We start from the raw sequence: 113,139 nt of genomic DNA, 5'->3' as shown, positions 1-113,139 counted from the left end.
ATGGCTGGTCAGAGTGATCGTCGTTCGTACGACACGGGTGCGTCCGCGGATGCGCAGGGCAATATCCAGGTGGTGATCGCGCAGTTGGAGGAAGTGATCGCGGCGCGTGACGCGCAGGTGAAGGCCGCGATGGCGGACTTCGCGGCGGATGGTGTGGCGGATGAGTACCACGGCAAGGAACTGCGGTGGAACCGTTCGTCGCAGGAGGTCAAGAGCATCATCCAGCTGTTGAAGACGACGCTGGAGAAGAACGACGGAACGGCGCAGCACACGATCACGCGCGCGAAGGCCGCGGTCGACAACATCGGCTGAGGCCGTCTCGGTTGGTTTGATTGGTTCGGCAAGCGGTTCACGGGGGTGTACTGGTGACTGGGTGGGATCTGAAGCCGCAGGGTATTTCGGGCGTGCTGAAGACGACGGGTGAGGTCGCGGGGAAGATCCAGACGTATGCGACGTCGTACGGGGATCATCTGTCGTCCGCGGCGTCGAGTGCGGGCACAATCAGTGCCGAGGGCGGCGGTGATGGCGGTGGCGGCAAGGACGGGGAGAAGGCCGCGGGCGGTCTTGTCGCACTGGCTTTGTCGCAGTTCGCGGAGCACACGACACCGGATCTGAAGTTCATCGCGGCGCGGGCGGGGAAGTCCTTGCAGGGCGCGGTCGACGCGACGACGGCCTATCTGAACGGTGACCTGGAGATGGCCGCCGAGGCCCAGCGCAAGGCGCTCGGTGCGGTGGATCTGGATCCGAAGAAGCCCGGGGTGCAGGACAAGTGATCAAGCCCGAGGCGATACCGCAGTACACCGGTGATCTGGGTCAGCTGGAGAAGGACCACGCCGGTCTGAAGACCGATGCCGGGCACATCCGCGACACCGGTTCGTCCGTCCACACCCACTTCCAGGCCCTGTCCGCCTACTACCAGGCTCCCGAGGCCGAGCAGCTCTTCGCGACGACGAAGCCGGTCAAGGACCGGGCGGACGGGTTCGCGGACGATCTGGAGAAGGTCGCCTCGTCGTTGTCGGACTACGCGACGGAGATCCGTCCGCTGGTCACGAAGCTGGAGCGGCTGAAGGCGGATGCGACGAAGTTCGTGAACGCGAACAAGGACGACGACGACTGGGAGTACGACGAGGACAAGGTCGACGAGCACAACCAGCTCCGCGACGACATCACCGCGACCGTCGCCGCGTTCTGGGCCGCCGAACGCACCTGCCACAACAAGATCACCGCCCTGATCCCCGGCGGCGTCCAGATGGTCGCCGGCGACGGATCCGAACGCAAGGACCAGTACGGGTTCAACGCGGACGACCTGAAGAACGCCAAACTCCCCTGGGGCGACCCCGTCGAGGAGAAGCACCACGTCTGGGAGGTCGGGCACTGGGTCAAGTCGTTCGTCTGGGACGGCCTGATCGTCGACGGGGTATGGGGCACCATCAAGGGCCTCGGCACTCTCGTCGGGTTCGGCGGCTGGGACGCCATGGGCCAGGCCTGGAAGGGACTCGCCCAGCTCGCCACCGGCCTCGTCATCTCCTCGATCCCCGGCGCGGGCACCCTGTTCTGGGCCCTGCCCGACGACAAACTCCCCTCCTGGCTCCGCGACTCACGCACCGCGATGAAGGAGACCGGCAAGGCCCTGGTCGCCTGGGACGAATGGGGCAAGAACCCCGGACGGGCCGCCGGAGCCGTCACCTTCAACGTCCTCACCACCGTCTTCACCGGCGGCGCCGGCGGAGCAGCCGCAGGAGCCGGCAAGGCCGGCGCCGTCGCCAAGGTCCTGTCCGTCGCCGGAAAGGCCGGCAAGGTCATCGACCCGATGACCTACATCGCCAAGGGCGCAGGCGCCGGCCTCTCCAAGATCGGCGACATCACCAAGGCCCTCAAGGGCATCGAGAACATCGAAATCCCCAAACTCCCCGACGACGCCATCGTGCTGCCCGAGGGTTCACTCAAGCTGCCCGACGGCACCGTCCACCTCCCCGAAGGCGCGGCCGTCCCGGACGGCGGGATCAAGCTCCCCGACGGGAACGTCAAGTTCCCCGACGGTGCCCCCGTCCTGCCCGAGGGCACCACAAAGCTGCCCACCGGCCCCGGTGAACCGGCACGCTACTTCGACAGCGAGTACAACCTCCTCGACGAGAACGGCAACGTCCTCCAGAAGGCAGAAGACGCCCGCCCCGAACGCTCCCCGGACATCCACCCGGACACGGGCGCGGACACCCCGCACATCGGCTCCCCCGACAGAGAACCGGTCCCGGCCGGCGTCGGCGCCCACACCGCCGACAACGCAGGTACCCCCATCCGCCTGGGCGACAGCCTCGGCAACGACCTCGGAGACATCGGCCGCACCGGCGACGACCTCAACGGCCCCACCGCCCACACCGGCGACAACCTCCCCGGTCCCGCCGGTCACATCGGCGACAACCTTCCCGGCGGACACGCCGACGACCTCGCACACAGCCCCTCAGCCAGCCACGAACCACCCAATAGCCACACAGGCGGCCACGGCGACGGGCCAAGCGGATCGCACGACCCGACGCCGGCCCACCACAGCGACCACGGCCCCAACAGTCATACCGACGACGGCGCACACCACGGAGCGGACGAGGGCACGCCGCACCACGGGTCCGGCGACGGCGCACACCACGGCAACGGCGACAGCCACGATCCCGGCCCGGGCGGACACGATCCCGAGGGGACGTCTCCCCACGACCACACGGACGACGGCACGCACCACAGTGAGAGGGACATCCGAGAGCCTGGGGGTTCACTCGCCGACGATGCCGCTCGACGTGCTGCGGACCCGGTCCGGATCGGGGATGAACCGCTTCCTCCCCCTGGTCCGGGCAACAAGTTCCTCGGCCAACTGCCGGAAAGCCGCCTGACACGAGATGCGGACGGCCTGATCACCCATGTCGACGGCCGCAATTTCGAGCATTTCCTCAAGGACCTTTCCTTCCAGCGCGGCGCCGCATACAAGGAAGCCAAGGAACTCGGCACCTTCCCCAGGAAACAGGTGGGTGCCTGTGTCGGATCGGTCATGGACCTGCGAACGGGGATGGTCTTCGAGGGAATCAACGGGAAGTTCGACAACATCATCCCTGCCGACCGCGTCCACCCGACCATTGCCGCACGATACGAGTCGATCGCGGACTCCGCACCGGCGCCGGATCACCCGCTCGGACACGCCGAGGTCAAGGCCGCGAACGAACTGCTCTGGGAGCGGAAGAAGTTGGGGCTCCCGGACGGGGAGGCGGCGCTCTCCGAGCTCCGGGCATCGGTCGAGTTCCCGTACCTGCCGCACATGAAGACCGAACTCCCCGGGCGCCCCGCGGCTTTCTGTGCAAACTGCAACATTATGCTGGATGGCGTGGACAGCTTGCAGGGCAGGTTCACCGGCAACCCGCCGACCAACGACAATTGGATTCCCTGATGGCCGACGTGACACGAATCGACATCGACGACCCCGAGGTCGATATGGATCAGGGACAGCGCCTGTTGTACCGGGGTGAACTTTTCACCGGTGAGGTCGAGGAGCGTCTGGGGGATGCTGTTGTCAGCCTGGATTCCTACCTGGCCGGGATGCAGCACGGTCCCAGCCGTGAGTGGTACAAGGACGGCACGCTCCGGTCCGAGGCAACGGCCCGCGAGGGGCGTCCGGTAGGGGTGTCCAGGGAGTGGCACCCGAACGGCACGCTCGCCGCCGAGGTGGTGTTCGCCGACGACGGTCTGACCATGCTGACGGACCGCCGATGGGACGAAGAGGGCCGGCCCACGAAGGACTGGCGCAGGAGCGAGGACTGAGTTCTGCGACAGCATCGAAGTCGACGCCGACTGCCCGACCACCCCAATCCGAAAGGGCAGTTCGGCGTCTCCTGAAGGACTACGTCGACCGCCGATCGGTCAGCCGGATGCTTCTCCCGTGGGAGCCAGAGCCATTTTCACCAGCTCTCCCGCCCTGCTGACCAGGAGATCGGGGACATCTTCCTCTTGAAGTGCTCTCCCGGCTGAAGCCGGGAGATTCCTGCTTACCTTGCGGCAGCGGGCTTGACGCGCTTCGCACGCAAGCGGACGTGCCCGATGACCCCCTCGGTGCCGGAATTCCGCGCAAGCCGCACCGCCAGTGAGTACAGCTCGGTCAGGGATCCGACGTGCAGCTCTTGACGTACCGTCAGGGACCATCCGTCGGCAGTCCGGGCCGGCTCACCACCCAGGACTCCGCCGATGCGCGCCGCGGGCCCGCGTGCCGCGAGCAGGGGCTGGCGGTACGACAACCGACGGACCGCTCGGTCTGGACCTCCGCGCCACCCGGATCACCGGCGGTCCCGTCGAATTGCTCGTGACCGTCCGCGTCGGGCGCAGGCCCCTGCGGCGGGTCGGCCTTGAGGTGCTGGGTTCGGGAGCGCGGCGATGGAATCTCGGTGACCTGGAGACGGGCTCTGTCACCACACGGTTCCTGACGGTGCACAGTGGCGCGCCCCGGCTCACGGTCACGGCGACGCATCTGACGGCGGACGACGGTGCCCGAGTTCGCCGCCTCAGGCCCTGGGCTCCCCGCGGCGCCCCTCATTTGCCGGTCGGTCTAAGCAAAAGCCCAGGTCACGGCGAGTGAGCCGCCTGGAACGAGGGGCCTCCGGCGCAGGTCGGAGGCCCCTCGGAGACGAAGCCGCAGGTGGCGGCAGACGAGTCGGGCTGTACGCCGGGTTCTGTCGCCCGGTCGCCTCGCGGCGGCCGGGGAGACGGCCATCCATCTAGGACCGGCATTGCTGCCGGCCTCGTGCGGTCTACCCGCGAACTCGGGCGGGCAGCCCTCGAACATTCGCGCAGGGCCGTCTTACGACGGCCCCTCTTGACCTTGCTCCGGGTGGGGTTTACCTAGCCGCCTGAGTCACCTCAGGCGCTGGTGGTCTCTTACACCACCGTTTCACCCTTACCGAGGACCGAAGTCCCCGGCGGTCTGTTTTCTGTGGCACTGTCCCGCGGGTCACCCCGGGTGGCCGTTAGCCATCACCCTGCCCTGTGGAGCCCGGACGTTCCTCGGGGAGATCCGAGGATCCCCACGCGGCCGTCCGCCCGGCTCGTCTGCCGTGCCGACCATGCTACCCGCCTGGCGGCAGCCGCCGGACGGGGCGCTCAGACGAACGCCCCGGTCTCCAGGTCGAAGGCGAACGGAGCGGGAAGGGAAAGCGGCTTGCCGAACGGAATCGTGCAGTGCTGACGGTAGTCGCCCCCTCCGGGGCGCTGAACAGCGTCACCGAAGACTGCTCACGGTCGACCAGGAGGTAGAGGGGGACGGGTCCGCGGGCGTAGCAGTGACGCTTGTCCGTGCGGTCGGCCCGGGGCTTGGACGAGGTGACCTCGACGACGAGGGCCACCCCCTCGCACGGCATCCAGGGGTCCGCTCCCCGGTACAGACGCAGTTCGGTGGGGGCGAAGGTGCCATCGGGAATGACGTGGTTCTTGGGACACCGTCCGCCGCTGTTCAGTTTCAGTCCCTTGTTCCCGGAAAAGTCCATGTCGGTCCGGGCGAGCCTGATCACCTGCTTCAGAATCAGGCTGATGTAGTCCTCGTGGTCCCCGTCCGGCGGCGGCGTCACGACAATCTCCCCCTCGATCAGCTCGGCCCGGAAGCCCTCCGGCGTATCCAGCGCCAGGAAGCCCTCCAGCAGGACGTCCGCCTGCGTGAGCGGTTCGTGCGGCATGGCAGTCATGTCACGCCCCTTCCTCGGTCGCTCGCCAGATTGGGACATCAGTGGATCAGCCGTCCGTGAGATGGGAGTGCTTCCTTCGATCGTGGCACAGGAGGATACGGAGTTGTCAGATGCGGACGGGTGCGGTGAGCGCTTGACCCTGCCGTTGCGTCAACGTTTCTACTGGGCTCATGCGTATCGGAGAGATCGCCGCGCTCGTCGGGGTCACCTCGCGGGCGATCCGGCACTACCACCACATCGGACTGCTTCCCGAGCCCGGCCGCCGGACCAACGGCTATCGCGCCTACAGCGTGCGCGACGCCGTGGTGCTGGCCCGGATACGGCGGCTGACCGAGCTCGGGCTCGGTCTGGACGAGGTACGGGATGTCCTCGCCGACGACGCCGGGCGCGAACTCGTCGAGGTACTCGTCGAGCTGGATGCCGATCTGGCCCGGCAGGAGAACGAGATACGGGAGCGGCGGCGTCGGCTGGCCCGGTTGCTGGACGGGCCGGTGAGCGCCGAGGAGCCCGTATCGCCCGCGCTGGCCAAACTGCTGGGCACGGCTCCGGCCACCGGCTCCCCGACGGCCGACAAGGACCGTGAGCACCTGGTGCTGCTGGACGCGGCGGGCGGCGGCAGTGAGCTCTACGCCGCGCTGCGGCCCCTGGCCGAGGACCCGGCCGTGCATGCGCTGTACGAGCGGCTGGACGCACTGGCTGCGGCGCCCGTGGACGATCCGCGGATCGCTCCGCTCGCCGCCGATCTGGCCGCCGCCGTGCCGGACGAGGTGCTGGCGGCGATCCCCTCCGGCGGCCCGGCAATGACGGGGTTCGGTCAGGCGCTGCTCGACGACTACGCACCCGCGCAGGCCGAGGTGGTGCGCCGAGTGATGGCGGCCCTGACGGCACGCGTGGCGGAGAGGGGAACAGGATGAGCGTGCGGATTGCGCGGTATGCCGTGGGGGCTGTGCCGGCGGTCGAATTGGGTCTGGGCGGCTGCCTGCTGGCGGGGGTCCGGATACCGGGTGCGGTTCTGCTCGGTGCCGAGGCCCTGGTGGTCGCCGCGCTCGGGTTCGAGGGCGTGGTCCTGTGGCGGCTCTGGCGGGTGGGCCGGCGCGCGGGTGCCGGGCGGCGGGAGGCGATGGGTGCGGCGCTCCGTACCGTCGTGCCCGAGAAGGTGCGCCGTCTCGTCGCCCACGAGGTGCGCGCCCTGCACAGTCTCGGGCTGTGGGTGCTGCGGAGGCGTCATGGCGTGCCGGAGGGTGCCCTTGCCGTCCCGTACACCGGGCCGCAGACCGCCATGATGTACGGCCTGGTCTTCGTTGCTCTGGTCGAGACGGTGATGCTGGCGCTGCTGATCCCGTGGCCGGTCGTGCACAGGGTTCTGCTCGTGCTCGATGTGTACGGGGTGGTCCTGGTGCTCGCCTTCCATGCCGCGTGTGTGACCCGGCCGCATGTGGTGGACGCCGACGGGGCGCTGCGGCTTCGCTACGGCGGGCTGTTCGACCTGCGGGTTCCCGCCGGGGCGGTCGCCGGAGCGCGGGTCGAGCGGCGCTATCCCGAGGGCGGGCCGGTGCGGCCGGGGGCGGACGGGGTGCTCGACCTCGTCGTGGGCGGGCAGACGACGGTGACCGTGGAGCTGGTCTCTCCGGTGGCGTTCGTGCGGCCGCTCGGGAAGCGGGGGTGGGCGCGGACGGTGCGGTTCCATGCGGATGATCCGGGTGCCGCCGTGGCCGCGCTCACACGGGGGCGAAGAGGACCTTCGCCGAGCCAGGATCCGCCTGGGCGAGCCTGACCCGCAGTCGCTCCCCCAGCGGGAGCTTCGCCGTTCCGCCCTCGACCCGGGCGACGACGGGTGGGTCGTCGATGTGGACGGTGCCCGTGGTGGGCTCCTGCTCCTTCACGTCGACCACGTACGCGTCGAAGACCTCGCCGATCCGGTCCTTGAGCAGCGCTGCCTCGACCACGTCGACGCACTCGCGCTCCACCGTGTTGGCCCGTCCGGTTCCGTCCGCCATCTCCTTCGGCAGGCGGGGCAGCGCGGTGAGGACCCACTCGGGCGGGTCCTGTTCCGCGACGGCGGCGAGGCACAGCTCGGCCGCGTACCGGTCGACGAGGCGGCGCAGCGGGGCGGTGCAGTGCGTGTAGAGGTCGGCGACGGCGGCGTGAACGGCGGGGGTGGGGAGTTGGCCGTGGTCGAAGACGGTGTAGCCGGCGCCGCGCAGCAGGGTGGTGCACTCCTGGAGGAACGCGGCGTGGTTGGCCCTTCTCGGATCGAGGGAGCGGACGACCTGGGCGTACGGGACATGGTGCGGCCAGTCGATGTGCAGCGCCTCGGCCGAGCGCCGGAGCCGGGCCACGGCGCCGTCGGGTGCGACGGGCAGGGTCCGCAGGATGCCGGTACCGGTCTCCTTCATGAGGTGGGCGGCGGCCATGCCGGTCAGGAGGGAGATCTGGGCGTTCCAGCCGTCGGCGGGCAGCGGGGCGCGGTATTCCAGGCCGTATGTGCCGTCGCGCTCGACGATCTCCTGCTCGGGCACGTTGAGGGAGATGCCGCCTCGGGCGACCTCCTGCTCCTCGCGGAGCCGTCCGATGTCCTGGAGCAGTGCCAGGGGCTCCTCGGCCATGCCGGTGTCGATCTGCCGCTGGACGCCCGCGTAGTCGAGCTTGGCCCGGCTGCGGACGAGGGCCCGGCGCACCGAGGTGGTGACGGCGCTGCCCTCGGAGTCCAGGTCGATCTGCCAGAGGAGGGCGGGACGGGTCTGTCCGGGGAGGAGGCTGGCGGCGTCCTCGGAGAGCAGGGTGGGGTGGAGCGGCACCTTGCCGTCGGGGAAGTAGAGGGTCGTCACCCGGCGGTGGGCCTCGGTGTCGAGTGCGCCGCCGGGGCGCACGAAGGCGGCGACATCGGCGATGGCGTAGTGCACGCGGAAGCCGTGGCGACGGCGTTCGAGGTGCATGGCCTGGTCGAGGTCGGTGGATGTGGGCGGGTCGATGGTGAAGAACGGCAGGTCCGTCGCGTCCTTGTGGGCCGACACCGCCGGGGCCGTCGCCGCCTGCGCCGCCTCGGCGAGGATGTCGGGCGCGAAGCTGCCGGGCAGTTCGAGCTCGTTGCGCAGCTTGCACAGGGCCGCCCTCAGCGGGGTCTCGGCCGGCCCGGTCATATGGAGATGGCGGCGGGGCATGGATCGAGCGTATGGCGGGGTGGGCCGGACGGCATCCCGGCGGCCAGTGCCTGCCCGGCCCTGATCCGCCGGACGGGCCCCAGTGCGGTACCGGGGTCCCCGTACGCTGGTGCCAGGTCCCGTCGTCGAAGTGCCGTCTGCCGTCGTCGCACGGCAGACGGCACTTCGACGACGGGACCCCGGGCCTTCTGAGCCCGTCCACCTGTGCGTACGTACGAAGGAGAACCGCCGTGCTCGTGCTGTTGCCGCCCTCCGAAGGAAAGGCCGCGTCGGGGCGCGGAGCACCCCTGAAGCCGGAGTCGCTGTCGCTGCCGGGCCTGGCTGCGGCGCGGGCCGCGGTCCTCGACGAGCTGGTCGAGCTGTGTGCGGCGGACGAGGAGAAGGCCCGCGAGGTGCTCGGGCTGAGCGAGGGGCTGCGCGGCGAGATCGCGAAGAACGTCGAGCTGCGGACGGCGGGGACGCGTCCGGCCGGGGAGATCTACACAGGGGTGCTGTACGACGCCCTGGATCTGGCCTCCCTGGACACGGCGGCCAGGCGGCGGGCCGGAAAGTCGCTGCTGGTCTTCTCCGGGCTGTGGGGTGCCGTGCGGGTGGGCGACCGGATTCCTTCGTACCGCTGCTCGATGGGTGTGAAGCTGCCGGGGCTGGGCGCGCTCGGGACGTACTGGCGCGACCCGATGGCGGAGGTCATGCCGGAGGCGGCCGGGGACGGGCTCGTCCTGGACCTGCGGTCCTCCGCGTACACCGCGGCCTGGAAGCCGAAGGGGGAGGTGGCCAGGCGCACGGCGAGCGTGCGGGTGCTGCACTCCCAGATGGTGAACGGGGTCGAGAAGCGCTCCGTGGTCAGCCACTTCAACAAGGCGACGAAGGGGCGGATGGTCCGCGATCTGCTGCTGGCGGGCGCACGGCCGAAGGGGCCCGCGGAGCTGGTGGAGACATTGCGGGAGCTCGGGTACGTGGTGGAGGCCGAGGCCCCCGCGCGGGCCGGTCGGGCGTGGTCGCTCGATGTCGTGGTGACCGAGATTCACTGAACCGGGAGAGCCATCACGTTGCATCATGTGCAACGCTCGTTGCGTGGTGTGCGCTGGGCGCGGCAAGATGAGCGCATGACCTCCTCTGTGCTGGACCTTGCCCCCGTCGTCCCCGTTGTCGTCCTGGAGGACGCCGCCGACGCGGTGCCGCTCGCCCGGGCCCTGGTCGCGGGCGGGCTCCCGGCCATCGAGGTGACGCTGCGCACCGCCGCGGCACTGGATGCGATCAAGGCCATCGCGGCCGAGGTGCCGGACGCGGTGGTCGGGGCCGGCACGGTGATCTCCGTACGGAACGTCTCCGACACCGTCGCCGCGGGGGCCCGGTTCCTGGTCAGCCCCGGCTGGACGGACACGCTGCTGGACGCGATGAAGGCGTCGGGGGTGCCGTTCCTGCCGGGCGTCTCGACGACGTCCGAGGCGGTCGCGCTGCTGGAGCGCGGGGTCACCGAGATGAAGTTCTTCCCGGCCGAGGCGGCGGGCGGCACAGCGTATCTGAAGGCGCTCTCCTCGCCGCTGCCGCAGGCCCGGTTCTGCCCCACGGGCGGCATCTCGCTCGCCTCCGCACCGTCCTATCTGGCACTGCCCAACGTCGGCTGCGTGGGCGGCAGTTGGATGGTCCCGGCGGACGCGGTGGCGGCGAAGGACTGGGCGCGGGTGGAGCGGCTGGCGAGCGAGGCGGCGGCACTGCGCGGCTGATTTCCCCCTACCACCCCTTCCCGGAACCGGGGCTCCGCCCCGCACCCCGGTGGGTGCCGACCGGGGTGCGGGCTGCCCCCGCCACCCGAGGAAGCGGCAGCTTCGTGCCTCCGGGGAGTCACTCCGCCGCCCCGGGGCGCCGCACGCTCACGCGGGAGCCCCGTTCCCTATCGCAGGTGCGATGTGTCGTTCAGCAGCCTGAGCGACACGTTCCCGTCCGAGTAGTACGCCACCGCGGAGACCGAGGCGGCCGAGAGTTCCATACGGAACATGGCTTCCGGCGGGGCGCCCAGCGCCAGCCGGACCAGGGTCTTGATCGGCGTCACATGGGTGACCAGGAGGACCGTGCGGCCCGCGTAGCGGGCGGTGAGGCGGTCGCGGGTGGCCGCGACGCGGCGGGCGACCTCGGCGAAGCTCTCGCCGCCCCCGGTGGGGGCCGCCTTCGCGGAGGCGAGCCAGGCGTCCAGGTCGGGGCCGTACCGCTCACGCACCTCGGCGAACGTCAGGCCCTCCCAGGCGCCGAAGTCCGTCTCGCGCAGGCCGTCCTCGATCCGGACCTCCAGGCCGAGCCGGGCCGCCACCGCGGCCGCTGTTTCGCGGCAGCGGCGCAGCGGGGAGCTGACGATCTCCTCGATCGTGCCGCGGGCGGCCAGCGACTGGGCGATGCGTTCGGCCTGGTGGCGGCCGGTCGCCGAGAGTTCGGGGTCGCTGCCGCCGCTGCCCGAGAACCGCTTCTCGGGGGTGAGTGCCGTCTCGCCGTGCCGGAGCAGTACGAAGGTGGCGGGCGCCCCGAGATCGGGCGCCGCGGCCCAGCCCACCTGGGGGGCGGTGGAGGATGCCGTAGGCGTGGGGGCGACTGCCGACGCCGTGCCTGTCGCCGCTGCCGGCCGGGCGGACAGGGCCGCGCGGGCCCTGGCCGCGCCCGCTGCCGCGTCACCGGGCGGGCCGGAGACGGGCGGCAGGCCGGCGGTCGTCGAGGGCCGGGGCGTGTCGAGTGCGGCCGTCGACGCCGACGGCTCCCACTGCTTGCCGCGCTTGCCCGCGTCCATCGCCTCGTTGGCGAGCCGGTCCGCGTGCTTGTTCTTCTCGCGCGGGATCCACTCGTACGTCACGGCGGAGGCCGGCAGAATCCTGGCGGCCTCCGCCGCGAGCGGCTTCATGTCGGGGTGCTTGATCTTCCAACGGCCCGACATCTGTTCCACGACCAGCTTGGAGTCCATCCGGACCCGCACCTGGAGCGCACCGTCCGCCGAGGCGTCCGGCACCAGCGCCTTCGCCGCCTTCAGACCCGCGATGAGGCCCTTGTACTCGGCGACGTTGTTCGTCGCGACGCCGATGTACTCGGCGGCCTCGGCAAGGGTCTCCCCCGTCACCGGGTCGATGACGACCGCACCGTAACCGGCGGGCCCGGGGTTGCCCCGGGAACCGCCGTCGGCCTCGATGACGAACTGGCGCGGCTGAGTCATTACAGGCCCGAATCCGCCGTACGGACCAGGATGCGGCGGCAGTTCTCGCAGCGCAGGACGGTGTCCGGGGAGGCCGCCTTCACATCGTTGACCTCGGTGATGTTCAGTTCGAGACGGCAGCCCTCGCAGCGCCGCTGGTAGAGGCGGGCGGCGCCGATGCCGCCCTGCTGGACGCGGAGCTTGTCGTACAGCTTCAGCAGGTCCGCGGGGACGGAACCGGCGACGAGCTCGCGCTCCTTGGTGACGGTCGCGGTCTCCTCGTCGAGCTCCTTGGTCGCGGCGTCACGCCGGGCGGTCGCGTCGTCGACCTTGGCCTGGACGGCGGAGACCCGGTCGGACAGCTCGGTGACACGCTCCTGGGCGGACTCGCGGCGCTCCATCACTTCGAGGACGACGTCCTCCAGGTCGCCCTGGCGCTTGGCCAGCGAGGTGATCTCGCGCTGGAGGCTCTCCAGGTCCTTGGGCGAGGTGACCGCACCCGAGTCGAGGCGCTGCTGGTCGCGGGCGGCGCGCTGGCGCACCTGGTCGACGTCCTGCTCCGCCTTGGTCTGCTCGCGGGCGGTGTCGCTCTCCTCGGTCTGCGAGGCGACCAGCAGGTCACGCAGTTGCGCGAGGTCGCTGGTGAGCGACTCGATCTCGGTGTGCTCGGGCAGCGACTTGCGCCGGTGCGCAAGCTGCGACAGGCGTACGTCGAGGGCCTGGACGTCGAGGAGTCGGATCTGGTCGGCGGGCGCGGCGTTCAGTTGGGGGCTCCAGAAGAGTGGTGGGTGGTGGTGGTCCAGGGGTCGGTGACCTGCTTCGAGACATGGACCCGCAGGCCCCATCCGTGGCGGTCGGAAATCGCGTCGAGCTGCGCTGCGGCCTGTTCGCACCAGGGCCATTCGGTGGCCCAGTGTGCGGCGTCGATCAGGCCGAGCGGGGAGTGCTGGATGGCTTCGGAGGCCGGGTGGTGGCGCAGGTCGGCGGTGAGGAAGGCATCGACGCCGGCAGCGCGCACCGCGTCGAAGAGGCTGTCGCCGGAGCCGCCACTGACCGCGACGGAGCGCACCGTCGCCGCCGGGTCGCCCGCGAGTCGGATGCCCTGCGCGGTGGCGGGCAGTCGGGCCGCGGCGCGGGCGGCGAAGTCGGCCAGGCTCTCGGGGTGGTCGAGCACACAGATCCGGCCGAGGCCGCGACGGCCCTTGGGGTCGGCCGGGTCCGGTACGAGGGGCCCCTCGACGCGCAGGTCGAGCGCACCGGCGAGGGCGTCACAGACGCCCGGATCGGCGGTGTCGGCGTTGGTGTGGGCGACGTGCAGCGCGACGTCGTGCCTGATGAGGGTGTGCACGACCCGGCCCTTGAAGGTGTCGGCCGCGACCGTCGTCGTACCCCGCAGATAGAGCGGGTGGTGGGTGACGATCAGCTGGGCGCCGAGCCTGAGTGCCTCGTCGACGATCTCCTGGACGGGGTCGACGGCGAAGAGCACACGGTCGACCTGCGATGCGGGGTCTCCGCAGACGGTGCCGACCGCGTCCCAACCTTCGGCCCGCTCGGGCGGCCAGAGAGCGTCGAGCTCGGCGAGGACTTCAGACAGACGGGGCACAAGGAAAGGCTACCTGCCCTCCGTGCCCCGTCGCCCATGGCTTCGGCGACCCGTACGGACGGGCCACGGCCGGCTGGGTCCTGTCGTCGGACTGCCGTCGTCGCCCGGACGCCGCGCGGCAGGCGGCAGTCCGACGACAGGCCCCAGGGAATCGTTACTTCACGAGGTCGGCGCGGAGGTCGTCGAGGACCAGGTTCGCGGCCGTGACACCGAGGCCGAGGTACCAGGTCTCGTCGGAGACGTCCTTGGCCCGGCCGTCCTTGACCGCCTTGAGGTTCTTCCACAGCGGGTTGGACTGGGCGGTGTCGCGCTTGGTGGCCTTCACGTCGCCGTAGACGCCGGTGAAGATCCAGTCGGCGTCGGCCTCGTCGATCTTCTCCGGGCTGATCTCCACGGCGAGATCGTTGATCTGCTGGTTCTCGGGCCGCGGCAGACCGGCGTCGTCGAGGATGGTGCCGATGAAGGACGCCTTGGCGTAGAGGCGGATCCGGTCCGGCAGGTAGCGGACCATGGAGATGGTCGGCTTGTTCGGGCCGATGTCCTCGCCGAGCTTCTTCGCCTTCGCCTCGTAGGCACCGAGCTCGCTGTTGGCCTTGGCCGTCTTGTCCAGTGCCGCGGCGTTGAGGAGGTAGTTCTCCTTCCAGGTGAAGCCCGGGCGGATGGAGAACACGGTCGGCGCGATCTTGGAGAGGGCGTCGTACTTGTCGGCGGCGCGCAGTTGGCTGCCGAGGATCAGGTCGGGCTTCAGACCGGCGATCGCCTCAAGATTGAGGTTGTTGATCGTGCCCACGTTCTTCGGGTTGCCCGCGTCCTTCTTCAGGTACGAGGGGATGGCCGCGTCCCCTTCGGAGGGGGCGTAACCGACCGGCTTCACACCCAGCGAGACGACGTTGTCGAACTCGCCGACGTCCAGCACGACGACGCGCTTGGGGGCGGACTTGATCTCGGTCTTGCCCATGGCGTGGGTGAGGGTCCGGGGGAACTCTCCGGCCTTGGCGTCCGTCCCGTACTCCGCCGTCTTCTTCGCGGCATCGGCGAAGTCCTTGCCGCCCGTCGCGACGGCCGCCTTCTTGTCACCGCCGCCGTCGGACTTGGCCGAGCCGTCCGATCCTCCGTCGTCGCTCCCGCAGGCCGAGAGGGAAAGGGCGGCAGCCACTGCCAGGCCGACTGCGGCAGTACCGCGGCGACGAAGGGACATCACTTGCTCCAGTTCAAGGTCACACAGGTATCACTTAGGGCTGCCTTACCTTACTCACCCGTCTCGCGCCGAGCACAGGCACCCCCTCACCCTCAGGCGAATCCGGGCAGCACCACCCTTATGTGTGAAGTGGCGGGTCTCGCGTTGTTCGGCAGGAAGTGCGAAAACTAGCTTCGGTTGCCGGAGGTGACCAGTCCATGACTGCCTGTGCCATCGAGAACGAGACTGCGGGGGCGGCCGAGGCCGCCGGGGATGCGGTCCTGGAGGACGACGAGCCGGACGCACCCGGGGAGCCGGCCGGGTTCGGCGTGCCCGGCGAGGGCGGAGCGGACGGCGGGGACGGCGTGTCCGAGCAGGCCGGTGCGCGGGGTGAATCGGGCGTGCCCGCCAAAGCAGCCCACGCCCCGCCCGCGCTCACGATCGCCGCGGACGGTTCGTACGCGGCCCGGCTCACCCTCCGCAGCGTCGCCGCGGAGGCGTCCTACGAGACCGCGCAGGCGTGGTTCGTGGAGCGCTGGACGCTCGACGGGCACGAGCCGTACGCCGTGCCGCTCCCCCTCGATCAGCCGGAGGAGCCGGACTCCCAGGTGCTGCCGCTGACCGACGGACGGGTGCTGATCCGGCGCCGGGTCGCGGACCGGAACGCGTTCTCGCTGCTCTATCCGACCGGCCCCGGCACCGGTGAACTGCCGCTCGGCGCCGTCGGATGCACGGATCTGACCCTGCTGCCGCCGGCACCGGACGGTGCGAGCGCGTACGCCCTGTCGGTCGGTGCGCGCTCCACCGCCGTCTGGCTGGTGGCGGGCGGCGCCTTCGGGCCCGAGCTGGTCGCGGAGGTACCCGGGCGCTGCTCCGGCGGGGTCTGGCTGGACCGGGCGGGGCGGATGCTGGCCCTGGACCGGGCGATGCCGGGCGGCGGGCCGGTCAAGGCGGTCGCCGTGGACCTGGAGCGGGGCGGCGAGGTGACACCGCTGCTGCAGATCGCACCGGAGAGCAACGACCGGCTGCTGCTCGCCGACACGGACAGCGGGCTGCTGCTGATCCGCTCGGACGCGCCGGGGCACGACCGGCTCGGGTGGGGGGTGCTGGGCAGCTGTCTGCCGGTGCGTTTCCCGGAGTGCCTGCGCCCGGCGGATGTGGCGGTGACGCCGTTCGCCGTACAGCCGGGGCAGATGCTGATGCCGGAGAGCTGCGCGGTGGCCCTGCGGATCGACGGGGCGGCCGGCAGCTGGCTCGGGGTGTGGCGCCCGGCGGGGCGTCGGCTGCATCAACTCGCCGCCCCCGAGGGGTGGCAGGCCGGTCGCGGGGTGTGGACCCGGGACGGCGTACTCAGACTTCCGTACGCCAACGAGAACGTGGCGTGCGGGGTGGCACTGCTGGAGGCGCCGGTGGACGGGGAGCGGGGCACGGGACCGGCGGCGGAGGCGGGCACGGAAAGCGGTATGCAACCGTCCGCTGCCGCTGCGCCTCTTCCGATGTGCAAGCCGATTCCACTGGGGCGGGCGCCTCTCATGGGGCGCATGGTGCCTGGTTAAGATCCTGGGCCTGGGCTACGCAGCCGTGTGCGACGGTCGCCGATGGTGACCGTGCCGTGTTGCGGTGGCGTGATCGGCCCTGGTGACACACACGTAAGCGATCACAACGGGGTGACTTCCCACATGTCTGAAGCCCGAACCGACACGACCCAGACGCGTCCGCCGGGGGCGGACGCGGAACGGGCCGAAGCCGGCGGCTCCGGAAAGCACCGAGGGGGTGTGTCGATGGACGACGCGTCCGCACAGCCGCACGGCCGCCACCGCCGCCCCGCCGAGGGGGACAGCAGGGCGGCCTGACCGCCTGGAACATCAACGAGGGACGGGTGGGCCCCGGCAGCCGATCGGCTGCCGGGGCCCACCCGTTTCCGTTGCGGTCAGCCCCGTTTGAGACCGAGCACCTCCGCCGCGGCGAAGGTCTCGCCCGTCGGGCGGTCCTCGTAGTACGGGGAGATCAGCTCGTCCAGCTCGTCGAAGGAGAACGCCTCCTTCGACGAGTCGAACTTCGCCGCCACCCTGGGGCGTTCGACGATCGCGACCATCCCGCCGTGCACGACGAGCAGTTGCCCGTTGACCTTGGCGGCCGCCGGGGAGGCCAGATAGCCGACCAGCGGAGAGACGTGCTCGGGGGCGAGCGCGTCGAGCCGGCCGTCCGTCGGCTCCTGGAAGCCCGCGAAGACGTCCTCGGTCATCCGGGTGCGGGCCCGCGGACAGATGGCGTTGGCGGTGACGCCGTACTTGGCCAGGGCCAGGGCCGTGGAGGTGGTGAGGCCGACGATGCCGCCCTTGGCCGCCGCGTAGTTCGGCTGACCCGCCGAACCGGCCAGGAAAGCCTCCGACGAGGTGTTGACGATCCGGCCGTAGACCGGGCCGCCGGACTCCTTGGAGCGGGCGCGCCAGTGGGATGCGGCGAAGTGTGTGGTGTTGAAGTGGCCCTTGAGGTGGACCCTGATGACGGAGTCCCACTCGTCCTCGGTCATCGAGAAGACCATCCGGTCGCGCAGGATGCCCGCGTTGTTGACCAGGATGTCGAGCTTTCCGTAGGTGTCGACGGCCAGCTCCACCAGAGCGCGGGCCTGCTCGTGGTCGGAGACGTCGCCGAGGTGCGCGACCGCCCGGCCGCCCGTCGCCCGGATCTCCTCGGCGACCTCCTCGGCGGGGGCCGCGGACGCCTCGCCGGAGCCGTCGCGGCCCGGCTGCCCGTAGTCGTTGACGACGACGGATGCGCCGAGCCGCGCCAGTTCCAGTGCTTCGGCGCGTCCGAGGCCGCGGCCTGCGCCCGTGACGATCGCGGACATGCCTTCCAGGGGAAGTGACATCGGAATCTCGGAGTCCTCTCAGGTGGGAGCAGGGTGGGAGCAGGGTGAGGGTCAGAGTTCGATGCAGGTGCGCAGCGACTCGCCGGTCCTCATCTGGTCGAGGGCGTCGTTGATGCCGTCGAGCCGCACCCGGTGGGTGATCATCGATTCGAGGTCGATGCGGCCGGCCCGCCAGAGCGCGATGGCCCGTTCGTACGAGCGGAGCACGTCCCCTCCCCCGTACATGGAGGGCAGGATCCGCTTCTCGTCGAAGAACAGCTCGAACATGTTGACCTGGAAGTTGTCGTCCATGGCTCCCGCGCCGACGATGCAGAGGGTGCCGCCGCGCCGGGTGTTCTCGTACGCCGTGCGGGCGGTGGCCGACTTGCCGACGACCTCGAAGACGTAGTCGAAACCCTCGCCCGCGGTGATCCGCTGCTTGGCGTCGGCGAGTTCGTCGGGCGAGACCGCCTCGGTCGCGCCGAACCGGAGTGCCGCCTCGCGCCGCGATGCGACCGGGTCCACGGCCACGATCTGGGCGGCGCCCTGCACCCTGGCGCCCTGGATCGTGGAGATGCCCACCCCGCCGCAGCCGATGACGGCGACCGACGAGCCGGCCTCCACCTGTGCGGTGTTGATGGCCGCGCCCAGCCCGGTGGTCACCCCGCAGCCGATCAGGGCGGCAATCTCGAACGGTACGTCGTCGGGGATCGGCACCGCGCAGCCCGCGTCGACGACGACCTCCTCGGTGAAGGTGCCGGTGCCCGCGAAGCCGAAGACATCTCCCCCGGGGCGCTTGAAGTTGGGCGTTCCCGCGTTCATGAAGCCGGCCAGGCAGAGCTGTGTCTGGCCGCGTTTGCAGGACGGACACGCCCCGCATGCGGGCAGCCAGCAGACCAGCACCCGGTCCCCCGTGTTCAGCCCGGTGACGCCGTCGCCGATGTCGACGACCTCGCCCGCGCCCTCGTGGCCCGGGATGAAGGGGGCGGGCTGCGGCAGCACGCCGCTCATCGCGGAGACATCGGAGTGGCACAGTCCGGTGGCCCGGATGCGGAGCCTGACCTTGCCGGGGCCGAAGCCCACCGCCTCGACGTCGTCGAGGACTTCCAGTTTGTCCTGACCGATCTCGTGCAGTACGGCTGCGCGCATGGTGCGGCTCCCCTCATGGGCCTGTGGACCTCTTGGAGTTGGTTCAGGAGTGTTCGACGAAGGTGTCGCCGAGGACCGGGGCGTCGTCCCGCTCGACGGCTCGCACCTCGACCCGGACGTGGTCCTTTCCGGTCCACATCCGGATACGGAGGGTCTCGCCGGGGAAGACGACGCCGACGAAACGGGTGCGGTAGGAGCGGATACGGGTCACGTCGCCGCCGAGCACCGTGTCGGTGACGGCCTTGAGCGTCATGCCGTAGGTGCACAGCCCGTGCAGGATCGGCCGGTCGAAGCCGGCGAGCCGGGCGAACTCGGGGTCGGCGTGGAGCGGGTTCCAGTCCCCGGAGAGGCGGTACAGCAGCGCCTGGTCCGGGCGGATCGGCCGCTCCACCACGCGGTCGGGGGCGACGGCGGGATACGCGACCCGCTCGGAGGGGCCGCGTTCACCGCCGAAGCCGCCCTCGCCCCGGACGAAGATCTGGGCGTCGTTGGTCCACAGCGGGCCCTCGTCGTCGGCGGCCTCGGTGCGCAGCACCAGCACGGCCGCCTTGCCCTTGTCGTACACGGCGGCGACCTTCGAGGTCTGTACGGCGCTGCCCTTCACGGGGATCGGCCGGTGCACCCGCACGCTCTGCCCGCCGTGCAGGACGGCGGCCAGGTCGACGTCGATGCCGGGCGAGGAGAGTCCACCGACGACGCCCGCGCCCGCTCCCGCGACGGTGGCGAAGGAGGGCAGCACATGGAGCCGGGACTCCAGGGTGTAGCGCAGCTCGCCGGGGTCGGTGGCGGGGTCGGCCCGGTCGGGATCGGCGCCCGCACCGATCCCCAGATGGTAGAGCTGGACGTCCTTGTGGTCCCAGCTGATCCGGGTCGACCGGGGTTCGGCGGCGACAGCCTTTTCGGCATCAATGGGCATGGGGAAGCTGCTCCTTGATGGTGGGAAGACCTCGGCGCGACCGTCCGCACCGTCGGCCGCACCGAGGTCGTGCGGGACCGGCCACCACGCCCGTTCTAGAACGCGTTCTAGCCGATGACCCCATGTATAACGCAGCGCCCAGCAGTTGTGAAGACCGTTGCTGACGCAGCGTCAGACATGATTCCTCCGGGGCCGGCGCCATGACATATGTCATCGCGAAGTCCGTACACACACCTCTGCCGGGGCCTCGGGCACCCTCCGTAGCGTCGTGGTCATGAAACAGACAACGGGGAACTCGGCCGCGGTGGTCCTCACCGCGGCGGTCAAGACCTTCGGCCGGGCGGGGCGCAGCGTACGGGCCGTGGACGGGGTCGATCTGTCCATCGGCCGCGGCGAGACCGTCGCCCTGCTCGGCCGCAACGGGGCGGGCAAGTCCACCACCATCGGCCTTCTGCTGGGTCTGAACGAGCCGGACTCCGGCAGTGTGCGGGTGCTGGGCCGGACCGCCGGGCAGGCGGTACGGGCCGGTCTGGTCGGCGCCATGCTCCAGGACGGGCGGCCCATCCAGCGGGTGACCGTCCGCGAACTGATCACCTTCGTCGCCTCGACCTACCCGCAGCCGATGCCGGTGGCCGAGGCGCTCTCGCTGGCGGGCGTCACCGCGTACGCGAACCGACGCATCGACAAGCTCTCCGGCGGCCAGACCCAGCGCGTCCGCTTCGCCGTCGCGCTGGCCGGCAACCCCGAGCTGATCGTCCTGGACGAGCCGACCGCCGCCCTGGACGTGGAGGCGCGCCGGACGTTCTGGGACTCGATGCGGGCCTACGCCCGGCGCGGCAACACCGTGCTCTTCTCCACCCACTATCTGGAGGAGGCCGACGAGAACGCCGACCGGATCGTCGTCATCGACCGGGGCCGGATCGTCGCGGACGGCACCGGCGACACGATCAGGGGCGCGGCCGGCAGCAGTCTCGTCTCCTTCGACCTGGCGGGCCGGCCGACCGAGGGCCTGGAACTGCTTCCCGGCGTCGTCACCGTCGAGGTGTCCGGGGACCGGGCGCTGCTGCACACCGACGATTCGGACGCCACCGTCATCGAGCTGGCCCGCCTCGGCGCGATCCGTGACCTCCGCGTCTCGCGGGCCACGCTGGAGGACGCGTTCCTCGCCCTCACCGGACCGGCCGCCGCAGCACCCGCAACAGATTCCGCGAGGGAGACCGTGTGATGTTCCGCTACATCGTGCTCGAAGTGCGCAGGACCCTGCGTGACGGCTTCTTCCTGATCTTCGGGACCGGGATGCCGGTGATGATGTATCTGCTCTTCACCAACATCGGCGGGGGCGAGGGCGTCGACGGCTGGAAGACGGCCTCGATGGTCGGCATGGCCGCGTACGGTGCGCTGGGCTCCGCCATGTCCATCGGTACGGGGGTCGCCTCCGACAGGACGCTCGGCTGGCTTCAACAGCTGCGGGTCACTCCGCTCGCCCCTTCGCAGGCGGTCGTGGGCCGGGCGATCAGCGGTTCGGTGACCGTCCTGCCGACGATCCTGACGGTGCTGCTGACCGGCGGACTGCTCAACGGGGTACGGCTGGACGCCTGGCAGTGGATCGCACTGGCACTGCTGCTGTGGATCGGCGCACTGCCGTTCACCCTGCTCGGCCTCGGCAACGGCTACCGGCTCACCCCGCAGGGCACCGGGGTCGTCAACGTGGCCTGCCTGATGGGCTTCGCGATCGCCGGCGGGCTGTGGTTCCCGCTGGACCTGCTTCCCGAATGGCTGCGTTCCATCGGCAGGTTCACCCCCGCCAACCGGTTCGCCGATCTGGGCTGGGCCACCACCGACGGGCACGCGCCCGGCACCGGCACGATCGCCGTGCTCTGCGCGTGGCTCCTGCTGTTCGGTACGTACGCCGTGATCTCGTACCGTCGGTCCGCGAGGACCGTGTGACAGGAGTGGACATGGCCAGGAACCGAACGGGTACGCGGACGGGCACGTGCCGGGAAGGGCACAGACGGCGCGACGACCGGCGCCCCGGCCCGCCCGGACCGTACACCCTGCTGCCCTGGCTGCTGATGGGCATGGGCGCCTTCTCCAATCTCTTCCAGGGCGAGACCCCCAACCCCTGGCTCGGCGGCCTCGGGCTGTTCACGTTCAACTCCCTCTACATCTCCGTGGTGTTCCGCGGCTTCGACAAGAGGAAGCGCGAGAGCCCGGTGTCGTACTGGCTGCTCGCGGCGATGGCCGCCGTCACGTTCGGGCTCGCGATCGGCTACGGCGGGAGCTGGCTGCTGTTCTTCCCGCTGCTCTCACTGGCCTGCGGCACCATCCTGCGCCACCGGCAGCTGGCCGTCGGCCTGCTCTCCCTCGCCGTGGTCGCCGCCCTCATCGCCGTGTGGCGCGGGAGCGGCGGCTCGGAACCATGGACGATCGGATACGGCACCTTCATCTCGGGCGCGGTCACCGCCGCGATCCTCACCCTTGCGGAGACCGTGATGGAGCTGCGCGCCACTCGGCAGGAACTGGCCCGCACCGCCGTGGAGAAGGAGCGACTGCGGTTCTCCCGCGATCTGCACGATCTGCTGGGCCACACGCTCTCCGTGATCGTGGTCAAGTCGGAGGCCGCGCGCCGGCTCGCGCCGCGCGACATGGATGCGGCGCTCGTCCAGGTCGCGGACATCGAGTCCGTCGGCCGCCAGGCCCTCACCGAGATCCGCGAGGCCGTCACCGGCTACCGCGAGGGGAGCCTCGCCACCGAACTGGACCGGGCCCGGTCCGCGCTGACCGGCGCCGGGATCGAACCGGTACTCCGCCGCTCGGGACCGCCGCTCGCCCCGCAGACGGAGGCGCTGCTCGGCTGGGTGGTGCGGGAGGCCGTCACCAATGTCGTACGCCACTCCAACGCCACCACCTGCTCTTTCGTCGTCGACGGCACATCCGAACGGGTCCGGCTCACGGTCACGGACGACGGCTGCGGACCGGACCCGGGCACACCGGCAACGCCCGGTATCGGCGGCACCGGACTGACCGGCCTCACCGAGCGCCTCGCCGCGGCGGGCGGCTCGCTCCGGGCGGGCCCGGGGCCGGAGCGCGGCTTCGTGCTCACCGCGGAACTGCCGGTGGACGGGACGGATCCGGCGGACGAGGACGCGGCCACCGGTTCCGCCCGGAGCCATACGCTGGGCCTGTGAACGAGATGCCGCAGGATCACCGTCCGACCAAGTCCGTACGCGTTCTGCTCGCCGAGGACCAGGGCATGATGCGGGGTGCGCTCGCCCTGCTGCTCGGCCTGGAACCGGACATCGAGGTCGTGGCGCAGGTGGGCGCCGGGGACGAGATCGTGGCTGCCGCGCTGCTGTCCCGCCCGGATGTGGCGCTCCTGGACATCGAACTCCCGGGCCGCAGCGGTCTGGACGCCGCCGCCGATCTGCGCGAGGAGGTGCCGGACTGCCGGGTGCTGATCCTCACCACGTTCGGCCGTCCCGGCTATCTGCGCCGGGCGATGGAGGCCGGGGCTGCGGGGTTCCTGGTCAAGGACGGCCCGGTCGAGGAGCTCGCCGCCGCGATCCGCCGGGTACTGAGCGGTGAGACGGTCATCGACCCGGCGCTGGCCGCCGCCGCGCTCAGCGCCGGACCGAGCCCGCTGACCGCGCGGGAGCGGGATGCGCTGAACGCCTCGGTGGACGGGGCGACGGTCGCCGACATCGCGGCGAAGCTGCATCTGTCCGAGTCGACGGTGCGGAACTACCTGTCGTCCGCGATCGGCAAGACGGGGACGCGCAACCGGATGGAGGCGGTGCGGGCGGCTCGGCAGCAGGGCTGGCTGTAGGCGGGGCTTCGCGGGCCTCCCAGGTCCTGTCGAGCGTGCGTACCAGGCGTCGCGCGGCAGACCGCAGTTCGACGACAGTCCTAGTGCCGGTCGGACCGGTGGCGTGGCAGCCACAGCGCCATCAGCAGCAGTCCGCCCAGCAGTACCGTGCCGGCCGTCCGGAACGCCAGCGCGTACCCGGCCGTGAGCTCCTCGGGCCCGGTGCCGCCCGCGGTGCGTGCGGCGGCGACGGTGGAGAGCACGGCGAGACCGAGCGCACCGCCCATCGTGCGGGAGGTGTTGACGAGGCCGGAGACCAGACCGGCCTCGCCGTGGGCCGCCCCCGTGATGGCGAGGGAGGCGAGCGGGGTGGATGCCAGGCCCGCACCGGCCATCATCAGGACGCCGGGCAGACAGACCGAGGTGAGGTACGAGCCGTCGGCACCCATCGTGGACTGCCAGCCGAAACCCGCGGCGGCGACGGTCGTGCCGATGAGCGCCAGGTTCTTCGCGCCGACCCTGGCCATGACGCGGGGCGCGCACTTCGAGCCGATGACGATGGCCAACGACGTGGGCATCAGGGCGAGTCCGGCCTGCAACGGGGTGTAGCCCAGCACCGTCTGGGCGTACACGGTCATGAAGTACCACATCGAGAATCCCGCGGAACCGATCACGAACATCGCCGCGTTCGCCGAGGTCACCGCCCGCACCCCGAGCATCCTGAGCGGCATCAGCGGCTCCGCGGTCCTGGCCTCCACCACCACGAAGGCGATCAGCAGGGCCACCCCACCGAGCAGCGGCACCAGGGTCGCCGCCGCGGTCCAGCCCGACTCCTCGGTCTGCACGATGCCGTACGCGACGGAGGCGAGGCCCGCCGTGACGAGTACCGCGCCAAGGAAGTCGATCCGTCGCCGGTCGCCCGCCCGGCCCTCGGCGAGCCAGACCGCCGCGCCGGCCAGGACGAGCACGCCGACCGGCACATTGATCAGCAGGACCCAGCGCCAGGACAGCAGATCGGTGAGCACCCCGCCGATCAGCCCACCGGCCGCTCCGCCGCCCGCACCGACGGCCATCCAGGTGCCGATCACCTTCGTCCTGGCCGGGCCCTCGGGAACGGCGGTGGTGAGCAGGGTGAGGGTGGCGGGGGCGAGCACGGCGGCGCCGAGCCCCTGCGCGGCGCGGGCGGCCAGCAGCTGCCAGCCCTCCTGGGCGAGCCCGCCGGCCAGGGAGGCCGCGGTGAACAGGCCGAGGCCTATGAGGAACATCCGCTTGCGGCCGTAGATGTCGGCGGCGCGCCCGCCGAGCAGCATGAACCCGGCGAACGCGATCGAGTAGGCGTTGAGCACCCATTGCAGTCCGGCGGTGCTCATCCCGAGGTCGGAACGCATGGACGGCAGGGCGACATTGACGACGGATACATCGAGCACGACGAGGAACTGCCCGACACAGGCGGCGAACACCGCCGCCCAGGTGCGGGTCCTGTGCCGTTGTTGCATGGGTGCGGGCGTCGTGACGTCAACCATGGCCGTCATACTCGCAGCCGCCCTGCGCCCCGTACATCGGTATTCGGGCCGACCCTGGCTCGGTCCGGCGACGTACACGATGCGCGCCGATCCCCCAGCTAACGCCGTAGCAACGTCACCACCGCCGCTCCACCGAGGCCGATGTTGTGGGCCAGACCGACCCGGGCGTCCTTCACCTGCCTGCCCTGTGCCTCTCCCCTGAGCTGCCAGGTGAGTTCGGCGGCCTGGGCGATTCCGGTGGCGCCGAGCGGGTGCCCCTTGGAGATCAGCCCGCCGGACGGGTTGACCACCCACCGGCCGCCGTACGTGGTGGCACCGGACTCGACGAGTTTCCCGGACTCGCCCTCGCCGCACAGCCCGAGCGCCTCGTAGGTGAGGAGTTCGTTGATGGAGAAGCAGTCGTGCAGCTCGATGACGTCGAGGTCGGCGGCCGAGAGCCCGGAGGCCTCGTACACCTGCTGGGCGGCGGCCCGCGACATCGGCTGTCCGACGGCGTCGATGCAGGTCCCGGAGGCGAAGGAGTCACCGGTGTCGGTGGTCATCGCCTGGGCGACGATCTCGACCGCCCGGTCGCCCAGGCCGTGGCTCTCGACGAAGCGTTCCGATACGACGACGGCGGCGGCCGACCCGTCGGAGGTGGGTGAGCACTGGAGTTTGGTCAGCGGGCGGTGGACGGTCTTCGCGGCGAGGATCTCCTCGACCGTGTACGGGTCCTGGAACTGGGCGTACGGGTTGTTCACCGAGTGCCGGTGGTTCTTGGCGCCGACCGCGGCGAGTTGTGCCTCGGTCGTCCCGTACCGCTCCATGTGCTCGCGGGCCGCGTTGCCGAATATCTGGGCGGTGGGCGGGCTCATCTCGAAGCCGTGGGCGGCAGCCATGATCCCGTAGTGCCGGGCGACGGGTGATGTCTTGAAGTCGGCAGCACCGCCGTCGGCGCCTTTGCCGCCGAGCGCACCGCGCGCCATCTTCTCGAAGCCGAGCGCGAGGACGCAGTCGCTGCCGCCGCCCTCGACGAACTGCCGGGCCATCATCAGCGCGGTGGAGCCGGTGGCACAGTTGTTGTTGACGTTGTAGACGGGCACTCCGGTCAGCCCGAGTTCGTACACGGCGCGCTGACCGGCGGTGGATGCCTGGAAGCAGTAGCCGACGGCGACCTGCTGTACCTGCTCGTACGCGAGGGAGGCATCGGTGAGCGCCGCCGTGCCGGCCTCCTTCGCCATGTCCCAGTACTGCCAGTCGCGTGTCTCGGGCTTCTCGAACTTCGTCATTCCGACACCGACGATGTACGCCTTCATGAGCAAGTCCCTTCAATCGCGCGGGAGGCCGAGGATGCGCTCGGCGACGACATTGAGCTGAACCTGGGTGGTGCCGCCCGCGATGGTCAGACAGCGGGACATCAGGAAGCCGTGCACGGCCCGCTCCGCCGCCCCTTCGCCGGCCGCGCCGGCCGGGCCGAGGAGTTCGAGGGCCAGTTCGGCGACCTTCTGCTGGTGGGTGGTCTGGACGAGTTTGCGGATGGAGGCTCCCGCACCGGGTTCGAGACCGGACACCTGCTGCAGGGTGGTCCGCAGTCCGATGCAGGCGAGTGCGTGGGCCTCGGCGGCGAGTGCTCCGATACGGGCCCGGTATGTGCCGTCGAGTTCGCCGGAGCGGGCGATCAGTGCCTCGAGGCCGGTGTCGAAGGTCATCTGGTCGGCCATGTGGACGCGTTCGTTGCCGAGGGTGTTGCGGGCGACCCGCCAGCCGTCGTCGATCTCGCCGACGAGGGCGTCGGCGGGGAGCAGAACGTTGTCGAAGTACACCTCGTTGAAGAGGGAGTCGCCGGTGATCTCCTTCAGCGGGCGGATGTCGATGCCCTCGGTGTTCTTCATGTCGACGAGGAAGTAGCCGATCCCCTGGTGCTTGGGGGCGTCCGGGTCGGTCCTGGCCAGCAGAATTCCGTGGTCGGCCCATTGGGCGGCGCTGGTCCACACCTTCTGCCCGTTGATCCGCCAGCCCTCGGCCGTCCGCTCGGCCCTGGTCCGGAGCGACGCGAGGTCGGAGCCCGCACCGGGTTCGGAGAACAGCTGGCACCAGAGGAGTTCACCCCGCAGGGTGGGCAGCAGGTAGCGGTCCTGCTGCTGCGCCGTCCCGTGGGCGATGAGCGAGGGGACGACCCAGGTGGCGATCCCGAGGTCACTCAGCTTCACCCCCTGTTCCTTCAACTCCTGCTGTATGGCGAGTTGTTGGACGGGACCGGCGCCCAGCCCGTAGGGGGCGGGGAGGTGCGGGGCCGCGTAGCCGGTCGGTGCGAGGGCGCGGCGGGCGGCCTTCGGGCCGAGGCCTCGGGCGGCGGCGACGGCCTCGCGCGCCCCGGCCCGGTGGACTGCGGCCTCGGCGGGGAGTTCGAGGGTGAGTTCGCGACGTGCCCCGCCGTCGGCCAGCCGTACGGCCCGCAGCCGGTGGGCGTCGCCGGCCCCGAGCAGTTGCCGGGCCACCAGGGCCCGGCGCAGATACAGATGGGCGTCGTGCTCCCAGGTGAAGCCGATGCCGCCGAGGATCTGGATGCAGTCCTTGGCACAGCCGTACGCGGCGTCGAGGGCGTCCGACGCGGCGAGGGCAGTGACCATGGACCGTACGTCCGGCTCCTCCTCGTCGGCGGCGCGGGTCGCGTCCCACACCAGCGCGCGGGCCCGCTCGACCCGTACGAGCATGTCGGCACAGAGGTGTTTGATGCCCTGGAACTGTCCGATGGGGCGGCCGAACTGTTCGCGGACCTTGGCGTATTCGACCGCGGTGTCCAGCGCCCGGGCCGCGATTCCACACGCTTCGGCGGAGAAGAGGACAGCGGCGAGGTCGCGTACGTGCGCGGTGTCGGCCCGCACGACACGTTCCGCGGGAACGAGTACGCCCTCGGCGCGTATCCCGGCCGTGGGGCGGGTCGGGTCGGCGCTGCGGTGCGGGCGGACGGTCAGCCCTTCCGTGGCGGCGTCGACGGCGAACCAGAGGGTGCCGGCGGCCGATTCGGCGGGGAGCAGAAGCAGGTCGGCATCGGCGCCCGAGAGGACGGGCGGCGCCGCCCCGTCGAGCAGATGGCCGTCCTCGTGCTCCACGGCGGTGAGGGTGCCGGGGCCGAGGGCGACGGCGCCGATGCGCGTGCCGTCCGCGAGGTCTTGCACCAGCGCGCCCGCCCCCGACGCGTGCAGTACGGCGGAGGCGAGGGAGCTCGCGAGATACGGGCCGGGGAGCGCGGCCCGGCCCGCCTCCTCCAGGACCACGGCCAGATCGAGGAGCCGGCCGCCCCCGCCCCCGTACTCCTCGGGCAGATGGACGGAGAGGAGGCCCTGTTCCACAAGGCCGTCCCAGTGCCCGGGGCGCACGCCAGGGGTACCGGGGGCGTCCGCGTCGAGGAGCTTGCGTATCTCCTGAGGCGGTACGGCGCGCGCCAGCCAGCCTCGTACGGCCTGCGCCAACTCCCTCTGTTCTTCGGTGATTCCGATGCCCATGCGGATCCTCGCCGGTCGCAGCCACTGGAACGGCGCAAGAGTAGAACACGTTTCAATCTGACGGAAGGTCAGCGGAGTGGTCCGATGGCGGCCGGATCGCCGCACGCCTCGGGGCCGGGCGCGCGGCCGTGTCCCGTTCGTACCGCGTTCACCGGAATACCTCGGACATGCGGAAGGTTTCACCCTGCACACACCTGGCGGTCGGTGCTGCCCGCCAATGGACCTGCACGCCTCTTCAAACCCTCGATCACGCCGCCCGGAGGCCGCACGTATGCCACAGACGACGAACGAACGGCACGCCGGGGAACTCCCCGATCCGCGGAGGCGCAGGGTGGGCGGCGGTGTCGTCCCCGTGCTCGCCTTCGCGGGTATCACCGTCGCGGTGATGCAGACCCTGCTCGTCCCCGTCATCAAGGATCTGCCGACCCTTCTCCACACCGATCCGTCCAACGCCACCTGGGTGATGACCGCGACTCTGCTGGCGGGGGCCGTCGCGACCCCGATCATGGGGCGGCTCGGCGATCTCTACGGCAAGCGGAAGATGCTGCTCGCCAGCCTCGCCGTGATGGTGATCGGTTCACTGATATGCGCCTTCACCGACGATCTCGTGGTCATGATCGTGGGACGCGCGCTCCAGGGCTTCGCCATGGGCGCCATCCCGCTGGGCATCGGCATCATGCGCGACGAGTTGCCGCGCGAGAGGCTCGGCTCGGCGATGGCCCTGATGAGCTCCTCGATCGGGGTGGGCGGCGGACTCGCGCTGCCCGCCGCCGCGCTGGTCGCCCAGCACTCCGACTGGCACACCCTGTTCTTCGGCGCGGCCGGTCTCGGTGTGCTGTCGATGGTGCTCACCGTCCTCGTCGTGCCGGAGACCACGCTGCGCGCCCCCGGACGGTTCGACATCGTCGGCGCGCTCGGGCTCTCGCTCGGCCTGGTCTGCCTGCTGCTGCCCGTCACCAAGAGCAGTGACTGGGGCTGGACCTCGGGCACCACGCTCGGTCTGATCGCCGCCGCTCTGGTGATTCTGGTTCTGTGGGGCCTCTTCGAGCTGCGCAGCCCGGCGCCGCTGGTCGATCTGCGGACCACGGCCCGGCGCGAGGTGCTGCTCACCAACCTCGCCTCGATCATGGTCGGGGTCGCCTTCTACGCCGTCTCGCTCGTCCTGCCGCAACTGCTCCAGCTGCCGGCGTCGACGGGGTACGGACTCGGCCGGTCGATGGTGGTCGCCGGGCTGTGCGTGGCGCCGCTCGGCCTGACGATGATGTTCGTCGCCCCGCTGTACGCCCGGCTGTCCGCCCGCCGCGGCCCCAAGGTGTCGCTGATGCTCGGCATGCTGATCATCGCGATCGGTTACGGGGCCGGGCTCGGGCTGATGAGCGCCGCCTGGCAGACCGTCGTGATCGCGGTGGTGCTCGGGGCCGGTATCGGACTCGCGTACTCCTCGCTGCCCGCACTGATCATCGGGGCCGTCGATCCGTCCGAGACGGGTGCGGCCAACGGTCTGAACACTCTGATGAGGTCGATCGGTACGTCGGTGTCGAGCGCCGTGATCGGCATGGTGCTGGCGAACACCTCGGTGCGGACGGGCGGGGTGTCGTTGCCCTCGATGGAGGGGTTCCGCATCTCGTTCCTGATCGCGACGGGCGCGGTGCTGGTCGGGCTGGTGCTGGCCGCGTTCCTGCCGTCGCAGCGCGATGCGATGCGCCCGGCGCTGCTGGCGAGCAGCGACGACGACGCGTCGGCCCCCGCACTCTCCGCATCCCGCCCGGTCACCGGTTCGGGCGGCTTCCTCGGCCGGGTGCTGGACACGGACGGTACGCCGGTGGCCCGCGCCAATGTCACGCTGATCGACCACCGGGGCCGGCAGGCCGGTCTCACCGTGGCGGACGAGGACGGCCACTACTTGCTGGCCGCCCCGTCCGGCGGCAACTTCGTGCTGGCCGGATCGGCCACCGGATACGCGCCGCGCGCCTACCCGGTGGTCCATCCGGGCAACGGGCTGCCGGTCGATGCCGACCTGGTGCTGACGGTCAGCGCACCGGAGCGTCGAACCGCGGTGTCGTCGTGAGCAGATGAGAGACGTCCGACCCGACCGGAAGCTCCTGCGGCTGTGCGCCGCGGGTGAACAGCCGGGCGGGGCGGGCACCCTGCACCCGGGCCTGGCGCCCGTTGACCCGCAGCCATGCCCCCTCGCGCAGGCCGAGCACCGGCACGTCGTTCTCCTCGAGGAACTCGGTGAGCCGCTCCTCGCGGGTCTCGCCCTTGTGGGTGCTCTCCGGGTCCGGGTCCAGATAGTGCGGGTTGATCTGGAACGGGACGAGGCCGAGCGTCTCGAAGGACGGTGGCTGCACGATGGGCATGTCGTTGGTGGTACGGAGGGTGGGCGCCGCCATGTTCGTACCCGCGCTGGCCCCCATGTACGGCAGCCCGCCCTGCACCGCTTCGATCACGGCGTCCCGCAGACCGGTCCGGTACAGCGCGCTCAGCAGCCGGAAGGAGTTGCCGCCGCCTATGAACACGGCGTCGGACGCGGCAAGTTCGGCGACCGGGTCGGCGTTCTCGTGGACCCCTCGGACGCTGATGCCGGAGGGTGCGAGGGCGTCGCGGACGCGTGCGGTGTACGCGGTGTAGTCGGCGAGCGCGTACGGAACGAAGGCCAGTCGGGCGCCGGAGGGCAGGAACGCGGTGACGGTGTCCAGGGCATGTTCCAGATAACCGCAGCCGTACTGGGTGGAGTTGGAGAGCAGCAGCAGATTCACCTCTTGGGTTCTCTTCGGATCAGGTGGTGCGGGTGCGACGGGCGCGGGGCTTCGGGTGCTGCGGAGGCTGGGTGAGCCGCCTCTCCAGCAGCTGGGCCGCGTGGCGCAGGGCGTGGAGCCGGTCCTGTGGCGTCCTGCGGAAGAGCTCCTCGGCGCCGCCGAGGCTGAGGCTCCCGTACGGTTCGGACCCGAGGAAGACCGGCACGGCGACGGTCGCGATTCCGGTGTCGTACTCACCGACCGTCCAGGCGTACCGTTCCTAGCCAGTGTGCATGAGTGAGTCCTGGGACCCACTGATGTGTACTGGGCGCATCCCGAACGGTGTTGGATGCACTCGGTCCCCGCTTTCGCGTCCCGTTCGGCGGCACGTCTCTGGGGGCGTGGTCCGTTGCGGGTGGGCGGTTTCCGTCACGTCCTCGGGTGCCTGGTGGGGCCTGGGCGGTCCGATGCCCCGCACGATCACTCCGGTCGTGTGGGGGCGGTGCCGTCCGACGCCGGATCGGGTGTCCGAGGGCGCGTCGTCCGATCGCGATGCCGGCGGCATCGTGACGGGACATCTTTCGCTTGGCGGTGGCCAGCGGTTTCTGCCAGTGCTGGGCACCCCACATGCTGGTGTAGGCGGGGTCGACCGCGACAATGCTCAGGCCCTGTTCGGCGGCCATGGAGACCAGCCGGGCCTTGAGCTTCCCGGTCGGAATACCGGAGATCAGCTGCCGGAACCGCTTCTTGCGGCCGTGCTTCTCCCGCGTTTTCTCGGTGGTGAAGTCGAGGTCCTCGATGGCGATCGCGGTGACACCGGCCTGCTTGGCCCAGTTGATCAGGCGGGTCAGGGCGTGGCGGATCTGGGCGTCGCGGTGATCGGCGGTGCCGGACAGGTCGTAGAAGAACCGCCGGGGCTCGCCGATGGGGTTGCCGTGTGGGTCGAGGCGGTAGGCGGCGAAGTGGTCGGCGTTGGTGTCGACGCCGATCATGCCCCGGGCCCGGGCTGCCTCCAGCGGGATGGTCTGGACGGCGGGGCGCTGCCAGGACGCGGTCAGGTACCAGCGGCCACGGCCCACGTCGAGGTGGATGCGGTAGGCCACGGCCCGGTTCGCGACAATGCGATCGGCCCACTCCTGACCCCGGTGCGCAAACGCCACGGTCGAGGTGAGGGTGTACCGGCCGTGCTTGGCGTTGGCCAGGTGCGCGAGCGGGGCGGGCAGTTTGATGGACACTTCACCGTCCAGGGTGACGCGGATGGTCTCGTTCCCGAACCGTTTCCCGGACTCGCCGTCGGCGGCGATGAACCAGCGTTCCGCTTCCCAGCGCTCCCGCCACTGCTCCTCGGTCAGCCGGGCCTGGGTGAGGTGATGGCGGGTGTTCAGGAGGCGTCTGCCGCCCCGCACGACCCGGACGCGTCCGGCCTGCCGGTCACGGACCGCGGCATCGTGCCGGGCTTCCAGCGCCGCGAGGCGGCGGGACTTACGGAACCACTCGCCCTTGGAGCGGTAGCCACCGGCGGCCCGCTTCGTTCCCCTCGCGCCGATGGGGAGGGACAGGCGGTGCCGCAGCGTCCTGATCCCGGCTTCCAGATTCCGGATGTGCGCCGCCTGACAACGGCGCGCCAGCGCCCACTGGTCATGGGAGGCCTTGGTGATCGCACCGGCGATCCGCGACGACGACAGTGCGGTCAGGTCCCGCTTGCGCGACGCCCAGGTGTCCGCGCTGTGCTCCAGGCCATCCGCACAGCGAGCCCTGAGATCACGCGAAGCCAGACGGCCCTGATGCTCACCGACTGCACGCAGGACTATCTCGTCCTGGGGCGTGAGGTGCTTGAGGCGGTCCCGGATCGCCACCCCGCACGGCCCGGGCACCACGAAGGATGCCGCCAACTCCCGCACACCACCCACCACAACACCCCCTCCCCCAGACTGGACACCTGCTACCCAGCCCAACGAACAGCAGATGCCAAGGTCACCCATTCGAACGACCCGGACGCAGCCCGCGCCTTCGCCAAGCAGCTGAACGCCCCGCTGATCTGCAAGCCCGTACTCGGCGGTCGCCTGGACACAGGCGAAGGGCGAGAGTTGATGCCCGGATCGTGCACCGTACGACCGCATCATCGCCACGGCCGGACTCCGGCACATCCCGCCCCCGTTCCTCTCCCAGGTACATGAAGGCACGGTGGTCGTCGCCCCCGTCGGCTTCGGTGTGGCGAGGGTGGTTGTCTCGGACGACGGCGAGGCGGCTGGGCGGTTCCTCTCGACACCCGCGTTCTTCATGCCACGCCGTACGCCAGGAATGAAGCCCGACTTCGCGGGCCTGGAAGTCCGGTCGGTCGAGAAGACTGCGGTTCCGGCCAGGGACGTGCTGGACCGGCTGAAGTTCCCCCTGTCTCTCGCACTCCCCGGATACCACTCGTGTTCCTGGCGTGATGACAAGGGCAACCTGACCGGCGTGGGACTGTGGGTGGACGACGGCTCCACGGCCACGGCCCACGTCGGGGGAAGCGTCCGTCAAATCGGCGCTCGTCGGCTCTGGGACACGGTTGAGGAACTTGCCTCGATCTTCCCGGAGAGCACACCCGCCCGCGACGACTTCGGGCTCACGATCAACCCTGACGGCCAGCGGGCCTGGTACCGCGCACCGGACGGCCCGACGTGGAATCTTCCCTGAAGGCCGCGGTAGGCGGGCGTGAGTTACACGACCTGACCCGCCTAATGCAACGTTACCCAAAGTACGTCCCCTTCGCCTGCTGGAAGGTCAGGCACAGGGGGTCCTCGCCCGCTCGCTCGATGGTCCTGGTGACGGTGCGCGGGACTTGGTGTGGCTCACATGCTGACGCCACACCGGGCCCCGCGCTCCGCATCAGGAACCCTCGATCAGTTTCTCTACCTCGGGCGGAAGTTCTGAGCCGGAGTAAGCGGCGAAGACCGTGGCTTCCTCGGGTGTGTCCCCGATGGCGATGGCCACCTCGGGAGAGATGCCGTCCACCTCGTAGGCGCTCTCCGTCGTGGCCGGCTCCTCGTTCTTGTCCCGGCCGCCGGTGTCGTCACAGAGTGGTTTGGTGGCAACGCCGAGCTTCTTCCCGACCGTGAAGTCCACGTTCGCCACGTCCCGATACGATCGGTCCTGGTAGGTGTATTGGTTGACGCAGGAAGCCGATTCCTCCCCACCGCTACTGCTGTCGGCCGTGCACGCGGCTGCTGACATCACCATGGCCGCCGCCAATAGCGCGGCCGCGGTTCGTCCGGTCGAGCTCATCCGTTTCCCCCTCAGCAGATGCGGCGAAGAGCGAGTTCTCCCTTGCCAGGAGTCCTTGCCTTCGTTGTGCATGTAAACGAGATTCGTGCGCATGGTGAGGCCCTCATATCCCGAACCGACACGCCCCAGCCCGTTGATGTGTCCGCGCCTCATGAGTGATCATGGTCGGCCGGGGCAGCCCTGGTGAGCGCCGCATCCGGCCGCAGGAGCGAGCACCCGCCCAGTCAGGTCGACGAACTTCGCGCCGAGTAGACGTCAGCAACCCGGATCAGGTTCCCTTGTCGCGCCACCGCCCCGTTTCGGACCACGGCGTGAACATCTCGTCGACCGCCGCGAGAGCGGCCAAAGCCTCGGCCGGTCCGCCCGCGTCATCCAGGACGCCCCGCCGACGCCGTCGGCGGGGGCGTACGGCACGATGGGGCGCCGTCGAAACGCGCGCCCCGTAGAACCGCCCCCACCAGGAGGAACCCGTGCCCGCCGAGTCCGTCGCCGAGCCCAAGCCCGAGATTCTCGCCGCCTTCCAGGCCGCCAAGGGCTTCATGCCGGTGGTCGAAGGACTCGCGCTGTACGAGGCCGCCGTCGATGCCGCCGCGCTGGGGCTGCCGGTCCTCGAGGTCGGGACCTACTGCGGGCGCTCCACCATCCTGCTCGCCGACGCCGCGCGGGCGGCCGGTGTGACGGCTCTCACCGTCGACCACCACCGCGGCAGCGAGGAACAGCAGCCCGGCTGGGAGTACCACGACCCGACCGTGGTGGACCCGGAGGTCGGCCGGATGGACACGCTGCCGACGTTCCGCCGGACCCTGCACGCGGCGGGTCTCGAAGACCATGTCGTGGCACTGGTCGGACGGTCTCCGCAGGTCGCGGCCGTGTGGGGCGGGAAGCTCGGCTTCGTCTTCATCGACGGCGGTCACACGGATGAGCATGCCAACGGTGACTACGAGGGCTGGGCGCCGCATGTCGCCGATGGCGGGCTGCTGGTGATCCACGATGTGTTCCCGGATCCCGCGCACGGGGGCCAGGCCCCGTATCGCGTCTATCTGCGGGCGCTGGCCTCGGGCGCGTTCACCGAGGTCTCGGTGACGGATTCGCTGCGGGTTCTGCGGCGTACCGGAGCGGGGATCTGAGGGCAGCCGGATACGGCCCCGGTCGGGTGCGGGTCTCCGGGTCCCGGTCGGGTACCGGTGTTCGGACCGGTCGGTCCGAGGCGCCCCGATAGCATCGCGGGGTGCCGTACGACGAGAGCGTTCCCCCCACCCCACGCCGCCGGCCCCTGCTCGCCGCCGCCGCGCTCGCAGCCGTGTGCCTGAGTGCCGCGGGCTGCGGCGCGGACGGTGCCGGCGGCGGGGCGCAGGCCCTGCCGGGCAACAGCGGTGGCGCTACCGCGTCGCCGTCGGCCCCGCCGTCGACGAGCACTCCGGTGCCGGAGAAGACGTCCGCCTCCCCCACCCCGTCCGTGAAGCCGTCGAAGTCCGCGCCCGGCCGGGCGTCCGGGCCGCTGTCCGGGAAGACCGTCGTCATCGACCCCGGCCACAACCCGAACAACCATCTGCACACCCGCGAGATCAACCGCCAGGTGGACATCGGCACCACGCACAAGGAGTGCGACACCACCGGAACCTCGACCAACTCCGGCTACGCGGAAGCCCAGTTCACCCTCGATGTGTCGCACCGGCTGCGTACGCTCCTGCAGGACCAGGGTGCGAAGGTCGTGTTGACGTACGACAACGACCGCCCGTACGGGCCCTGTGTCGACGAGCGGGCCCGGATCGGCAATGACGCCAAGGCCGATGCGGTGGTCTCGGTGCACGCGGACGGTTCCGCGGTCGGCAACCGCGGCTTCCATGTGATCCTCCCCGCGCTGGTACGGGGTGGAGCGGCGGACACCTCGAAGATCGTCGAGCCGTCGCGCGATCTCGGCACCCGGATCGCTGGTCTCTTCGTCCGCGACACCGGAAGTGCACCTTCCAATTACGTAGGCGGCAATACCGGGTTGGACATCCGCAAGGACCTGGGCGGACTGAATTTGTCGACCGTGCCCAAAGTGTTCATCGAATGCGGCAATATGCGTGATCCGAAGGACGCCGCCCTGCTCACCAGTGCGAGCTGGCGCCAGAAGGCGGCGCAGGGCATCGCCGATGGCATCAGCAGCTATCTGAAGGGGTAGCAAGAGGTAGTTCTGAGGCGAAATTGGGGGGAAGTGCGTCCAAGGTCCAGGCAGGAGCACAACCTGCCCGGGCAGACGATAGATTCATCCGTACGATGGGGAGCCGCCCCCGAGCTTCGCGCCGTGCCCGCCCTACCGGTGGCAGCGACGACCGCCCCTACGAGACGACCGACTAAGGACCTTCACGTGAATATCCGCTCCCTCACTCGAGGCGATGGCGTGGTGATCGGAGCAGCGGTCGTGCTGTTCATCGCCTCTTTCCTCGATTTCTTGTCCTACGGCGAGCTCAGCGTAAAAGCGCCGAACGCCTGGGAGTCGTTGGGCAACGCGCTCGGTGTCTACATGGTCGGGGTGGCCGGTGCGGCACTGATCATCCTGTCCCGCTCGCAGCCCCAGCCCCGCAAGGTCGCGGGTCTGGACCTCAGCCAGTTCGGTGTCGCGGCTACGGTCTTCACCGCCTGGAACCTTCTCTGGACGATCATCGACCTCGGCCAGGTCGACGCCGGTGCGGGTCTCATCCTCGGCCTGATCGCCGCCCTGGCGCTGGCCGCGGGCGCGATCGCCACTCCGCTGGTCCCCGCGCTCAAGGCCCCGCTGGCAAGCGCCCCGCGCCCGCAGGCCGTGCAGTCGCCGTACGGCGGCCAGCCGCAGCCCGGCCAGGGATACGGCTACCCGGGCGCCCAGCAGCAGCCGTACGGTGCACAGCCGGGGCAGCCGCAGCCGCAGCCGCAGCCGCAGCCGTACGGTGCGCAGCCGCAGGCCGGTCAGCCGCAGCCCGGTCAGCCGCAGCCGCAGCAGGCCCAGCCGGCTCCGGCGGCCGGTGCCCCGGCCGGTGACTTCACGCCGTTCTGGTTCGCGGTGCCGGTGGCCCGCCCGCTGTACGGGGAGGACGGTTCGCCGTCGCCGATCGCCGAGTTGGCGCCCGGCACCTGGTACCTCGCGGTGGAGCAGCGCGGTCCGGCCCTCATCGCCCAGACCCAGGACGGCCGTCGTGGTGTGCTCCAGGACACCACGGGCATCCAGCGCGGCTGAGTCCACGCTTGCGTAGCACGAACAGCGGCCTCCCGCCCCTTCCGGGCGGGAGGCCGCTGTCGTACTCTCCGTCCACGCGTCAATGATCTGACATGACGTCAGAAATGGTGGGAGGCAACGGAATGCGGCTGGGACTCGCGCTCGGTTACTGGGGCCGCGGCCCGAACCCCGCCCATCTGGAGCTCGCCCGGGAGGCGGAGGAGCTGGGGTACGGCTCGGTGTGGACGGCGGAGGCCTGGGGCTCCGACGCGTTCACCCCGCTGACCTGGATCGCCGCGCACACCTCCCGCATCCGGCTGGGCACCGGTATCGCGCAGATGGCGGCGCGCACCCCGACGGCGACCGCCATGCACGCCCTGACCCTCGACCATCTCTCCGGCGGCCGGATGATGCTCGGCCTGGGGCTGTCCGGGCCGCAGGTGGTGGAGGGCTGGTACGGGCGGCCGTTTCCGAAGAGCCCGCTGACCGCGACCCGCGAGTACGTCGACGTCATCCGCCAAGTACTCGTCCGCGAGGCTCCCGTTGAGCTGGACGGGCGCTTCCACTCCCACCCGTACAACGGTCCGGACGCCACCGGTCTGGGCAAGCCGCTGAAACCGATCACCCATCCGCTGCGGTCCCGGCTGCCCGTACTGCTCGGGGCGGAGGGGCCGAAGAACATCGCGCAGACGACGAGGATCGCCGACGGCTGGCTGCCGTTGTACTGGTCACCACTGCGCACCGATGTGTACGAGGCGTCGCTGGCCGATCTCCCCGACGGCTTCATGGTCGCGCCGATGGCCCGCGCGCACGTCTGTGACGATGTCGCAAAGGGGCTGCTGCCAGTGAAGGCGATGCTCGGCTTCTACATCGGGGGGATGGGGCACGCGGCCCGTAACTTCCATGCCGATCTGATGGCGCGGATGGGATTCGAGGAGGAGGCGCGGCGGATCCAGCAACTGTTCCTCGAAGGGCGCAAGGAGGAGGCGGTGCTGGCCGTGCCGGACGCGTTCGCCGATGAGATCTCGCTCGTCGGGCCCCGTCAACGGATCGCGGAGCGGCTGGAGTTGTGGCGCAAGGGGCCGGTGACCGATCTGCTGGTGACAGCACCGGACCCGCACACCCTGCGGGTGCTCGCGGAGCTCAACTAGGCCGAGCCGGGTCCGTCGGCCAGGCCCCGGTGCCGACCGGCGCGGGCCGCACCCGCCGTCGTGGCGCGGTGCGCTCCCAGGGCTGGGGGTCGGGGTACGTCAGGAGTTCCAGCGTGCTGCCCCATGGGGTGCGCAGATACGCGAACCGGTTGCGCTCCCCCGCTTCGGGGCCCGACAGCGGCTGCGCCTGGGCGAGCAGCGAGGCTCCCGCGGCGACACAGTCCCGCACGGCCGCGTCCAGATCGTCGGCGTAGAGCGCCACATGCTGCCAGCCGAAGTCGCAGGGCAGCACCGGTGGTTCCCGGCGGGGGCCCTGGAACTCGTACAGCTCGATGCCCGGGCCGTCGCCGGGAAGGGCCAGCATCCGGATCGCCAACTGCTGTGTGCCCGCGGGGACTCCGAGCCGCCGCTCGACGTCCGGCCCGCCCTGCGGGTGGTCCTGGCGGCGCAGGGTGTTGTACAGCACCTCGGCGCCGAACGCCCTGGCAAGAAAGAGGGTGGCTGTCTCCAGGTCGGGGACCGTGACCCCGATGTGGTCGATGCCTCGCACACTTGTGGCCGTCATGGGTTCACCGCTCCTGTCCCGGGGCTGCGCAGACCGCCCCGTCCGCCCCGGAGCGGGCCCGCTCCGGGGTCGTGCCCCCGCGCGACCAGGCCAGCAGTTCGTCGGCCGACCACGTGGTGATGACGCGTTCCGCCGGGACGTGGCATTCCTCGGCGCGGGCGCAGCCGTGGATCTGCCAGTCCAGCTGTCCGGGCGCGTGTGCGTCGGTGTCGATGGAGAACAGGGTGCCCGCGGCGACGGCGCGGCGCAGCAGCCGGCGGGGCGGGTCGAGCCGTTCGGGCCGGCTGTTGATCTCCACCGCCGTGCCCGCCTGCGCGCACGCGGCGAAGACCTCGTCCGCGTCGAACCGGGACTCCGGGCGGCCCCGGCCGGTGATCAGCCGCCCGGTGCAGTGCCCGAGGACGTTCGCCCGGGGATTGCGGACGGCCGCGAGCAGGCGTCTGGTCATCGGGGCAGCGTCCATCCGCAATTCGGAGTGTACGGAGACCACCACGACGTCCAGTTGCTCCAGCAACTCCTCCTCCTGGTCGAGGGAGCCGTCGGGGAGGATGTCGCACTCGATGCCGGTGAGCAGCCGGAACGGCGCCCAGCCCGCGTTCAGCCCGGCGATCACATCCAGTTGCCGGCGCAGCCGCTCCGGGGAGAGCCCGTTCGCCACGGTCAGCCGAGGCGAGTGGTCGGTGAGGACCGCCCACTCATGGCCCAGCTCCGCCGCCGTGCGGCCCATCTCCTCGATCGGGCTGCCGCCGTCCGACCAGTCGGAGTGCAGATGGCAGTCGCCGCGCAGCAGGGCGAGGAGGCTCCGGCCGCCCTCGGCGAGTGGGGCGGCAGCGGCCTCTTCCTCCAGCCGCTCCAGGTAGCCGGGCACTTCCCCGGCCACCGCCTCGCGGATCACCTGCGCGGTCTTCGGCCCGATGCCCCTGACCGACTCCAGCGAGCCGTCCGCCACCCGCTGTGCGGCCTCGCCGTCCGTCATCGCCGCCACCACGTCGGCGGCCGTACGGAATGCCTGAACGCGGTAGGTGTCGGCCCTGCCGCGTTCCAGCAGGAAGGCGATCCGTTTCAGGGCGCGGACGGGCTCCATCGGCACCTCCACAAAAGCCGCCGGACACAACGGGCTCTCCCCTCCAGCTTGGCTCAGCACCGCCGCCCCCGCACAGCGGACGGGGACCGCACAGCGGGCAGCGGCCGGTGGGGGCTCAGCCGAACGCCGCACGCTCCAGCCAGAAGTCCAGCAGTTCCGCGTCCCCCAGCACCTCGACCCGGTCACTGTCCGGAGCGAGGCGCCGGTTGAACACCAGCATGACGTCGGTGAGCGGGCCCCGCAGCGCCACGGTCGCCTTCTCGTGGGCGCGCCGCCAGGTGAAGCCGTCCTCCCCGAACTCGATCAGCCACTCGGCACCCGGCGCGTCCGTGGCGTGCAGATGGATCGAGCGACCGGCGCCGGTCAGTTCGGCGGCCTCCTTCTTGTAGCCCACGGCCTGTGCGAAGGCGATGATCTCCAGCCACTCCTCGATGGTGTCCGCTGCCAGCTCCGGGGCCACCTCGTACCCGGCCTGCGCGGTGAGCGCCGCGTCGGCCTGGTGGACGATCGTCTCGTGCGCCATGCGACGCGCCCAGAAGCCGGTGCTCCGCTCCCACCCCCAGGACCACACCTCCTGGTCCGGGCCGGCCGCCCGCAGCGCCTCGACGGTCTTCGCCGCGCCGTCCGCCAGCCAGGCGTCGAGCACGGCGGGGTCGTCGCCTTCGGGCCTGAACTCCGGTACCCGTTCATGCGGGACCGCTTCGGTCGCCCCGGTACGTACGATCTCGCCCGCCCAGCGATGGGCGCCGCCGACATGGACGGCGAGGTCGCGCAGGGTCCACTCGGGGCAGGTCGGGACGGTCGCTTCGAGATCCGCGCCCCGGAGCACCGCCCTCAACGCGTCGGTGCGGCCGATGATTTCGTCACAGTAGAGGTCGTGCGGGAGTGCGCTCATGACACGCACCCTAGTTCGATCAAGGGCCGGGATCCCATCGATTACCCGCCGAGTTGCGAGCTGCTGGGCACCTTGTCCTTCACCTCGGCGCCCGCGCTCTTGCCCGCGTCCTTGATGCCGCTGATCACGCTCTCGAAGGCGCCGATGTCGCCCGCGCCCGCCTCGCCATTACGGAGCTTGCTGCCGAGCCCCTTGAGCGATTCGATGCCCGCCGTCAACGGCGCGACCGCCTTCGACAGCAGCGGGTCGCCCTTGGCGTTGACCACCGCGGCCTTCAGCCGGTTGTAGGCGAAGCCGCCCGCGAGCCCGGCCTTGACCAGAGCGAACGTCCGTCCGTCCGCGCCCTTCTTGAACTTGCCCGCACGGTACGGCTTCACGATCCACTGGTACGTCGCACCGGCCGCGAGCCCCGCATTGGCGACGAACCGCGTCTTGGCGAACTTCTGCGCCTCGGCCGAGGACGTGCCGCTCGGGGAGGCGGAGCTGCTCGCGGTCTTGCTCTCATTGCCGCCGCCGCACGCGGTGGCGCCCACCAGTACGGCGCAGGACAGCAGCAGCGAGACGAGCAGACGGCGGAGCGGTGCGGGACGGTTCACGGCGGAACTGGGCACAGCGGGCCTCCCTGGGCGGGCGCATCACGGCGATCTTTACGGTGAGTGACGCCTCTGGGCACTCTCCGCAAGGCTCGCCCGGCCCCCGGCAGCGTGCCACTCGGGTCCGCCGTCCGGGTATCTCCTGCCGGGAAACGGCCACCCGGAACCCGTGTCTCCTCGAACAGGAACGAGAAGCGCCACCGCAGCACGTGTCCTGGCCGTCGTGGCCGACATCATGGCCTTCGTCATCGGCTTGTGGATCCTGATGTACCTACTGGAGGCCAACCGGGGCAACGACCTGGTGAATGTCGTCCAGCTCACCGCACGCCGGCTGGCCGGCTGGTCGTACGACCTGTTCACCTTCGGCGAGGCGTGGGCGCGGGTGGTCTCCGGATACGGGCCGGCCGCCGTCGTCCACCTCTTCGTGGGTCACGCGGTGGCCGGCCGCATCCGGCACCAGCTAGGACCTGTCCTGGCCGCAGCAGTCCGGTTCCAGCCCCCGCGGCAGCCGTTCGCCGCTGAAGACCGCGGTGGTCGCCTCGTCGCCGCCGAGCGCGGCCACCGCGAGCAGCAGCGAACCGGCGGTCCAGGTGGTGAGTTCCTCCGGCCAGAACGCCCGGTTGCCCTCGAAGACGTACCCCGTCCAGTACATGCCGCCGTCGGCGCGCAGATGCTGGATGGACTGGAGGATCTCCAGCGCCCGGTCGGACTCACCCATCACCCAGAGCGCCAGGGCGAGTTCACAGCTCTCGCCACCGGTCACCCACGGATTGGGCAGCACACAGCGCACCCCGAGGCCGGGGACCACGAAGCGGTCCCAGCTCTCCTCGACCCGCTCCTTGGCGGCCGCTCCGGTGAGCGCGCCGCCGAGGACCGGGTAGTACCAGTCCATCGAGTAGCGGCTCTTGTCCAGGAAGCGTTCCGGGTGGTTGCGGATCGCGTGGGCCAGCGCACCGGTCGCCAGCTCCCAGTCGGGCTGCGGCTCTTCGCGCCGTTCGGCGATGGCGAGTGCGCAGCGCAGCGCCTGGTGGATGGAGGAGCAGCCGGTCAGCAGCGCGTCCTCGACGGGCGTTCCGTCGGCTTCGCGCTTCCAGCCGATCTGGCCGCCGGGCTGCTGGAGCCGGAGCACGAATTCGACGGCGGCGTAGACCGTCGGCCACATCCGGTCGACGAACGCGTCGTCGCCGGTGGCGAGGTAGTGATGCCAGACACCGACGGCCACGTACGCGCAGAAGTTGGTCTCCAGACCGCGGTCGGTCGGCTGCTCCGGGTCTCCGTCGTGGTAAGCGGCGTACCAGGAACCGTCCTCGTTCTGATGCCGGGCCAGCCAGTCGTACGCGCGTTCCGCGGCGGCGTGCTCGCCGGCCGCGTCGAGGGCCATGGCGGCCTCGGTGTGGTCCCACGGGTCGAGGTGGTGGCCGCGGAACCAGGGCAGCGCACCGTCCTCGCACTGCGCGGCGAGGAGGGCTGCGACGGTCTCGGCGGCCTGCTCGGCGGTGAGGACTCCGGGCAGTACGAGGTGTTCGGTCTGCTCGGGAGTGGTCACGCCTCGGCCCTGGAGAGGTCCTCGGCAGCGGCGGCCACGGGCAGGTGCGGCTTGGTCGCGTACGCCACGAAGCTCTTGCCGACGACCGGGTTGAGCAGCTGCTCGGCGACCCGGGTGACGGCCGGCTTCTTCATGATGTCCCAGACCAGCAGCTTGTGGTACGCGCGGACCGGCAACGCTGCGTCCTTGCCGTCGCGGCCCACCCCGAACGCGCACTTGAGCCACCAGTACGGCGAGTGCAGGGCGTGTGCGTGGTGGGTGCCGTACGGCTTGAGGCCGGCGCCGCGGATCTTGCCGAGGAGTTCGTCGGCCCGGTAGATGCGGATGTGGCCGCCCTCGACCTCGTGGTACGCGTCGGAGAGCGTCCAGCAGACCTTCTCGGGGCCGTAGCGCGGCACGGTGATCGCGATCCGGCCGCCGGGCTTGAGGACCCGGACCATCTCGGCGAGCACACCCTTGTCGTCGGGGATGTGCTCCATCACCTCGGAGATGATCACGACGTCGAAGGACTCGTCGGGGAACGGCAGATTGAGCGCGTCGCCCTCCATCGCGGTGGCGGTGGCGCCCTCGGGGGCCTCCCCGGCCTCCTTCATCGCGGCGAACCACTTCGCGACCTCGCGGATCTCCTCGCCGTTCTGGTCGAGTGCCACGACCTGGGCGCCGCGCCGGTAGCACTCGAAGGCGTGGCGTCCGGCGCCGCAGCCCAGGTCGAGCACTCGGTCACCTGCGGCGAGCGGGAAGCGGGTGAAGTCCACGGTCAGCACGAATGCCTGCTTTCGCGGTCGAGGGGGATCAGTGGGCGGGGACGACGAGGACGGGCGGCGGCGTCAACGACGGCCGCCGGGGCGCGCGGTACCGGCGCGGGCGGCGATCGCCTCGCGGTAGAGGGCGGCGGTGCCGATGGCGGCCTGCTTCCAGGTGAACCGGGAGAGCACCCGGGCGCGGCCCGCGGCGCCGAGCCGGGCCCGCAGTTCCGGATCGCCGAGCAGCCGGGCGAGCGCCTCGGCCAGCGCCCCGGCGTCGGCGGGTGGGACGGCCAGGCAGGTCTCGCCGTCCGGGCCCGCGACCTCGGGAATCGCACCGCCGGTGGTGGCGACGAGGGGCGTGCCGGTGGCCATGGCTTCGGCAGCGGGCAGCGAGAAGCCTTCGTACAGCGAGGGGACGCAGGCGATCTGGGCGCTGCGCACCAGGTCGACGAGTTCGGCGTCGCTGATGCCCTTGACGAACTCGACGGCGTCCTGGAGTCCGTGCCGCTCGATGGCCTGCGCGACCGGCCCGTCCTCGGCCCGCTTGCCGACGACCACGAGGTGCGCCTGCGGGTTCTCGGTACGGAGCTTGGCGAGCGCCTCGACGAGGTGGACGAGGCCCTTCAGCGGGACGTCGGCGCTGGAGGTGGTGACGATCCGGCCGGGAACCTCGGCGACCGACGGGTCGGGCGACCACAGGTCGGTGTCCGCGCCGATGTGCACGACGTGGATGCGGTCCCCCCGCACCCCGAGATGGTCGACGATCTCCTGCTTGGAGGAGCCGGAGACGGTGAGCACCGAGGGCAGTCGGCGCGCGACCCGCTTCTGCATGCGGGTGAAGGCGTACCAGCGGCGGACAGAGGCGCGCCGACGGCGGGTCTCGGCGGCGTCCAGGTCCAACTGCCGGTCGACCGTTATGGGGTGGTGGATCGTGGTGACGAGCGGGGCGCCGAGGTCCGCCAACAGCCCGTATCCGAGGGTCTGGTTGTCGTGGATGACGTCGAACTCTCCGCGGCGGGCGGCGAGATGGCGTCGGGCGCGCAGGCTGAAGGTGAGGGGTTCCGGGAAGCCGCCGGTCCACATGGTGGCGACCTCGGCGGCGTCGATCCAGTCCCGGTACTCGCCGCGCTTCGGGGTACGGAAGGGGTCGGGCTGGCGGTAGAGGTCCAGGCTCGGCAGCTCGGTGAGCGGGACGCCCTCGTCGAGCACCGGATAGGGCTGGGCGCCGATCACTTCGACGCTGTGGCCGAGGCGGGCGAGCTCGCGGCCGAGGTGGCGTATGTAGACGCCCTGGCCGCCGCAGAACGGGTTGCCCTTGTAGGTGAGGAGTGCGATGCGCAACGGACGGTCGCCGGCGGTACCCGGCGTGTCGCTGCCCGTGCGGGGGCCCGTCGCTATGGCCTCAGCGGTCACACTCGGCCCCCTTCTCACTGCGTGTTCGCCGGAGCGTAACCGCTCACGCTAATCTAGAACAAGTTTCAGACTGGATCGTTCAATGAGCTACGAATCTACCGGCAGGTAGCGTCGGCGCAACGGCCGGATCAGGTGATTCGCGCCACGACCGGCCACCCTGGCATGCTGTGCGCCGCCGGGAGACCGAGCGCCTCCCTCCGGTTGCGGACAGAAGCCATGGATGGGGACACATGACAGCGGAAGCCAAGTCGGCATCGCCGCCCCTGACGGAGCGGCAGGAGGCCCGCCGCCGCCGCATCCTGCACGCCAGCGCCCAGCTCGCCAGCAGGGGCGGATTCGAGGCGGTGCAGATGCGCGAGGTCGCGGAGGCCGCCGAGGTCGCCCTGGGCACGCTGTACCGCTACTTCCCGTCCAAGATCCATCTGCTGGTCGCCACCATGCAGGACCAGCTCCAGCACATGCACACGACGCTGCACAAGCGCCCCCCGGCCGGGGACGACGCGGCGCAGCGGGTCGCCGGCACCCTGATGCGGGCGTTCCGCGCACTGCAGCGCGAACCGCATCTGGCGGATGCGATGGTGCGGGCGCTGACCTTCGCGGACCGCAGCGTCAGCCCGGAGGTGGACACCGTCTCGCGGATCACGACTGCGATCATCCTGGACGCGATGGGCCTGGAGCATCCGACGCCGGAGCAGCTGTCCGCGGTCCGGGTCATCGAGCACACCTGGCACTCGGCGCTGATCACCTGGCTGTCGGGGCGGGCGTCGATCGCCCAGGTGAAGATAGACATCGAGACGGTGTGCCGGCTCATCGACGTGACGGCACCCCGGGACACGTCCTGACGGGTCCCGGCGGGTCCTGACGGGTCGTGCCCCGGAGGATCTTTCGTCACACATCCCTCACCGCTCCGTCCGGAAGGACCACAGACCTCTCCTTATCATGGTCATGACCAGCACCGATGGAGAGGAAGACATGACTGACCAGTCAGGCAGTGCAGGCGGCGCGGCGGGGACGCAGGCGCCGAGCGCATACCCGGGGGGCGCGCCGGGCTACGGCGCCCAGCCGCCGAACGGCTACGGATACCCCGGCGGCGCCCCACTGCCCACCGGCAAGGCGACGGCCTCGATGGTGCTCGGCATCCTCGGGCTGCTGCTCGTCCCGATCATCCTGCCGATCATCGCGCTGTGCCTCGGCATCTCGGCCCGGCGCATGGCCGACCGGGGCGAGGGCGGCAACCGCGGCCAGGCGACCGCCGGAATGGTGATGGGCATCATCGGCTGCGCGTTCGCGGCCCTCGGCTTCACCGTGGCCACGATCCAGGCGATCGGCGGCGTGTGACGGGACACCACCCGCGGCGCTGACGCTTCGGTGCCGCGCCGCGCCCCGGGGGCAGTACGCTCCGGCCCCCCGGGCGCGGCCCGCGGCTTCGGCCCATGTGCGGCCCCCACATGCGCACCGCGTCAGGTGGGGCGCTCTGCACCATGTCGACGGCGGCACGGTGTTCATACGGTTCGGCGACATCACATGAATACGCCGAGGAGCCGGTCACCATGCGTCGCAGAGCCACAGGCACCGTCCGTCACCACAGATCTCTCTCCGCCGTCGTCACGCTGGCCTCGGCCGGCCTGCTGCTGGTCGGGTGCACCGCCGCAGGGAAGGCGGGCGAGGCCGATTCCGCGTCCGGCAAGGACGCGAAGGACCAGAGCGTGAAGGTGGGCCTGGTCTACTCCCGTACGGGGCTGCTGGCGGACTACGGGAAGCAGTACCGCGACGGGTTCATGGCGGGCCTGGACTACGCGACGAAGGGCACCGGCAAGGTCGCCGGGCACCGTATCGAGGTCACCGAGCAGGACGACGCGGGCGACCCGGGCAAGGCGGTCTCCGCGGCCAAGAACCTGATCGGCAAGGGCTACAAGGTGCTGGCCGGCACCACCGATTCCGGGGTGGCCCTCCAGATGGCGCCGCTCGCCGCCCAGAACAAGGTGCTGTACATCAGCGGCCCCGCCGCCACCGACGCCGTGACCGGCATCAACGACTACACCTTCCGCTCGGGCCGGCAGTCCTACCAGGACATCCTCACGGCCGGGACGATGCTCGGCGAGGCCAAGGGCAAGAAGGTCACGGTGCTGGCCCAGGACTCCACCTTCGGCCAGGCCAATGTCGCCGCCGTGAAGGCCGTCCTCGGCTCCAAGGGCGCGAACGTGGGCTCGGTACTGGCTCCGCCCAGCGCCACCGACCTGACCCCGTTCGCCCGGCAGGTCAAGGCGGGCGGGCCCGATCTGGTCTTCGTCGCCTGGGCCGGCTCCACCGCACCGGCGCTGTGGACCGCACTGGACCAGCAGGGCGTGCTGGGGGCGGGCAAGGTCGTCACGGGTCTCGCCGGAACGGCCTCGTACCCGATCTTCGGGAACGCCGGTTCCAAGGTGTCGTTCCTGGCGCACTACTTCCCCGGCGCGGGCGGCGGCAACGCCGTGGAGAAGTCCATGCTCGACTCGGTCGCCAAGGCCGGCGGCACCCCGGACCTGTTCACCCCCGACGGCTTCACCGCGGCGCAGATGGTCGTGCGCGCCGTCGAGGCGGGCGGCGCCACCGATTCCGCCGCCATGGCCAAGGCCCTCGAGGGCTGGAGCTTCGACGGGGTGAAGGGCAAGGAGCAGGTCCGTGCCGAGGACCACGCACTGGTGCAGCCGATGTTCGTCGCGAAGCTCAAGGGGAACGGCGCCGGTGCCCGGCCGGAGCTGGTGAGCACCGAGCCGATGGACAAGGTGGCGCCGCCCGCCAAGCCCTCGGCGGGCTGACCGATGGCCGTACCGGACACCACCGCGGAGCGCCGGGGCGGGGCGCGGAACACCACCCCGGTGCTTCAACTGGCCGGGCTCGGCTGGGGCGTCGGCGGGGCGACGATCGTCGAGGACGTCACGCTGAGCGTCCACGAGGGCGAGTTCCTCGCCTTCATCGGTCCCAACGGGGCCGGCAAGACCTCTCTGTTCAACCTGATCAGCGGGCTGACCATGGCCACGTCGGGCACGATCGCGCTGGACGGTACGGACATGACGGACCGCCCCGCGCACGCACGGGCGAGGCGCGGCATCGGCCGCACGTTCCAGACGTCCAGCCTCTGGCCCGGGATGAGCGTGGCCGACCATGTCCGGCTGGCCGCCCAGGCGGCCCGGGGCGGTTCGTACCGGCTGTGGCGGCGCGCCTCCCCGTACACCGCCGAGGTGACCGGCGTACTGGAGCGCACCGGCCTCGGCCACCGGGCAAGGGCGACGGCGTCCGAGCTGTCGCACGGCGAGAAGCGGAAACTGGAGCTGGCGGTGCTGCTGGTGGGCGAGCCGCGGCTGATGCTGCTCGACGAGCCGATGGCCGGGGTGAGCGCGGAGGAGGTACCCGCGCTGACCGAACTGATCCGCACCCTGCACCGGGACGAGGGCCGCACCGTCCTGATGGTCGAGCACCACATGGACGTCCTGCTGGGCCTGGCCGACCGGCTCGCCGTGATGCACCACGGAAGGCTGCTGGCGCTGGACACCCCGGAGACAGTGACCGCCGACCCGACCGTTCAACAGGCCTATCTCGGGGAGGGGTTGTGACGAGAGCGAACCTGCTCGCCGTACGAGACCTGCGGGTCCTGATCGGTGGCCGGCACATCCTGCACGGCGTGGACCTGGACGTCGCCCGGCACGGGGTGACCGCGCTCCTCGGCCGCAACGGCGCCGGGAAGACCACGACCGTACGCGGCGTCCTCGGCCTCGTCCCGCGCACCGGCAGCGTGCGGCTGGACGGCGAGGAGACCGTGTCGATGCCCACCCACACCGTGGTGCGCCTCGGCATCGGTTACGCCCCCGAGGACCGGGGCATCTTCGCCGGGCTGACCGTCGCGGAGAATCTGCGCCTGGCCGAGCGGCGCGGCGCGGGCGAGCCCGCGTACCCGCTCATCCATGAACTCTTCCCCGAACTGAAGTGCCGGGAAAGGCAGTTGGCGGGCACATTGTCGGGCGGGCAGCAGCAGATGGTGGCCATCGGCCGCACGCTGCTGGGCGGCAACCGGCTGATCATCGCCGACGAACCCACCAAGGGTCTGGCGCCGAAGGTGGTCACCGAGGTCGCCCAGGTGCTGGAGCGGGCCGCCGAGGCGGTGCCGGTGCTGCTCGTGGAGCAGAACCTCGCCGTCGTGCGGCGCCTGGCCGAGCACTGTGCGGTGCTCGCCGACGGCCGGACCGCCCATCAGGGACCGGCCGCCGAACTGCTGGGCGATGCGGAAGCGGCACGTCGTCTGCTGGGCGTGGGACACGGTCCGGCCACCGAAGCACCTTCCGTGGAGGCCGATTCCTGATGTCCACCGTCGTTCTGCTCACCATGACCGGACTCGGTCTGGGGGCGCTCTACTTCCTGATCGCATCGGGACTCTCACTGATCTTCGGCCTGATGGATGTGCTCAACTTCGCGCACGGGGCGCTGCTCTCCATCGGCGCGTACGGCACCTGGTGGGCGGCGTCCGGCAATCTGCCCGGCGCCGGCCCGGACGGAGCGGGCTTCGTCCTCGCAGTCCTGTTCGGTACGGCGGTGGGCACCGCGGCCGCCGTGCTGCTGGAACTCACCGTCGTCCGCCCGCTCTACACCCGGCCGCGCGAGCAGGTGCTCGCCACGGTCGGGGTGGGGCTCGCCGTCCCGGCGCTGCTGTCGGGCATCTGGGGCTCGGACGCCCGGACCTTCCCGGGGCCGAAGGCCCTGTCCGGCACCTTCGGGCTGCTCGGCGCCCAGGTCCCGGTCAACAGGCTGGTACTGGTCGCGGCGGCGGTCGTGGTCCTCGTCGCGCTGCGGCTCTTCCTCGGCCGTACCCGGCACGGTCTGGTCGTACGGGCCGGGGTCGAGGACCGGGCGATGGTCACCGCCCTGGGTATCGATGTGCGGAAGGCGTTCACGCTCGTCTTCGCGATCGGCGGCTGCGCCGCCGCGCTCGGCGGGGCGCTCGGCGGCCTGTACTTCGGCTCGGTCGACCCCCGCCAGGGCACCTCGCTGCTGATCTTCGCGTTCGTCGTGGTGGTCACCGGGGGCATGGGCTCGGTGACCGGCGCCGCAGTGGCATCCGCCGTCATCGGCCTGGTCCAGCAGTTCGCCAACTACTACACCGCAGCGGGCCTCGGCGACCTGGCCGTCGTCGTCCTGCTCGCCGCGCTGCTGCTTCTGCGGCCGCGCGGACTGACCGGGAGGCTCGCGTGAGCACCGTCACCGAGACACACGACCGCACCGGCGAAAAACACGCGGTCGCACCCGGCCCCGGGAACACCGCCCGGCTGCTGCGCCGCTGGTGGCCCGCCGCCGCACTGCTGATCCTCGCCGCCGCGCCGTACAGCGCGCTGCCGCTGCCCGGACTCCTGGACGGCCCGCTCGGCAGTCCCGGCAGTCTCCAACTCCTCGCCACCTGCCTGCTGTTCGGCGCGCTGGCAACCGGCTACGACCTGCTGCTCGGCCGCACCGGGCTGCTCTCCTTCGGGCATGCGCTCTACTTCGCCGCGGGCAGCTACGCCACCAACATGTTCCTGCTGGAGACGGGCCTCCCGTTCGCCGTGTCCGCACTGCTCGGCCTCTGCTTCGGGATCGCGCTCGCGCTGGTCCTGGGGTCGGTGAGCCTGCGGGTCACCGGCATCGGCTTCTCCATGGTGACGCTGGCCTTCGCCCAGGCAGGATCGATCCTGGTCTCCCGCAACCCCGGTGGTCTCACCGGCGGCGAGGAAGGCCGGGCCGCCCCCGCGGATCTGCTGCCGTCCGGACTCGTGGGCATCGAGCACACCGCGAACCTCTACTGGGTGGCGCTCGCCTATCTGGTCCTCACCCTCGCCGTCGTCCACTGGGCGGTCCGCTCCTCCACCGGTCGGGTCTGGGAGGGCATCAAGGAGAACGAACGCCGGGTGGAGGTACTGGGGTTGAAGCCGTACGGCTTCAAGCTGACGGCCTTCGTCCTGGCGGGCGCGCTGGCCGCGCTGGGCGGTCTGGTGCACCTGCTGCTCACCGGCGGCTCCACCCCCCAGACCACCACCTCGGACTTCACCCTCTCGCTGCTGGTGATGGTGGTGCTGGGCGGATCGGGCACCCGCTGGGGCCCGATGGTCGGTGGCATCCTCTACACCTGGGCCGATCACCGGCTCGGCGATCTGGCCGGGTCGGGCGCGGTCGCCGATCTGCCCTCCGTGCTGCGGGTGCCGCTCTCCCAGCCGCTGTTCCTGCTCGGTGTGCTGTTCGTGGCCGTGGTACACCTGCTGCCGGGCGGCCTGGCCCGGCTGCCGTCCCGGCTGGCGGCGGTACGCCGCAGGCCCGCCACCACCGAAACACTCCCGGCCAGGAAGGCCCGGAAGGAGAACGGACGCCCGTGATTCCGTACGAAGAGATACAGGTCCCCGTGACCGGTGGCGAGTTGGCGGTACTGAGGTGGCCGGCCCGCGAGCCGGACGCACCGGTCGTCGTCGCCCTGCACGGCATCACGGCCAACGCGCTGTCCTGGGGCCCGGTGGCGAGGCTGCTGGACGGCCGCATCACCCTGATCGCCCCGGATCTGCGTGGCCGGGCCGGGAGTTCGGCTCTGCCGGGACCGTACGGGATCGCCACGCACACCGATGACATCGCCGCCCTGACCGAGGCCCTGGGTCTGGACCGGGTGGTGCTGGCCGGCCATTCGATGGGTGCGTTCGTGGCGGCGCTGGCCGCCGTACGGCACCCGCAACGGTTCGGGCCGCTGCTGCTGGTCGACGGCGGCATCGGCTTCCCCGCCCCCACGCATCTCTCCCCGGACGAGCTGATGACCGCCGTGATCGGCCCGGCCATGGACCGGCTGTCGATGACCTTCCCCGACCGGGCCGCCTACCGCTCCTTCTGGCAGGCGCACCCGGCGTTCGCGGGTGCGTGGTCGGCCGAGGTGGATGCGTACATCCAGCGCGACCTGACCGGGGAAGAACCCACCATGCACTCCACCTGCCGGATCGAGGCGGTACGCACCGACGGCATCGGCCTCTTCGACGAGGAGGTGCTGACGGCCATACGGAAGCTGCCGGCTCCTGCGACTCTGCTGTGGGCGCGGCGGGGCCTGATGAACGAGGACCAGGGCCTGTACGACGAGACACGCCTGGCAGCGGCCGACCTCGGGGGCACGGAGGTGACACCGGTGCCGGTCCGGGACGTCAACCACTACACGCTGCTGACGGGAGAAGCGGGCGCCGGAGAGATCGCACACCACTTGCTGACCATGTCCGGCGCCTGAGGACACAGACACCGCAACGCACCCCGGGCGGCCGGACGGCCTCTACCGCTCCCGGCCGCCCGCCAACAAATGCAACCGCAAGGCAAGTTGCAGCTCCAACGCCCGCCCGGGCTCGTTCCAGTCCCGCCCCAGCAGCACCTGCACCCGGTCCAGCCGCTGCACCACCGTGTTGACGTGCACGTGAAGTTCGTCCTTGGCACGGATGAGACTGCCCCCGGACCCGAAATAGGCACCGAGCGTACGCACGAGATGCGTGCCGCGCTGCGCGTCGTACTCCAGCAGCGGCCCCAGTGTCGCCGTGACGAAGCCGTCGACGTCCTGGGTGTTGCCCAACACCACACCCAGGAAGCCGAGTTCGTCGACGCACGCGCCTTCCCCCGCACGTCCCAGGACCCGCATGGCGCGCAGGCAGCGGGCGGCCTCCCCGTATGCGGAGGCCAGCTCCCGGGCGCCGCGGGCCGGCCCGGTGGCGGCGACGGTGACAGGGGCCTGGATCAGCTGGCCGAGCTGGGCCGCCGCCGCGCGTGCCGCGTCACCGGCAGCCGGTCCGGGGTCGTCGGTCTCTATCAACAGCACCACGTTTCCCGCGTGTTCGGCGCTCACCCCATGGATGTCCCCGCCGAACAGATAGCGCATCGCGGCAGGGGCCAGCCTCTCCCGGGCTCCGCCCTCGGCCACCAGCAGCAGATGTGGGCGGTCGAGGTCGATGCCGAGGCGTCGGCCGCGTTCGGCGAGTCCGGCCGGGTCGCGGTCCGCGTCGGTCAGCACGTCGGTGATCAGCTCTCCGCGGATCCGGTTCTCGGTCTCGGCGACCGTGCGCCGCAGCAGCAGAAGAAGTCCGGTGACCACCGAGGCCCGCTCGAACAGCCGCCGGTCGGAGTCGTCGAGCTGTTCACGCCGGTGCAGGACCAGACCGGCCAGGAGTTCCCGTCCGGCAAGGACCGCGCAGATCCACCGGCCGTCGCGATGCACGGCGCGGGCACCGGTACGGGACTCCTCGGCGGTCTCGGCCAGCCACCCGGCGTCCATGCTGTCGGCGGCGAAGTCGGCACCGTCGGGCCGGACCGCCGCCAGGGGCCGCCCGCCCGGGTCGTGAATGGTGAGCGGGGAGTCCAGCAGCCCCGCGACCGCCGCGGCGACATCCTTGACGTCACGGCCGCGCAGGACCAGGTCGGTCAGCCGGTCGTGGGACTCCTCGGCGCGCTGCATCGCCGCCGAGTGGGCCCGTACGGCCGCATTGGCCTCGGCCAGCTCGGCGTTGGTCTCGGCCAGTTCGTCCAGCGCGGACCGGGTGTCGGCGAGCGCGCGGGCGGTGTCGATGGCGATCGCGGCATGTGCGGCGAGCGAGCACAGCAGGGCGACCTCGTCGGGGCTGAAGACGCGGGGGGCACGGTCGGCCGCGAAGAGGACGCCGATGACCTTCCCCGTACCGCCGCGGCTGGAGCCGAGAAGCAGGGGCACGCCCAGGATGGCTACGAGCCCCTCGGCCAGCACCCCGGCGTTGATGTTGCGGGTGTGGTGGAAGCGGTCGTCGGTGCCGTAGTCGGGGGTCGCGTACGGACTCGCGGTCTGCGCCACCAGACCGCCGAGCCCATGGCCGAGCTCCAGCCGCAGTCGTTGGAAGAGCAGCGACACCGACCCGTCGGTGACCCGCATATAGGTGTCCCCCGCCTCCTCGTCGGGGAGCGTGAGATACGCCGTGTCCGTGCCGAGCAGCATCCTGGCGCGGCGCACGATCGCCTTCAGCACGTCGTCCAGGTCGCGGGATGCGGCCAGGTCGCCCGCGGTGTCGAAGAGCGCGGTGAGCTGGAGCTCGCGGCGCCGGTGCTGCCGCAGGGCGCCCCTGATCCGCAGGGCGGTGGCGGTGGCCCGCTCCACCTCCGCCAGATCGCCTGTGGGCACACCGGCGGCCCGCGCCTGCGAGGAGACGGCGCCCAGCGCCTCGGCGGGGGCGTCGTCGGCCAGCAGGTCGAGGAGGCGCCGCAGATGGGGCGCGGCGGAGGCGGACGGTTCAGACATGGGCGGCCATCGTTCGTAGGGGTCGGGGATCAGTTGGCGGTCCAGCCGCCGTCCATGGAGAGCGAGGTGCCGGTGATGTGCGCGGTACGCGGTCCGCAGAGCCACAGCACGGCCTCGGCGACGTCGTCGGGTTCGATCAGGCGCTTGATCGCGCTGCGTTCCAGCATGACCCGGCCCACCACCTCCTCCTCGGAGATGCCGTGCGTACGGGCCTGGTCCGCGATCTGGTTCTCGACCAGGGGGGTGCGTACGTACCCGGGGCTGACGCAGTTGCTCGTCACCCCGTGCTCCGCCGCTTCGAGCGCGACCACCTTACTGAGTCCCTCCAGTGCGTGCTTTGCCATCACATAGGCCGATTTGTAGGGGCTGGCCCGCAGGCCGTGCACGGACGAGATGTTGACGACGCGTCCCCAGCCGCGTTCGTACATGCCCGGCAGGGTCCGGCGCAAGATGCGGAACGGGGCCTCCACCATGACGCGCTGGATCAGCGCGAAGCGGTCCGGGGGGAATTCGTGCACCGGGGCGACGTGCTGGAGCCCTGCGTTGTTGACCACGACGTCCACGTCGGCAGGCAGCGTGTCCACTGCGTCGGGGACGGAGAGATCGACCACCCACGCCGTCCCGCCGATCGCCTCCGCCAGGCTCTTCGCGGCGCCTGCGGCCTTGTCCACCACATGGACATGGGCGCCCGCGGCGGCCAGGACCTGTGCGCAGGCCCGCCCGATACCGCTGGCGGCACCGGTCACCAGGGCGGTGCGTCCGGCGAGGAGCCGGTCCGCGGTCGACGGCGAGGGACCTGCGGCGGGCGGCGGGACGGTGGGCGGGGCGGCCTGTGGGGCGGGCCCGTGCTCCGGGCTCTGAGGAGTCTCCATGGTCGTCACCGTAAGGAGACCGAAGCCCCCGTCACACGGGGTCGGTGCACACACCGTCGCACGTCGGCATGGTGGCGGCGTACATGGTGCGGGTCCGGTCCCGGGCCGTCAGCGGGCCGCATCCAGCGCCGCCCGCTGCTCCGCGGCCGGCTCCAGGTCCACCGCGGCCAGGCTCTCGTCCAGCTGCGCGACCGAGGAGGCGCCGACCAGCGGGACGAACGGAACCTGGCCGCCGATGAGCCAGGCCAGGACCACCTGGTTGACGGTCGCCCCGGTCTCCTCGGCCACCGCCCGAAGCGCCGCCTGCCGGGCGGTGGTGCCCGGGTGGTCGAACTCCGGGCCCAGCGGCTTGTCCGCACGGACGTAGCAGCGGGTGCACGGCCTGAGACCACGCCTCTTTGATCATCAGGCTCTGCAAGCGCACCGGTTGGCCCTCACAGGCCGCGTGATGGAATAGCAGACCCTGAGCGAGGTGGGAGAAGCAGTGACGGACCGTAAAAGATCTCTTGTACGGGCAAGCGCGCTCCTGCTGGCGGCAACTGTGGCCACCGGCTGCGCGATCAGACCCGCTGCCGACGTGAAGGCCGAGGCCTCAAAGACCCCCGAGATTCACACTGACACCGAGCCGCTGGCCAAGCGCCTACCGAAGCTCGGTCGGATCGTCTCGGCGCACTGGCAGCAGAAGGCCCCCGGCGCGGACAGCCGAGTGCCCGGCCCCACGGACTACTACATCAGCGCCCTCATGAAGCTCGACCCCGGCTCGGTGGCCGTCCTGACGGCGTCCACGCAGATGCAGCCGGCGGTCGTCGGGGCCGAGCCCGAAGGCATCTCCATTCCCGCCGAACTCGCCGATTTCGCACCGGCGGGGGCGCAGTGGGTCCACAGCAGAGTGCTCGACGAGACCTTGGTGCGCGCCGACTCCGCCCAGCTCTACTTCGACCCGGCCTCGGACACCGTGTACCTCTCCGCCGCCAACGTGCACCTGCCGAACGCCGTCACGGTCCACGTCGGCCCGGACGGCAACCAGGTGACCATCACGCCCACGCCACCGGCACCCACGCCATGAACGGCCTCCAGCACCAGGCCACGCCTCTCTCCGGGGGCTTCCCCTGAGTCGTGGACACGACATCGACTGTCGCCCCGTTCCCGGTGTCGGACACGGATCGACTTCCGACCGTCGCCGCCCCCGTCCGCTCCTGCGCCTACTCCTCCGGCGGGAAGACGACCTCCCCCGATCCGGTCAGCGTGATCGTGATCGCCTCGACCGGGCATCCCTCGGCCGCGGCGAGGACCTTCTCGTTGGCGTCGGTCTCCGGGGCTGCCGGGTGGGACTGCCGGGCGGAATCCAGCGCGAATCCGCCCGGGGCATGGTTCACGCACATCCCGGAGCCGATGCAGACCCCTCGGTCGACCTCCACGGCCCAGCGGTCCCTCATCACGCCCCCTCGTATCCGGCCGGCAGATGGATCATCTTGTGCTCGAAGAACTCGGCGTATCCCTCGGGGCCGAACTCCCGTCCCAGACCGGAGTTCTTGTAGCCGCCGAACGGGCCGAGCATGTCGAGGCTGAAGGTGTTCACGCTGTACGTGCCCGTCCTGACCCGGCGGGCGATGTCGATGCCGCGTTCGGTGTCGGCGGTCCAGACGCTGCCGCTGAGCCCGTAGTCGGAGTCGTTGGCGATCCGTACGGCCTCGGCCTCGTCGCCGTACGGCAGGAGGCAGATGACGGGGCCGAAGATCTCCTCGCGGGCGATGCGCATGGAGTTGTCGACGTCGCCGAAGAGGGTCGGCTCGACGTACCAGCCCCGTTCCTGGGACGCCGGACGACCGCCGCCGGTAAGGATCTTGGCGCCCTCGTCCTGGCCGATCCGGATGTAGTCGAGCGAGCGCCGCTGCTGGCGCTGCGCGACGAGGGGGCCGAGTTCGGTGGCGGGGTCGAGCGGGTCGCCGACCTTCAGCGCACCCGCCGCGGCGGCGAACGCCTCGGCCATCTCGTCGTAGCGGGAGCGCGGGACGAGGATGCGGGTCTGGGCCACGCACGCCTGGCCGTTGATCATCCAGGCGAAGGGGACGATGCCCGCGACGGCCGCGTCCAGATCGGCGTCGGGGAGGATCACGGCGGCGGACTTCCCGCCCAGCTCCAGCGTGACGCGGGTGAGGTTGCGGGAGGCGACCTCCATCACCCGGCGCCCCGCGGCCACGGACCCGGTGAACGACACCTTGTCGACGCCCGGATGCCCGACCAGGTACTCGCTGACCTCACGGTCGGCCGGAAGGATCGACAGCACCCCCTCCGGCAGCCCGGCCTCGGCGGCGATCTCGGCCAGGATGTAGGCGTCCAGCGGGGATTCGGGCGAGACCTTGAGCACGGCGGAGCAGCCGGCCAGCAGCGCGGGCGCGAGCTTGGCGGCGGCGGTGAACTGCGGAACGTTCCACGGCACCACGGCCGCGACCACTCCCACCGGCTCCCGGCGCACCAGCAGCGGCCCGAGCACCCCGTCCCGCCGCTCCTCGTACGGGAAGCCGCGGGCGACGGTGATCGCCGCGTCCCACACCATCATCGCGGCAAGCGCCTGCACCATGACACCGGACGTGTACGGGGTGCCGTTCTCCGAGCTGATGACCCGGGCGATCTCCTCGTACCGCACGGCGAACGCGTCCTTGATCCGGGTGATCACCTCGATCCGCTCGTCGAGGGACGCCCGCGGCCAGGGCCCCTCGTCGAAGGCCCGCCGGGCGGCGGCGACAGCCCGGTCCACGTCCCCCTCGCAGGCGTGCGGCACCCGTCCGATGACCTGTTCGGTGTGCGGGGAGATGACCTCGATGACATCCCGGCCCAGCGGATCGACCAACTCCCCGCCGATGAACAGTTTTCCGTGTTCGACAAGCTCGGTCATGGCTGCTGCCTCCCGCGACCCGGCACGATACCTGACTCTGTGTCAGAACTGATACCAGTTCCAGTTCCAGGAGTCCACGGCTGCGACAGCGCCCACCCGGGCCGTCGGCCGATCGGTCCGGGCCGCCGCCCGACCGAGGAGGGTCCTCGAACGAATAGATGGTCGACTGGGGCTACTACTGAAACAAGTTCTCGTTACAGTGGGCGCGGTGCACCGCACAGCCGTACGTCCGGTACGCCGACCAGGCCGCGGAGAGAGATGGGGAGCCCATGACGCAGGTGACCGACCACGGCGGAGGCGTACACAGCATCAAGGTCCCCATCCCTGACAATCCGCTCGGCCACACTCTTGTGCATGTTCTCGACACCGATCGCGGACCGGTCCTGATCGATACGGGCTGGGACGATCCGGAGGCGTGGGACACGCTCACCGACGGGCTCGCCGCCACCGGTGTGGATATCGGCGACATCCACGGTGTGGTCATCACCCACCATCACCCGGACCACCACGGCCTCTCCGGGCAGGTGCGCGAGGCGTCCGGGGCCTGGATCGCCATGCATGCGGCGGACACCGCGATCGTGCGGCGGACCCGTGAGTCCCGGCCGGGCACCTGGCTGACGTATCTCTCGGCGAAGCTCAGCGCGGTCGGTGCACCCGAGGAGCATCTCGCGCCGTTGCGGGCGGCCGCGGCCGAGAGGGGCCGGATGCGCACGCTGCCCGGGCTGCGGGCTGCGCTTCCGGACCGGGAGATCGTTCCCGGTGAACTCCTCGGTCTGGCAGGCCGCAAGCTGCGGGCCATCTGGACGCCGGGGCACACGCCCGGCCATGTCTGCCTGCACCTGGAGGAGGAGCATCCGAGGAATCTGCCGGGCCGTGGCCGGCTCTTCTCCGGGGATCATCTGCTGCCGGGGATCAGCCCGCACATCGGGCTGTACGAGGACCGGGACGACGCCACGGTCACCGACCCTTCCCCAAGCTCTCAGCTGCGTTCGAGCAGGGGAGACCCCCTTGGCGACTACCTCGACTCGTTGGAGCACATCGGCAGGCTCGGGGTCGCCGAGGTGCTGCCCGCCCATCAGTACGCGTTCGCGGATGCCGCAGGCCGCGTCCAGGAACTCCTGGACCATCACGAGGAGCGGCTGACCGGCCTGCTCAAACTGCTGGCCGCCCCGCTGACGCCGTGGCAGCTGGCCGAGCGGATGGAGTGGAACCGGCCCTGGGCGCAGATCCCGCACGGCTCGCGGAGCATCGCCGTCTCGGAGGCGGAGGCGCATCTGCGGCGGCTGGTGAAGCTGGGGCGCGCGGAGGCGGTGGCGGGGAGCGAGCCGGTGATGTACATCGCGGTGTGACGGGGCTCCCGCCCCGGCGGGAGGGAGGACGGGCGTCGGCGCTCCTCCCGGCTCGGAGGCCGTCCGAACCCGCCCGGTAGAGTGTGCGAGTCGTCATCATGCCCGTTCAGGGGGAAGCCGGTGCAAATCCGGCACTGACCACGCAGCCGTGAACCGTCGTAGGAGACGGTGAGTCGGAATGCCCTGTCCGCGGTCGTGACCGGCTCGCACCACCGGAACCCCGGTGGTCGGCACCGTCGAGGTATACGGAGCCGGAGCCTGGTGCGTGAGCGTGCCTGTGCCCGGTTCCCCCCCGCAGGAGAGGCCCCGCCCGCCATGACCGTACGCCGCAGCGCAGCAACGCTCGCCGTCACCGCCACCGTGCTCTGTGCGGCCGCTGCCCCGGTCGCGGTCGCAGCGCCGTCCCCGTCGCCCTCGCCGTCCGTCGCACTGCCTTCCGGGCTGTACGGGACGAAGGACCCCACGTACGACGGTGTCTGGCGGCAGTCGCTGGCCTTCCTCGCCCAGCGGGTCGAGGGCGTCACGCCCGCCACGAAGTCGGTGGACTGGCTGATCGCCCAGCAGTGCGGCAACGGCGCCTACGCCGCGTACCGGCCCGATGTCTCCCAGCCGTGCGCCGAGAAGACCGTGCTGGACACCAATGCCACCGCGGCCGCCGTCCAGGCGCTCGTCGAGGTGGGCGGGCACCGGGACATCGTGAACAACTCTGTGCGCTGGCTGAAGTCCGTACAGAACGAGGACGGCGGCTGGGGTTACACCGCGGGCAGCCCCAGTGACGCCAACTCCACCTCGCTGGTGATCGGCGCCCTTGCCCGGCAGGGCCAGCGGATCGGGGACATCACGACCCCGGGCGGCAAGACCCCCTACGACGCACTGCTGGGGCTCGCGATCCCGTGCGGCGGCAAGGACGGCGGCGCCTTCGCCTACCAGCCCGACAAGGCCGGGAAGCTCGCCGCCAACGCGGACGCCACCGCGGCCGCCGTGCTCGGCACGATGGGCAAGGGCCTGGCCGTCGGGGACAACGCCGCGGTCAAGGCGCCCAACTGCCACCCGGGGTCCGGTCTCACGCCCGAGCAGGCCGCCCAGAACGGCGCCCACTTCCTCGCGGACACCCTCGCGACCAGCGGTCACCTCAACCTGGCGCCGATGCCCGGCGCCGCCGACTCCACCCCGCAGCCCGACTTCGGCAACACCGCGGACGCGGTCGTCGCGCTGTCGGCCGCGGGCCACCAGGACAAGGCGGCCAAGGCCGTGACCTGGCTGAAGAAGAACTCCGCGGCCTGGGCCGAGCAGAACGGTCCCGCCGCCTACGCGCAGCTCGCCCTCGCCGCCCACGCGACCGGTGCCGACGCCCGCGACTTCGGCGGCGTCAACCTGATCGACAAGCTGAACGCGACCGGTCCCGCCCCCGCGGCCGTCACGACGCCCGACCCGTCCGCCGACACCGGGTACGTGGCCACGGAGAAGGACCAGGTCCACAGCGGGGACGACGTGATCGGCGGCGTGTGGTGGTACGTCGGCATCGGCCTCGTCGTCGGTGCGGGCGCCGGCTTCCTGATCAGCGGCCGCCGGAAGAACCAGCAGCTGTGAGGCGGGCGGGAAGGGCCGCCGCTCTCCTGGTGATCCTGGGCGCCGTCCTGGCCGTGCTCGGCGCGGGGACGGCTCAGGCGGCCGGGTACCGGTACTGGTCGTTCTGGGAGGGCTCCGGCACCGGCTGGACGTATGCCACCCAGGGCCCGTCCCTGGTCCGGCCGGACGACGGCGCGGTGCAGGGCTTCCGGTTCTCGGTGAGCGAGGACTCCCAGGACTCGGCGAAGCCGCGCCGCTCCCCCGGCTTTACGGAGATCTGCGCGGACACCCCGGCCGAGGACGGCACCAAGCGGGTCGCGCTGGTCATCGACCCGGGCACGGCGGCGGACGCCCCGGCCGGCGAGACTCCGCCCGCGCTGCGCACCGCGTGCGCACGGGTCGCCCCGGACGCGAGCACCGCGGAGGCGCTCGCCTCGGTGGCCAAACCGCTGCGCTACAGCAGCGACGCGCTGCTCTGTGCCATATCCGGCTATCCGGCCTCGGGCTGCGGCGAACAGGTCTCGGACGACGGTCACCAGGCGCCTGCCGCGTCCGCATCCGCGTCCCCGGCCGATTCCGCCGCCGACGGGGACTCCGGCGGCTCCGGCGGCGGACCGTCCGTCGGGGTGCTGGTCGGGGCCGGTGCCGTTCTTCTCCTCGGCACAGCCGCAGTCGTGCAGGCCCGCCGCCGCCGCGGATGACCGCCTCGACCACCCGCCCGGCCCGGCCGCGCCGCCCACTGCGCGCCCCCGGGGCGACCCGGAGCAACGCCCTGCCCGCCGGGGCCTGGTGGCTGTGGGCGCTCGGCCTCGCCACCGCCGCGTCCCGGACCACCAATCCACTGCTGCTCGGCCTGTTGGTGGGGGTGGCGGGCTATGTGGTCGCGGCGCGCCGTACGGATGCGCCGTGGGCCCGTTCGTACGGAGCGTTCATCAGGATCGGGCTGTTCGTCGTCGGTGTGCGGCTGGTCTTCTCCGTCTTTCTCGGTTCGCCGATCCCCGGTACGCATACGGTGTTCACACTCCCCGAAGTGCCGCTGCCCGACTGGGCGAAGGGTGTCAGGATCGGTGGCCGGGTCACCGCCGAACAGCTGGTCTTCGCGCTGTACGACGGGGCGAAGCTGGCCACCTTGCTGATCTGCGTCGGTGCGGCGAACTCGCTCGCCAACCCGGCCCGGCTGCTGAAGTCGCTGCCGGGTGCGCTGTACGAGGCGGGGGTCGCCGTCGTCGTCACGATGACGTTCGCGCCGAACATGGTCGCCGATGTGGTGCGGCTGCGCACCGCGCGGCGGCTGCGGGGCCGTCCGACCGGTGGCATCAAGGCGGTCCTCCAGATCGGACTGCCGGTCCTGGAGGGCGCGTTGGAGCGGTCGGTCGCGGTGGCGGCCTCGATGGACGCGCGCGGATACGGGCGCACCGCACAGGTCCCGCCCGCCGTCCGGCACACCACGAACGTCCTCACGCTCGGCGGGCTGCTCGGGGTGTGCGCGGGTACGTACGGTCTGCTGGCCGCGCAGGGTGCGGTGTACGGCCTGCCGCTGCTGATCGCCGGGCTCGTCGCCGCGATGGCCGGGCTGCGGCTCGGCGGGGCCCGCTCGGTCCGTACCCGCTACCGGCCCGACCGGTGGGGTGTGCGCGCCTGGCTGGTGGCGGGTTCGGGGGTCGCCGTGGCCGTGGCGATGATCTGGGCGGGCGGTGTCGACGGGGAGGCGCTGCACCCCGGGGTCGTACCGCTGGTCGCACCGGTGCTTCCGTTGTGGCCCGCGGCGGCGGTGCTGATCGGGCTGCTGCCCGCGGTGGTGGCGCCCGTGCCGCCCCCGGTGGGCGCCCCGAACTCCAAGGAGAGCCAGTGATCCGGTTCGAGCACGTCTCGGTGCAGTACGAGGGGACGGAGCGCCCCACCCTCTCCGGGGTCGATCTGACCATTCCCGAGGGCGAGTTGGTACTGCTCGTCGGTCCGTCCGGGGTCGGGAAGTCGACGCTGCTGGGCGCCGTGTCCGGTCTCGTACCGCACTTCACCGGCGGCACGCTGAGCGGCCGGGTCACGGTCGACGGCCGTGACACGCGTACTCACAAACCACGCGAACTCGCCGATCTGGTCGGCACGGTGGGCCAGGACCCGCTCTCCCACTTCGTCACCGACACGGTCGAGGACGAGCTGGCGTACGGGATGGAGTCGCTGGGCCTCGCCCCCGATGTGATGCGGCGGCGGGTCGAGGAGACCCTCGATCTGCTGGGCCTGGCCGGGCTGCGCGACCGGCCGATCGCCACGCTCTCCGGCGGGCAGCAGCAGCGGGTGGCGATCGGCTCGGTCCTCACCCCGCACCCGAAGGTCCTGGTCCTCGACGAGCCGACGTCCGCGCTGGACCCGGCGGCGGCCGAGGAGGTCCTCGCCGTGCTGCAACGGCTGGTGCACGACCTCGGTACGACGGTCCTGATGGCGGAGCACCGGCTGGAGCGGGTGGTGCAGTACGCGGACCAGGTCGTCCTGCTGCCGTCGCCGGGCGTCGCACCGGTCATGGGCGCGCCCGCGGACATCATGGCCGTCTCCCCGGTCCACCCGCCGGTCGTCGCGCTGGGCCGGCTGGCGGGGTGGGAGCCGCTGCCGCTCTCGGTCCGCGATGCCCGGCGCCGGGCGGCGGGCCTGCGCGAGCGGCTGGCGCAGGCACAGCCGCCCGCCCCGTCGCCCGCACCGGCCGGTGCAACCGTGGCCCCGCTGCCCGCCGCCCCCGCGCGGCGCGGCGCCCTCGCCCGGCTGCTGGGCCGCGGCGCACGGACCACCACCGCCGCTTCCGAGCCCGTCGCCGATGCCACGGCCCGGGTCGAGCGTCTCGGTGTACGGCGTGGGCGAGTCGAGGCGCTGCGCCGGGTGACGCTCACCGTCGCCGCCGGCGAGACCGTCGCCCTGATGGGCCGCAACGGTGCGGGCAAGTCCACCCTGCTGGCCGCGCTCGTCGGCATGGTCGAGCCCACCGCGGGCACCGTCCTCGTCGGGGGCCGGACCCCGCACCGTACGCAGCCGCGCGAGATGGTGCGCCGGGTCGGCCTCGTACCGCAGGAACCACGCGATCTGCTGTACGCGGACACGGTCGCCGCCGAGTGCGCCGCGGCCGACGCCGACGCGGGCGCCGCAGCGGGCAGCTGTCGGGCCCTGGTCTCCGAACTGCTGCCCGGTGTGCCGGACGACACACACCCCCGCGATCTCTCCGAGGGGCAGCGCCTCGCGCTCGCCCTGGCCGTCGTGCTCACCGCGAGGCCCCCGCTGCTGCTCCTGGACGAGCCGACCCGCGGGCTGGACTACGCGGCGAAGGCCCGACTGGTAGGGGTGCTGCGCACTCTCGCGGCCGAGGGGCATGCGATCGTCCTGGCCACGCACGATGTGGAACTCGCCGCCGAGCTGGCGCACCGGGTGGTGATACTCGCCGACGGGGAGAGCGTCGCGGACGGGGAGACCCGGCAGGTGGTGGTCTCCTCCCCGGCGTTCGCTCCGCAGACCGCGAAGATCCTCGCCCCGCAGGAGTGGCTGACCGTGACGCAGGTGCGCGGCGCGCTGGGAGCCACGTCATGAGCGGGCGCCGGACACGGCCGGTACGTCTCGGGCCGCGTGCGATCGCCGCGCTCGTCCTCGTCAGTGCGATCGGTGTGGTCGCGTTCGGCTGGCCGCTGCTGGCCGGTGCGGACTCCGGTCTGGCGCATTCCCAGGACGCGCCGTGGCTGTTCGCCGCGCTGCTGCCGCTGCTGGTCGGCGTGGTCGTCGCGATGATCGCGGACTCCGGTCTCGACGCGAAGGCGGTGGCGATGCTGGGGGTGCTGGCCGCGGTCGGCGCCGCGCTGCGCCCGCTGGGCGCGGGCACGGCGGGGCTGGAACCGATGTTCTTCCTGATGGTGCTGAGCGGCCGGGTGCTCGGGCCCGGCTTCGGCTTCGTGCTCGGCTCGGTGACGATGTTCGCGTCCGCGCTGCTCACCGGTGGGGTGGGCCCGTGGATGCCGTTCCAGATGCTGTCGATGGGCTGGTTCGCGATGGGCGCGGGCCTGCTGCCGGGCCCGGACCGGCTGCGCGGGCGGGCCGAGCTCCTGATGCTCGCGGCGTACGGGTTCGTGGCGTCGTTCGCGTACGGCACGGTGATGAACCTGTACGGCTGGACGATCGTGCCCGGACTCGGTTCGGGGATCTCCTTCCAGCCGGGTGACCCGCTGCCGGAGAACCTGGTCCGCTTCCTCGCGTACTGCATGGCCACTTCGCTCGGCTGGGACCTGGGCCGGGCCGTGCTCACCCTGGTGCTGACCCTCACCATCGGCGCGACGCTGCTGAAGGCGCTGCGCCGGGCCACCCGCCGCGCCGCCTTCGAGGCCCAGGTCACATTCGACGCCCCCGGCACGTGAGGCCTCCCACAGGGCCTTGATGCTCCACGAGGCGGGGTAGTAGCCGCACCCACTCGGCACGAACATCGTCCAGCACGAGAGCGGCTGGAACCCCAGCGCGACCAACGCCTCGTCCGGCGCCTATGGCCTCGTCCAGGCCCTGCCCGGCTCGAAGATGGCCTCCGCCGGCTCCGACTGGAAGACCAACGCCAAGACCCGGATCAAGTGGGGCATGGACTACATGAACTCCCGCTACAGCAGCCCGTGCGGCGCCTGGTCGTTCTGGCAGGCCAACCACTGGTACTGAGCCGACACCCGCTGAGCTCGCACGAAGGCCCCTCGAATCCGCCACCGGTCTGGGCCTTCGCCACACCCTGACGCAGGTCAACACATGGCCAACGGTCTACTTCATATAACTTGGCCAGCTTAATAACCCGTTGGTCCATTTAGGCGCATTTTGCTCGGGTGTCCGTTCCCGTCAGCCGCCGGAGCGTTGTCACGTACGTGGAACCTCGAGACTTCTGGGATCGGAACGCCGTACTGGCGGAAGCATTCTGCGCCAGCGACGAACGCATGCGTCTGGCGCAGGCGCTACTGGACGAGGCGCAGGCGGAGCGGAGCAGGACGCTTGCGGCCTTCGCCGTCACAGTCGGCGACGACGGCTCGATCGCAGACATGATGGGCCTCAACGAACGCGAAGTGCGATTAGCACGACGCACGGTGGGCCGCGGTGACGCCCGGTCCCTTGCCCAGGAGCTCCTGAGCCAGCCCCCGCAAGCGACGAGGGAAGCACCGGCCGAACCCGCACCCGAGATCCCCGTGCCTCACCCGCGCGAAGAGGTGATCGTTCCGCCGCTGGACACGCCACCGCCGGCCCCGGCCTCACCCCCTCCTCCTTTGCCGCCCGTCGAGATGGAGAACACGGTCGTCTGGTCGCCCAGCATGGACTCCGTGCTGCTGTGGAGCTGGGAGTCCGGCCTCGACGTGCAGACGGTCGCCGCCGAACTCGGTCTGGACGTACGGGCACTGCTGATGCGCGTACAGGAGCTCGCCAACGACGGACTGCTCACGCTCGCGACCCCGGTCGCCGAGGTGAGCCGGTCCGGGCGGCACCGCCGCCAGCACGAGGACGGATACGCCGCACTGTTCGGCCCCACCACCACCTTCCCCACCCACGTGCCGTACTGAGCGGGCGCACCCGTCCGTCGCCCCCGGCGGCATGGACCCGGCCGGGTCCATGCCGCCGGGACGCACGGTTCAGTGCCGCGCGGCGACCGTGTCGAACCAGCGCACGATCTGCGGCCCCGACTTCATGTACGTGGCGTTGTGGCCGGCGGAACCCTGGTCGGTCACCGGGGCCCGGACGCCGTGTGCGGCCAGATCGGCGGCGCAGTTACGGGCGTTGGCGATCGGCACATCGGTGTCGCCGGACGAGGAGTAGAGGCGCACGGGAACGTCCGGCTTCCAGGCGCAGTTGCCGTCCTGAGCGCGCACCGCGGCCAGCAGGGCGCCGGTGGGGTGCTGGACCTGCCGGTAGTAGTCGTCGGTGAGCAGCTCCTTCAGCGTCGCGGGCAGCGCCGGGATGATCTGCTCCTCGGTGTGGTCGGTGTCGAAGAGGTCGTCGACGATTCCCGCGTACGGCTCCCGGAACGCTTCGGCGGGGTCCTTGTAGAGCGGGTGGAGCCTGTTCTGCGCGGTGAGGAAATACGTCATGTAGAAAATGCCGCTGGTGTCGTTGACACTGCCGTCGAACAGGCCGGGTGTCTCGACGTGCTCGATGTCGTACGGCCCGGAGACGGGGGCGAGGGCCCGGAGCCTGAAGTGCCGGTCGACGCCGTTGTCGAGGGCCCTGCCCAGGGCCATCGCGACCTGGCCGCCCTGGGAGAAGCCACTGGCGTACACCTCGCCGGTGAGCGGGCGGTCCAGGCGCAGTGCTGCGGTGCGGGTGGCCCGCAGCATGTCCACGGAGGCCGTGACGGAGGACTTGGTGTCCATGTACGGGTGGCGGCCCGGCCCCTTGCCGAGGCCCAGGTAGTCGGGGGCGGCGACGGCACGGCCCGCCGAGGCGTGGAGATAGGGCGCGAAACGGCCGAAGTCCTCGCCGACGGAGGGCGCGTAGTCGCGGTGGGCCATCGTGCCGTGGGTGTCGGAGACCAGGTCCAGGCGGTGCGGGCCGCCCTTGGGGAGGGCGAGGAGGCCGGTGGCGATGGTGGGTGTGCCCTGCGGGGTGATGGTGCGGTAGGTGAGGCGGTAGGCCCGCAGGCCGTGGCGGACGGTGTCGGTGTCCATCCCTCCGGAGGCGAGGAAGCGGGCGACGTCGGCACGACCGAGGTCGGCCACGGGGGTGATGTCCAGGAGGGCCCCTCTGCCGTGCGCCGCGGCCGAGGGGGGTGACTCGGGTGCGGCGGTGGGCTGTTGGGCCACGGCCGGTGCGGTGCCGAGTGCGGCGAGCAGCAACACGGTGGCGGTCGCCAGACCGCGGCGGGCGGCGCGGTGTCGCGTGTTCCACGTTGTGTGGTTCATACGGCTGTTGTCGTCCATGACCACGACGCTATGCAGCCGCGCGCGGCGCCGGTACCGGCGTGGCCCCCCGGCCGGAGGTACATCTGGCAACACCCCCGGCCGGGGGTCTTCCTCCACAGTGCCGCGTTACAGCCGCTGGATGATCGTGCCCGTCGCCAGCGCTCCGCCCGCACACATCGTGATCAGAGCGAACTCCTTGTCGCGGCGCTCCAGTTCATGCAGGGCCGTGGTGATCAGCCGGGCCCCGGTGGCGCCCACCGGGTGGCCCAGCGCGATGGCTCCGCCATTGACGTTGACCTTTTCGAGGTCCTGCTCGAAGACCTGGGCCCAGCTCAGCACCACCGATGCGAAAGCCTCGTTGATCTCGACGATGTCGATGTCCTTGAGTGACATCCCGGCCTTGCCGAGCACCGCGCGGGTCGCGTCGATCGGTCCGTCGAGGTGGAAGTGCGGGTCGGCGCCGACCAGCGCCTGCGCAACGATCCTGGCGCGCGGCTTGAGCTTGAGCGCACGCGCCATCCGCTTGGACGCCCACATGATCGCGCAGGCGCCGTCGGATATCTGCGAGGAGTTGCCCGCGGTGTGGATCGCGGTGGGCATGACCGGCTTGAGCCGGCCGAGCCCCTCCATCGTGGTGTCCCGCAGCCCCTCGTCCCGGTCGACCAGACGCCACATGCCCTGCCCGGCCGCCTGCTCCTCCTCGGTGGTCGGCACCTGGACCGCGTACGTCTCCCGTTTGAACCGTTCCTCGGCCCAGGCGACGGCGGCCCGCTCCTGCGAGATCAACCCGAGCGAGTCGACGTTCTCCCGGGTGAGTCCGCGATTGCGGGCGATGCGCTCGGCCGCCTCGAACTGGTTGGGCAGGTCGACGTTCCACTCGTCGGGCCAGGGCTTGCCCGGTCCGTGCTTGGAGCCGCTGCCCAGCGGCACCCGCGACATGGCCTCGACACCGCAGCTGATGCCGATGTCGATCACTCCGGCCGCGACCATGTTGGCGACCATGTGGGAGGCCTGCTGCGAGGAGCCGCACTGACAGTCCACGGTGGTGGCGGCGGTCTCGTACGGAAGGCCCACGGCGAGCCAGGCGTTGCGGGCCGGGTTCATGGACTGTTCGCCGGCGTGGGTGACCGTACCGCCGACGATCTGTTCGACGCAGTCGGCGTGGATGCCGGTGCGGCCGAGGAGTTCTCGGTAGGTCTCGCCCAGCAGGTAGGCGGGGTGCAGATTGGCGAGCGCGCCTCCGCGCTTGCCGATGGGGGTGCGTACGGCTTCGACGATGACGGGTTCCGCGGCCATGAGCTCGTCCTCTCCTCGCACTTCCGCAGGGGCGTCCCGGCGCCCACGGAGGGGAACTAGTACGCGTTCTAGTTCCGCAGGCAGTCTTGTGGGGCTTACCCCGGGTACGCAAGGGTCTTGCACGCACCTTGCGCCCGCTTCATACCTGCCTCACCCACTCTTCACGCAACAGATCGGGCCACCCCTCTTGCCAGTTGTAGAACTCGTTACTACCTTTCGGGCAACTTCTGATGGGTCGTCAGACATCGTTCGGGCGACTCTCGGCCCGACCTGGAGTTGCCGATGCCCTGCCCCCATCTGCCCGAAGGGTTCGACTTCACCGATCCCGATCTGCTCCAAGCCCGCATTCCGCACCCGGAGTTCGCACAGATGCGGCAGACCGCACCGGTCTGGTGGTGCACCCAGCCGGCCGGTATCTCCGGTTTCGACGACGAGGGCTACTGGGTCGTCACCCGGCACGCGGACGTCAAGTACGTCTCCACCCATCCCGAGCTGTTCTCCTCGAACACCAACACCGCGGTCATCCGGTTCAACGAGTCGATCAGCCGCGACCAGATCGAGGTCCAGAAGCTGATCATGCTGAACATGGACCCGCCCGAGCACACCCGGGTCCGGCAGATCGTCCAGCGGGGGTTCACACCCCGGGCGATACGCTCCCTGGAGCAGGCCCTTCACAGCCGCGCCCGCCAGATCGTCGAGACCGCTCTGGCCGCCGCAGGCGACGACGGTTCGTTCGACTTCGTCACCAACATCGCCGTCGAACTTCCGCTCCAGGCCATCGCGGAACTCATCGGCGTACCGCAGGAGGACCGTTCCAGGATCTTCGACTGGTCCAACAAGATGGCCGCGTACGACGATCCCGAGTACGCGATCACCGAGGAGGTCGGCGCCGAGGCGGCCATGGAGATCGTCTCGTACTCGATGAATCTGGCGGCCGCCCGCAAGGAGTGCCCGGCCAAGGACATCGTCTCCCGGCTGGTCGCCGCGGAAGGTGAAGGGAACCTCTCCTCCGACGAGTTCGGCTTCTTCGTGATCCTGCTCGCCGTCGCCGGGAACGAGACCACCCGCAACGCCATCAGCCACGGCATGCACGCCTTCCTCACCCACCCCGACGAGTGGGAGCTCTACAAACGCGAACGGCCGGAGACGACCGCCGAAGAGATCGTCCGCTGGGCCACCCCCGTGGTCTCCTTCCAGCGGACGGCCACTCAGGACACCGAACTGGGCGGGCAGCAGATCAAGAAGGGCGACAGGGTCGGGCTGTTCTACTCCTCGGCCAATAACGACCCCGACGTCTTCGAGAACCCGGAGACCTTCGACATCTCCCGCGATCCCAACCCCCACCTCGGCTTCGGCGGCGGCGGTCCGCACTTCTGCCTCGGCAAGTCCCTTGCTGTGATGGAGATCAACCTGATCTTCAACGCGATCGCGGATGTGCTGCCGGACCTGCGGCTGGTCGACGACCCGCGGCGGCTGCGCTCGGCATGGCTCAACGGGATCAAGCAGCTTCAGGTCAGCACCGCCGCGAGCGTCGGTACCGCCGGGAGCTGACCGCTTCCGGCAGCTTCGGACGGCGGGGGCCTCCCCCTCACGCCCCGGCCCCCGCCGTCCGTACCGACAAGCCCCGCACCCCCGTCCGAACCCCCGCGCAGGACACGCACAACAGCGCGAGGATGATGACGGGCATGCACGCCCTGCTCTCCGCCTTCGCCCCCATCTGGACGCTCACGGCCATCGGTTACGCGGTCGGTCGCAGTGGTCTCCTCGGCGAACAGGCGGAAGCCGTGCTCGGTCGGTTCGTCTTCCATGTGGCGATGCCCGCCGCCCTGTTCACCATGGTTTCCGGGGCGCGGCCGGCCGCCTTCGCCAACTCCTCGATGGTGGCCTTCGCGGCGGGTACGGCGCTGGTCTGCGGCCTCGGCTTCGTGGCGGCCGGCCGGCTCTTCGGCCGCGGCACGGCCGACCGGGCGATCGGCAGCATGGCGTCCGGCTACGTCAACTCCGCGAATCTCGGTATTCCGGTGGCGGTCCAGGTGCTCGGCGACGCGTCGTTCGTCGCCCAGATCATCCTGTTCCAGGTGTTGTTGGTCTCCCCGGTGATCCTGACGCTGCTGGACACGGGCACGGGGACGGGCTCCGGAAAGGGCGTCGTGGTCCGGCGGATGCTGACCATGCCGGTCCGCAACCCCATCATCATGGCCTCGTTGCTGGGTGTCGTCGTCTCCGCACTCGGACTGCGGCTGCCGCACGCCCTCGCCCACTCCTGCGACCTGCTCGGCGCCGCCGCCGTGCCGACGGCCCTGATCACGCTGGGCCTGTCCCTGAACAGCCGCCCGGCGACCGGCGGTCCGACGGAGCACACGGAGCCTGCCGAGTCCACGGTGCGTACGAAGCGTGCGGAGGTCGTTGTGACGGTCGCACTCAAGACGTTGGTCCAGCCCCTGATCGCCTTCGTCGTCGGCGGCCCGCTGTTGCATCTGCCGGACCACCAGTTGATGGCCGTCGTGCTCTGTTCCGCGCTGCCGACCGCTCAGAACGCCTTCATCTACGCCCAGCAGTACGGCCTGGACACCCGTGTGGCCCGCAACTCCGTGGTGGCCTCGACGGTGGTGTCCATGGCCACACTGTCCTTCGCCACCTGGGTGCTCGGGACGACCGGCCCCTGAGCCGTTCGAGTGGCGGTCCGGGGCCGATGGGCGGATGCTGGTCAGGCGGCGATCCATGCCGAAGGGGTGCCGGGACGATGTGTTCGTCCCGGCACCCCTTCGGCCCTCACGGGCTCCGTGCCACTAGTGCTGCTTGCTGCTCACCGCGTCGTCGGGCGACCTCGGTGCCGGCACCGGCACCGTGATCCCGTCCTGCGGCTCCGCCGCCGCAGGCGCGGCCGGCAGCTGCAGCCTCCGCGGCCCCGACAGTACGTAGGTCAGCCCGAAGCCGAGCGCGACGACGGCCGCGCCGCCCACCGCATCCAGCACCCAGTGATTGGCCGTGGCCACGATCGCGGAGACCGTGAACAGCGGGTGCAGCAGTCCCAGCGCCTTCATCCACATCTTCGGGGCAAGCATGACGATGACCACACCGCACCAGAGCGACCAGCCGAAGTGCAGCGAGGGCATCGCCGCGTACTGATTGGTCATCGAGGTCAGCGTTCCGTAGTCCGGCTTCGCGAAGTCCTGCACTCCATGGACCGTGTCTATGAAGCCGAGTCCCGGCATCAGCCGCGGCGGGGCCAGCGGGTAGAGCCAGAAGCCGACCAGCGCGAGGATCGTGGCGAAGCCGATGGAGCTGCGGACCCAGCGGTAGTCCGCGGGGCGTCGTACGTACAGCACACCGAGGATCGCCAGCGGCACGATGAAGTGGAACGTCGAGTAGTAGTAGTCGAAGAAGTCCCTCAGCCAGGTGACCTGGACGACCGCGTGGTTGGCCCAGTGCTCGATGTCGATGTGCAGCCACTGTTCGAGGGAGTGGATCTGCCGGCCGTGGTGTTCGGCGGTGGCACGGCCGGCCGTCGCCGCGAGCCTGACCTGTGCGTAAGCGGAGTACACGACCCTGATCAGGAGCAGTTCCAGCAGCAGATTGGGCCGGCTGAGCACCCGCCGCCAGAACGGCAGCAGGGGGATGCGGCTCCAGCGGGCCGCGACCGGGGCCGCGTAGTCCGTCGGGATCGGGTGTTGCCAGTACGGCGAGGTGCGCGGCAGGAACGGTGCGGCACAGGCCGCGCCGAGCGCCGCGATCAGCAGCACGTTGTCGCGTACGGGGAAGACCACCGCCATGTTCGGCAGCAGCATCTTCCCCGGCAGTGTGAGCACGAGTACCACGACCGCCGGCCACACCAGCCGGTCGGAAGCCCGCTTGCCCACCCGGCCGACCACGGCGAGCAGCACCCACAGCAGCTGGTGCTGCCAGGCGGTGGGTGAGACGGCGACGGCGACACAGCCGGTCACGGCGACGGCGAGCAGCAGCTGCCCGTCGCGTGCGTACCGTATGGCGCGGCGCAGTCCGAGGTAGCAGACGGCGGCCGCCAGCACCACGAACAGCGCGATTTCGAGCGGGCCCTCCAGGCCGAATCGGAGCAGCGCGCCGTGCAGGGACTGGTTGGCCAGGCTGTCCGCGTTGTCGCCGAGCCCGGCGCCCGCGACATGGTGCACCCAGTAGGTCCATGAGTCGTGCGGCATCGCGGCCCAGGCCAGCGCGGTGCAGGCGGCGAACGCGATGCCACCGGTCACCGCCGCCCGCCGGCGGCCGGTGAACCAGAGCAGGACCGCGAAGAGCAGCACGGTCGGCTGGAGCGCGGCCGCGAGCCCGATCAGGAGGCCCGAGGCACGTTCCCCGCGGACCGCGAAACAGGCCAGCAGCACCAGCAGGACCGGCAGGATGCTGGTCTGCCCCAGGTGGAGTGCGTTTCGGACCGGCAGGGAGAGCATCAGCAGGCTGATCGCGACGGGGGCGGCCAGCAGTGAGGTGCGGCGGGTGACCGGGCCCGGCAGCGCGCGGGCGGCGACGATACCGAGGGCGGCGACGAGCAGCAGCGAACCGAAGGTCCAGGCGACGCCCAGGCTCTGTTCGGCGATCCGGGTCAGTGGCTTCAGCACCAGCCCGGCGAACGGGGTGCCGGTGAACCGGTCGCTGCTGTACAGCGAGCCCGTCACGTGCAGGACACCGTTCTCACCGATCCAGGTCTCCAGATCAGTGAGCCGTTCGCCCGGCGGCTGCCGTAGCACCACCGCCATCTGCCGTACGGCCAGTGCGGCCACAACCAGCCAGAGCAGAGCCCGGGCAGCCCCGGTCCTCTCCCCTGTCGCCGCATTTCCGCGCACACTGTGCTCCGCATTCGCCACGCTGCGCCGACCCTCCCGCCGTTTCCGTGCCCGTCCCTCGACCTGGGCATGCTGTGAAACCTTCGCATTGCGCTATGAGGTAGACACAATCAACCCCCTCTTCGCCTGACTGTCATCATTCTTTTTTTCCGAAAAAATGACCGAAGGACCTGTTGGGTCGGGCCTCGGCGCCGGAACCGGACCGGTGGTTCCCACGTCCTCCCCCGTGTTCGTCGATCACGGGGGAGGAAGACAGGACATGCGGTGCGCAGGGGGGATGCGGGGTGTGCGGGGTGAGGGGCGCGGGTGGGTGGTGCGTGCACTGTCACTGCTGCTGATGCTGGCGTCGCTGCAGCTGGGGTCGCTGATCAGCCCGGCGTACGCCTGTGGCTGCGGGGCGATGGTCCCGAGCAGGGCAACCCAGGTCTCGGTCGACCGGGAGACGTCGGTGGTGGACTGGGACGGCCGTACCGAGCAGATCGTCATGCGGCTCACGGTCCGCGGGGACGCCCCCGAGGCGGCCTGGATCATGCCGGTGCCGCACCGGGCGACCGTGGAGCTCGGTGATCCGTCGCTCTTCTCCGAGCTCGCCACCCTCACCGCGCCGGTGCAGGCGACCAGGCACTACTTCTGGCCGCGCTCCCACGACTGGCCGTTCGCCGGTTCGGGCAACAGCGGGGACGGAGCCGGGGCTCCTTCGAGCGCCGCACCGGCGGTCGAGGTGGTGGGCCGGGAACGGCTCGGCCCGTTCGATGTGGCGCGGCTGGCCGCGACCGACCCCGAGGCGCTGCAGAAATGGCTGCAGGACAACGGCTTCGAGCTGCCCGACCGGCTGGCGACGGCGCTGAAGCCCTATGTCGACCAGAAGTGGGAGTACGTCGCGATCCGCCTCGCTCCCCGGGACAAGAACAGTCCCCTCGGCGGCGACCTCGATCCGCTGCGGCTGCGCTTCGCCAGCGACCGGCTGGTCTACCCGATGCGGCTGTCGAAGCTCGCCTCGACGCCGCAGCAACTGGGCCTGTACGTCCTGGCGGCGCATCGGATGGAGCCGCGCGACGCGATCGGCGGCAATGCGCCGCAAGTGACGTACGCGGGCAGGATCGACCCCCGGTCGGTACGGGCGCTGGAGGCGGTGACGGGCGGGAAGCCGGTGTTCGTCACCGCGATCGAGCAGTCGTTCCCGTACCCGGATCGGATCGACGGCGATCATGAACTGCGCGCGGCCGAGGCCGACACCCCGTACCGGACCATGGTGTACACGGACAGGCTGCTGACCGTGGGCGGTGTCCCCGCCTGGGTGCTGTCGCTGCTCGGGGCCGTGCTGGTGGCGGCCGCGGTGATACTGCTGGTGCTGCGGGTCCGACGGCACCGGCCGGTGGTGCCTCCGCCGCCGGTCACGGTTCCGCCGCCGCTGGGATGAGCGCCGGGGCCGCTTGCCGCACTCCGAACGCTTGCGTGCGGAGTGAAGCGCCGGCTCCACCGATCCGTTCGTTCTTCGCTGCCGAGCTGGTCAATCCGTTCGCTCCTCTGATCGTGATCAAGTCAGAATGACCGGCATGACCTGGACCGTGGCCCCCGAACCCTTCGACTCCCCCGACGCGGCGCTGCTGCGTCGCGACTATTACGACGAGGTCGCCAGCCGATACTGGGGGCGGCCCGCGACCGCCGAGGAGATCGACGAGGGGCTCACCGACGACGGCGCCGACCGGCTCGCTCCGCCCACCGGCCAGTTCGTCGTCGGCCGGTTCGGGGGGAAGCCGGCGGCCTGCGCCGGGCTGCTGGTGGTGGACACGGACGTCGCGGAACTGACCCGGGTGTTCGTACGCCCCGAACACCGCGGTACGGGCGGCGGCGGGCTGCTCCTGGCGGCCGTCGAGAGCGCGGCGCGCGCGTTCGGCATACGCACAGTCAGGCTCGACACCCGCAATGACCTGGTCGAGGCACGGGGGCTGTACGCCAAGCACGGCTATCGGGAGGTTCCGGCGTTCCACCGGCGACAGTACGCGGAGCACTGGTTCGCCAAGGAGTTGTAAGGGTGCAGGAGGCGCAGGAGGTTTCCGCGAAGCGGCTCACCCGGGTCGGGCCGCGTGGTCCCGCATCGCCTCGGGGCTGTGCGGCCGCTCCTTGCGCGACCCGTTCGTCTCGGCGGTCAGCTCCGCCACGAGCTTGACCAGGTCCGTCGGCCGTTCCGGCCCCCACCAGTCACCCAGCAGCTCGGCCATCGATTCCTCACGGGCCTCCGCGAGCTTCACCACCACTTCCGCGCCGGTCTCCGTGAGCACCAGCTGTATGCCTTCGCGCCGGACCAGTCCGCGCTCCTCCAGCTGACGCGCCGCCTCGGTGATCACCCGTAGCGGCACCGGGGTGACCTCGGCGAGCATGGCCGGTTCGACCGTGCCGTGCCGGGCTGTGCGCAGCAACATCCAGCTCGCCGCGGGCAGCAGGTCGTACCCCGCCCTCTTGGTGATCTCCTCGTAGACCTTGCGGCGCCCCGCGCGGGTGGCGAGCACCGAGAGGGCCCGGGCGCATTCGTCGTACGAGGACCGCTCGACCGGGTTCGACGCCAGGGTCTCGGTGGGCTCCGGCGCGGTCACCGAGCCGCGCAGCTTGTCCTCCCTGAGGAACCACGCGAAGACGAAGGCGACCAGGACGACGGGTGCCGCGTACACGAACACATCGGTGATCGAGGTCGAGTACGCGTGGAGCACCGAGGGCCGCAGCGCGGGCGACAGCTGGCCGATGGCGCGCGGGTCGGCGGCCAGCCCCTGGGCACTGACCCCGGGGGGCAGGGAGCGGCCGGCGAGCGCGGCGCCCAGTTTGTCGGTGAGCCGGTTCGTGAAGATCGTGCCGAAGACGGCCACACCGAACGAGGCGCCGATGGAGCGGAAGAAGGTGGCTCCGGACGTGGCGACGCCGAGATCCTCGTACGTGACGGCGTTCTGCACGACCAGCACCAGAACCTGCATCACCAGGCCGAGCCCGGCACCGAAGACGAAGAAGTAGATGCTCATCTCCAGGGTGCTGCTGGTCTCCGTGAGCCGGTGCAGGAGTTGCAGTCCGATCGCGGTGATGCCGGTGCCCGCGATCGGGAAGACCTTCCAGCGGCCGGTGCGGCTGACGATCTGCCCGGACAAGGTCGAGGTGAGGAGCAGACCGAGCACCATCGGGAGCATGTGCACACCGGACATCGTCGGCGTGATGCTGTGCACCACCTGCAGGAAGGTCGGCAGATAGGTCATCGCGCCGAACATCGCGAAGCCCACGACGAAGCTGATGACGGCGACGAGGGTGAAGGTCCTGATCCGGAACAGCTTCAGCGGAATAACGGGCTCTGCGGCGCGGCGCTCCACGTGCACGAAGGCGATCAGCAGCAGCACGCTCAGCACGGCGAGACCGATGATCTGCGCGGAGCCCCAGGCCCAGGTGGTGCCGCCGAGCGAGGCGACGAGGACCAGACAGGTGGCGAGGGAGGCGATGAGGAAGGTGCCGAGGTAGTCGATGGTGTGCTGCGTACGGCGGACCGGGATGTACAGCACGGCGGCGATCACGAGGAGCGCGACGACGCCGATCGGCAGGTTGATGTAGAAGACCCAGCGCCAGCTGAGATGCTCGGTGAAGAAGCCGCCGAGGAGCGGCCCGAGGACGCTCGTCGCACCGAAGACCGCTCCGAACAGGCCCTGGTACTTGCCTCGTTCGCGCGGCGCGACGATGTCGCCGACGATCGCCATCGAGAGCACGATGAGGCCGCCGCCGCCGAGGCCCTGAAGGGCACGGAAGCCGATGAGCTGCGGCATGTTCTGGGCGACGCCGCAGAGCGCCGAGCCGATGAGGAAGATGACGATGGCTGTCTGGAAGAGCTTCTTGCGCCCGTACTGGTCGCCGAGCTTGCCCCAGAGCGGCGTCGCGGCGGTCGACGCCAGCAGATAGGCCGTGACGACCCAGGAGAGATGTTCCAGACCGCCGAGGTCGCTGACGATGGTCGGCAGCGCGGTGGAGACGATGGTCTGGTCGAGCGCGGCCAGAAGCATGCCGAGAAGAAGCGCACCGATGGCCACCATGACCGACCGCGTGGAGCGGTCCTCGCCGGGGGCCGGGGCCGGGGGGCTCAGATGCTTGGCCATGGAACATCTCCTCGGATCCGCTACATCCCCATCCTGGCCGTTCCGCACGGTTATGGCCTGCCGAGCGGGACCGGGCCCGGGACCTGCGGGGACGAGCCCTGGGCGGGTGTCGCAGCGGGATTCGTCCCGGGTGCGCATTTCGGTACGGCATTGGGCATCCCGGCAGCGGGCTGCATAATCGCAGGCAGTTCAAGGGGAGGGGCCCACAATGACAGGACATATATGCCCGGAATGCGGTATGGACAGCAGACCGGACCAGAGACAGAGACCTGATGGAGGCCCGGACGGAAGACCGGACGGGGCGCTGCCGGCCGGGGGGCCGGGCGGAAGACCCGGGGCCGGCTGCGCGTGTGGGGAGCGGGCGGCACAGCGGGCCGCCGAGCAGCAACGGGCCGCGCGGTCGGCGGCCGACTTGGCGGAGATCGCGGCGGCGGAGGACTTCGATCCGCTACGTATCCGGCCGTACGTGACGCTGGGGGGCGACGAGACACCGGCCGCAGACGACGAGCAGCACCACAGACCGGCGGGGGACGCGGCCACGACGATGCCGCTCTTCCTCGGCCCGGCGACGGCAGGTCCGCTGCCGGATGCCGTCGAGCCGGCCGAAGCCCCCAACACCACGGCCCGCGCACCGCACCTCGCACCGGCCTTCGCACCCGCCGACGATCCCGTTCAGCCGCGCCGCCGACGGCCCTTCGCGGCACTCGCCGTAGGAGCGGCCGTGGCCACGGTGGTGGGCACGGCCGCGTTCGCGGGCGGGCTGTTCGACGGAAGCGGCAACGGGGACGCCGACGGGGAACTGGCCCTGCCGAGCACGGTGGCGAGCGCCCCGGCGGAGGAGACGGCATCGGCCTCCGCATCGGCCTCCGCATCGGCCGCGCCCTCCGGACCGGCTTCCACGTCACCGTCCGCGTCCGCCTCCACATCCCCCTCGGCGAGCATCTCGCCGCCCCCCTCCGCATCCGCCGCCTCACGGCCGGCCACCGCCTCGCCCTCCGCGTCCACGCCGCACGCGAGCCGCCCGGCCTCGTCCGCACCGCCCGCTTCACTGGCCGGTCCGACGCTGCGCCTCGGCGACCAGGGGCCCGCGGTGGCCGAGCTGCAACGCCGGCTGGAGGAGATCTGGCTGTTCCACGGGCGGGACGACGGCGACTTCACGAGCCAGGTCGAGCACGCCGTGAGCGTCTACCAGTCGTACAAGTCCATCGAGGGCGACCCGTCGGGGGTGTACGGCCCCAACACGCGCCGCGCCCTGGAGGCGGAGACGACGGGCCGGGGACGCTCCTGACCACCCGGCCCGACGACCCCGCCCGGGACGGAATTGGCTTTCCCGGACGGGTTTTTGTATCGTGATGGAACAAAGTAGCCTCCGCCCGCCACTCCCTGACCGGCGGGCGAGGCTGCTTGTTCTCTTTCCTGCGTCATTGCCTCCCCCCGCGCTCTGGAGCCCGCCCATGCCGGCCACCGTCCTCACAGCCCGCGCCCTCCTTCTGGACATGGACGGCACCCTCGTGAACTCCGACGCCGTCGTGGAGCGCTGCTGGCGGCGCTGGGCACTGCGGGAGGGGCTCGACCCGGAGGCCGCGCTCAAGGTGGTTCACGGGCGGCAGGGGTACGCCACCATGGCGGTGCTCCTCCCGGACCGTCCGATGGAGCAGAACTACGCGGACAACCGGGTGATGCTCGCCGAGGAGACCGCCGACACCGACGGCGTCGTCCCGATCGCCGGCGCACCCGCCTTCATGGACGCGATCGCCGGGCTCCCGCACGCCCTGGTCACCTCGGCCGACGAGGCGCTGGCCCGGACCCGGATGAACGCGTCCGGACTTCGGATGCCGGTCACCCGTGTCACCGCCGAGAGCGTCGGCGCGAGCAAGCCGGACCCCGAGGGCTTCCTCAAGGGAGCGGCCGAGCTGGGCTTCGCCCCGGCGGACTGTGTCGTCTTCGAGGACTCGGAGGCGGGCATCGCGGCCGGCCGGGCGGCGGGCATGCGTGTCGTGGGCGTCGGCCCGCGGGCCGCAGCACTCTCGCCCGACGCGCACGTCGAGGACCTGACTCAGCTCCGGGTGGAAGCGGCGGCCGACGGTTCGATCCGGCTGCACATCAGCGCGCGATAGCCGGGCGCCGGCGGGCCTCGGTCCGCGACAGCCGGCCTCCGGCAGTCCTCAGTCCCGGTGCAGCCGTCCCCGTGCCACCAGTTCGAGCACGGCCGTGACGGCCACCGCCTGTACGGCCATGAGCGCCACCAGTACGAACAGTTGCACGGCCCCCGCCTGGACCGGCGAGGCGCCACCCAGCAGCATGCCCACAAAGGCGCCCGGCAATGTGACGAGCCCCACCGTCCGCGTCTGATCGAGCCCCGGCAGCAGCGCGTCCGCCGCCGCGGGCCGGGCGATCTCCAGCCTCGCGTCACGGTCGAGCAGCCCGAGCGCCATACCCGCCTCCACCTCCCCGCGCCGGGTCGTCAACTCGTCCAGCGCCCGCCGCCCGCCGAGCACGGTCGCGGTCAGCGCACCCCCGATGAGGATGCCGGTCACCGGGATCAGCGCGATGCCCCGGACCGGGACAAGTCCGGTGAGCAGCAGCAGGGCGACCACCGGCGCGACCCCCGCCCCGATCGGCAGAGCCGCCCACCACCAGGTGCGATTGCGGGTGATCCGGCGGCCCGCGGTCCGTACCGCCACGGCGTACATCAGCGCCACGAACGCGAGCAGCGGCGGCAGCGAACGGACCACCCAGCCGATGAGCAGGGAAACCGCGGCGAGTTGGACCGCGGCCCGCAGCCCGGCCAGCAGGATCTCGCGCGACCGGCCGAGCGAGGCCAGGGCGGCGACGGAGGCCGCCGCCGCGAGCAGCAGGGCCAGGACGACCCCGAGCGTGATGTTGACCCGTAGCAGCACGCCGTAACCCTACGACCGGCCAGGCTCGGAGTACCTGCGCGAATCGGCCCGATGCACCGGCGAATTGCCAGTGCGTCAGTACGTGCGCCCGCGCAGATGCGGACGTACGCCCCCATGCCCCAGCCCTGTTCGTCAGAACTCTTGATGTGACGTGCCCATGTCGCCACTCTGTTACCTGGCGCCCACCCCACGGAAACCTGGCGCCGCCACGATGGCCGGGCCCCACGGGTCACCCGTCCAAGGTCCCCCCACATCAAGGGAGTTCGCATGTCAGGTGTCTACGCGCGTCGCATCGCTGTCGTCGCCGCATCCGCCGCCCTCGCCGCAACCACCGGACTGCTCACCGCCCCCACCGCCCAGGCGGCCATGCCCACCCCGGTCTCGGCATCGACCGCCCGTACCTATCTGAGCGAACTGACAGTCTCCGCGGAGGGCTCGTCGACCGGCTACAGCCGCGACAAGTTCCCGCACTGGATCACCCAGTCGGGCACCTGCAACACCCGTGAGGTCGTCCTCAAGCGGGACGGCACGAATGTGACGCAGGACTCCAGCTGCGCAGCCGTCAGTGGAAGTTGGTACTCGGAGTACGACGGCGCCACCTGGACCGCCGCATCCGATCTGGACATCGACCACATGGTCCCGCTCGCCGAGGCCTGGCGATCGGGCGCCAGCAGCTGGACGACCGCCCAACGACAGGCGTACGCCAACGACCTGACGCGCCCGCAGCTGATCGCGGTCACCGACAATGTCAACCAGTCCAAGGGCGACCAGGACCCGGCCAGTTGGCTGCCCTCGCGCACCGCGTACCGGTGCACGTACGTGCGCGCCTGGGTGCATGTGAAGCACTACTACAACCTGAGCGTCGACTCGGCCGAGAAGAGCGCCCTGCAGTCCGTCCTGAACGGCTGCTGAACGGCCGCTGCACCACACAGCGAGGACCGCGCCGGGCAACCGCGTCCGGCCCCTCGCCGGAGAGGCGGGGGCCGCTGAGCGGAACCGGCCCACCCTCCCCCGTCGTTCCGTACCGTACGGAGCCGTGCACGCCGCACGGCTCCGTACCCGTACACCGGGACGACGCGAGGAGGGCACACCATGGCCGGGCTCCGGCTGGGACCACTGCTGAGGTACGTCGACTGGGAGACCGCTGCGACCGCTACCGTCTGGGTCGAGGCGGACCGGCCGCGCACGGCCGAAGTCCGTTGCGCGGACGGCGCGTCGGGCTCCTCCCGTACGTTCGCGATCGCCGGTCACCACTACGCGCTGGTCGTGGTCACGGGCCTGACTCCGGGCTCGACCACAGCGTACGAGGTACTGCTCGACGAGCGACGGGTGTGGCCGCCCCAGAACTCCCGCTTCCCTCCGAGCACCATCACCACACCGCCCCTGGCCGAGGAGACGGACCACCGGACCGTACGGGCCGTCTTCGGCTCCTGTCGCTGGGCGGCTCCCCCGGCCGGCGAGCGGGACCTCTCCTGCGGCCCCGGTCCGCGCGCGGACCTGCCCGACCCGGCCGGCCCGGACGCCCTCGGCACCCTTGCCACCCATCTCGCCGGCGACCCCGACGCGGAACGCCCCGACGTACTGCTGCTCCTCGGCGACCAGGTCTACGCGGACGAGACATCGCAGGCAACCCGCCGCCGCCTCGCCGCACGCCGCGATCTGCGTGAGCCGCCCGGCCCGCAGGTGGCGGACTACGAGGACTACACCTGCCTCTACGACGAGTCGTGGCGCGACCCCGAGGTGCGCTGGCTGCTCTCCACCGTCCCCAGTTGCATGATCTTCGACGACCACGACGTCATAGACGACTGGAACACCAGTGAGGCCTGGCTCACCGCCATCCGGGCCACCCACTGGTGGCACGAGCGGATCGTCAGCGGGCTGATGTCGTACTGGGTCTATCAGCATCTCGGCAATCTCTCCCCCACCGAACTGACCACCGACCCGCTCTACGCAGCGGTCCGCGCCACCCCGGACGGCACCGAGACGCTGCGCCGCTTCGCCGCCGAGGCGGACGCCCAACCGACCCGTACACGCTGGAGCCACCGACGTGATTTCGGCCGAGTACGGCTGCTGATGGTGGACACCCGCGCGGCCCGCGAGCTCGACGAGCAGCGGCGGTCGATGCTCGACGCCGAAGAGGCGCGCTGGGTGCGCGAGGAGGCCCTTGCCGACCCCGGTTCGTACGACCATCTCCTGATCGGCACTTCGCTGCCATGGCTCCTGCCGCCGCTCGTCCACGACGCGGAGCAGTGGAGCGCCGCGCTGTGCCGCGGCGAGCGCGGCGGGCCCGAGGGGCGCTGGGCGCGCTTCGGCGAGAAGCTGCGCCAACGCTCCGACCTGGAACATTGGGCGGCCTTCCCCGACTCCTTCGGGAAGCTGACCGAGCTGATCCGGCAGGCGGGCCGGGGTCCGGACGCCCCGGCGTCGGTATGCGTGCTGTCGGGCGATGTGCACCACGCATACATCGCGGAGCCCGCATGGCCGGCCGGCGTGCCCGGCGGCGCCCCCGAGGCACGCATCCTTCAGCTGACCTGCTCCCCCATGCACAACTCGATCCCCGGCCCGCTCAGGGCCGGCTTCCGCTTCGGCTGGAGCCGGGCGGGGCGGTGGCTCGGCCGGCTGCTGGCGCGGCACGGGCGGACGGGCATACCTCCGGTCCACTGGCGCAGGACCGGCGGACCATGGTTCGGCAATCAGCTCATGACACTCACCCTGCATGGCCGGAAAGCTGCGCTGACATTGGTTCAGGCCAAGGCGACGAAGAAAGGTGCGCAGCTGGAGACGGCGCTTGACCGTTCCCTGACCGATAACCATGGGACGACTTTCAGCAAGCCAACCAAATGTTGAACTTGCAAGCATTGGTGAGGTTTCCCTAACCTGGGGCACTCAATCGGTTCACGTCCCCACCAGACCGAAGGAGCCCTCCCCCATGCACACACGTCTGAACCAGGCTCAGCCCTATGCTCTCGGCCTGTTCCGGATCGTCGTAGGCCTGCTCTTCGCCTGCCACGGCGCCGCCTCTCTCTTCGGCGTCCTCGGTGGCGCGATGGGCGGCGGTTCCATACCCGCCGGAACCTGGCCCGGCTGGTACGCGGCGGTCATCCAGCTCGTCGGCGGCAGCCTGGTGGTGCTCGGCCTGGGCACCCGCATCGCCGCCCTGATCTCCTCCGGCTCCATGGCGTACGCGTACTTCAAGGTCCACCAGCCCGAGGCGCTCTTCCCGCTGCAGAACGGCGGCGAACCCTCGGCCGTCTTCTGCTGGGTGTTCCTCCTGCTGGTCTTCACCGGCCCCGGCGCGCTGGCCCTGGACCGGCTGTTCAGCCGGGGCGGCGCGGAGAGCGACGGCGAGGACCGCGCACGCGAGCAGGCACCGGCCGTAACGGTCTGACGACCGGAGTGACGGCCCTGCCGACGGCCGTCACGGCCCGATCCGCACGGCACCGCCCCTTCCGCTCACGGGCCGTTCCTCACGTACACCCGGAACCTGGGCTTCCCATTTCTGGGTGTACGTGAGCTTTCCAACATCGTCCGTATTTGTAGATCACCGGATGAGCCTCAGGCGTACGCTGTACAGCTGGCCCTGCCGCTCCTGCCGCTCCCCTGCGACGTCGCGGCGTTGTTCCGGATCGGGGAGTAGTAGGTGCTTGAGAGTGTGGGTGCGCTGACCGGCAGCCCATGGATCTACGCCGTGGTCGCGGTCTCGGTGCTCCTGGACGTCTTTCTGCCCGTGCTGCCCAGCGGAGTCCTGGTGATCGCCGCTGCCACGGCAGCCGCCGGTTCGACGACCGTCGCAGGCGCGGCTTCCACGACGCACGGCGCCGAGCAGGTGCCCGAGGTCCCCTCCCTCCTCGCCCTGATCCTGTGCGCGGCCACCGCCTCGTTGCTCGGCGACCTCGTCGCGTACCGGCTGGCCTGGCGCGGCGGCGAGCGTCTGGACCGGGCCATCGCCCGCTCCCGCCGCCTCACCTCCGCGCAGGAACGCCTCGGCGCCGCCCTGGCCCGGGGCGGCGGCATCCTCGTCGTCATTGCCCGCTTCGCCCCGGCCGGCCGCTCGGTCGTCTCCCTGGGCGCGGGCGCCGCGCATCGCAAGGCGAAGGAATTCCTGCCCTGGTCGGCCCTGGCGGGCGTGGCCTGGGCCGGTTACAGCGTGAGCCTCGGCTACTTCGGCGCCCAGTGGCTCGGCGCGACCTGGGTGGGCACAGCCGTTTCGGTCCTCGCCCTGTTCGCGGCGGGCGCCCTGGCCGCGTACGTCATGCGGCGCCCGGCAGCGGAAGCCGCCGCCCAGGCATCGACCGCGACGGCCACTACGACGTCCTGACGGCACCCCGTATCTCCAGACCGTCCAGCAGCCTGGCGGTCGCCTCGGCGATCTCGTCGACGGCCCGGTCGAACACCTCCTGATTGTGCGCGGCCGGAGCCCGGAAGCCGGACACCTTGCGTACGAACTGCAGGGCGGCGGCCCGGATGTCCTCCTCGGTGGCCTCTTCGGGGAGGGCGGGCGGGCGAAGGGTCTTAATACTGCGGCACATGAGCCCAGTGTGACCCGAGCCACTGACAACGGGCGGGCGAGGGCGTGCGTCTGCGACAACGGGCGGGCGAGGCAAGCATCTGCCGATGACATCAGCCACGCATCGCTTCGCCCCCCGTTATCTTTTTCGCGGTCCTGCAATGGGGCCGTTGGCCTCCGGGCCCGGTATGACTGTGTCCCCTCTGTCGAAGCGATGACCTGGGGGGTGGTGTCGCCGGGTCCGTGGGGTGCCGTCGGAGACGCTGATGAGAGGTCCGGCCACCGCCTGGCCCGGTGCAATGCCGGGCAGCTCGCGGGCGGCAGGTCTGCATAACGTGGATGCGCGAGCACGGTGCCACCGCCGAGGCCGGCAAGGTCAACCACTTGGGAGGGGTGCGATGTTCGACACCGGCGATGTGGGCGTCTTCCTGGGCATGGACGTCGGCAAGAGTGCCCATCACGGCCACGGGCTGACCCCGGCCGGGAAGAAGGTCTTCGACAAGCCGATGCCCAACAGCGAACCGAAACTGAGGGCCGTCCTCGACAAGCTGACCGCGAAGTTCGGCACCGTGCTGGTGATCGTCGACCAGCCCGCATCGATCGGTGCTCTGCCCCTGACCGTCGCCCGGGACGCGGGCTGCCAGGTCGCCTACCTGCCCGGACTCGCGATGCGGCGGATCGCCGATCTGTATCCCGGCGAGGCGAAGACCGACGCGAAGGACGCGGCGGTGATCGCGGACGCCGCCCGGACGATGCCCCACACCCTGCGCTCGCTGGAGCTGACCGACGAGATCACCGCCGAGCTCACCGTCCTGACCGGCTTCGACCAGGACCTCGCCGCGGAAGCCACCCGCACCAGCAACCGGATACGCGGCCTGCTCACCCAGTTCCACCCCAGCCTCGAGCGCGTCCTGGGCCCACGACTGGACCACCGGGCCGTCACCTGGCTCCTCGAACGATACGGATCCCCGGCCGCCCTGAGGAAAGCCGGCCGCCGCAGACTCGTCGAACTCATCCGGCCCAAGGCCCCGCGGATGGCACAGAGGCTGATCGACGACATCTTCGACGCCCTCGACGAACAGACCGTCATCGTTCCCGGCACGGGCACCCTCGACATCGTGATCCCGTCCCTGGCCGCCTCGCTCGCAGCGGTCCACGACCAGCGCAGAGCGCTCGAAGCCCAGATCACCACCCTGTTGGAGGCCCACCCTCTTCACCCGGTCCTGACCTCGATGCCCGGAGTCGGAGTCAGGACCGCCGCCGTCCTGCTGGTCACGGTCGGCGACGGCACCGGGTTTCCCAGCGCAGCCCACCTCGCCTCCTACGCCGGCCTCGCCCCCACAACCAAGTCGTCCGGGACCTCGATCCACGGCGAACACGCACCACGAGGAGGAAACCGGCAGCTCAAACGCGCGATGTTCCTCTCCGCCTTCGCCTGCATGAACGCAGACCCCGCCTCCCGCACCTACTACGACCGCCAGCGCGCCCGCGGCAAGACCCACACCCAAGCACTCCTCCGCCTCGCCCGCCAACGCATCAGCGTCCTGTTCGCCATGCTCCGCGACGGCACCTTCTACGAGTCCAAAGCCCCCACCGCCATCCTGGCCGCATAACCACCCCAAAAACCCGCACACCCGGCACCACGTCCTTGACGAAGGACATAGAGGCACCCCCCCCGGTTCCGCTCACCTCACCGCTCACCGCTCCGTTCGACGGCGGGGATCTCGTACGTACCGTCGAGGATCTCCGGCCCCGGCGTATAGAGCCCGAGCACGGGCCGGAAGTCCCCGTCGGGCGCGGGCAGCCAGTTCGCCGCCGCATCCGGGTCGGCCGGACGCTCCCTCTGGATGTGAATCGTGAGCGAACCGTCCTCGCCGTGTACGAGACCAGGCGTACGGTCACCGATCGAGTACCGCGCGGCCGGGTTCTCGACAGGGCGGTGGTCCGGCAGGCCGTACGTGGTCACGGACCAGAACGCTTCGACCGGCGGCTGCCGCTCGAAGCGCAGCACATAGGAGTGGGCGCCGTTCAGCTGCTCACCGTCGGCGTCGCGGACGGTGTGGGCGTGCACCGCCTCGTACCCGTGGCTCCCCCACAGCGCGGTCCGTGCCGCCACCGCTCTGGCCGGATAGGAGGCCTCACGGTCAGCGATCCGCCACTCCGGGGAGTCGATGGCTCCGACGCCGTGCCAGTCGAGGTTGTAGTCGAAGAGATGCGGATCCATCTCCCAGCCCCCGCGCGCCGCCGCGGGCCGACTCGCCTCCTCCACCCGTGCCCTGCCCCGCGCGAGGCCCTCGGTCAGTGCGTGTACGAGGGCCGGGTCGGCGGACACGTACGGCGAGGGCCCCTCCTCCAGCAGCTCCAGCGGCTGGAACCGGTCCTGATACGCCTGGTCGGCCGCGGACGGCGGAAAGTCCGCCATCCAGACCCTGAGCTGCTCGAAAAACCTCAACGGCTCCGGTACGTCGGGGTCGGGCGCGGGCAGTCCCGTGCGATGAGTACCCGGTTCGAGATGGGTGAGGGCGAACTGTGCCTGAAGGGCGCGCACCCGCTCCAGGTCGTCCGGACCGTCACAGGCGTTGCGGCCGATGACAGAGACAACGGAGGTCGGTGCGTCGATCACCCCGCGCACCCCGTCGGGCACGGTGCCCGACCAGCCCGGCGGCACGACGAGCCAGTCCCCGGCCCCCGTACCGGTGGCACGGCTGCCGACGTACGCGAAGTTGTTGGTCCAGGCGTCCACGAACTGCAGCACGTAGTACGCGCCGTCAGTGTCGGGGACATGGAGCACGACCGGACCGCCGGAGAGGTCGAGGTGGGCGATCGAGTGGACGGTGTCGTTGCCGGCGGACACGAAGTGCGTGTAAGGGAAATCCGGTTGAGCGGAGTGCGCGAAGTGGTTGAAGGGGGTGGGCGGCAGCGGACCGAAGCCCGTGTGCATGAAGTCCCCTACTGCGGACAGGCCATGGACCAGCGGCCAGCCATAGACATACGCCTCGGCGGCACGAGCGACGAGCTCTTCCGTGTTCTCCTTCGACACCGCAGTCCTTTCACTCACTGCACCCGCTCACGGCAGGGACGGCGTGGGCCGACCTCTGCCCAGGAAGGCCGGGTCGGGCCCGTACACCCTGACGGTTCAGATGACCGCCTTCGAGCTCTCCGTGCACAGGGCCCAGATCACGAATGTGTCGATGGCGATGGAGATGATCGCCCAGACCGGCTGGTACGGCAGCCACATGAAGTTGATGACCAGGTTGATGGCGGCAAGCACGACACCAGTGACACGGGCCCAGGTGGCGCCCTTGAGGATGCCCCAGCCGACGAATCCGAGCAGGATGCCGAGGACGAGGTGGATCCATCCCCATGCGGTCACATCGAACTTGAACGTGTAGTTGCTGATGCGCGCGTAGACCTGGTCGGAGGCGATACCGCTGATGCCCTTGATCACTCCGAGAACGCCGTCGACGAGAAGCAGCACGCCGGCGAACATGATCCCACCGGTCGCCCAGGGGTTGATGCCTCCGGGTTCGGCGGAACGGGCCGGGCCATGCGTGGACGCTGTGTGTGCCATGGAAACTCCTTGGCCGGGGCGGGACTGCAAGACAGAACCGACCCTGCGCGGCGCCTTCCCGGGCGACCACCCGGACGCGCCCATACGGGTGACACACCCAGAAGGCGGCCGCGAAGTCGGGCAGCCGTGCGTCACGCGAGAGCCCGGCCGCGAACAGCCGGAGCTGAGCGGCCGGAGGGGCTGACCGGCGGGGGCTGCGGTGCCGGGGCCAGGACGCCGGTACTAGGGCGCCTGGAACCGCGACACCTTCGCGACCTTGCACGTGAGCTTGCCCGTGAATTTCCCCAGCCCCTGGGCCTTCCCCACGGACTTCTGCCCGGCATCCAGGTTGGACGACGACGCCAGCCCCTCGCCGTGGCGCGTACCGTCCCCGTCCACGAACTCCACGTTCACGATGTAGGACGCCCGTGCCCCGGAGTGATTCACGATCTCCACATCCGCCGCGGGCCACTGCGTCACCGAGTCCAGCTCACAACTGGTGATCCGCACATCGTCCTCGGCCCTCGCGTCCTCCGCAGCAGGCGGCTCGGTGGGTGCGTCGGACGCCCCGCCCTCCACGCGAGCACCGCCCTCCGTGGCCTCCACCGACGGAGGATTCGACTTGTCCGACGACGAGTTGCTGCCGATCGAGGTGGCGATCAGCACGCCGAGGGCCAGCAGAACAGCCACCCCACCCACCACGGACAGCGTGACGATCAGCCCGGTACGGGGCTTCTTCGGCGGCTGCGGAAAGCCGCCCGCTCCCGGGCCCGGCTGCGGCCACTGCTGGTACGGCGAAGGCTGTTGATCGGGCTGAGGCTGCGGCGGGTAGCCGTACGACATGGGTTCCCCCCACGGGATGGTGCGGATGGTGCGGATGTGAAGGAGACACGTTACGACGTGACCAGGGCTTGAGTCTCCCGTAGGGGGAGGTGTGAGAGTGGGGGCATGGACGGCGACGCGCTCTACTCGATCGGTGATCTGGCCAGGCGGACCGGGCTGACGGTCAAGACCATCCGGTTCTACTCCGACCGCGGGATCGTGCCACCGACCGACCGCAGCCCGGCCGGCCACCGCCGCTACGGCATCGACGCCGTCGCACGCCTCGACCTGGTGCGTACGCTGCGCGACTTGGGACTGGACCTTCCCACGATCCGGAAGGCCGTGGACCGGGAGCTCTCGCTCCCCGAGGTCGCCGCAGCGCACGCCGAGGCCCTGGCGGTGCAGATCCGCACTCTGCGCACGCGGCACGCTGTGCTGACGACGGTGGCCAAACGCGGGTCCACGCCCGAGGAAATGGATCTCATGCACAAACTGGCCAAGCTCTCGGAGGTCGAACGCCGACGCCTGATCGGCGATTTCCTCAACACCGCATTCGGCGGCCTGGACACCACCGCCGGGTTCACCGGAATCATGCGCTCGATGACCCCGGAGCCGCCCGGCTCCCCCGACGCCGAACAGGTGGAGGCTTGGGTGGAGTTGGCCGAACTGTCCCAGGACACCGACTTCCGCGCCGTGGTGCACAGCATGGCTGAGCACCACGCGGCCGAGCGCGCCCGGGGCGATACGACCGGCCTGCGCCGCGACGCCGCAGCAACGGTCCGCGCCCACGTCGCCCCGGCTCTGACGGCCGGTATCACCCCGACCTCGCCACAGGCGGATCCGATCGTCGAATCGGTCATGACCGAGTACGCACACGACATCGGCCACCCCGACGACCTCGCTCTCCGCCACCGGCTGCTGACCCTGTTGGAGACCGCGAACGACCCTCGCCGGCAGCGGTACCTGGAGTTGCTCGCAGTGATCAACGCCTGGCCTCCCCCGGACGACCCGGCACCGGCATTCACGTGGTTCACGCAGGCGCTGCGCGCCCGGCCGCAGGGCACCTCTGATGCGGCTGCACCGGGTCGAACCTAGACTGACGAAAGCCCGAAACATCCTGAATGAGGGGAGATGTGCAGCATGGCCAAGCGAGGAAACAAGCGCCGCGCCCGCAAGAAGAAGAACGCCAATCACGGCAAGCGTCCCAACGCCTGAGCCGACCGAGCAGACAGCCCGGGGGGACGCCGACTCCACGCTCGGGGCGTCCCGCCCGTGGCTGCAAGACGATGACGCTTGTCCGGAGTGCACGACCGGGACGGCGGGGACAGCCGCGAGTGAACAGCCGACCGTCCTGCTCATGGAGCACACCGGTCCACGCGACGGCGGCGGTCGGAACGGTCCACGAGCTCATGCCCCATCAGAACCACTGCTCCCGCCGGGTCGGGCCCGAGCAGGATCTCCGGCAAGCCGGTCCAGTCTGCGCTGTCGACGCCGGGCACAGCGCACGGCATGACAACGGAGTGACAGGGACACCACACGCGCAGGGTTGACTTTCGGCAGTGCCGGGATGCCCCTCGGCTGCGTACCGTCGTACGGGTGTACAGAGCAATGATCAGCGGTGCGGCGCGGCGGGCCGTCGAACCGGGGAGCCTTCTGACCGTTGTCGCGGCGGTCTGTGTCGGGCTGAGCGCCGTCAGTTCGTGGTGGGCCCTGCCCGCGGCAGCGGCGGCCTTCTTCGCCGGCCGGGAGCCGGGAAGGACCGGACCCACGGTCCTCGTGCTCGTCGCGGTCGTCGCGGGCGGAGTCGTGGCAGTGGCCCTGGTGCCCTCGTGGCTGCTGATGGCGGGGCGGTTCGTCGCCGTGGTGGCGGTGGCCGCGATGCTGCCCTGGTTCGCCGGGCGCTTCTGGCGCCAGTACCAGGAACTCGTCCGGGCGGGCTGGGAGCGGGCCGGCCGGCTGGAGCGCGAACAGCAGCTCGTCGCCGAACAGGCGCGTTCCAGGGAGCGGGCCCGGATCGCCCAGGACATGCACGACGTCCTCGGGCACGACCTCAGTCTCATCGCCCTGTCGGCGGGCGCCCTCAAGCTGGCCCCCGGTCTGGACGAGGCCCAGCGGACCGCGGCCGGGGAGATCCGGGCCCGGGCGGCCGCGTCGGTGGAGCGGCTCGGCGAGGTGATCGGCATCCTGCGCGAGGAGGCGGACGACGAGCCGCCGCAGCCGCCCGGGCCCGGCATTCCCCGGCTGGTCGAGGAGGCCGCAGCCGCCGGCCTCGCGGTCGCCCTGCGGATCGACGGCGACGCCGACGGGGTATCGCCACCGGCCGCACGAGCCGCCCACCGGGTCGTCCAGGAGTCCTTGACCAATGCGGCCAAGCACGCGCCGCACGCACGGGTGAGCGTAGAGGTGACGCACACCGCCGAGGAGACGACGGTCCGGGTACAGAACGGACGCTCGCCCGCGCGGGGCGGCCCGAAGGGCGTACCGGGCACGGGGCGAGGGCTGATCGGGCTCGACGAACGGGTGCGGCTGGCGGGCGGCACGTTCGAGCACGGGCCGTACGAGGGCGGCTTCGCGGTCACCGCACGGATACCGCGCACCCCGCCCGCCCGCCGCCCGGCCGCGGCACCCCGGGCGGCGGCTCCGGCACTGCCCCCGGAACACCGGCACGCCCGCAGCCGTGCCCGCCGGGCGCTGGCCACCGCGGTCGTGCTGCCCCTGGTGGCGTGGGCGGTGCTGAGTGCCGCCCTCATGGGCTGGGACATCCGCTCGGCCCGGCAGTCCGTGCTGGACCCGGGCGACTACGCCCGGCTGCGGGTGGGACAGGATCGGGACACGGTGAAACGGCTGCTGCCCGAGCGCCAGACCACCCAGCGGCCGGTGGCCGGGGAACCGAAGGGAGAAGACACCACGTGCGAGTACTACGCGATGACGGCGGACCGCTTCGACGACCGGTCCGGGGACGCCTACCGGCTCTGCTTCCGCAACGGCAGGCTGATGTCCAAGGAGGCCCTGACCCCATGAGTGCGCCGCGCGGGGAAGGGACGGTGAGCGGCCGGTGATCCGGGTGCTGATCGCCGACGACGAGCCGATGATCCGCAAGGGTGTGGGCTCCGTTCTGTCCACCGATCCGGAAATCGACGTCGTCGCCGAGGCCGCCGACGGGCACGACGCCGTGGAACTGGTCCGCCGCCATCGCCCGGCCGTTGCCGTGCTCGACATCCGGATGCCCGGGATGAACGGCATCGAGGCAGCGGCCGAGATCCGGCGCACCGTGCCGGAGACGGGGGTCGTGATGCTGACGACCTTCGGTGAGGACGACTACATCCTCCAGGCGCTCGGAGGCGGCGCCGCGGGCTTCCTGATCAAGTCGGGCGAGCCCGAGGAACTCATTGCGGGAGTCCGCGCGGTGGCCGACGGCGCCGCCTATCTGTCACCGAAGGTCGCGGCGCGGGTCGTCGCCCATCTCTCGGCGACCGGCGCGGGCGCTCTGGCCGGCCGCCGCACCGCCGCCCGGGAACGGGTCCGTGCGCTGACCGGCCGGGAACGCGACGTGCTGGCCTTCCTCGGCAGCGGGCTGTCCAACGGACAGATCGCCCGGCGGCTCCATGTGGTGGAAGGGACGGTCAAGGCCCATGTGAGCTCCATCCTGGCCAGGTTGGGTGTGGACAACCGTGCCGCCGCGGCGGTCGTCGCCCACGAGGCCGGGATCGTCGCGCCTGCCGAGCCGCCTCCCGAGCGCTGACGCCGCGGTCCGGGCCAGCGGCAGGAAGGCGAGCAGCACGGCCGCCGTCACCGAGCCCCCGAGGACCGCACCGGCCAGCACGTCGTGCGGGTAGTGCACCCCCACCAGGACCCGCAGCAGCGCCGCCGCGCCGGCCAGCGGAAGGGTGACTGCGGCGAGGCGCGGCCGCAGCATGGCCAGGCCCACCGCGAGGCCGGCGGCCAGGGTGGCGTGGTTGCTCGGGAAGGACCAGTCGCCAGGGGCCGGACACTCGGCGACGGCCTCCGCGCCGCTGTGCAGGACCCGGCAGGGGCGCGCCTCGTCCACCACCTGCTTCACGGCCTCGCTGACCGCGTAGGCCAGTACGGTGCCGATGCCGGTGAGCACGGTACCGGCGGACAGCCGGGTGTCCCCACGCCGTACGGCACTCCACCAGGTCCACACCAACAGCAGCCCGAGAGCCACCAGGGTGCCCTCGGTCGCCGCCTCCAGCAGCGGCCCAGTCCATGAGGGGCCGTCAGCCACCGCCCCGGTCACCGAACGGTACGCGGACGCGGACGCGCCGCCCGTCACCTCCACGGCTCCGGCCCTGCCCAATCCGCCCGGGGCAAGCCCCGCGACGACGGCCGCGCCCGCCCCCAGAACGACACAGGCGGCCAACGGCCGTCCGTTCCGGGCCCTGTTTCTTCCGGTTTCTCGCTTCATGGGAAGTGAACCTAGAAGCCCAGGGAGCGGCAGACCCGGGCCGAATGGCAGGTGCCCACCCCTGACGATCGTCGGGGGTGGGCCATGCCTGCGGGGGCGAGTTGGAGCCTCGCTGTCCGTCAGGACGGGCGACCCAAACGCAGATTCACCCGCCCTGCTCGGCTCGCTCATCCCTGACAGTGTCACCGGCCTGGACTTCGCCCTGACGGCCCTGGTCACCGTCCTCGCACTCGACGCCGTCCGGGACCGGCGCGACGACCTGCCCACCCCGCCCTCGCTCTCCTGAGCGCCCTGGCCGCCCGGCCGGTCTTCCCCGGCCAGATGCTCCTGGCCGCCTTCACCCTGTTCACCGCCGGGCTCCTGGTCCGCCACCTCACCGCCCCCAAGAGGCCCGCCCATGCCTGACACCCCCTACCTCATCGCCTCGGTCGCCGTCTCCGCCGCCGTCACCTGGACCCTGCGTGCCCTGCCCTTCGCCGCCTTCACACCACTGCGTGCGAGCAAGACCGTCCGGTACCTCAGCACCCGCATGCCCGTAGGCGTCATGGTGATCCTGCTCGCCCACTGCCTGCGCGACCTGCCCGTGACCGAGGCTCGGGCCCTTGCTCCCCTAACGGCCCTGGCTGTCACCGTCGGCCTCCTCCTGTGACGCCGCAACGCCCTGCTCAGCATCCTCTGCGGCACCACCACCTACGGTCATCCTCGCCGGCACGCTCCTCGCTCACTGACGCCCCACCCCCGGCACATCGCCCCCGCCAACCGCCTTGGGCCACCGGCCCATTGCCGGGACATCCCCGTTGTCAGCGACTGTCACCCGGCACAATCGCGCTCAGCGTGAGCACGTACAACTGTGATTCTGAGGTCTGCCGGCCTGGCAACACGGGCTGCAGGAATGAGCAACGGTTGCTGGTAGTTGGTGTGGTTGCTGTACTTCTCTGCTGTACTGCTGGCCCTGGGGGCGGACCGATACGGGGCGGTGGAACGGTGAGCGTTGGCGGTCTTGGAGTGCTGGGAGTCGTGGGCACGGCGGCCGATGGAATCGAGACGCTGCGGACCGGCCTGGTCGAGCCGGCCATGGACCTCGGCTGGCAGGTAGCCGTGACCCTGACACCGAACGCCGGCCGATGGCTGAGGGCAAGCGGTGAGCTCGAACGCCTGGAGGCACTGACCGGATTGCCGGTACGGGATAAGCCTCGCCTGCCGACTGAGCCGCGCCCGCACCCGGTTGCCGACTGCTATGTCGTCGCCCCGGCAAGTGCGAACTACGTCGCCAAGCTCGCGACGGGTATCGCCGACAACCAAGCCCTGACACAGGTGGGCGAAGCGCTGGGCACCATCGACGTCCCGGTAGTGGTGTTCCCTCGGGTCAACGCAGCGCATGCACGGCACCCTGCGTGGGACGGACACATCGAGATGCTGCGAAAAGCAGGCGTGAAGCTGCTCTACGGGTCTGATGTATGGCCATTGGACGAACCGCGTCTGGCCCCGGCGGATCGAGAGCCCCCATGGAACGCGATCTTGGCGTCCGCGAACCAGGGCTTCGTAAGTTGAGCCCGACCGATTTGAAGCCGTGCCACCTCTTGGAGAGCGCAGCCGCTTGAGGCCGCCGGCCAGCCGTCGCGCCGTTGATGTCATCTGGAGACGCAATCGCCTGATGACCACCGTCTCATCGCATCTATGCAGCAGGTGGATCGGTTGTCGAAGTCCCAGGTCAGCGCGATGGCCAAGCATCCCGATGAACAGGTAGCCGCACAGGTGGCCGCCTTCCGCAACCGGCCACTGGACGCCGCCGGCCCCCATGCGTTCGTCCGGGTCCACGCACTGACTCAGAGGGTTCGCTAGGGCGGCCGGATCATCAACGTGCACACGCTGATTGCGGTCGGCGTGAACGTCGATGGCACCGCGAGATCTGCGGCATCGACGTCGCCACTGGCCCCGACGCGGGCTGCGAGAGGACGATTCGGCGACCCTGATCGCCGGGTTCCGGGGTCATCTGGGGGACATGCACCGGCCTGGGCGCCCGGCCGGGAACGCTCGCAGCTGGCCGGCAAGCCGGAAATCTCGTCGCACGCCTCACCCCGACGGAGAATGTCGTGCGGCCGGCGTGCTGCTTCTCGTGTCGTCCTTCATCGGTCAGGCGACCGGCCGTTAGGCTCGCGTCGCCATAAAGGTCCCGATCTTCACGGAGGGCAGGACGACGAGGATCAATCGAGAGCGCCTCGTCAGAACGCTGACGTTCTGGCTGCGGCCTGCCTTCGCGTTGCGGGTCATCAACCGGTTTCAGAAGATCGTGGGTTTCGACCGCTCGATGGCCCTGGCGTCCAGCGCCTTGACGGCATTGGTCCCGCTCTCCATCCTCCTTGGCGCTGTCTTGAGCAACTTCGTGCACTACGACGCCGCAGAGCGGATCATCAAGCGCTACAACCTCACCGGAGCAGGCGCCACGGCAGTCAGTTCGCTGTTCTCTCCCACCGAAGCGACCAGCGCAAGCGTGGGCATCTTCGGGGTCGTGTTTCTGACGATCTCGGTGCTGAGTTTCGCGCGAGCCGCACAACGACTCTTCGAACAGGCATGGGAACTCAAGCCCCTCAGTGTGCGCAACACACGCAACGGCTTGTGGTGGATCCTCACTCTCGGTGGCTACGCAGTGGTCGCCACGTTGCTCTCCGCGGTCCTTGGCGGGGGCGCGCTGGGTCTGGCCGCCTCGGTGTGTGGGGTACTGGTGACCGCTGCATTCCTCGTCTGGAGCGGCCGGATCCTGTCGGCGAAGCGGATCAGCTGGCCGGATCTGCTTCCCTTCGGTGTCACCGGCGCCGTCCTGACGGCGGCCTATTCAGTGGGCGCAACCATCTACATGCCGCGTCTCTTCAACTCCTCCGCAGCACGCTACGGGGTGGTCGGTGCTGTTTTCGCGATGATCTCCGCCCTCTTCGCTGCCATGCTCGTCCTGGTTGCATCGGCGGCACTGGGACGAGAAGTACGAGACGAGCTCAGCCGGATCCGTCAGGGCCACCGCCCTTCCGACCATGAGGTCCGCCGGCAGTGGGACAGCGTGGTCGAGCAGACTCGGTCACGGTGGCGCACGGCACGGGAACAGGTCTCCCATCGCCGGACCAAGGGCTCGAACCATTGACGGGCACAGCCAGCCCCCGCCCGACACAGTCGAAGCGCCGCTTGCTCCTACAGAAAGGGCGGCGGAACGGCCTGTCCAACCACCTCGCCTGCCTGCGTGACTGCGGCCTGGTCGTCACCGTGCCCGTGAGCCGTCGCACACGCTATGAACTGACGGACGAACGATTGGACCACGCCCTGGATGACCTCCGCACCGCGGTGGTCACCGTCGAGACGGACCGCACCTGCCCCGATGCCGACAGGCCCTCGGCATCAAGAGCCCGTCGCGTGTCATGGCGGAGCTCGGCCGGTACTCCACCGAGGGCCCGGCCGTGGGCCGCACTGACCTGCGGGCCCGCCCGGGCCTGCGGGGAAGGACGGCCCCGCAGGGAAGGACGGTACGAACGGCCGCGATGGCGCCGACGGGCAGACCTGCCCGGACGGGGTACAGCCTCCCAGCCGTCGCCGACAGATTCCGATGCACTGGTCTGCCGCCGGGATGGCGCCTCAACACCCAGCCCTCCGAACCCGTCACCGGCCCCGACGCCGTCTGCAGTCGCTCTTCCACCGGATCGTCGGCGCCTGTAGCCGGGTGCCACGGTTGATGATGGGATCAACCTAAAATGCCTTGAAGGCTTGATTTATCCCATTGCGCACAGTAAGGGCACTTTGGGCCACTAATCTCGTGCCGTTCCACCTGGAACATTTCCTGACATGGAGGCACGGGTGTACTCGAAGAAGAAGATGCGGGCCACTGGGATCACGGTTGCCGGGCTGTGTGTTGCCGGGCTCGCCGTGGCTGGCGGGATGGCGATCGCCGCTCCCGCGGCAACGAGCTCCCAGGCCCCTCATGTCCAGGCCGGAGCTCTGATCAACGCTGATGGAACGGTCGTGCACTCCAAGGGCGTCAAAGCAGTGACGGTTGCGGCGCCTCACGTCTACTGCGTCGAAATCGGCAACGAAGACGTGGACCTGTCCAGGGCTATCGTGGAGGCCACTCCCCGCGACATTGCCGGCTCCACCATCCGGGCCGTCGCAGGCGGGTGCGCGAACGGAAAGGGCGTAATGGTTGGCACGTACGACGCCGCCGGTCATGGCAAGCCCAATGCGTTCTACCTGGCGGTGCTGTGAGCTGAACACGCCCTGCCCCGCCGAGCTATAGGCCACGCCCTTCAGGGCGTATCGCCCCCTGACTGGCCCACGGGCCGTCAGGGGGCGGTTTCGTGCGTCTGGGGTCAGCCGCCGTCACCCTCGGCCGGGTACCGGACAACGCGCTTCAGCTCACGCTCAACTTCGAACCTGCTCCGCCCGGTCGCCTCGGTGTGGGAGGTGGTCGCCGCCTTTACTAGGCTGCGGTCTCCACCATCAACCGGTTCTCCTGCTGCTCAGCCCATGCTGCGCGTTCGAGTTCGATCAGTTCATCAGTCAGTTCGATCGCCACGGGCCGGATCGCACGGCCGCCCACTGACAATCGGTGGAAGCCCCGCGGCCACCCCACAGCACGCCGCCATGTTCGGGGCCGTCATTGCCCGGGGGCGCGACTACCGCGAGACGTTTCAGGAGTTCCACCCAGGCTTCGACCTGTACGAGCAGCGCGAGGCCCGCGCTGCGGCCGGACAGCCGGAGACCTTTGGCGAAGCGGACCCGTACGAGGATGTGCGCCCCGCCCTCGCGCAGCTTCGAGCCGATGGTCTGTGGCTCGGCATCGCAGGCAACCAGACCGTGCACGCGGGCGGCATCCTCCGCGAGCTGTTCAGCGCCGATGTCGATCTCATCGGTACGCCGGGCGACTGGGGAGCGTCAAAGCCCGACCCGGAATTCTTCGTCCGGGTCGGCGACGTCGTCCCGCATTTCTGGGGATGTGGCCTCTATGTGGCCTCGATCATGGAAAAGGCCCTCCGGCCCATGAGGGCCGGAGGGCCTGATCAGGCTCTCACCTGCGGTTTCCTACTGTGGGCGCGGACGGTTTCGAACCGCCGACATCTGCTTTGTAAGAGCAGCGCTCTACCCCTGAGCTACGCACCCGTGGATGAGGCAACAGCGTACATGGACTACGGCCCACGGTCACAAACGGTGCTGGGTACGGCAGGGAACGAGGCGGCGGGATCCCTGGCGCGGCCCCGATGGCCGCGGCGGCGTCCGGGGGATATCCCCACCCCTCATACGGTAGCCGTCCGGATTCTGCCGGGTGGGCCGGCGTACGTACGGTGAGGCGCACACCGTCGGGACCGCCCGCCGTACGACCTGGGGGAAAGATCATCGTGGCACTCCGTACCCGCACTCTCATCGCGTCCGGTGGGGCCCTGCTGCTCGGTCTTTCCCTCACCGGCTGCGGCAGTACGGATCCGGGAGACGCGCCCGCCGAGCACAAGTCGTTCGCGCTCAGTGGGAAGACGCTGACCATCAACTCCAGTCACACGTCTCTGGAGCTCGTACCGGCCGATGTACGGAAGGTCGAGGTGACCCGTCATGTCGACGGGTGGGTGGTTCTCGGGAACGGGCCCGATCCCACGTGGACGATGCAGGACGACACGCTCACGCTCCAGGTGAAGTGCAAGGCGGTGATCAGCGACTGTGCCTCGCAGCACCAGGTCAAGGTGCCGCGCGGGGTGGCGGTGGTCGTCAAGGGGGACAACGGGAAGGTCGTCGCGTCCGGCTTCGACACTCCCCTTACGCTCCACGCCGACAACGGGAAGGTGACCGTCCGGGACTCCAGCGGGCCGCTCGAACTGGGGAGCGACAACGGTGGCATCGTCACCGAAGGGATCTCGGCCAAGTCCGTATCGGCTCGGTCCGACAACGGGCGGGATCCGGCTGGGGTTCGTCTCCGTGCCCGATCTCGTGGACACCGAGAGCGACAACGGAGGGATCACCATCGATCTGCCGGGCGGCTCCGTGAGGTATGCGGTGGACGCCGTCGCCCGCAACGGACGCGTCTCGGTGGACGCGCCGCGCAGCGACGACAGCAGCCACGTGGTGAAGGCCCGGAGCGACAACGGCCAAGTCACGGTCCGAAGCGCGAACTAACCGGCCCGTGTGTTCGTCCTTACCTGGTGGGAGAATGTACCGGGCAGGGCGAAACGGCACGGGAGAGGGATGTGACGGCGACACACGCGCGGCCGCAGGCGAGAGCGGGTGAGAATTCCGCCGTCAGGGATGTCAGGGGTATCGGGGACGTCCTCGCGCTGATGCTGCTGCCGGTGCCGCTGCTCGCCGCCGTGTTGCCGTCCGCGTTCGCCGGTGGTGGTACGAGGCGCTGGTTCGGCGGGCGCGGGGAGAGTCAGCGCGCCGATGCGCAGGCCGCGAAGGACGCGGCCGCTGCCGCCTTCTACGAGCTGGACACGGCCCAGCGCGACCTGCGGATCTCGATCGAGACGATCACCGCGGTGGACAGCTCGCCCGGTGCCCGCAAGGCCGTGGATGACTTCGCTGCTCTCGGGCGGCGGATCGACGAGGCCAGTCATACGTACATCACCGCGGTCGACGCACACGACCTGGACCGGGACGATCTGGAGCCGGCCGTCGCGGCCCGTGCCAGGACCGAGCTGACCACGGCCAAGGACGAGCTGGTGCGGGTCAGGGGTGAGCTGGACCGGTTCGCGCAGGGGCTCGGGCCGCTGCTGGGCAACGCGGAGACGCAGCTCGCCCGGCTCGCGCCCGCCGTGGAGCGGGCCCGGCAGGCGCTCCTCGGTGCGAGCAATGCTCTCGATGCGGTGCGGGCGTCCGGACTGCGGGCGGACGACCTCGCCGCGCGGCTGGCGGCCCTCGCTCCCGAGCTGACCAAGCTCAACCAGGGCGCCGGCCGGCACGGCGTTCCGGAAACCCTGCAGCGTGCCGATCGGGTGCTGCGCGATGCCGAGGCGGTACGGGCAGAGGCGGCCCGGCTGCCCGAACGGGCCGCCGAGATCGACCACCGGCTGGTGTCGCTGCGTACCCGCGCCCAGGCGTTGACGACCCGGGCGGGCTCCGTGGAGCCGGTGCTGAGCGAGCTGCGGCGGCGGTTCTCTGCGGCGTGCTGGCAGGACCTCCAGCCGGTGCCGGAGCAGGCGGCAACCAATGTGCGGCAGGCCGAGGAGAAGCTGAAGGAAGCCGCCAAGGCGCGGGACGAGCAGCGGTGGGCCGATGCGACCTCCCGGCTGAGCACGGTGCGCGCCCTGCTGAACGCCACGGACGAGGCGGTGTCCGCGGCCGGCGACCGGCTGCACAGGCTGAACGATGTGGCCAAGGACCCGCAGCAGGAGATCCAGCGAACCCGGTTCGCGATCCGGGATGCCCAGCGCCTGGCCATGGCCGGGCGCAATACTCCCGATCCGCGTCATGCCCGTCCGCTGGACGATGCCGTGGCCCGGCTGGAGCGCGCCGTCGCCGGTCTGGAGGGGCGCCACCCCGACTACTGGCACTTTCTGACCGAGACCGAAGCGGTACGGCGGACGGCGGCGCGGGTGGTCTCCGAGATCCGTGAGGAGCGCGGGACCGGCGGGTGATGTGCGAGGGCGGCGACAGCCCTCCTGATACGTCGGGTTCTGATACGGGTTCGGGTCCTCCGGCCCTTCTGATGTGCGGCGGCATCCCCGTGGACGGATCCTGGTAGTACGCGCGAAGGAGGCCGAAATGGCCACCCATGTACTGCACACCACCGGACGACAGACCCCGCGGCGCCCCCGTAGGGTCACCCAGCTCGACAAGCACCTTCCGGTCGATCACCGGCTGAACCGCGTCTACCGGGTCGGGGCGGGACTGATGGGGCTGGTGCTTCTCGCCTTCGGAATCCTGGGGCTGATCGACGAGATCGGCTTCTTCAGCACCGGCGGTGCCACCGTCGCCGGTCTCAACACGAACGGTGCCCTCAGCGTCCTGTCCATCTGCGTCGGCCTGCTGCTGTTCATCGGGATGGTGATCGGTGGCAACTTCGCCTCGACGCTCAACATGATTCTGGGCATCGCCTTCATCCTCAGCGGATTCATCAATCTCGCGCTGCTCGACACCGACTACAACTTCCTCGCCTTCCACATGCAGAATGTGCTGTTCAGCTTTGTGGTCGGCCTGATGCTGATGATGTTCGGGATGTACGGGCGGGTCAGCGGCGGTCTTCCGCACGACAACCCGTACTGGCGGGCCCGCCATCCCGACGAGGACGCGCGGGAGATGCGGATGGGCCGGAAGACAACGCCGCCGACGATGCCCGTTGTCCGCCGTCCGTGACCCGTACCATGTCCCCGTACCACCGGTCGGCCGTCGTGCCTGTCCGCCCCGGGCCGGCGCCGGATAGCCTGGTGCCATGCCTCGTTACGAGTACCGCTGCCGCTCCTGCGGAGACACGTTCGAACTCAGCCGCCCGATGGCCCAGTCCTCGGACCCGGCCTCCTGCCCCGCCGGGCACTCCGACACCGTGAAGCTTCTCTCCACCGTGGCCGTGGGCGGATCGTCGGCCAAGTCCGCGCCCGCCGCGCCGTCGGCCGGCGGCGGGGGCGGCTGCTGCGGCGGGGGTTGCTGCGGCTGAGAGCCGGCAACCGGAGTCGCAGCCTGCGGCTCCTACCGCTTACGGGAGAGCGTCAGCCCGTCCGACACGGTGAGCAGCACGCTGTCCATCCGCGGATCGGCGGCCACATGGTCGTTGAATTCCTTGATCGCCGCCGCTCCGCCGGTCGCCTGCGGGTCGGTCACCCTGCCGTGGAAGAGCACGTTGTCCGTGACGACGAGACCGCCCTGCCGCATCCTGGGCACCAGCTCCTCCCAGTACGGGATGTAGTTGCCCTTGTCCGCGTCCAGGTAGGCGAGGTCGATGTGCGGCTCGGCCGGCATCGCCCGCAGTGTGTCGAGCGCGGGGGCGATACGGAGCTCGATCCGGTCGGCGACGCCCGCCTTCTCCCACGCCTCCCGGCCGTATGCGGTCCACTCCTTGGAGACATCACAGGCGATCAGCCGTCCGTCGGCGGGCAGCGCCTGTGCCATCGACAGGGCGGAGAAGCCGGTGAACGTCCCGACCTCCACGATGTGCCGGGCCCCGGTCAGCCGGACGAGGAAGGCGAGCAGCGGTCCCTGTTCCTCGGCGGACTGCATGCCGGCCTGGTCGGGGAGGCGTGCGTACGTGGTCTCGACGAGCTCGCGCTGCACCGCGTCGAGCGGTGGGTTGTGCGCCAGCATGTACGCGTACAGCTCGTCCGTGATCTTGGTTTCGTTGCCCTTGGTCATCGCATGCTCCTCGTCGGTCCCACCGGGCCGGGCCCTCGCCGCCCTGTCCTCACATACTGCTACTGCTGGACGAGGGTGCCTGCCCCGGGCCCGAAGCCCGGAGGAAGTGGCGCAGGATCTCCTCGCCCGCCGCCACACCGTGCTCTGTCGTCACATCGACGTGCGGGGCGCTCCAGCCGGTGTCGGCGAGTTCGCCGTGGGCCGGGCGCCAGGCGCGGTCTGCGGCGAGGAGCAGGTCGGCGTCGAGGAGGCTGTCACCGGCGGCGAGGGTGAGCGTGGCACCGGTGCGCCGGGCGACTTCGTTCATGGCGGCGCTCTTGGTGAGCGGGCCCGGCACGGCGTAGATCTTGCGGCCCTGGAGGGAGACGGTCCAGCCGCGAGTCTCCGCCCACTCCCCCAGTTCCTTGACCCAGCCCTCGGGCAGCAGCGCGCGTTCGACGACGAGATAGGCGAAGAGGTCCTCGGCGACCCGTTCCTTGAGCAGCCAGGCGGGGTCGGCCGCGGCCAGGAGATGGGCGCGGACCTCGGCGAGCGAGGCGCATTCGTCGGCGAGCCTGCGAGAGACCTGCGTCTGCCAGTCGGGGTCGGATTCGCCGTCGACGAGGAGGTGTCCCCCGTTGGCGCAGATCGCGAACCGCGGTGCGGGACCGGGGAGATGGATGCGCCCGTACTGCTCGCGGGTACGGGTGGTCGTCGGGACGAAGACCGTGGTGCGGGCGAGTTCGTCGAGCAGGGTCGCGGCCGTCTCGGTCATATAGGAGAGCGGCTTGTGGTCGTACACCTCTACGCAGAGCAGCCGGGGGGCCTCGGCGTCCGGCATGGGGAGCTGGAGGGCCGCCGTCGAGTAGATCAGGGTGCGGTCGAGGTCGCTGGCGACCAGTGTCATGGGGGCGGTCCCGGTGGCCGGGGTGGCCGCGGTGGCCGGGGTGGTCACTTCGACTCCACCGCCTTGCCGTCCGCGCCCGTCGCGCCCCTGGTGTACTTCGGGTGGATCAACCCGACACAGGTGTAGGGGAGTTCGCCGACCTCCTCGACCGGCACGCCCCGCTGCTCGGCCAGCAGGCGGATGTGCTCGAGGTCGGCGCCCGCGCCGCGCTTGGCGAGGATCTTCCACGGGACGCGGCGCAGCAGCACCCGGGTCGTCTCGCCGACGCCCGGCTTGACCAGGTTCACATCGTGGATGCCGTACTCCTCGCTGATGCGTTCCACCGCGGCCCAGCCCTCCCAGGTGGGTGCGCGGTCGGCCGCGAGCAGTTCCTTGACCTCGGCGTCCACGGCGTCGACGACCTCGTCGAAGTGGTCGGCGACGGTGTCGAGGAAGTGGCCGGACACATCGGTGTCCGCAAGCTCCCGGTAGAACTTCGCGCCGTGGAAATCGCCGGGTCCGACCAGGTCGGAGCGGAGGACGGTCCGCGAGATCAGCCCGGACACGGTGGAGTTGAGGCAGGCGGACGGAATGAGGAAGTCCTCGCGGGTGCCGTAGGTGCGGACGCAGCCGCCCGGGTCGGCCAGGACCGCGATCTCGGGGTTGAATCCGTCGGACCCGTCGAGCGCCGCGGACAGTTCACGCGTGATCGCCCCCTTGCCGGTCCAGCCGTCGACGAAGACGACATCCGCCGGGTCGTGGTGGGCGGCCAGCCAGCGCAGGGCATTGGCGTCGATGCCGCGGCCCCGCACGATGGAGACGGCGTAGTGCGGCAGATCGAGTCCGTGCCGGTGCCGGGCCCAGCGGCGCATGAGTACGCCGACGGGGGTGCCGGCCCTGGCGAGCGAGACGAGTACGGGACGAGCGCCGCGCTCGGCGAGGACCGTCTCGGTGACGGTGCCGACGGCGCGGGCGACGCGTGCGGCCGACAGGTCCAGCGCCGCCTTGAACAGGCTCTGGTACTGCGCGGACGGCTGGTACTCGACGGGGAGCGACTCGGCGTAGTGCGCGCCACCGCTCTGTATCGCCTCCTCACGCTCCTCGGTGGGCGCCTCCAGTTCGGTGTCCGAGAGGTCCTGGAGCAGCCAGCCGACTTCGTCCGGCGCATAGGAGGAGAAGGCGGGGCCGCGGAGGGGCTCGGGCAGCATGGGGGGTTCCTGCCGTTCGGGGACGTACGGGGGGAGGCCCGACGGGACGTACGAGGGGACGACCGCGAGCAGGACGTGGTCGGTGTGCGCGGCAAGCTGCGCCAACAGGCCGTCGGGGGCGTGGAGTTCGGGGGTGTCGGCGGTGGAGTCGACGGTCACGACCACGGCGTCGAAACCGGCGTCGGCGACGTTGTACGCGTACCGGTCACCCGGGCCGTCGGCCGGATCGTCGTGGGCCGGGAAGACCAGCCGGCTGCGTATCGCATAGCCGGGATCGTCCACGGCGAGGACGGGGGAACGCGTGGTCGTCGAGTAGCGCACCTCGGCGTCGGTGTGGTCCTCCAGGGCCGTGCCGAGGCGGAGGGGGGCGTACATCAGCTCCTCGACGCCGAGGATCAGTACGCGGCGGGCGTCACCCAGCGACGCGGCGATACGGGCGGCCATGGCCGGGAGGACCGGTTCGAGGACGGCCCGGTGGGCGGGGGTGAAGCCGTGCCGTCCGCCGTCGGGCACGCCGGCGGGCCATTGGAGGTCCACCCGGGTGCACGGTCGGCGCCCCTGCTCGACGGCCGCCCGGGGACCGGCGGAACCGGCCCCCTCATACGCGGTGACCAGTGCCTGGCCCTTCTCCAGGACACCTTCCGGGAGGGTGACCGTGCCCGAGCTCCTCGCCACCAGGTCGACGCGCGCGCCGATCTCCGCGGCGAACTCGGTCAGCCTTCCGTGGTCGGCCGGCGACCGCATGTCCACCAGGGCGACGACGACGTACCGGCTGCGCGGGTATCGCTCGTGGAGCGCGCGGATGGTGTTGAGCACGGTGTTCCCCGTGGAGAATTCGTCGTCCACCAGCACCAGCGGCGCGTCTGCGTATGCATCCGTGTCTGCGTCCGTCGGGCCGCACTCGCCCGCCAGCAGGTTCGGGTCCTCCGGAAGCAGCAGGTGCGAGGTGGCGTGCGAGTGCGACTCCTCGAAGCCGCCCGCCCGCTCCACGCCCTCGACGGGGCGGCGCGTCGAATGCAGGTACGGCGCCACGCCGAGCCCGTCGGCGACCGCGTGGCCGAGACCGGTGGCCGTCTCCGCGTATCCGAGCACGACCGCCCGGCGCGCCTCGGCGTCACCGAGGAGTTCGCGCACCCGGCGGCCGAGCTCGAATCCGGCGCCGTACACCACGGAAGGCTTCTGCGGCACATGCTTGCCGAGCACGTTCGACACGAGCAGATGGGCCCGCTTGGGGTTGCGGCGCAGGGCGAGGCCCAGCAGGTCCCTCAGCTCCCTGTCGCCGCCGGGCTTCCCGTCGCCGACGAGCTCGACGCCCAGTCGCTCCGCCACCCAGCTACCCGACCACACCACGTTCGCCGTCTCTTTCCTTGCCGCGCGCTCGCTCATCGAGACACGCTCGTTCCACGAGGCCCGCTCATTCCATGAGGCCCGCTCATTCCGCGAGGCCCGCGGCCAGCAGTTCCACGAAGCCGACGTCTTCCCTCGCCACGCCGAAGACCTCGGCCCTCTGCAGGGTCCGCTCGGCCCAGGCACGGTGCGGCTTCACTTCATTCATCTTGTTCGTGTACACGGAGCGCATGACGCCACCGCCGCCGCGTTCCGGCCGCAGGATGTCCTGCGCGTCGCTGAACTCCTCGTGGCTGACCACGGACAGCGCATGCACGGGCGCAACGTGCGACGGGTGGATGCAGGTCTTGCCGAGCAGGCCGTTGGCCCGGTCGAGCTCGATCTCGCGCAGCAGGCCGTCCAGGTCGTGCTCGATCAGTGCCGTGCGCAGTTCCTCGGCCCGGCCCTCCAGGAAGGGGCTGCGGCGCAGCTGCGGTTTGAACATGCGCTCCTGGAGCCGGAAGTATTCCCACACCGGGCCGGTGATCGTGAAGCCCGTGCCGTCCGCCCGGCCCAGCACATTGACCACGTCGGCTATGACGGCGCCGACGATCTGTACGTCGTACGCAGTCATGTCGGGCGCCCTGCGGAGCCCGTAGGCCGAGCAGAAGTCGGTGACACCGAGCCGCAGTGCGAGTATCCGCTCGCGGTACTTGTTGACCGTGCGGGTGATTCCCCGGAGTGCTTCCCTGCGGGTTTCCAGATGCAGCAGCTCGGGTGATTCGAGAACGGGCATGGCGAACAGGCGCTGCCCACACGCCTTTTCGGCGTTGGCGAGCGCTTCCATGAAGGGCACGCCACGCTCTTCGGTGAACTTCGGAAGTACAAAACCAGACAACAATCGGACGCTGCGGCCGAGCCGGCTCACCAGGTCCGCCATCTGGCCCGGTTCCCGGACCCGGATGAAGAGCAGGGGCACCTCGGATCCGCGCGCATCGAGGTCTACGAACTGTCTGACCAGGTTCTCCTCGGCGCCGTCCACCTCGGAGTCATCGATCGAGTCCTCCAGGCACAGCACCATCGAGACGACACCGCGCCCGGCCTGCTTGATGACATCGTCAGCAAGTCGCGGCCTGGTGGCAGGGCTGTACAGGGTCGCTCCCAGTGCGGCCGAAAGCATGCCGGCCGGCGAGTCCGCACCGAATTCGCACGGCTCCTGGAAGAACAGACCCTCTCTCGCAGCGGGCGCAATATGCCCGAAATGACGCATGTGATTCCCCCGAACTGCCGGACAGACCGGACAACGTATGGCCGGTAATAGTACGTACGAGCGGGTGTCAACAGTTCCCTACGTGCATGAATTCCGGGTAACTCGTCCATTTCCCGACGGGTCCACGTCCTACGGACGACGTGGTTCCGACGCACTGCCGAGACATCCGGTGCGCCCCCCCGCGTTGTCCGCACAGGCAGCCAGCAGGCAGGATGACGGGCATGACGCACGCGATGGTGAAAGGCTCGAACGTCCCTCTGGGCGCCATGGCCGTACGGGCCGTGCTGTGCTGGACCCCGGGCGCCGGGGTCCCGGATGTGGACGCCTCGGCACTGCTGCTCGGAGCCGGTGGCCGCGTGCGCTCGGACGAGGACTTCGTCTTCTACAACCAGCCCCGCCACCCCTCCGGCCTGGTACGACGGCTGCCGAAGCGCAGTGTCCCCGAGGGGCTCACGGACAGCATCGAGGCCGACCTCAACGCGCTCGACCCCTCGGTCGATCAGGTGGTCGTCGCCGCATCCTCCGACGGAGCCGCATTCGCTCAGGTGCGCGATCTGCGCATCCTGCTGTACGACGCGGCATCGGCGGGCGGGGACCCGCTCGCCGTCTTCGATGTACGGCCGGAGACCGGCGAGGAGACGGCGATCATCTGCGGCGAGCTCTACCGGCGCGGCGATGGCTGGAAATTCCGGGCCGTGGGACAGGGCTATCCGACCGGTCTGATCGGACTGGCGACCGCCTTCGGTATCTCGGTCGACGAGGCGGAGGCCGCGGCGGAGCCCGACCCGGCCCCCTCGCCGGTAACGGTTCCCTCGCCCGTAGCAGCGCCCGCTTTTCCGCCGCCCGCGCCCGCGTTCCCGCCCGCACCGGCCCCCGGCCCCGACGCGCAGGCCACCGTCCAGCACCAGCAGCCCTCCTACGGCTACCCGCAGCCCGCAGCGGCCCAGCCGGCTCCGCAGCCCGCTCCCCAGCCCGCGTACGGGTATCCGCAGCCTTCCGCCGCCCCGCCCGCCTACGGCTACCCGCAGCCTGCCGCGGCTGCTGCGCCGGCCCCCGACCCGAATTTCGTGCTGCCACCGCAGGGGCCGCAGTTCGTACGGTCCTGAGATGGCCGTCGGACGACCGTGGGACGCGGCCCCTGAACGGCCCCTGAGGTGCCCCTGAACCGCGTGCGGCCCGTCCGGCGTCGGCTCAGGTCCGGGACTTGTAGCCCCGCCCCCACTGCATGCCCCAGCCGTACAGCCGGTCCAGCTCCGACTGGAATCCGTACACGAACTTCACCTCGCGCCGCACGATCAGCTCGTCCTTGATGTTCTCCACCGTGAACACGGCGCAGGAGCGGGCCTGCGGGGCTCGCTCGTCGAGTTCGATCTCGATCCGCGGGCCGTTGCCCGGGTAGAGCGTCACCATGGCATGCGTACGGTCGAAGGCAGGCGTCTGGTCGTAGATGTAGACGAAGAACAGCAGCCGCTTGATCTGGTCACGCTGGTCGAGATTGACGTAGACGGTCTCGCCCGACGGTGCCCCGAAGCGGTCGTCCCCGCTGAGCCGGATGTACGGCGGCCCGTTCAGGTCGCCGATGAGGTTGCCCAGGGGCTGGACCACGCCCTTGGTGCCGTCCTTCAGCTCGTACATGCAGCCCAGGTCCAGGTCGACATTGACCATGCCCTGGGTGTGTGCCTGGACCACATCGGGCTGGAAGAGCTTCATGGGGCGCAGCAGCCGGCCGCTCTGCCGCGACCTGCCCTCGATGTCGGACGTACGCATCCGCCAGGAGAGGTTGACCCGCAGATTGCCGGTCAGCGCACCCTGCTTGGTCAGCGAGACGGTGGCGTGCCGCCTGGAGAGCACGATGGAGCTGGTCGACGAGTTGCCCGACTCGAACTGCGCCTCCCGCCTCGGCCACAGGCTGTCCCAGAACGCCATCCCCAACCCCCACACGTATCGGTAGTGCACCGGCCCCACACACATCACTGCGGGGCGGCCGCCGGGCCGGGTCCGGGTGTTCCCGGAGAACCGTCGCCGTACGGACCGCCCCGCTGAGAGCGTTCCTCAATCCCTACCGGGTCACACCCCGGACGGGACTTCTGCCTTGGAACCTGCGTCGTTGCCGCCTTCGGCCTCCAGCGCCTTGTTGCGCCGGACCGAGGACCAGAACGACCAGGCGATCAGCACGACGCCGGTCAGGCCGGTGATGAGCTCGTTGATCTGGTACTGGATGGTGACGAGCAGGAGCACGGCCAGCGCACCGATCGCATAGTGGGCGCCGTGCTCCAGGTAGACGTAGTCGTCGAGCGTGCCCTGGCGGACCAGGTAGACCGTGAGCGAACGGACGTACATGGCGCCGATACCGAGGCCGAGGGCCATCAGCACGATCTCGTTGGTGACGGCGAAGGCGCCGATGACACCGTCGAACGAGAAGGACGCGTCGAGCACTTCCAGGTAGAGGAACATGAAGAACGCGGCCTTGCCGGCGAGTGCGACCGCAGAAACCTTCTTGCCGCTCTTCCTGGCCTCCTCCTCGACCTCGTGCTCCCGCTCCTCCTCTTCCTCCAGCTTGTTCTCGAAGAAGCCGGAGAGACCGCCGACGATCAGGTACGTGATCAGACCCGCGACTCCGGAGAGCAGGACGGTCTCCGCCTTGTCCGCGTGGCCGCCGCCGTGCTGGTGCGCGTTCGTCGCGACGGTCATGGCCGCGATCAGCAGCACGATCAGCGCGATGCAGACCGACAGCATGTCGACCTTGCCGAGCTTGGCGAGCGGGCGCTCGATCCAGCGCAGCCACTGGATGTCACGCTCCTCGAAAATGAAGTCGAGGAAGATCATCAGCAGGAACATGCCACCGAAGGCGGCAATCGCCGGGTGGGCGTCCGTGACCAGTTCCTGGTAGCGGTCGGGCTGGCTGAACGAAAGATCGACCGCTTCGATCGGGCCGATCTTGGCGGTGATGGCCACGATCACGACGGGGAACACCAGCCGCATACCGAAGACCGCGATGAGCACACCGACCGTGAGGAAGATCTTCTGCCAGAAGGCATTCATCTTCTTCAGGATTCCGGCGTTGACCACCGCATTGTCGAAGGACAGCGAAATCTCCAGGATGGAAAGAATCGCAACCACTCCGAAGGCTTCCCACCCCCCGTAGATCACCGCTGCGACCAGGCCGAGCGCGGTAACCGCGAACGACCAGCCGAAGGTTTTCAGAAGCACTGGCTACCCCATCGTGTATGTGTCGGGTCTCCCCCGGGTGTGTACGGGGCTCCCCCGCGCCGTGCGCGGTTTTACGAAACGTTGACCCCGAAGTCTAGAGCGATGCCGCGCAGCCCCGACGCGTACCCCTGTCCCACTGCACGGAACTTCCACTCGCCGTTGTACCGATAGAGCTCGCCGAAGATCATCGCGGTTTCCGTCGAGGCGTCCTCGCTGAGGTCGTAACGCGCGAGTTCCTGACCGTCCGCCTGGTTCACCACGCGGATGAACGCATTGCTGACCTGGCCGAAGGTCTGCCCTCGATTGTCCGCCTCATGGATCGAGACCGGAAAAATGATCTTGTCGCAGTGCGCCGGCACCTGAGTGAGATTCACGATGACCGACTCGTCGTCGCCCTCGCCCTCACCCGTGAGGTTGTCGCCGGTGTGCTCCACGGAGCCGTCGGGGCTCGTGAGGTTGTTGTAGAACACGAACCATTCGTCGCCGAGTACCCGGCCCGACTGGCACAGCAGCGCGCTGGCGTCGAGGTCGAAGTCGGCGCCCGTGGTGGATCGTGCGTCCCAGCCGAGCCCGACCAGCACCTGGGTGAGGTTGGGTGCGGCCTTGGAGAGGGAGACATTGCCTCCCTTGGCGAGCGTGACGCCCATGGTGTGTCCTCCCCGAGTCGATGAACCGTCTGTTGAGCCGTTGAACCGTTGAACTGTTCAGCAGCCGGAGCTTGAGCTGCGGAACGGGCTGTTCAGCGCGTCCGGCGCCGCACGGGGTGCGGCGCCGCACGGGGTGCGGCGCCGGACGGGGTGCGGCGCCGGACGGGGTACATGCCGGCGTGGACCGGGCTGCGCCTCGGCGGCCCGGCCCGGTCGCGTCCTGTCAGACGTTGACGCCGAAGTCCTGCGCGATGCCGCGCAGCCCCGAGGCGTAACCCTGACCGATGGCGCGGAACTTCCACTCCGC

At 70.6% G+C, this 113,139-nt stretch carries 100 protein-coding genes, 1 tRNA gene, 1 other RNA gene, 11 pseudogenes and 1 riboswitch (1 of these 114 only partly in view); of the genes and pseudogenes, 65 read left to right on the top strand and 48 right to left on the bottom strand.

All coding sequences use genetic code 11. The features are described from left to right. The 4 genes from NRF20_RS31690 to NRF20_RS31675 all read left to right on the top strand — a co-directional run bounded on the left by NRF20_RS31690 (position 1) and on the right by NRF20_RS31675 (position 3,798). Positions 1-312, top strand: a complete 312-nt coding sequence (locus tag NRF20_RS31690; protein ID WP_398630410.1) for a pore-forming ESAT-6 family protein — start codon at positions 1-3, stop codon at positions 310-312. A 92-nt stretch (positions 313-404) separates the two neighbouring features. Further along, on the top strand, positions 405-773 hold the full coding sequence (locus NRF20_RS31685) for a DUF6507 family protein (RefSeq protein ID WP_413753738.1): 369 nt from the start codon (positions 405-407) through the stop codon (positions 771-773). Next, entirely contained in the window at positions 770-3,427 is a 2,658-nt protein-coding gene (locus tag NRF20_RS31680; RefSeq protein ID WP_413753737.1) for a hypothetical protein, read from the top strand. Before NRF20_RS31685 ends, NRF20_RS31680 begins: the two co-directional genes overlap by 4 nt. Continuing rightward, positions 3,427-3,798, top strand: coding sequence for a toxin-antitoxin system YwqK family antitoxin (locus NRF20_RS31675; protein WP_413753736.1), 372 nt, complete (start codon positions 3,427-3,429; stop codon positions 3,796-3,798). Before NRF20_RS31680 ends, NRF20_RS31675 begins: the two co-directional genes overlap by 1 nt. An 875-nt stretch (positions 3,799-4,673) precedes the next feature. On the opposite strand, the gene rnpB is transcribed toward NRF20_RS31675, so the two are convergent. Both rnpB and NRF20_RS31665 read right to left on the bottom strand, forming a co-directional pair. Beyond that, positions 4,674-5,075, bottom strand: an RNA gene (gene rnpB / locus NRF20_RS31670) — RNase P RNA component class A. Positions 5,076-5,127: 52 nt separating this feature from the next. Then, a pseudogene (locus NRF20_RS31665) lies at positions 5,128-5,696 on the bottom strand (Uma2 family endonuclease). A 179-nt stretch (positions 5,697-5,875) separates the two neighbouring features. Between NRF20_RS31665 and NRF20_RS31660 the strand changes: the two are divergent. Together NRF20_RS31660 and NRF20_RS31655 are read left to right on the top strand one after the other, a co-directional pair. Beyond that, positions 5,876-6,619 carry a MerR family transcriptional regulator gene (locus NRF20_RS31660; protein ID WP_413753735.1) on the top strand — a complete coding sequence of 248 codons (744 nt, stop codon included), beginning with the start codon at positions 5,876-5,878 and terminating at the stop codon, positions 6,617-6,619. Further along, positions 6,616-7,479 (top strand): hypothetical protein, encoded by an 864-nt coding sequence (locus NRF20_RS31655; RefSeq protein ID WP_413753734.1) that lies wholly within the window; start codon positions 6,616-6,618, stop codon positions 7,477-7,479. The genes NRF20_RS31660 and NRF20_RS31655 overlap by 4 nt, the downstream gene beginning before the upstream one ends. Here the strand turns inward: NRF20_RS31655 and NRF20_RS31650 are convergent. Next, complete coding sequence (locus tag NRF20_RS31650) at positions 7,424-8,866, bottom strand: RNB domain-containing ribonuclease (RefSeq protein ID WP_413753733.1); 1,443 nt, start codon at positions 8,864-8,866, stop codon at positions 7,424-7,426. The two genes, NRF20_RS31655 and NRF20_RS31650, sit on opposite strands and share 56 nt — an antisense overlap. Before the next feature lie 230 nt (positions 8,867-9,096). On the opposite strand from NRF20_RS31650, the gene yaaA reads away from it, so the two are divergent. Both yaaA and eda read left to right on the top strand, forming a co-directional pair. Then, complete coding sequence (gene yaaA / locus NRF20_RS31645) at positions 9,097-9,897, top strand: peroxide stress protein YaaA (protein ID WP_398631429.1); 801 nt, start codon at positions 9,097-9,099, stop codon at positions 9,895-9,897. 75 nt (positions 9,898-9,972) lie between these two features. Beyond that, on the top strand, positions 9,973-10,593 hold the full coding sequence (eda, locus tag NRF20_RS31640) for a bifunctional 4-hydroxy-2-oxoglutarate aldolase/2-dehydro-3-deoxy-phosphogluconate aldolase (RefSeq protein ID WP_413753732.1): 621 nt from the start codon (positions 9,973-9,975) through the stop codon (positions 10,591-10,593). 167 nt (positions 10,594-10,760) lie between these two features. Here the strand turns inward: eda and NRF20_RS31635 are convergent, their stop codons facing one another. The 4 genes from NRF20_RS31635 to NRF20_RS31620 form a co-directional block, all read right to left on the bottom strand. After that, a complete protein-coding gene (locus NRF20_RS31635; protein ID WP_413753731.1) occupies positions 10,761-12,059 on the bottom strand; it encodes a bifunctional RNase H/acid phosphatase in 1,299 nt (432 codons plus the stop codon). Further along, on the bottom strand, positions 12,059-12,802 hold the full coding sequence (locus NRF20_RS31630; RefSeq protein ID WP_266365642.1) for a zinc ribbon domain-containing protein: 744 nt from the start codon (positions 12,800-12,802) through the stop codon (positions 12,059-12,061). The genes NRF20_RS31635 and NRF20_RS31630 overlap by 1 nt, the downstream gene beginning before the upstream one ends. Then, a complete protein-coding gene (locus NRF20_RS31625) occupies positions 12,799-13,641 on the bottom strand; it encodes a Nif3-like dinuclear metal center hexameric protein (protein ID WP_266361770.1) in 843 nt (280 codons plus the stop codon). Before NRF20_RS31625 ends, NRF20_RS31630 begins: the two co-directional genes overlap by 4 nt. A gap of 154 nt (positions 13,642-13,795) precedes the next feature. Continuing rightward, positions 13,796-14,839 carry an ABC transporter substrate-binding protein gene (locus tag NRF20_RS31620; protein ID WP_398631426.1) on the bottom strand — a complete coding sequence of 348 codons (1,044 nt, stop codon included), beginning with the start codon at positions 14,837-14,839 and terminating at the stop codon, positions 13,796-13,798. Between the two features lie 197 nt (positions 14,840-15,036). Here NRF20_RS31620 and NRF20_RS31615 point away from each other — a divergent pair, with 197 nt between their 5' ends. Then, the gene (locus NRF20_RS31615; RefSeq protein ID WP_413753730.1) at positions 15,037-16,374 is read left to right on the top strand and encodes a hypothetical protein; all 1,338 of its coding nucleotides are present in this window, start codon (positions 15,037-15,039) and stop codon (positions 16,372-16,374) included. A gap of 123 nt (positions 16,375-16,497) precedes the next feature. Then, positions 16,498-16,671, top strand: coding sequence for a hypothetical protein (locus NRF20_RS31610; protein ID WP_266361767.1), 174 nt, complete (start codon positions 16,498-16,500; stop codon positions 16,669-16,671). Positions 16,672-16,748: 77 nt separating this feature from the next. Here the strand turns inward: NRF20_RS31610 and NRF20_RS31605 are convergent, their stop codons facing one another. Genes NRF20_RS31605 through NRF20_RS31595 form a run of 3 tightly spaced genes read right to left on the bottom strand, consistent with a single transcriptional unit; the run spans position 16,749 to position 19,734 of the window. Then, positions 16,749-17,690 carry a 3-oxoacyl-ACP reductase gene (locus NRF20_RS31605; RefSeq protein ID WP_398631424.1) on the bottom strand — a complete coding sequence of 314 codons (942 nt, stop codon included), beginning with the start codon at positions 17,688-17,690 and terminating at the stop codon, positions 16,749-16,751. Between the two features lie 51 nt (positions 17,691-17,741). Continuing rightward, positions 17,742-18,818, bottom strand: a complete 1,077-nt coding sequence (locus NRF20_RS31600) for a Zn-dependent alcohol dehydrogenase (RefSeq protein ID WP_266361765.1) — start codon at positions 18,816-18,818, stop codon at positions 17,742-17,744. A 43-nt stretch (positions 18,819-18,861) separates the two neighbouring features. After that, the gene (locus NRF20_RS31595; protein ID WP_398631422.1) at positions 18,862-19,734 is read right to left on the bottom strand and encodes a MaoC/PaaZ C-terminal domain-containing protein; all 873 of its coding nucleotides are present in this window, start codon (positions 19,732-19,734) and stop codon (positions 18,862-18,864) included. 274 nt (positions 19,735-20,008) lie between these two features. On the opposite strand from NRF20_RS31595, the gene NRF20_RS31590 reads away from it, so the two are divergent. The 4 genes from NRF20_RS31590 to NRF20_RS31575 are packed head-to-tail and all read left to right on the top strand — an operon-like array spanning position 20,009 to position 23,560. Next, complete coding sequence (locus NRF20_RS31590; RefSeq protein ID WP_398631421.1) at positions 20,009-20,959, top strand: ABC transporter ATP-binding protein; 951 nt, start codon at positions 20,009-20,011, stop codon at positions 20,957-20,959. After that, positions 20,959-21,681: an ABC transporter permease gene (locus NRF20_RS31585; protein WP_398631420.1), complete on the top strand. Its 723-nt coding sequence runs from the start codon at positions 20,959-20,961 to the stop codon at positions 21,679-21,681. Before NRF20_RS31590 ends, NRF20_RS31585 begins: the two co-directional genes overlap by 1 nt. Positions 21,682-21,692: 11 nt before the next feature. After that, entirely contained in the window at positions 21,693-22,922 is a 1,230-nt protein-coding gene (locus NRF20_RS31580) for a sensor histidine kinase (RefSeq protein ID WP_413753729.1), read from the top strand. Positions 22,923-22,927: 5 nt separating this feature from the next. Beyond that, positions 22,928-23,560: a response regulator transcription factor gene (locus NRF20_RS31575; protein ID WP_114248959.1), complete on the top strand. Its 633-nt coding sequence runs from the start codon at positions 22,928-22,930 to the stop codon at positions 23,558-23,560. Between the two features lie 80 nt (positions 23,561-23,640). Here the strand turns inward: NRF20_RS31575 and NRF20_RS31570 are convergent, their stop codons facing one another. The 3 genes from NRF20_RS31570 to NRF20_RS31560 all read right to left on the bottom strand — a co-directional run bounded on the left by NRF20_RS31570 (position 23,641) and on the right by NRF20_RS31560 (position 28,547). Then, positions 23,641-25,071 carry an MFS transporter gene (locus NRF20_RS31570; RefSeq protein ID WP_413753728.1) on the bottom strand — a complete coding sequence of 477 codons (1,431 nt, stop codon included), beginning with the start codon at positions 25,069-25,071 and terminating at the stop codon, positions 23,641-23,643. An 89-nt stretch (positions 25,072-25,160) separates the two neighbouring features. Continuing rightward, positions 25,161-26,357, bottom strand: a complete 1,197-nt coding sequence (locus tag NRF20_RS31565; RefSeq protein ID WP_398631417.1) for a lipid-transfer protein — start codon at positions 26,355-26,357, stop codon at positions 25,161-25,163. 12 nt (positions 26,358-26,369) lie between these two features. Further along, complete coding sequence (locus tag NRF20_RS31560; RefSeq protein ID WP_413753727.1) at positions 26,370-28,547, bottom strand: acyl-CoA dehydrogenase; 2,178 nt, start codon at positions 28,545-28,547, stop codon at positions 26,370-26,372. 271 nt (positions 28,548-28,818) lie between these two features. On the opposite strand from NRF20_RS31560, the gene NRF20_RS31555 reads away from it, so the two are divergent. Continuing rightward, positions 28,819-30,615 carry an MFS transporter gene (locus NRF20_RS31555; protein WP_413753726.1) on the top strand — a complete coding sequence of 599 codons (1,797 nt, stop codon included), beginning with the start codon at positions 28,819-28,821 and terminating at the stop codon, positions 30,613-30,615. Here the strand turns inward: NRF20_RS31555 and pepE are convergent. The 3 genes and pseudogenes from pepE to NRF20_RS31540 form a co-directional block, all read right to left on the bottom strand. Further along, positions 30,578-31,306 (bottom strand): dipeptidase PepE, encoded by a 729-nt coding sequence (gene pepE / locus NRF20_RS31550; protein ID WP_413753725.1) that lies wholly within the window; start codon positions 31,304-31,306, stop codon positions 30,578-30,580. The genes NRF20_RS31555 and pepE overlap by 38 nt on opposite strands. A 19-nt stretch (positions 31,307-31,325) precedes the next feature. Then, positions 31,326-31,559: pseudogene (locus NRF20_RS31545) on the bottom strand (IclR family transcriptional regulator); the annotation flags it as partial. Continuing rightward, positions 31,540-33,195, bottom strand: a complete 1,656-nt coding sequence (locus NRF20_RS31540; protein WP_413754627.1) for an IS200/IS605 family accessory protein TnpB-related protein — start codon at positions 33,193-33,195, stop codon at positions 31,540-31,542. The pseudogene NRF20_RS31545 and the gene NRF20_RS31540, both read right to left, overlap by 20 nt. Before the next feature lie 274 nt (positions 33,196-33,469). Here NRF20_RS31540 and NRF20_RS31535 point away from each other — a divergent pair, with 274 nt between their 5' ends. Further along, the gene (locus NRF20_RS31535; protein WP_413753724.1) at positions 33,470-33,961 is read left to right on the top strand and encodes a hypothetical protein; all 492 of its coding nucleotides are present in this window, start codon (positions 33,470-33,472) and stop codon (positions 33,959-33,961) included. A 192-nt stretch (positions 33,962-34,153) separates the two neighbouring features. Here the strand turns inward: NRF20_RS31535 and NRF20_RS31530 are convergent, their stop codons facing one another. Beyond that, on the bottom strand, positions 34,154-34,642 hold the full coding sequence (locus tag NRF20_RS31530; RefSeq protein WP_413753723.1) for a DUF6281 family protein: 489 nt from the start codon (positions 34,640-34,642) through the stop codon (positions 34,154-34,156). Between the two features lie 377 nt (positions 34,643-35,019). Here NRF20_RS31530 and NRF20_RS31525 point away from each other — a divergent pair, with 377 nt between their 5' ends. The 4 genes from NRF20_RS31525 to NRF20_RS31510 all read left to right on the top strand — a co-directional run bounded on the left by NRF20_RS31525 (position 35,020) and on the right by NRF20_RS31510 (position 38,878). Beyond that, positions 35,020-35,676, top strand: coding sequence for a class I SAM-dependent methyltransferase (locus NRF20_RS31525; RefSeq protein ID WP_413753722.1), 657 nt, complete (start codon positions 35,020-35,022; stop codon positions 35,674-35,676). Between the two features lie 101 nt (positions 35,677-35,777). Beyond that, positions 35,778-36,716, top strand: a complete 939-nt coding sequence (locus NRF20_RS31520; protein ID WP_398631411.1) for an N-acetylmuramoyl-L-alanine amidase — start codon at positions 35,778-35,780, stop codon at positions 36,714-36,716. Positions 36,717-36,935: 219 nt separating this feature from the next. Continuing rightward, positions 36,936-37,748 carry a hypothetical protein gene (locus NRF20_RS31515; protein ID WP_413753721.1) on the top strand — a complete coding sequence of 271 codons (813 nt, stop codon included), beginning with the start codon at positions 36,936-36,938 and terminating at the stop codon, positions 37,746-37,748. Between the two features lie 122 nt (positions 37,749-37,870). Next, positions 37,871-38,878, top strand: coding sequence for an LLM class F420-dependent oxidoreductase (locus NRF20_RS31510; RefSeq protein ID WP_398631507.1), 1,008 nt, complete (start codon positions 37,871-37,873; stop codon positions 38,876-38,878). Here NRF20_RS31510 and NRF20_RS31505 read toward each other — a convergent pair. The 4 genes from NRF20_RS31505 to NRF20_RS31490 form a co-directional block, all read right to left on the bottom strand. Beyond that, a complete protein-coding gene (locus NRF20_RS31505) occupies positions 38,871-39,443 on the bottom strand; it encodes a VOC family protein (RefSeq protein ID WP_398631409.1) in 573 nt (190 codons plus the stop codon). The two genes, NRF20_RS31510 and NRF20_RS31505, sit on opposite strands and share 8 nt — an antisense overlap. Before the next feature lie 4 nt (positions 39,444-39,447). Continuing rightward, positions 39,448-40,527 (bottom strand): PHP domain-containing protein, encoded by a 1,080-nt coding sequence (locus NRF20_RS31500; RefSeq protein WP_398631408.1) that lies wholly within the window; start codon positions 40,525-40,527, stop codon positions 39,448-39,450. Positions 40,528-40,642: 115 nt separating this feature from the next. Further along, a complete protein-coding gene (locus NRF20_RS31495) occupies positions 40,643-41,422 on the bottom strand; it encodes a maleylpyruvate isomerase family mycothiol-dependent enzyme (protein ID WP_413753720.1) in 780 nt (259 codons plus the stop codon). 41 nt (positions 41,423-41,463) lie between these two features. Beyond that, positions 41,464-42,018 carry a hypothetical protein gene (locus NRF20_RS31490; protein ID WP_413754626.1) on the bottom strand — a complete coding sequence of 185 codons (555 nt, stop codon included), beginning with the start codon at positions 42,016-42,018 and terminating at the stop codon, positions 41,464-41,466. A gap of 166 nt (positions 42,019-42,184) precedes the next feature. On the opposite strand from NRF20_RS31490, the pseudogene NRF20_RS31485 reads away from it, so the two are divergent. Next, positions 42,185-42,469: pseudogene (locus NRF20_RS31485) on the top strand (hypothetical protein); the annotation flags it as partial. Positions 42,470-42,475: 6 nt separating this feature from the next. On the opposite strand, the gene NRF20_RS31480 reads toward NRF20_RS31485, so the two are convergent. From NRF20_RS31480 to NRF20_RS31470, 3 genes are all read right to left on the bottom strand, one after another. Then, positions 42,476-43,561, bottom strand: coding sequence for a prenyltransferase (locus NRF20_RS31480; protein WP_398631406.1), 1,086 nt, complete (start codon positions 43,559-43,561; stop codon positions 42,476-42,478). Continuing rightward, positions 43,558-44,325 carry a class I SAM-dependent methyltransferase gene (locus NRF20_RS31475; protein ID WP_266361748.1) on the bottom strand — a complete coding sequence of 256 codons (768 nt, stop codon included), beginning with the start codon at positions 44,323-44,325 and terminating at the stop codon, positions 43,558-43,560. The genes NRF20_RS31480 and NRF20_RS31475 overlap by 4 nt, the downstream gene beginning before the upstream one ends. 63 nt (positions 44,326-44,388) lie before the next feature. Next, positions 44,389-45,720: a glycosyltransferase family 4 protein gene (locus tag NRF20_RS31470; protein ID WP_398631405.1), complete on the bottom strand. Its 1,332-nt coding sequence runs from the start codon at positions 45,718-45,720 to the stop codon at positions 44,389-44,391. A gap of 230 nt (positions 45,721-45,950) precedes the next feature. Here NRF20_RS31470 and NRF20_RS31465 point away from each other — a divergent pair, with 230 nt between their 5' ends. The 8 genes from NRF20_RS31465 (at position 45,951) to NRF20_RS31430 (ending at position 52,975) form a co-directional block, all read left to right on the top strand. Next, positions 45,951-46,562 carry a TetR family transcriptional regulator gene (locus NRF20_RS31465; RefSeq protein WP_266361746.1) on the top strand — a complete coding sequence of 204 codons (612 nt, stop codon included), beginning with the start codon at positions 45,951-45,953 and terminating at the stop codon, positions 46,560-46,562. Between the two features lie 130 nt (positions 46,563-46,692). Further along, complete coding sequence (locus tag NRF20_RS31460) at positions 46,693-47,058, top strand: DUF4190 domain-containing protein (protein WP_398631404.1); 366 nt, start codon at positions 46,693-46,695, stop codon at positions 47,056-47,058. Between the two features lie 212 nt (positions 47,059-47,270). Then, on the top strand, positions 47,271-48,518 hold the full coding sequence (locus tag NRF20_RS31455) for a substrate-binding domain-containing protein (protein WP_398631403.1): 1,248 nt from the start codon (positions 47,271-47,273) through the stop codon (positions 48,516-48,518). Between the two features lie 3 nt (positions 48,519-48,521). After that, positions 48,522-49,313, top strand: a complete 792-nt coding sequence (locus NRF20_RS31450) for an ABC transporter ATP-binding protein (RefSeq protein WP_398631402.1) — start codon at positions 48,522-48,524, stop codon at positions 49,311-49,313. Continuing rightward, the gene (locus NRF20_RS31445; protein WP_413753719.1) at positions 49,310-50,056 is read left to right on the top strand and encodes an ABC transporter ATP-binding protein; all 747 of its coding nucleotides are present in this window, start codon (positions 49,310-49,312) and stop codon (positions 50,054-50,056) included. The genes NRF20_RS31450 and NRF20_RS31445 overlap by 4 nt, the downstream gene beginning before the upstream one ends. Then, positions 50,056-50,943 carry a branched-chain amino acid ABC transporter permease gene (locus tag NRF20_RS31440; RefSeq protein ID WP_398631400.1) on the top strand — a complete coding sequence of 296 codons (888 nt, stop codon included), beginning with the start codon at positions 50,056-50,058 and terminating at the stop codon, positions 50,941-50,943. The genes NRF20_RS31445 and NRF20_RS31440 overlap by 1 nt, the downstream gene beginning before the upstream one ends. Then, on the top strand, positions 50,940-52,094 hold the full coding sequence (locus NRF20_RS31435) for a branched-chain amino acid ABC transporter permease (RefSeq protein ID WP_413753718.1): 1,155 nt from the start codon (positions 50,940-50,942) through the stop codon (positions 52,092-52,094). The genes NRF20_RS31440 and NRF20_RS31435 overlap by 4 nt, the downstream gene beginning before the upstream one ends. Next, positions 52,091-52,975, top strand: a complete 885-nt coding sequence (locus NRF20_RS31430; protein ID WP_398631398.1) for an alpha/beta fold hydrolase — start codon at positions 52,091-52,093, stop codon at positions 52,973-52,975. The genes NRF20_RS31435 and NRF20_RS31430 overlap by 4 nt, the downstream gene beginning before the upstream one ends. Before the next feature lie 42 nt (positions 52,976-53,017). Here the strand turns inward: NRF20_RS31430 and NRF20_RS31425 are convergent, their stop codons facing one another. The 3 genes and pseudogenes from NRF20_RS31425 to NRF20_RS31415 all read right to left on the bottom strand — a co-directional run. Further along, positions 53,018-54,994 carry a helix-turn-helix domain-containing protein gene (locus tag NRF20_RS31425; RefSeq protein ID WP_398631397.1) on the bottom strand — a complete coding sequence of 659 codons (1,977 nt, stop codon included), beginning with the start codon at positions 54,992-54,994 and terminating at the stop codon, positions 53,018-53,020. A gap of 29 nt (positions 54,995-55,023) precedes the next feature. Then, the gene (locus NRF20_RS31420; protein ID WP_413753717.1) at positions 55,024-55,866 is read right to left on the bottom strand and encodes a 3-hydroxybutyrate dehydrogenase; all 843 of its coding nucleotides are present in this window, start codon (positions 55,864-55,866) and stop codon (positions 55,024-55,026) included. 108 nt (positions 55,867-55,974) lie between these two features. After that, a pseudogene (locus NRF20_RS31415) lies at positions 55,975-56,232 on the bottom strand (aldo/keto reductase); the annotation flags it as partial. A gap of 118 nt (positions 56,233-56,350) precedes the next feature. Here NRF20_RS31415 and NRF20_RS31410 point away from each other — a divergent pair. Beyond that, positions 56,351-56,932, top strand: a complete 582-nt coding sequence (locus NRF20_RS31410) for a hypothetical protein (protein WP_413753716.1) — start codon at positions 56,351-56,353, stop codon at positions 56,930-56,932. 136 nt (positions 56,933-57,068) lie between these two features. Here NRF20_RS31410 and NRF20_RS31405 read toward each other — a convergent pair whose 3' ends face one another. Then, positions 57,069-57,302, bottom strand: coding sequence for a ferredoxin (locus NRF20_RS31405; RefSeq protein ID WP_398631394.1), 234 nt, complete (start codon positions 57,300-57,302; stop codon positions 57,069-57,071). After that, positions 57,302-58,762 (bottom strand): aldehyde dehydrogenase, encoded by a 1,461-nt coding sequence (locus NRF20_RS31400; protein ID WP_398631393.1) that lies wholly within the window; start codon positions 58,760-58,762, stop codon positions 57,302-57,304. The genes NRF20_RS31405 and NRF20_RS31400 overlap by 1 nt, the downstream gene beginning before the upstream one ends. Before the next feature lie 269 nt (positions 58,763-59,031). On the opposite strand from NRF20_RS31400, the gene NRF20_RS31395 reads away from it, so the two are divergent. From NRF20_RS31395 to NRF20_RS31360, 8 genes and pseudogenes are all read left to right on the top strand, one after another. Beyond that, positions 59,032-60,111: an MBL fold metallo-hydrolase gene (locus NRF20_RS31395; protein ID WP_398631392.1), complete on the top strand. Its 1,080-nt coding sequence runs from the start codon at positions 59,032-59,034 to the stop codon at positions 60,109-60,111. A 70-nt stretch (positions 60,112-60,181) separates the two neighbouring features. Further along, positions 60,182-60,317: riboswitch (cobalamin riboswitch) on the top strand. Between the two features lie 109 nt (positions 60,318-60,426). Then, entirely contained in the window at positions 60,427-61,701 is a 1,275-nt protein-coding gene (locus NRF20_RS31390; RefSeq protein WP_398631391.1) for a prenyltransferase/squalene oxidase repeat-containing protein, read from the top strand. Further along, positions 61,698-62,381 (top strand): SCO2322 family protein, encoded by a 684-nt coding sequence (locus tag NRF20_RS31385; protein ID WP_413753715.1) that lies wholly within the window; start codon positions 61,698-61,700, stop codon positions 62,379-62,381. Before NRF20_RS31390 ends, NRF20_RS31385 begins: the two co-directional genes overlap by 4 nt. Beyond that, positions 62,378-63,532 (top strand): energy-coupling factor transporter transmembrane component T, encoded by a 1,155-nt coding sequence (locus NRF20_RS31380; protein WP_398631389.1) that lies wholly within the window; start codon positions 62,378-62,380, stop codon positions 63,530-63,532. Before NRF20_RS31385 ends, NRF20_RS31380 begins: the two co-directional genes overlap by 4 nt. Further along, positions 63,529-65,247, top strand: a complete 1,719-nt coding sequence (locus NRF20_RS31375) for an ABC transporter ATP-binding protein (RefSeq protein WP_413753714.1) — start codon at positions 63,529-63,531, stop codon at positions 65,245-65,247. The genes NRF20_RS31380 and NRF20_RS31375 overlap by 4 nt, the downstream gene beginning before the upstream one ends. Beyond that, positions 65,244-66,062, top strand: coding sequence for an ECF transporter S component (locus tag NRF20_RS31370; protein ID WP_398631387.1), 819 nt, complete (start codon positions 65,244-65,246; stop codon positions 66,060-66,062). The genes NRF20_RS31375 and NRF20_RS31370 overlap by 4 nt, the downstream gene beginning before the upstream one ends. Before the next feature lie 58 nt (positions 66,063-66,120). Continuing rightward, positions 66,121-66,348, top strand: a pseudogene (locus NRF20_RS31365) (transglycosylase SLT domain-containing protein); the annotation flags it as partial. 266 nt (positions 66,349-66,614) lie between these two features. Then, complete coding sequence (locus NRF20_RS31360; protein WP_398631386.1) at positions 66,615-67,229, top strand: hypothetical protein; 615 nt, start codon at positions 66,615-66,617, stop codon at positions 67,227-67,229. 69 nt (positions 67,230-67,298) lie between these two features. Here the strand turns inward: NRF20_RS31360 and NRF20_RS31355 are convergent, their stop codons facing one another. Together NRF20_RS31355 and NRF20_RS31350 are read right to left on the bottom strand one after the other, a co-directional pair. After that, positions 67,299-68,582 carry an alpha/beta hydrolase gene (locus NRF20_RS31355; protein WP_413753713.1) on the bottom strand — a complete coding sequence of 428 codons (1,284 nt, stop codon included), beginning with the start codon at positions 68,580-68,582 and terminating at the stop codon, positions 67,299-67,301. 108 nt (positions 68,583-68,690) lie between these two features. After that, on the bottom strand, positions 68,691-69,860 hold the full coding sequence (locus NRF20_RS31350; RefSeq protein ID WP_114244313.1) for a steroid 3-ketoacyl-CoA thiolase: 1,170 nt from the start codon (positions 69,858-69,860) through the stop codon (positions 68,691-68,693). A gap of 282 nt (positions 69,861-70,142) precedes the next feature. Here NRF20_RS31350 and NRF20_RS31345 point away from each other — a divergent pair, with 282 nt between their 5' ends. Both NRF20_RS31345 and NRF20_RS31340 read left to right on the top strand, forming a co-directional pair. After that, on the top strand, positions 70,143-71,411 hold the full coding sequence (locus NRF20_RS31345; RefSeq protein WP_413753712.1) for a cytochrome P450: 1,269 nt from the start codon (positions 70,143-70,145) through the stop codon (positions 71,409-71,411). Positions 71,412-71,545: 134 nt separating this feature from the next. Further along, the gene (locus NRF20_RS31340) at positions 71,546-72,526 is read left to right on the top strand and encodes an AEC family transporter (protein WP_266361725.1); all 981 of its coding nucleotides are present in this window, start codon (positions 71,546-71,548) and stop codon (positions 72,524-72,526) included. A 123-nt stretch (positions 72,527-72,649) separates the two neighbouring features. Here NRF20_RS31340 and NRF20_RS31335 read toward each other — a convergent pair whose 3' ends face one another. Next, a complete protein-coding gene (locus tag NRF20_RS31335) occupies positions 72,650-74,629 on the bottom strand; it encodes a bifunctional glycosyltransferase 87/phosphatase PAP2 family protein (RefSeq protein ID WP_413754625.1) in 1,980 nt (659 codons plus the stop codon). A gap of 385 nt (positions 74,630-75,014) precedes the next feature. On the opposite strand from NRF20_RS31335, the gene NRF20_RS31330 reads away from it, so the two are divergent. Both NRF20_RS31330 and NRF20_RS31325 read left to right on the top strand, forming a co-directional pair. After that, positions 75,015-76,097 (top strand): DUF2330 domain-containing protein, encoded by a 1,083-nt coding sequence (locus NRF20_RS31330; protein ID WP_398631504.1) that lies wholly within the window; start codon positions 75,015-75,017, stop codon positions 76,095-76,097. 136 nt (positions 76,098-76,233) lie between these two features. Beyond that, positions 76,234-76,710 carry a GNAT family N-acetyltransferase gene (locus NRF20_RS31325; protein ID WP_398631383.1) on the top strand — a complete coding sequence of 159 codons (477 nt, stop codon included), beginning with the start codon at positions 76,234-76,236 and terminating at the stop codon, positions 76,708-76,710. Positions 76,711-76,746: 36 nt separating this feature from the next. On the opposite strand, the gene NRF20_RS31320 is transcribed toward NRF20_RS31325, so the two are convergent. Further along, complete coding sequence (locus NRF20_RS31320; RefSeq protein WP_413753711.1) at positions 76,747-78,798, bottom strand: MFS transporter; 2,052 nt, start codon at positions 78,796-78,798, stop codon at positions 76,747-76,749. Positions 78,799-79,006: 208 nt separating this feature from the next. Between NRF20_RS31320 and NRF20_RS31315 the strand changes: the two genes are divergently transcribed. Beyond that, positions 79,007-80,086, top strand: coding sequence for a peptidoglycan-binding domain-containing protein (locus tag NRF20_RS31315; RefSeq protein WP_413753710.1), 1,080 nt, complete (start codon positions 79,007-79,009; stop codon positions 80,084-80,086). A gap of 166 nt (positions 80,087-80,252) precedes the next feature. Beyond that, a complete protein-coding gene (locus NRF20_RS31310) occupies positions 80,253-80,915 on the top strand; it encodes an HAD-IA family hydrolase (protein ID WP_398631380.1) in 663 nt (220 codons plus the stop codon). Between the two features lie 48 nt (positions 80,916-80,963). On the opposite strand, the gene NRF20_RS31305 is transcribed toward NRF20_RS31310, so the two are convergent. Then, the gene (locus NRF20_RS31305) at positions 80,964-81,698 is read right to left on the bottom strand and encodes an ABC transporter permease (RefSeq protein ID WP_266361720.1); all 735 of its coding nucleotides are present in this window, start codon (positions 81,696-81,698) and stop codon (positions 80,964-80,966) included. Positions 81,699-81,965: 267 nt separating this feature from the next. Here NRF20_RS31305 and NRF20_RS31300 point away from each other — a divergent pair, with 267 nt between their 5' ends. The 4 genes from NRF20_RS31300 to NRF20_RS31285 all read left to right on the top strand — a co-directional run bounded on the left by NRF20_RS31300 (position 81,966) and on the right by NRF20_RS31285 (position 86,016). Beyond that, positions 81,966-82,610 carry an HNH endonuclease family protein gene (locus tag NRF20_RS31300; protein WP_398631379.1) on the top strand — a complete coding sequence of 215 codons (645 nt, stop codon included), beginning with the start codon at positions 81,966-81,968 and terminating at the stop codon, positions 82,608-82,610. 180 nt (positions 82,611-82,790) lie between these two features. Next, a complete protein-coding gene (locus NRF20_RS31295) occupies positions 82,791-84,545 on the top strand; it encodes an alkaline phosphatase D family protein (RefSeq protein ID WP_413753709.1) in 1,755 nt (584 codons plus the stop codon). An 82-nt stretch (positions 84,546-84,627) separates the two neighbouring features. Further along, entirely contained in the window at positions 84,628-85,086 is a 459-nt protein-coding gene (locus NRF20_RS31290) for a DoxX family protein (RefSeq protein ID WP_398631377.1), read from the top strand. Between the two features lie 252 nt (positions 85,087-85,338). After that, a complete protein-coding gene (locus NRF20_RS31285; protein WP_398631376.1) occupies positions 85,339-86,016 on the top strand; it encodes a DedA family protein in 678 nt (225 codons plus the stop codon). On the opposite strand, the gene NRF20_RS31280 is transcribed toward NRF20_RS31285, so the two are convergent. Beyond that, the gene (locus NRF20_RS31280; protein ID WP_114244326.1) at positions 86,003-86,227 is read right to left on the bottom strand and encodes a DUF2277 domain-containing protein; all 225 of its coding nucleotides are present in this window, start codon (positions 86,225-86,227) and stop codon (positions 86,003-86,005) included. The genes NRF20_RS31285 and NRF20_RS31280 overlap by 14 nt on opposite strands. 376 nt (positions 86,228-86,603) lie before the next feature. On the opposite strand from NRF20_RS31280, the gene NRF20_RS31275 reads away from it, so the two are divergent. After that, entirely contained in the window at positions 86,604-87,818 is a 1,215-nt protein-coding gene (locus NRF20_RS31275) for an IS110 family transposase (protein WP_413751981.1), read from the top strand. Positions 87,819-87,895: 77 nt separating this feature from the next. On the opposite strand, the gene NRF20_RS31270 is transcribed toward NRF20_RS31275, so the two are convergent. From NRF20_RS31270 to NRF20_RS31260, 3 genes are all read right to left on the bottom strand, one after another. Beyond that, the gene (locus NRF20_RS31270) at positions 87,896-89,245 is read right to left on the bottom strand and encodes a DUF1254 domain-containing protein (protein WP_398631375.1); all 1,350 of its coding nucleotides are present in this window, start codon (positions 89,243-89,245) and stop codon (positions 87,896-87,898) included. Positions 89,246-89,341: 96 nt separating this feature from the next. After that, complete coding sequence (locus NRF20_RS31265; protein ID WP_398631374.1) at positions 89,342-89,776, bottom strand: hypothetical protein; 435 nt, start codon at positions 89,774-89,776, stop codon at positions 89,342-89,344. A gap of 222 nt (positions 89,777-89,998) precedes the next feature. Beyond that, the gene (locus NRF20_RS31260; protein ID WP_398631373.1) at positions 89,999-90,598 is read right to left on the bottom strand and encodes a hypothetical protein; all 600 of its coding nucleotides are present in this window, start codon (positions 90,596-90,598) and stop codon (positions 89,999-90,001) included. A 105-nt stretch (positions 90,599-90,703) separates the two neighbouring features. Between NRF20_RS31260 and NRF20_RS31255 the strand changes: the two genes are divergently transcribed. The 4 genes from NRF20_RS31255 (at position 90,704) to NRF20_RS31240 (ending at position 94,319) form a co-directional block, all read left to right on the top strand. Continuing rightward, positions 90,704-91,672, top strand: a complete 969-nt coding sequence (locus tag NRF20_RS31255; protein ID WP_413753708.1) for a MerR family transcriptional regulator — start codon at positions 90,704-90,706, stop codon at positions 91,670-91,672. A 45-nt stretch (positions 91,673-91,717) separates the two neighbouring features. Beyond that, positions 91,718-91,792: a 50S ribosomal protein bL37 gene (locus tag NRF20_RS31250; RefSeq protein ID WP_015034725.1), complete on the top strand. Its 75-nt coding sequence runs from the start codon at positions 91,718-91,720 to the stop codon at positions 91,790-91,792. Between the two features lie 381 nt (positions 91,793-92,173). Next, entirely contained in the window at positions 92,174-93,598 is a 1,425-nt protein-coding gene (locus tag NRF20_RS31245; protein WP_398631371.1) for a sensor histidine kinase, read from the top strand. A gap of 34 nt (positions 93,599-93,632) precedes the next feature. Further along, positions 93,633-94,319: a response regulator gene (locus NRF20_RS31240; RefSeq protein ID WP_114244331.1), complete on the top strand. Its 687-nt coding sequence runs from the start codon at positions 93,633-93,635 to the stop codon at positions 94,317-94,319. On the opposite strand, the pseudogene NRF20_RS31235 reads toward NRF20_RS31240, so the two are convergent. After that, positions 94,296-95,003, bottom strand: a pseudogene (locus tag NRF20_RS31235) (phosphatase PAP2 family protein); the annotation flags it as partial. The gene NRF20_RS31240 and the pseudogene NRF20_RS31235 sit on opposite strands and share 24 nt — an antisense overlap. 397 nt (positions 95,004-95,400) lie before the next feature. Here NRF20_RS31235 and NRF20_RS31230 point away from each other — a divergent pair. The 7 genes and pseudogenes from NRF20_RS31230 to NRF20_RS31200 form a co-directional block, all read left to right on the top strand. Beyond that, a pseudogene (locus tag NRF20_RS31230) lies at positions 95,401-95,731 on the top strand (branched-chain amino acid transporter permease). Between the two features lie 289 nt (positions 95,732-96,020). Beyond that, positions 96,021-96,554 carry a flavoprotein gene (locus tag NRF20_RS31225; protein WP_398631370.1) on the top strand — a complete coding sequence of 178 codons (534 nt, stop codon included), beginning with the start codon at positions 96,021-96,023 and terminating at the stop codon, positions 96,552-96,554. A gap of 135 nt (positions 96,555-96,689) precedes the next feature. Beyond that, positions 96,690-96,943 (top strand): annotated as a pseudogene (locus tag NRF20_RS31220) (transposase); the annotation flags it as partial. Between the two features lie 368 nt (positions 96,944-97,311). Then, entirely contained in the window at positions 97,312-98,136 is an 825-nt protein-coding gene (locus NRF20_RS31215) for a hypothetical protein (protein ID WP_398631503.1), read from the top strand. A 62-nt stretch (positions 98,137-98,198) separates the two neighbouring features. After that, positions 98,199-98,375: pseudogene (locus NRF20_RS31210) on the top strand (ArsR/SmtB family transcription factor); the annotation flags it as partial. A gap of 465 nt (positions 98,376-98,840) precedes the next feature. Next, complete coding sequence (locus tag NRF20_RS31205) at positions 98,841-99,245, top strand: hypothetical protein (protein ID WP_413753707.1); 405 nt, start codon at positions 98,841-98,843, stop codon at positions 99,243-99,245. 363 nt (positions 99,246-99,608) lie between these two features. Next, positions 99,609-100,049: pseudogene (locus NRF20_RS31200) on the top strand (haloacid dehalogenase); the annotation flags it as partial. A gap of 18 nt (positions 100,050-100,067) precedes the next feature. On the opposite strand, the gene NRF20_RS31195 reads toward NRF20_RS31200, so the two are convergent. Beyond that, a tRNA-Val gene (locus tag NRF20_RS31195) sits at positions 100,068-100,139 on the bottom strand. Positions 100,140-100,375: 236 nt separating this feature from the next. On the opposite strand from NRF20_RS31195, the pseudogene NRF20_RS31190 reads away from it, so the two are divergent. The 4 genes and pseudogenes from NRF20_RS31190 (at position 100,376) to NRF20_RS31175 (ending at position 103,614) form a co-directional block, all read left to right on the top strand. Further along, a pseudogene (locus NRF20_RS31190) lies at positions 100,376-101,141 on the top strand (DUF4097 family beta strand repeat-containing protein). A 71-nt stretch (positions 101,142-101,212) separates the two neighbouring features. Further along, positions 101,213-102,598 (top strand): hypothetical protein, encoded by a 1,386-nt coding sequence (locus NRF20_RS31185; protein WP_398634224.1) that lies wholly within the window; start codon positions 101,213-101,215, stop codon positions 102,596-102,598. A 127-nt stretch (positions 102,599-102,725) separates the two neighbouring features. Beyond that, complete coding sequence (locus tag NRF20_RS31180) at positions 102,726-103,316, top strand: DUF4383 domain-containing protein (RefSeq protein ID WP_413753706.1); 591 nt, start codon at positions 102,726-102,728, stop codon at positions 103,314-103,316. A 76-nt stretch (positions 103,317-103,392) separates the two neighbouring features. Next, positions 103,393-103,614, top strand: coding sequence for an FmdB family zinc ribbon protein (locus tag NRF20_RS31175; protein ID WP_413753705.1), 222 nt, complete (start codon positions 103,393-103,395; stop codon positions 103,612-103,614). Positions 103,615-103,646: 32 nt separating this feature from the next. Here NRF20_RS31175 and NRF20_RS31170 read toward each other — a convergent pair whose 3' ends face one another. Genes NRF20_RS31170 through NRF20_RS31155 form a run of 4 tightly spaced genes read right to left on the bottom strand, consistent with a single transcriptional unit; the run spans position 103,647 to position 108,975 of the window. Next, complete coding sequence (locus NRF20_RS31170) at positions 103,647-104,306, bottom strand: O-methyltransferase (RefSeq protein ID WP_266361700.1); 660 nt, start codon at positions 104,304-104,306, stop codon at positions 103,647-103,649. A gap of 49 nt (positions 104,307-104,355) precedes the next feature. After that, positions 104,356-105,192 (bottom strand): HAD family hydrolase, encoded by an 837-nt coding sequence (locus NRF20_RS31165; protein WP_413754624.1) that lies wholly within the window; start codon positions 105,190-105,192, stop codon positions 104,356-104,358. Positions 105,193-105,236: 44 nt separating this feature from the next. Continuing rightward, positions 105,237-107,765 (bottom strand): phosphoribosyltransferase, encoded by a 2,529-nt coding sequence (locus NRF20_RS31160; protein ID WP_413753704.1) that lies wholly within the window; start codon positions 107,763-107,765, stop codon positions 105,237-105,239. A 46-nt stretch (positions 107,766-107,811) separates the two neighbouring features. Continuing rightward, on the bottom strand, positions 107,812-108,975 hold the full coding sequence (locus NRF20_RS31155) for an HpcH/HpaI aldolase/citrate lyase family protein (RefSeq protein ID WP_398634228.1): 1,164 nt from the start codon (positions 108,973-108,975) through the stop codon (positions 107,812-107,814). 221 nt (positions 108,976-109,196) lie between these two features. On the opposite strand from NRF20_RS31155, the gene NRF20_RS31150 reads away from it, so the two are divergent. Continuing rightward, positions 109,197-110,081, top strand: a complete 885-nt coding sequence (locus NRF20_RS31150) for a TerD family protein (RefSeq protein WP_398634229.1) — start codon at positions 109,197-109,199, stop codon at positions 110,079-110,081. 85 nt (positions 110,082-110,166) lie between these two features. Here the strand turns inward: NRF20_RS31150 and NRF20_RS31145 are convergent, their stop codons facing one another. From NRF20_RS31145 to NRF20_RS31130, 4 genes are all read right to left on the bottom strand, one after another. Then, entirely contained in the window at positions 110,167-110,901 is a 735-nt protein-coding gene (locus tag NRF20_RS31145) for a TerD family protein (protein WP_266361696.1), read from the bottom strand. Between the two features lie 141 nt (positions 110,902-111,042). Next, the gene (locus tag NRF20_RS31140; protein ID WP_398634230.1) at positions 111,043-112,185 is read right to left on the bottom strand and encodes a DUF475 domain-containing protein; all 1,143 of its coding nucleotides are present in this window, start codon (positions 112,183-112,185) and stop codon (positions 111,043-111,045) included. Positions 112,186-112,256: 71 nt separating this feature from the next. Next, positions 112,257-112,832, bottom strand: a complete 576-nt coding sequence (locus NRF20_RS31135) for a TerD family protein (protein ID WP_114244350.1) — start codon at positions 112,830-112,832, stop codon at positions 112,257-112,259. Between the two features lie 223 nt (positions 112,833-113,055). Continuing rightward, on the bottom strand, positions 113,056-113,139 hold the 3' end of the coding sequence (locus tag NRF20_RS31130; protein WP_327119004.1) for a TerD family protein. The gene runs 492 nt beyond the window's last position; 84 of the gene's 576 nt are visible here — the last part of the coding sequence; the start codon falls outside the window, past its right edge; its stop codon occupies positions 113,056-113,058.

Origin of the sequence: Streptomyces sp. R-74717, from assembly GCF_047305335.1 — a bacterium.
Classification (GTDB): Bacteria; Actinomycetota; Actinomycetes; order Streptomycetales; family Streptomycetaceae; genus Streptomyces; species Streptomyces atratus.
This window is presented reverse-complemented; position numbering and strand designations above follow the sequence as displayed.

Bases quoted from the DNA above. Each gene is read 5' to 3' on its own strand.
- NRF20_RS31605 (WP_398631424.1), bottom strand. From the start codon at position 17,690: ATGTCACTTCCCCTGGAAGGCATGTCCGCGATCGTCACGGGCGCAGGC.
- NRF20_RS31575 (WP_114248959.1), top strand. From the start codon at position 22,928: ATGCCGCAGGATCACCGTCCGACCAAGTCCGTACGCGTTCTGCTCGCC.
- NRF20_RS31555 (WP_413753726.1), top strand. From the start codon at position 28,819: ATGCCACAGACGACGAACGAACGGCACGCCGGGGAACTCCCCGATCCG.
- NRF20_RS31560 (WP_413753727.1), bottom strand. From the start codon at position 28,547: ATGGGCATCGGAATCACCGAAGAACAGAGGGAGTTGGCGCAGGCCGTA.
- NRF20_RS31590 (WP_398631421.1), top strand. From the start codon at position 20,009: ATGAAACAGACAACGGGGAACTCGGCCGCGGTGGTCCTCACCGCGGCG.
- NRF20_RS31260 (WP_398631373.1), bottom strand. From the start codon at position 90,598: ATGTCGTACGGCTACCCGCCGCAGCCTCAGCCCGATCAACAGCCTTCG.
- NRF20_RS31360 (WP_398631386.1), top strand. From the start codon at position 66,615: ATGCGTCTGGCGCAGGCGCTACTGGACGAGGCGCAGGCGGAGCGGAGC.
- NRF20_RS31610 (WP_266361767.1), top strand. From the start codon at position 16,498: ATGTCTGAAGCCCGAACCGACACGACCCAGACGCGTCCGCCGGGGGCG.
- NRF20_RS31570 (WP_413753728.1), bottom strand. From the start codon at position 25,071: ATGACGGCCATGGTTGACGTCACGACGCCCGCACCCATGCAACAACGG.
- NRF20_RS31275 (WP_413751981.1), top strand. From the start codon at position 86,604: ATGTTCGACACCGGCGATGTGGGCGTCTTCCTGGGCATGGACGTCGGC.
- NRF20_RS31655 (WP_413753734.1), top strand. From the start codon at position 6,616: ATGAGCGTGCGGATTGCGCGGTATGCCGTGGGGGCTGTGCCGGCGGTC.
- NRF20_RS31650 (WP_413753733.1), bottom strand. From the start codon at position 8,866: ATGCCCCGCCGCCATCTCCATATGACCGGGCCGGCCGAGACCCCGCTG.
- NRF20_RS31675 (WP_413753736.1), top strand. From the start codon at position 3,427: ATGGCCGACGTGACACGAATCGACATCGACGACCCCGAGGTCGATATG.
- NRF20_RS31390 (WP_398631391.1), top strand. From the start codon at position 60,427: ATGACCGTACGCCGCAGCGCAGCAACGCTCGCCGTCACCGCCACCGTG.
- NRF20_RS31405 (WP_398631394.1), bottom strand. From the start codon at position 57,302: ATGAGGGACCGCTGGGCCGTGGAGGTCGACCGAGGGGTCTGCATCGGC.
- NRF20_RS31355 (WP_413753713.1), bottom strand. From the start codon at position 68,582: ATGGACGACAACAGCCGTATGAACCACACAACGTGGAACACGCGACAC.
- NRF20_RS31135 (WP_114244350.1), bottom strand. From the start codon at position 112,832: ATGGGCGTCACGCTCGCCAAGGGAGGCAATGTCTCCCTCTCCAAGGCC.
- NRF20_RS31450 (WP_398631402.1), top strand. From the start codon at position 48,522: ATGGCCGTACCGGACACCACCGCGGAGCGCCGGGGCGGGGCGCGGAAC.
- NRF20_RS31315 (WP_413753710.1), top strand. From the start codon at position 79,007: ATGACAGGACATATATGCCCGGAATGCGGTATGGACAGCAGACCGGAC.
- NRF20_RS31280 (WP_114244326.1), bottom strand. From the start codon at position 86,227: ATGTGCCGCAGTATTAAGACCCTTCGCCCGCCCGCCCTCCCCGAAGAG.
- NRF20_RS31440 (WP_398631400.1), top strand. From the start codon at position 50,056: ATGTCCACCGTCGTTCTGCTCACCATGACCGGACTCGGTCTGGGGGCG.
- NRF20_RS31320 (WP_413753711.1), bottom strand. From the start codon at position 78,798: ATGGCCAAGCATCTGAGCCCCCCGGCCCCGGCCCCCGGCGAGGACCGC.
- NRF20_RS31255 (WP_413753708.1), top strand. From the start codon at position 90,704: ATGGACGGCGACGCGCTCTACTCGATCGGTGATCTGGCCAGGCGGACC.
- NRF20_RS31660 (WP_413753735.1), top strand. From the start codon at position 5,876: ATGCGTATCGGAGAGATCGCCGCGCTCGTCGGGGTCACCTCGCGGGCG.
- NRF20_RS31620 (WP_398631426.1), bottom strand. From the start codon at position 14,839: ATGTCCCTTCGTCGCCGCGGTACTGCCGCAGTCGGCCTGGCAGTGGCT.
- NRF20_RS31455 (WP_398631403.1), top strand. From the start codon at position 47,271: ATGCGTCGCAGAGCCACAGGCACCGTCCGTCACCACAGATCTCTCTCC.
- NRF20_RS31155 (WP_398634228.1), bottom strand. From the start codon at position 108,975: ATGCGTCATTTCGGGCATATTGCGCCCGCTGCGAGAGAGGGTCTGTTC.
- NRF20_RS31345 (WP_413753712.1), top strand. From the start codon at position 70,143: ATGCCCTGCCCCCATCTGCCCGAAGGGTTCGACTTCACCGATCCCGAT.
- NRF20_RS31615 (WP_413753730.1), top strand. From the start codon at position 15,037: ATGACTGCCTGTGCCATCGAGAACGAGACTGCGGGGGCGGCCGAGGCC.
- NRF20_RS31370 (WP_398631387.1), top strand. From the start codon at position 65,244: ATGAGCGGGCGCCGGACACGGCCGGTACGTCTCGGGCCGCGTGCGATC.
- NRF20_RS31400 (WP_398631393.1), bottom strand. From the start codon at position 58,762: ATGACCGAGCTTGTCGAACACGGAAAACTGTTCATCGGCGGGGAGTTG.
- NRF20_RS31460 (WP_398631404.1), top strand. From the start codon at position 46,693: ATGACTGACCAGTCAGGCAGTGCAGGCGGCGCGGCGGGGACGCAGGCG.
- NRF20_RS31160 (WP_413753704.1), bottom strand. From the start codon at position 107,765: ATGAGCGAGCGCGCGGCAAGGAAAGAGACGGCGAACGTGGTGTGGTCG.
- NRF20_RS31175 (WP_413753705.1), top strand. From the start codon at position 103,393: ATGCCTCGTTACGAGTACCGCTGCCGCTCCTGCGGAGACACGTTCGAA.
- NRF20_RS31510 (WP_398631507.1), top strand. From the start codon at position 37,871: ATGCGGCTGGGACTCGCGCTCGGTTACTGGGGCCGCGGCCCGAACCCC.
- NRF20_RS31395 (WP_398631392.1), top strand. From the start codon at position 59,032: ATGACGCAGGTGACCGACCACGGCGGAGGCGTACACAGCATCAAGGTC.
- NRF20_RS31500 (WP_398631408.1), bottom strand. From the start codon at position 40,527: ATGGAGCCCGTCCGCGCCCTGAAACGGATCGCCTTCCTGCTGGAACGC.
- NRF20_RS31380 (WP_398631389.1), top strand. From the start codon at position 62,378: ATGACCGCCTCGACCACCCGCCCGGCCCGGCCGCGCCGCCCACTGCGC.
- NRF20_RS31595 (WP_398631422.1), bottom strand. From the start codon at position 19,734: ATGCCCATTGATGCCGAAAAGGCTGTCGCCGCCGAACCCCGGTCGACC.
- NRF20_RS31215 (WP_398631503.1), top strand. From the start codon at position 97,312: ATGGCCCTGGCGTCCAGCGCCTTGACGGCATTGGTCCCGCTCTCCATC.
- NRF20_RS31465 (WP_266361746.1), top strand. From the start codon at position 45,951: ATGACAGCGGAAGCCAAGTCGGCATCGCCGCCCCTGACGGAGCGGCAG.
- NRF20_RS31180 (WP_413753706.1), top strand. From the start codon at position 102,726: ATGGCCACCCATGTACTGCACACCACCGGACGACAGACCCCGCGGCGC.
- NRF20_RS31425 (WP_398631397.1), bottom strand. From the start codon at position 54,994: ATGTCTGAACCGTCCGCCTCCGCCGCGCCCCATCTGCGGCGCCTCCTC.
- NRF20_RS31635 (WP_413753731.1), bottom strand. From the start codon at position 12,059: ATGACTCAGCCGCGCCAGTTCGTCATCGAGGCCGACGGCGGTTCCCGG.
- NRF20_RS31165 (WP_413754624.1), bottom strand. From the start codon at position 105,192: ATGACACTGGTCGCCAGCGACCTCGACCGCACCCTGATCTACTCGACG.
- NRF20_RS31310 (WP_398631380.1), top strand. From the start codon at position 80,253: ATGCCGGCCACCGTCCTCACAGCCCGCGCCCTCCTTCTGGACATGGAC.
- NRF20_RS31585 (WP_398631420.1), top strand. From the start codon at position 20,959: ATGTTCCGCTACATCGTGCTCGAAGTGCGCAGGACCCTGCGTGACGGC.
- NRF20_RS31150 (WP_398634229.1), top strand. From the start codon at position 109,197: ATGACGCACGCGATGGTGAAAGGCTCGAACGTCCCTCTGGGCGCCATG.
- NRF20_RS31580 (WP_413753729.1), top strand. From the start codon at position 21,693: ATGGCCAGGAACCGAACGGGTACGCGGACGGGCACGTGCCGGGAAGGG.
- NRF20_RS31565 (WP_398631417.1), bottom strand. From the start codon at position 26,357: ATGAAGGCGTACATCGTCGGTGTCGGAATGACGAAGTTCGAGAAGCCC.
- NRF20_RS31295 (WP_413753709.1), top strand. From the start codon at position 82,791: ATGGCCGGGCTCCGGCTGGGACCACTGCTGAGGTACGTCGACTGGGAG.
- NRF20_RS31170 (WP_266361700.1), bottom strand. From the start codon at position 104,306: ATGACCAAGGGCAACGAAACCAAGATCACGGACGAGCTGTACGCGTAC.
- NRF20_RS31145 (WP_266361696.1), bottom strand. From the start codon at position 110,901: ATGGCGTTCTGGGACAGCCTGTGGCCGAGGCGGGAGGCGCAGTTCGAG.
- NRF20_RS31690 (WP_398630410.1), top strand. From the start codon at position 1: ATGGCTGGTCAGAGTGATCGTCGTTCGTACGACACGGGTGCGTCCGCG.
- NRF20_RS31600 (WP_266361765.1), bottom strand. From the start codon at position 18,818: ATGCGCGCAGCCGTACTGCACGAGATCGGTCAGGACAAACTGGAAGTC.
- NRF20_RS31265 (WP_398631374.1), bottom strand. From the start codon at position 89,776: ATGGCACACACAGCGTCCACGCATGGCCCGGCCCGTTCCGCCGAACCC.
- NRF20_RS31330 (WP_398631504.1), top strand. From the start codon at position 75,015: ATGCTGGCGTCGCTGCAGCTGGGGTCGCTGATCAGCCCGGCGTACGCC.
- NRF20_RS31300 (WP_398631379.1), top strand. From the start codon at position 81,966: ATGTCAGGTGTCTACGCGCGTCGCATCGCTGTCGTCGCCGCATCCGCC.
- NRF20_RS31325 (WP_398631383.1), top strand. From the start codon at position 76,234: ATGACCTGGACCGTGGCCCCCGAACCCTTCGACTCCCCCGACGCGGCG.
- NRF20_RS31350 (WP_114244313.1), bottom strand. From the start codon at position 69,860: ATGGCCGCGGAACCCGTCATCGTCGAAGCCGTACGCACCCCCATCGGC.
- NRF20_RS31530 (WP_413753723.1), bottom strand. From the start codon at position 34,642: ATGCGCACGAATCTCGTTTACATGCACAACGAAGGCAAGGACTCCTGG.
- NRF20_RS31495 (WP_413753720.1), bottom strand. From the start codon at position 41,422: ATGAGCGCACTCCCGCACGACCTCTACTGTGACGAAATCATCGGCCGC.
- NRF20_RS31290 (WP_398631377.1), top strand. From the start codon at position 84,628: ATGCACACACGTCTGAACCAGGCTCAGCCCTATGCTCTCGGCCTGTTC.
- NRF20_RS31505 (WP_398631409.1), bottom strand. From the start codon at position 39,443: ATGACGGCCACAAGTGTGCGAGGCATCGACCACATCGGGGTCACGGTC.
- NRF20_RS31340 (WP_266361725.1), top strand. From the start codon at position 71,546: ATGCACGCCCTGCTCTCCGCCTTCGCCCCCATCTGGACGCTCACGGCC.
- eda (WP_413753732.1), top strand. From the start codon at position 9,973: ATGACCTCCTCTGTGCTGGACCTTGCCCCCGTCGTCCCCGTTGTCGTC.
- NRF20_RS31420 (WP_413753717.1), bottom strand. From the start codon at position 55,866: ATGGAGACTCCTCAGAGCCCGGAGCACGGGCCCGCCCCACAGGCCGCC.